We start from the raw sequence: 112,439 nt of genomic DNA on the forward strand, positions 1-112,439 counted from the left end.
AGGAGCACCTCACCCCGGAAGGCATGGACCGGGTGCTGGACGGGCTGACCCGGTGCCTCAGCAGCCATTTCGATACTGACCACTGCACCTTCCAACTGGAGCCCGCCAGCCACGCGGTCCACGAAGGGCAGCAGCACGCCTAGGGCTGCGGGTTACTCCATCACCATGGGGCCGAAGTCCCGCCGGTCCAGCAGCCGCGGGTCCTCATGATCAGGCACCACCATCACCGGTCCCTTGGCATGGTGCAGCACGCTCTGGCTGGTGGAGCCCAGGAGCATTCCGGCGAAGCCGCCGCGGCCCCGGGTACCCAGCACCAGCAGTTCCACCTTCGCGGTCCGCTCCACCAGAATCTCCGGCGGCGCCCCATCCACCAGCTCCACGGTCATTTCCAGTGACGGGAAGTGGCTCTGCAGCCAGTCGCGGCCGGCGTCGAGCTGTTCGTGCAGTTCCGCATGCAGGGCCTCGATGTCCAGCGGCGCGGGCACCCAGGCCAGCGAGCCGCTGAAGGGCGGAAGTGAGCACAGGATGCGCAGCGGGAGGTTCATGCGCAGGGCCTGTTCGGCCGCGACCAGCGAGGCCGCGCGGCCCTGCTCCGAGCCGTCCACGCCCACCACCACGGCCTGGTGCACGGCATCAGGATCCGGTGAGTTGGCCGGCGGCTTCACCCCCGAATCCGGCAGGCGCCCGGCGGTGCGCAGGGGAACAATGACGGTGGGGCACTTTGCGTGGGCGGGCAGTGCGCTGGACACGGAACCCAGCAGCCGGCCGACAAATCCGCCGCGTCCGCGTGAACCCACCACCATCAGGTCCGCATCCTCGGACAATTCCAGCAGGACCGCGGCGGCGTCGCCGGTTTCCACGCGGGGAATGATTTCCAGGTTGTAGTGGCTGATCCGCGCCACGGCGTCATCCAGCACCTGCCGGGCGCCGTCGCGGATCATCTCGTCATCCACCGTGGTGTATCCGGCGTCCATGGAAGAGGCGGCAAAGATCGGCACCGTGTATGCCGTCACCACGTGAAGGGGGCACTGCCTGCGCCGGGCTTCACGGGCGGCCCAGAAAAGGGCGCACATGCTCTGATCGGATCCGTCGATGCCCACCACGATGCCCGCGGGCCCGTCTGCGCCGGGTCCGGTTCCCCAGGTCGAATCAGTCACGTGCTGCTCCTTCCGGTACCCAACCGGCAATCAGCGTCCGGCTGTCCTTAGCAGTAGCGTACCGCGCTGCGGCAACAGAACACGCTACCGCTGCGACGAGGTCCGCTATATGGTTCGCTCCCAGAGCCAGCGGCCTGTGGGGAGGTTCCGGACCCGACGGAAGGACAACACCGGCATGAACCCTGATCGCAACGGCGCGGGGCGTCAAACGCCGATTCCCGAACGGACCCGGACGGTGGTGATTGGCTGCGGACTCAGCGGGATGGCCGTAGCGGCCGAACTGAGCAGGCAGGGCGTGGACTCCATTGTGGTGCACGGGCCGGTTCCGGATGCGGAGGCCATCCGGGGAGCGGCGGCGGAGCCGGAACCCTACACGAAGCGGGACCAGCTGCGCCGGATTCTGCAGGGCTACGCTGCCAGCCACCAGCTGGATATCCGCGGCGACTCCCCGGCGAGGGATCTGCGCCGGGCTGCACCCTCAGGGCTACGCCCCTCCCCCGTGGCCGGCACGGGGAGGTGGGCGGTGCGTACGGGACGGGGGGTGCTGCTGGCCGACACCATTGTCCTCACCAGCTGCTCCCGCTCCGATCTGCGGAAGATGACCAAAGCCGCCGGGGTGGCCACCTGGCCCGAAACGGTAACCGCCCTGCGGGAGGCCGGCGTCTATTTTGTGGGCGTGGGCGGGACCATGCTGCCCACGGTCAGTGAACTCCTGCGTCAGGCCAAAGCCGCCGGCGAAGCCATCGCGGGTGTGATTCTGCCTACGGACGGGCCGAAAGTCAGTCCTCGCGCAACCGCCGCCGGACAATCAGTGCGATCAAAACGGCGACGGCGATAAGCACGACGACGGCGGGGACGGCTACCTGCCAGGAGAGACCGGTGTCCTCCCCCTGGTTCAGCACCGGCGTCTGCGAGGAATCGCCCGGCTCGGACGGCTGCACGGACGGGCCTGCAGCAGGGGCCGTCTCAGCTTCGCCTCCCGCGGCGGTGAAGCCGAAGGTCCCCTCAATCGGATGGGCATCCGAGGACACTACCCGCCACTGCACGGTGTACGTGCCCGCCGGCGCGCCGTCGCGCAGCCGCTGGGTGGCAGTGTTGTCCAGGATCCGCACATCACCGTCCGCCCAGTCAGTGCCGTCTTCGGCCAGTACCCTGACCTCGGAGCCGATTGCGGCCGGAGTGTTGGAGAAGGTCAGCTCCACCGCCTCGGGTGCGGAGTCCAGCACCGCACCGTCGGCGGGAACCGAGCCCGTCAGCTCATCGTGTGCTGCCGCCGGCGGCGCGGACAGCAGCAGCCCTGCGAATACGGCGAACAGCAAGGCGGCGAGCGCGGTGAAACCGGACAGGGACGGTCTGTTACGTACGAAGTTCCTCACTGTTTCAGCCTAGCCGCCCCCGGCCGGGGACGCCTCCGGGGCCGCGATAAGATCAAAGTGCAGGATTTCCCTCACTTCATCCCACCGTCAGTTCAGAGGACGCGTCATGCTCAAAAAAGGTTCAAAGCTGGACCGCTACTTCGAGATCACGAAACGGGGTTCATCCGTTGCCACCGAAGTGCGCGGCGGTCTGGCCACCTTCTTCGCGATGAGTTACATAGTGGTACTGAACCCGCTGATCCTTGGCGGCGAAGACTCCATGGGCAACACCATGCCCGGGCCGGCCATTGCCGCCGGAACGGCCCTCGTTGCGGGCATCCTCACCCTGATTATGGGCATTTGGGCCAAGCACCCCTTCGCTATCGCCACCGGCCTGGGCGTAAATGCCTTCGTGGCCGTGACTGTGGCTTCCAATGACGGCCTGACCTGGCCGGATGTGATGGGGCTGGTGGTCATTGCGGGCCTCGCCATGGTCATCCTGGTGCTGACCGGCTTCCGGACAGCCGTATTCCGTGCCGTCCCGCCCAGCCTGAAAACCGCGATTGTTGTGGGCATCGGTCTTTTCGTAACGCTCGTGGGACTGGTCAACGCCGGTTTTGTCCGGCGCAACCTGGACGAGGCCGGCACCACGGTTCCGTTGGGCCTGGGCAACGGAGGGGAACTGCTCGGCTGGCCTACCCTGGTGTTCGTCTTCGGCCTGCTGCTGACCATTGTGCTGATGGCACGCAAGGTCCGCGGCGCCATCCTGATCGGCATCCTGGCCTCCACTGTTTTCGCCGTACTCGTCGAGTGGCTGGCCAGCCCGGGCAGCCAGGGCGCCGGCGTTGCCACCGGCTGGTCGCTGGTAACACCCAGCGCACCCGAATGGGGAGCCCCCGATCTTTCCCTGATCGGCGATGTCAGCCTGGTCGGATCCTTCCAGACCCTGGGCGGCATCGCCGCCTCGCTGCTGGTCTTCGTGATCCTGCTCAGCATCTTCTTCGACGCCATGGGCACCATGGTGGGCCTGGCCGCCGGCGCCGGATCCATCGACAAGGACGGCAACATCCCCAACGTGGAGCGTGTACTCCTGGTTGATGCCGCGGGTGCGGTGGCAGGCGGCGGCGCCGGTGTTTCCTCCAACCAGATCTTCGTGGAATCCGGTGCCGGTATCGGTGAAGGCGCGCGGACCGGCCTGGCCTCCGTGGTGACCGGCCTGCTCTTCCTCGTGGCCATGTTCCTCACCCCGCTGATCTACCTGGTTCCGTTTGAGGCCGTGGCCCCCGCCCTGGTGGTTGTGGGCTACCTGATGGTTTCGCAGGTGGGCAAGATCGATTGGAACGACATCGGGCTGGCCCTGCCGTCCTTCCTGACCTTCGCGCTGATGCCGTTCACCTACTCGATCGCCAACGGCCTGGGCGCCGGGTTTATCTCCTTCACCGTGATCCGCCTCTTCCAGGGCCGCGGCCGCGAAGTGCATCCCCTGATGTACGTGGTCGCCGCAGCTTTCGCACTGTACTTCGGCGTAGGCCCGATCACGGAGCTGCTCGGCGTCTGAGTGACCTGATCCGGGTCCGCCGTTAGACACGGACCATAGCCAAAGAGGGGATCCCCGGCGTGAGCCGGGGATCCCCTCTTCTATTTCCCGTACGGAAACGCAGGCCCGCAGGCTAGGCGGCGACGGTGCGCTCCCAGACCCGGTGGCCGGCCAGCAGGCCGGTCAGTCCGGCAGTCACCTCAGCAGCTTCCCCCGTCACAACACCGGGGGCGTCAGTGGGGATGCCTGCTGCCATCAGGACGGAACTGCCGTCGCCCCAGGCGCCGATGGCCTTTGCATGGCGGAAGGCTTCGGCCAGCATCAGCGTCACCCTCGGGTCGAGGGAGGGATGACCCTCCGGATTGCCGGCCTTCGCGTCCAGGCTGCCGACGGCGTCGGTCGCCGGAGCACCCGAGGCCGCCACCACCACGGCGTCGAACTCAGTGGAACGGGCCGTCAGGTAGGTCCGCTGGACGGTAATCTCTCCGCCCAGCTTCCCGCCGTGGGGAGCCACTACCAGCGGAACCACTCCTTCCGCCTGCAGGGTGGCAAGCACCTCGGAAAGCGCACCGAGGTCGGTGGTGTCATCCGCCACCACACCGACTATCCGGCCGGCCACCGGCCAGGAGCCGCCGATCTGGCTCAGGGCAGGGCTGGGTGCGGTGTCTTCCACGGCAAGCTCCGGTTCCGGTGCTTCGAGGCCCAGTCCCATGGCGACCTCTGCGGCCAGCCGTGCGTCGATATTGGCGAGCGACTGGAGCTGGCGCAGCCGGATGTTCTCCTCGTAGCACTTGCCCAGTTCAAAGGTGTAGGCCTGAACCACGTGGTCCTGCTCCACCGGGGTCAGCGAGCGGAAAAACATCCGTGCCTGGCTGTAGTGGTCATCAAAGCTGGCCGGGTTTTCCCGCACCTTCCGGGACGCCGGCACTTCGGCCGGAACGTCAATGAAGGCACCCATGTCGGCGCCGGCCATAAAGGGGCAGCCGCCGTCCAGGGAATTGGGCTGGTACGGGGCCACACCCGCATGGTCGGCATCCTGGTGGAAGCCGTCGCGGAGCATGTCGTTCACCGGGGCGTGCGGGCGGTTGATGGGGATCTGGCTGAAGTTCGGTCCGCCCAGCCGGGTGAGCTGGGTGTCGATGTAGGAGAACAGCCGGCCCTGCAGCAGCGGATCATTGGTGACGTCGATGCCCGGCACGAGGTGGCCGGGGTGGAAGGCCACCTGCTCGGTTTCCGCGAAGAAGTTGGTGGGGTTGGCGTTGAGCGTCATGGTGCCGATGATCTGCACCGGAGCCAGTTCCTCGGGCACCAGCTTCGTCGGGTCCAGCAAGTCGATGCCCTCGAACATTTCATCCTCGGTGTCCGGGAACACCTGGATGCCCAGATCCCACTGCGGGAAGGCGCCTGCTTCGATGGCATCGGCCAGGTCCCGGCGGTGGAAATCAGGATCCATGCCGTTGATGATCTGTGCTTCCTCCCAGACCAGGGAGTGCACGCCCTGACGCGGCTTCCAGTGGAACTTCACCAGGGTGGTTTCCCCCTTGGCGTTGACCAGGCGGAAGGTATGGACGCCGAAGCCTTCCATGGTGCGGTAGGAACGCGGGATGCCGCGGTCGGACATATTCCACATGGTGTGGTGCTGCGCTTCGGTGTGGAGCGAGACAAAGTCCCAGAAAGTGTCATGAGCGCTTTGCGCCTGGGGGATTTCACGGTCCGGGTGCGGTTTGCCCGCGTGGATCACGTCAGGGAACTTGATGGCGTCCTGGATGAAGAAGACCGGAATGTTGTTGGCAACCAGGTCATAGTTGCCCTCGTCCGTGTAGAACTTGGTGCTGAAGCCCCGGGTGTCCCGGACCGTGTCGGCGGAGCCGCGGGATCCCAACACCGTGGAGAAGCGGACAAACACCGGTGTTTCCGTTCCCCTGGCCAGGAAACCGGCGCGGGTCACCCCTTCTGCGGCGCCGTTGGCCACAAATACGCCGTGAGCTGCGGCACCGCGGGCGTGGACTACACGCTCCGGGATGCGTTCATGGTCAACGTGGGTGATCTTTTCGCGCAGGTGGTGGTCCTGCAGGAGTACCGGCCCGCGCGGACCTGCCTTGAGGGAATGGTCGGTATCCCGCAGCCGTGCCCCCTGGGCGGTGGTCAGGTACCGTCCGCTCTGGGCGTTGGAGGACTTCGGCGCGCCGGTGGGAACTCCGGTGGGGGACACGGTCTCCGGTCCGTCCTGGTCCGGCTTGGGCGGCAACGGCTCGCGGGGTTCGATCGGCTCGGCCAGGGACGGGGCCGAGGCTGCCGGTGCGCCCGGAATGGGCAGGTCGGGATCGGATGTGCTCTTGTCAGACATGTAGCCTCCATCGTGGTTCAGACCAGCTGCCGGGAGGCGGCAGCATCTTTCCACCCTACTAAATTAGTAAGCAGGCTGACACTTAAGGGGAGGTTAGCTACTCACCGGATCATGCAGGATCCGGGCACCGGCGGCGAAGCTGCGCAGTTTCGCGTCATCCCAGAGATGCGCCGGCACGGCTCCGCCGAGCAGTGCACGAGGCAGGCCGGGATCCTCGGCAAACGGTGCATCGCTGCCGGCCAGGATGATGTTGCCGTAGCGGCGGCCCTTCAGCATGGCCGGATCGGCTATGGCTGCGGTATACCGGAAGGCTGCACAGATGGTGGCCGCCTCCGCACGCGCACCGCGCAGGTCCGGAGTGTCCCCGCAATTCACCACGTAGACCCCGTCCGGCGCCAGCACCCGCCGGGCATGCGCAGTGAACTCCGCCGTCGTCAGGGGCACCGGCGTCTTCGCGCCGGCGAACACATCCCGGATTACCAGGTCCCGGCTTCCGTCATGCAGGGTCTCCGTGACGGCCCGGGCCTCACCGACCCGGAGCCGCAGCAGCGGCGCCCGGGGCAGATCAAACCAGCCGCGGACCAGCTCGGCCAGGCGCCCGTCGAGTTCGACGGCGACCTGCCGCGCACCCGGATACACGGCGGCAAAATACCGCGCCAGGGAACATGCCGCACCGCCCAGGTGCAGGGCACGCAGGGAGGCATCCGGGCGCCAGCGGGATTCCACCAGGGCCGCAATCCAGCGCATGTACTCGAAATCCAGGTGCCGCGGGTCTGCCAGGTCAATGTGCGAGCTGTGCACCCCGTTGACCATGAGGATCCAGCTGTCGGAGGCGAAGGAGTCCGGCACCAGCTCACAGGTTCCGGTGTCGATGGGGTAGGTTCCAGCCACCGGCCCCGCTCCGGGCGCGGACGTTTCCACGGGGTCCTTACCGGGCCGCTTGCGCCCCATCAGTTCCTCACCATGCGGATTTCCACCATGCCGGTCCCGGCCCAGACCTGGGGCAGGTCCTTGACGGTTCCGTCCGGCACAAAGCCGTTCCGGCGGTAGAACGCCTGCGCCCGGACATTGTCTTCCAGCACCCAGACATAGGCCGGTGCGTCTGCCACGGCGTGTTCCAGCAGGGCCTGGCCCACTCCGCTGCCGTACGCCTCGGCCAGGATGTAGATGGACCACAGCTCCAGCGGCAGGGCAGCACGGATGTCTTCGTCCCGGGCCGGGCCGGCGGAGGCAAAGCCGAGAAGCCTGCCGTCCCCGGCATGGGCCAGCCAGGTCCGGATGGCGGGATCCGAGGCCTGCTCGGCCAGAGCTGCGCGCCGGTGTTCGACGGCGGCGCTGCGGTCCGCTTCCCGGCGCCGGAAGACCTCCTCGCCGAGGACGTGTGCATAGCTTTCGCGCCAGGACTGCAGATGTACGGAGACGAAGTCCGCGGCGTCGTCTGGCGTGGCACGCCGGATGCTAAAGTTCATGCCTCCAGCTTAAGCGCCGGGGCTGCCAGCACCCGCAGCGGGCTTCCGGGGCCGCGGGCCGCGGGCAGAGCGGTAGCTCCGGCTCGCTGACCGCCGCGGATCCCGTGTCATGGCAGATTTCGTCACCGCACTACCGCCATCGCGAAGCCGTCCCAGCCCTTGGACCCGACCGTCTGCAGTGCGGTCGCCTGCAGGCGCGGGTCCGAGCCGAGCAGATGCAGGACTTCCCGTGTCCCCTGCACCGCGGCGTCGCCGTCGGGATCCAGCACGCTGCCGCCGCGAACCACGTTGTCCACCACTATGACGCTGCCGGGTCGGGAGAGCCGCACCGCCCAGTCAAGGTAGACGGGATTGTTCACCTTGTCCGCATCGATGAAAACCAGGTCAAACGGCCCGGCGAGCGTGGGCAGCGTGTGAAGGGCCTCGCCCACGCGGATGGTGACCAGGCCGCCGAGCCCGGCCCGTTCCAGGTTGGCGCGGGCAACCTCGGCATGCCGGGGTTCGTATTCACAGGTGACCAGCTCGCCGTCGGGCGGCAGTGCCCGGGCGAGCCAGGCCGTACTGAAACCGCCGAGGGTGCCGATCTCAAGGATCCGCCGGGCACCCCGGATACCGGCCAGCAGCATCAGGAACTTGCCCTGGGCGGCGGATACCTCAATGGCCGGAAGCCCGGCGTCCGCCGTTGCAGTGACAATCCCGGTGAGGGCGGCGTCCGGTTGGACCACTTGGCCGTCCAGGTAGTCCTGCACCTGTTCCCAGTCCTGCATCGCTGCCGCTCCCGCTCTGCCGTATCCGGCGTTAGGCGTGCCCGCTCCGGTCATCCAGTTTTGTGAGGGCGCTTTCCAGCCGCTGGACCTTGCCGGCCAATTCGCCCGTATGGCCCGGCCGGATGTCCGCCTTCAGCACCAGGGAGACCCGGCTGCCGTACTGTCCCACTGCTTCTGTGGCCCGCCGGATCACGTCCATGACCTCATCCCACTCCCCCTCCACCGTGGTGAACATGGCGTCGGTGGAATTGGGCAGGCCGGAATCCCGGACAATCCTTACGGCTGCGGCGACGGCGTCATGCACCGAGGCATCTTGGGCAGGTCCGCCGGGCCGCGTGAGCGGGCCGGCACCGGACGGGGCAACAGAAAAGGCAACAAGCATGCGCCCAGTCTGCCACCGGAGCCGGTCCGGCGCATGCGCAGGGCTCAGGCCCCGGAGGTGTCCGTGGCGGATTCGGCAGCGGCAACACTGCTGAACTTCTCATTCAACCGTGAGTGGCGCTGGCCGTAGGCGAAGTACAGCAGGAAGCCAATCAGCAGCCAGCCGGCAAAGTAGATCCAGGTTTCCACGGCCAGGTTGGTCATGAGGTACAGGCAGAGCAGAGCGGAAAGCACCGGGATTACCGGCCCGAACGGCACCCGGAATGCCGGACGGAGGTCCGGGCGCTTCCTCCGCAGCACCAAGATGCCCAGGCTGACCACCACAAACGCGGACAGGGTGCCGATGTTGATCATTTCCTCCAGCACGTCCACCTGCGTGAACCCCGCCACCAGGGCTACCAATGCGCCGCACAGGATCTGCAGGCGGGCAGGCGTGGCGTGCTTGTCACTGGTCCGGGACAGGGCACGCGGCAGCAGTCCGTCGCGGCTCATGGCCAGCACCACGCGGGCCAGGCCCATCAGCAGCACCATGATCACGGTGGTGAGTCCAATCAGGGAACCGACGGCAATCACCGCAGCCGCCCCGTTGTTGCCCACCAGGGAGAAGGCGGTGGCGAGGTTCGGGGACTCCACCGACGCCAGGTCGGTGTAGGAGACCATGCCGGTCAGGGCGAGGGACACGCCGATGTACAGCAGGGTCACCACGGCCAGGCCGGCGAAGATGCCCCGCGGGAGGGTTTTACCCGGATCCTTGACCTCTTCGGCCGAGGTGGCAACAACGTCGAAGCCGATAAAGGCAAAGAAGACGACGGCGGCACCGGCAAACACTCCCAGGAGTCCGTACTGGGCCGGGGCAGCTCCGGTGACGAAGGAGAACAGGGACTGCTGCAGCACACCCTCGCTGCCGCTGCCGGAGGTAGGAACGGAGTCCGGGATGAACGGGGTGTAGTTCTCCGCCTTCACGTAGAAGAACCCGGCCACGATCACAAACAGCACCACGCCCACCTTGATGATGGTGAAGACGTTGCCAACCTGGGCGGAAAGCTTGGTGCCCATGACCAGCAGGATGGTGAACACGGTAACAATCAGGAACGGACCCCAGGTCAGGTCAATCGGCCCGAAGTGCAGGGTCGCGGGAACGTCCAGCCCTATCAGCGCAAACACTTCGCTGAGGTAGATGCCCCAGTACTTGGCGATCACCGCCGCGGCGGTGAACAGTTCAAGGATCAGGTTCCAGCCGATGATCCACGCCACCAGCTCGCCCATGGTCGCGTAACTGAACACGTAGGCGGAACCGGCCACGGGAATGGCCGTGGCGAACTCGGCGTAACACATGATGGCGAGCGCGCAGGTGATGGCGGCCAGGATGAAGGAGACCGTCACGGCGGGTCCGGAGAACTCGGCGGCGGCCTTCGCCCCCACCGAGAAGATGCCGGCGCCGACGGCGACCGCGACACCCATGATCATCAGGTCCCACGTGGTGAGCGAACGCTTTAGCCGGCGCCCCGGCTCATCGGCATCCGCCAGGGAGTTCTCAATGGGTTTGGTACGGAAGAGACTCACGGGGGTCCTCGCCTCGGGTTTTGAGGAAATCTAACCATTTAATCGTAGGCTCGGCGCTCTGCGGCACTTATGTCAGTCTCACATGCTGAGACGGGAGAGTCCACGAAGAGCCGGCCGGCAGGGTCCCTCCACGGTGTCCGCTGGCAAGTCCGGGATGCTTTTGCGACTATTGATGTGATGCACGCCACGGGTCGCCTCAGGCGCCCGGGCGCGTGCCCTCCCGGCAACGAACGGAAACGCAGCTATGGCCCGTGGAATCTATGTCAGTGCCATGACGCCGGGTTCCGGCAAGTCCCTGATCAGCCTGGGGCTGGCGGACATGCTGGGCCGCCATGCAGACCGGGTGGGCTTCTTCCGGCCGATTGTTGAAGGTGATAATCCCGCCGCAGACCCGATGGTGGAACTGATGCAGCGCCGGTTCAATCTTGGCCCGGCCACCTGCCGCGGCGGTTTGACCCGCGCGCAGCTGCGCGCGCTGCTGGTGGCAGGTGAGCGGGGCGAAGTGGACGCCCGCTGCCTTGCGGTTTACAGCGAGATTGCCGCCCACTGCGATGTGGTCATTGTGGAGGGAACGGACCTTTCCGGGCACGACGTTGCACTGGAGTTCGATCTCAACGCCAGGCTGGCCAATGACCTGGGGACCGTGGTGCTCGCCGTCGTAAATGCCCAGGAAATGACCGCGGCGGAAACCGCGGACGCCGTGGATGTTTCCCGCCGCCAGCTCGCCGAGGCGAAATGCGACCTGCTGGCCATGATGGTCAACCGTGCCGCGCCGTCGGAGCTTGATGACATCAGTGCTGCCATGCGGCCGGGCAACAGCGGACGGCCGGTCTACGTCCTGCCCGAACAAAGCGAGATCTCCCAGCCGTCCGTAGCCGAGGTGCAGAAGGCCCTGCAGGCGCGACAGGTGGCCGGCAGCCCCTCCCTTGAACGCGACGTCTCCGCAGTGAAGGTCGCCGCCATGACCGTGAGCAACTTCCTTCCCCAGCTGACGGACGGCACGCTGGTCATTGTCCCGGCGGACCGTGCCGACGTTATGGTGGCCACCCTCGCCTCCTCCATCTCCTCCGACTTCCCGGTGGCCAGCGGCATGATCCTCACCGGCGGCCTGCCGGTGGAACCAGCCATCCTGGGGCTGCTGGCCTCCGCGCCCTTCCCGGTCTTCGACGTCGGCGCGGACACCTACACCACGGCCCGCCGGGTCAGCCAGGTCCGCGGCGAAATCTCCAGCGGCAATCGGCGGAAGGTCGCGGCGGCACTGGGCGCCTGGTCCAGGCATGTGGATGAGGCTGAGCTGCTTGAGCGGCTCGCCCTCCCCCGCCCCGCCACGACCACCCCGCTGCGCTTCCTGAATGAGCTGATCATGCGTGCCCGCGCCAGCCGGCAGCGGATTGTCCTGCCCGAAGGGCTGGACGTGCGGATCCTGCAGGCCGCGGAAATCCTCAGCCGCCGGGACGTATGCGCCCTGACCGTCCTGGGGCCGGAGGCGCAGATCCGGGAGCTGGCCGCCAGCGAGGGCATTGACCTGTCCAATATCAGCGTCATCAATCCCGCCACCAGTGCCCTGCGGGATGAATTTGCCCGGGAGTACGCCTCCTTGCGCAAACACAAGGGCGTCACACTGGAGGACGCCGCGGAACGTATGCTGCACGGGGCATACTTCGGAACCATGATGGTCCAGCTCGGCCGGATGGACGGCATGGTCTCCGGGGCGGCCCACACCACGGCCAACACCATCCGCCCCGCCCTGGAGTTCATCCGCACACGGGAGGGCGTGAAGATCGTGTCCTCCGTGTTCCTGATGCTGCTCTCTGACCGCGTACTGGTGTACGGGGACTGCGCGGTGAATCCGGACCCGGATGCGGAGCAGCTGGCGGACATCGCCTTGGCATCCGCCGCCACCGCCGCACAGTTCGGCGTCACGCCCCGCGTGGCCATGCTGTCCTACTCCACCGGATCCTCCGGCAAAGGCGGCTCCGTGGAGCGCGTGCGCCAGGCCACTGAGCTTGTCCGCGCCGCCCGCCCGGACCTGCCGGTGGAAGGGCCCATCCAGTACGACGCCGCCGTGGACGCCTCCGTGGCGGCCTCTAAGGTGCCGGGCTCCTCGGTGGCCGGCCAGGCCACGGTGTTCATCTTCCCGGACCTGAACACCGGCAACAACACCTATAAGGCAGTCCAGCAGTCCGCGGGAGCCGTGGCGGTGGGGCCGATCCTGCAGGGACTGCGCAAACCCGTCAACGACCTCAGCCGCGGCTGCACCGTTGAAGACATCGTCAACACCGTGGCCATCACCGCGGTCCAGGCGCAGGAGGACTGATGCTGGTTCTGGTAATCAATTCCGGTTCGTCGTCACTGAAGTACCAGGTGCGGGAAACGGAGACGGAAGAGCTGCTGACAAAGGGCATCATCGACCGGATCGGGGATGTGGTTCCGGATCATGCGGCTGCCCTCGAAGAACTGGCCGGCCGGCTCCGGGAGGAACTGGACGGGCGAAGCATCGACGCCGTGGGACACCGCGTGGTCCACGGCGGCGAGCGCTTCAGCGAGCCCGTGCTGATCAACAATGAAATTGTCCGCTCCATTGAACGGCTGAGCCCGCTGGCGCCCCTGCACAACCCCGCCAGTGCCATGGGCATCCGGGCAGTGCATGACAAGTGGCCGAAAATCCCGCAGGTGGCGGTCTTCGACACCGCATTCCACCGCACCCTGCCCGAACGGGCCTGGCACTACGCCCTGCCGAACACCCTTTACCGCCGCTACGGCATCCGCCGCTACGGATTCCACGGCACCAGCTACGGCTACGTAGCCCCGACGGCCGCCCGGTTCCTTGGCATCGATCCCGCCAGGTTCAACGCCGTGATTGCGCACCTGGGCAACGGCGCTTCCGTAGCGGCTATCCGGAACGGAAAGAGCATTGATACCTCCATGGGATTCACCCCGCTTGAAGGACTGGTGATGGGCACCCGCAGCGGCGATGTGGATCCCTCAATCCTCATCTTCCTGGCCCGGCAGGGCTACGACGCGGACACCCTCGATGACCTGCTGAACCGCGAATCCGGCCTGCGCGCGCTGGCCGGAGAGTCCGACATGCGCAGCATCGAGACAGCTGCGGAGCAGGGCGATGAGCGCTCCCGGCTGGCGCTGGACGTCGCCGCCTACCGGCTCGCGAAATACATCGGCGCGTACCACGTGGCCGTGGGAGGCGCCCAGGCGGTGGTGTTCACGGCCGGAATTGGCGAGAACGGCTGGAAATTCCGGCAGCTTGTGCTGGACCAGCTCGGCCCGCTGGGTATCCGGCTCGATTCCGAAGCCAACCTGGTAACGGGAAAGCAGGCCAGGCGGATCAGCACGGAGGATTCAGCGATCCCCGCCCTGGTGGTGCCCACGGACGAGGAGGAAGCGATCGCGGAAGCCACCGCCGCCGTCGTCGGGAACCTGGAACAGGAACCCGTCTTCTAATGGAAGGTGTTTCCCGATAACGGATCCGCCCTGCGGGGCAGGCCAAAGACCGGGCACCTGCTGACAGGCCGCATGGCGCGTTGGTACGGTGGCAGACCCGGTTAAGCAGTGGCCGGGACCCGCGTCTCCGTGGAGATGACATGGAAGAGCCGCTTCGCGTACTGGTACGCGTGGATACCAGAGATGCCACCGCATCGGTGGAAGTACGGGGATCGCTCACGGGCTCCAACTGCGAGACCCTGCTCCGGATCCTCCGGCACACAGCCACGCTGGGGGCCAGCATCTGCGTCAACCTCACCCGCGCGGTCCGGGTTGAATCCGACGCCTTCACCGTTCTCGCCGCAGCCGTCCGTGAAATCGACGGACCGGTGGAAATCACCAGAAGGCCGGGCGGAACGGAGGACGGTCCGGCGCCCGTCGGAACCGACTCCCTGGACAGCAGGCCGCAGGACAGCAACCCGCAGGACAGCCGTGCGCTGCAGCGCGATCCCCTGGACAATGCCCGTGCACTTGAAATGATCCTGGCCCGGGACCGGAGCGTGCTCGCCGCACCGCGCATTCAGCCCGGCGCCGGGCGCCCCCGCCCCGCCGGGCGTGCTGCCGGACACAGCCCCGGTTCCTAGCGGCCTTCCCGGTCGATCCAGACACCGCGGCAGACCTGTGGCAGGCCCTGTTGAGTAGTTCCGAAACGCAGCCGTTTTGTCAGTACGCTTATCAATTGGCAGAATGGGCCTTAGTTCTTTCAACGTACTCAGCATGCAACCAGCAGGAGGATCGCACGTGAAAGCAGTTACTTGGCAGGGAAAAAACTCCGTCAGCGTCGAGCAGGTTCCGGATCCGGTGATTCAGGAACCGACTGACGCCATCATCCGCGTCACCTCCACCGCAGTCTGCGGTTCGGACCTCCACCTCTACGGGGTGCTGATGCCCTACATGAAGCCGGGCGACATTCTCGGCCACGAAACCATGGGCATCGTGGAAGAGGTCGGCTCCGCCGTCACCAACCTGAAGAAGGGTGACCGCGTGGTTATCCCCTTCCAGATCGCCTGCGGCGACTGCTACATGTGCCGCCAGGGCCTGCAGACCCAGTGTGAGGTCACCCAGGTCCGCGAGAAGGGAATGGGCGCCGCGCTCTTCGGCTTCTCCGAGCTGTACGGCTCCGTTCCCGGCGGACAGGCCGAGTTCCTGCGGGTGCCGCTGGCCGACTACAACCCCATCAAGGTGGGCTCCGAACTCCCGGACCAGCGCTACCTCTTCCTCTCCGACATCCTGCCCACCGCCTGGCAGGGCGTCCAGTACGCCAACGTGCCCGACGGTGGCACCCTGGCCGTTTACGGCCTGGGTCCGGTGGGCCAGTTCGCGGCCCGCATCGGCACGCATCTGGGCTACCGCGTCATCGGCGTGGATCCGGTCGAGGAACGGCGGAAGCTCGCCTCCCAGTACGGCGTGGAGACCCTGGACCTGCACAAGGAAGTCGCCGATGAGCTGCGCAGCCTGACCGACGGCCGCGGCCCGGACTCCGTAGTGGACGCCGTCGGCATGGAAGCCCACGGCTCCCCGGCCGGCAAGGCCGCCCAGACCGCCGTCGGCCTGCTGCCGGACAAGCTTGCGCAGAAGGCCATGGAAACCGCGGGAACGGACCGTCTCTCCGCCCTGCACGGAGCCCTTGACGCGGTCCGCCGCGGCGGCACCGTCTCCCTCAGCGGTGTGTACGGCGGCACGGCCAGCCCCATGCCGCTGATGAACATGTTCGACAAGCAGCTGAACCTGCGGATGGGTCAGTGCAACGTCAAGCGCTGGACCGATGACCTGATGCCGCTGGTGGAGGATTCCGCGGATCCGCTGGGCGTCACCAACCTGGTCACCCACCAGGCGTCCCTGGAAGATGCCCCCGAGCTTTACGAAAAGTTCCAGAAGAAGGAAGACGGCTGCATCAAGGTGGTCTTCCAGCCGGGCGTCCGCGACTGAATGCCGGCCGCTTAGCGGCTGCTTCGCATGCACGGCCAAAACGCCGGGCCTGCCCCCACGGGGCAGGCCCGGCGTTTTTTGTTGTCCCCACCGGTGGCCGGAGCCGGAGGCTGCGGGCCGCTCCCTGCCTAGCCGGCTAGCGCCGCCGGACCTCCCGCAGCGGAAGCCGCCGCAGCTCGGGCGTGAGGGCGCTTCCGCTGATTTCCAGGCGCAGGTAGGTGCAGAACGGCTGCCGGCGGCGGTCCGTGGGCGAGCCGGGATTCAGCAGGCGCATACCCGCCGGTGTGACCGAATCCCAGGGGATGTGGCTGTGTCCAAAAACCAGCAGGTCGGTGTCCGGAAACTGCTCATCCATGCGCTCTTCCCGCCCGGCCGCCGGCCCGGTTTCATGCACGACGGCGAGCCGCACCTCCTCAACCAGGGCCCGCCCCACCAGGGGCAGGCGGGCGCGCAGGCCGGCGCCGTCGTTGTTGCCGTAGCAGGCCACCAGCTTCCGTGAGCGTTCCGCCAACTGGTCGAGCAGCTCCTCGCTTACCCAGTCACCGGCATGGACCACAATGTCCGCGGCGTCTATTTCTGACCAGACTTCCTCCGGAAGGGCCTTGGCCCGCTTGGGCAGATGCGTGTCAGCGAGGAGCAGGAGCTTAGTGGACATTTACTTCCGCAGGCTCCAGGCCCAGAGGATCAGCGGAAGCTGCAACGGCAGGCGCAGGCTGTGAATCAGCTTCTCCCGATCCCCGCCGCGCGGTCCGAAGGACCGCTGCAGGGCACTGATATGGCCGGCGATAAAAGCAACATACATGGCAGCCGTACCGGTGGCCGCCGTGCGCCGGGTTGCCGGCAGCAGCAGGGCGGCCGCCGCCGCGAACTCCAGGACACCGCTGACATGGGTCCACTGCCGCCGGGTCATCACACCGTATTTGCCGTCGGTGTCGGTGCTGATGCTCCGGGGCACCACGGCATTGTAGAAACGGGGGTTACGGAAGTGGTTTACGGCGCTGGTAGTCAGCAGGGCAGCCATGGCCACAGCCGAGAGGCTCTTGCGGTTCATCGGTTTCCTTTGGTCGGTGAATGCTTCCGGTTACCCGGACGGCGGCCGCGCCGCAGCGCCGGCCAGCGCGTCCGCGGCCCGGACCAGGGCCAGGTGCGAAAACGCCTGCGGGAAATTCCCTGCCATATGTCCGTTGGATGCATCATATTCTTCGCTGAGCAGTCCCAGTTCATTGGAGTATCCCACCAGCTGGTCCATCAGCCGGCGGGCTTCCGGCAGCCGCCCGGTGTACGCGTACTGCTCCACCAGCCAGAAGCTGCAGGCCAGGAACGGGTTCTCCCCGGCGGGCAGCCCGTCCTCACCGGTTTCGGTGGCATAGCGCAGCAGCAGGCCCGAGGGGTGGCGCAGCTGCTTCTCCAACTGCGCCACCGTGCCCAGCATCCGCTCGTCGTTGTAGCCGATGAAACCTACCTGCGGCAGCTGCAGCAGGGAGGCATCCACGCCGGTGCCGCCGTAGTACTGGGTGAAGGAGTTCAGCTCCCGGTCGAAGCCGCGTTCCAGGATTTCGCGCCGCAGTCCGTCCCGCAGCCCCTCCCACACTTCCACCGGGCCCTCGAGCCCGTGTTTCCTGGCCGCATCCGCTGCCCGGTCAAACGCCGCCCACATCATCACCCGCGAGTGCGTGAAGTGCCGGGGCTCCCCCCGCATCTCCCAGATCCCATGGTCCGGTTCCTCCAAATGTTTTTCGAGGTAGTTCAGCAGCGCGCGCTGCAGGGGCCAGGAGAAGTGGTCCTCGGGCACCCCCCGGTCCCGCAGCCGGGCCAGCGCCACCATAACGTGGCCCACCACGTCCGCCTGGTACTGTCCCACGGCACCGTTGCCCAGCCGCACCGGCGCCGCACCGCCGTAGCCGGGGAACTGCGGAAGGACCTGTTCGGGCAATTCCCGGCCGCCGTCCACCGCGTAGAGGATCTGCAGGTCCTCGGGATCTCCCGCCACTGCGCGCAGCAGCCAGCTGCGCCACTGCAGCGCCTCTTCCTGATAACCGTGCGTCATCATGGCCACCAGGGTCAGGGCGGCATCGCGGAGCCAGCAGTAGCGGTAGTCCCAGTTGCGTTCGCCGCCTGCTTCTTCAGGCAGTGAGGTGGTGGGGGCTGCAACAATGCCGCCGGTGTCCTCATGCGTCAGGGCCCGCAGCACCAGCAGTGAGCGGCGGACCGCCTGCTCGTAGCCGCTGGATTCCAGACGCCGGTGCCCCCACTCCTGCCAGTAAGCCGATGTGCGCTTCAACGCCGCGTCCAGGTCCTGCGGCGGCGGAACCGGCCGGTGCGAGGGGTACCAGGTCAGTTCCAGGTCCAGGCACTCGCCCGCGGAGACCTCGAATTCTCCGATGTGGCTGTGGTTGCTGGCTACGGGCAGGTGCTTGCTCCGCAGCACCAATGCACCGGGACCGGCAATGGCTGAGAGATGTTCCCCGCCGCTGTCTGTACCGCGGAAGACCCAGGGCATCACGGTTCCGTAGCCGAAACGGATTTTCAGCTCCTGCCGCATGGCAACCGTGCCGCTGATGCCTTCGATTCGGCGTACCAGTGAAGCCCGCCGGTCCCCCACCGGCATGTAGTCGGTAACCCGCACCGCCCCGCCGGGTGCCTGCCAGTGCGTGCGGAGCACGAAGGTGGACTCGAGGTAGCCGCGGTGCGTCACGGTGGCCGCCGGATCGCTGGGGGCAAGCAGCCAGCGGCCGTGTTCGCTGGTACCCAGCAGCGCACCAAAAACGGACGGCGAATCGAACCGGGGCAGGCACAGCCAGTCCATGCTGCCGGTACGCGAGATCAGTGCGCCGGTGTGCAAATCGGAGACAAGCGCGTAGTCCTCGATGGGGCAGGGCAGCTGGGGCGGCACGGTGGCCGCCGTGACGGTATCCGGGAGGGGGAACACCGCAGAAAACTCTACCGGGGATGCCATGGCACTACTCAACCACACCGCTCCGGCCGGATCCCGTGCTCGTAGCGCACCCGAGCCAATCACTGATTAGATTGGGTCAGGGTCGTTCCGGTGTTCAGCTGCCGGCCGCGGACCCCTCACTGGATTAGGGAGCGGTATTGAAACTCGCGTCAACAATGGCACTGTCCGTGAAGGAGGCCCGCACGTGAGCACCGTCGCAGCCCCCACCGATGAGGAGCGCGCCCTCGCCCTGCGCCGCATGAAAATGCTGGCGACAGGGTTGCTGATCGCCCTGGCGGTGATTTTCCTTTTTGCCTTCGCCCTGCAGGAGCGGTATCCGTGGCTGGCGTACGTCCGGGCCGCTGCCGAAGGCGGCATGGTGGGCGCCCTTGCTGACTGGTTCGCCGTGACCGCGCTGTTCAAGCATCCGATGGGCATCAAGATCCCGCATACGGCCATCATCCCGGAAAAGAAGGACCAGATCGGCGCCTCCCTGGGCCAGTTCGTGGAACAGAACTTCCTGTCCGAGGAGATCATCCGGACCAAACTTGACTCCATGCAGGTGGCCCGGAAGGCAGGCACCTGGCTGGCCCGGCCCGAGGGCGCCGAACGGGTGGCGACCGAAGGCGCCGCCGCCATCCGTGGTGCACTGCGCGTACTGGATGACGACGCCGTCCGCGACGTCCTCGAATCGATGTTCCGCCGGCATGTGGTGGATCCCCAGTGGGGCCCGCCGGCCGGGCGGATGGCCCAGCGGGTCTTTGAAGAGGGCCACCACCACCAGCTGGTGAACCTGATCGTGGACAGCCTTGCCGACTGGGTGCTGGCGAACCCCGAGGTGATCAGCCGGCTGGTAGCCGAACGTTCGCCGTCGTGGGTCCCCTCGTTCCTGGATGACCTGGTGGGCGAACGGGTGCAGGTCCAGGCCGAGCGGTTCCTGCTCGATGTCCAGGAGAATCCGAACCACCAGCTCCGTGTGGCGCTGGATAACTACCTCACCGGGGTGGCCAGGGACCTGCAGGAAGACCCCAAAACCATGGCCAAGGCCGACGCCGTGAAGGAGCAGGTGCTCGACGATCCCCGGGTCCGCGAACTGATGACGCAGACGTGGACCACCATCAAGAACGCACTGATGACTGCTGCGGAGGACCCGGAGAGCGAACTGACCCGGAACTTTACCTCTGCTGTGCAGGACTTCGGTACGCGCCTGGTCAATGATCCGGAGCTTGCGGCGAAGGTGAACGGTTACGTTGCGGACGCTGCCGGTTACCTGGTTCGCACCTACCGCAGCGACATCGCCGGTGTGATCACCGAAACGGTGGAACGCTGGGATGCGCAGGAAACCTCGGAGAAGATTGAACTGCAGGTCGGCAAGGACCTGCAGTTCATCCGGATCAACGGCACCGTGGTGGGTTCCCTGGCCGGTCTGGCCATCTTCACGGTCGCCTCCGCCGTTTTCGGCTAGCCGCCTCGCTCCGCCGACGGAGCCAACCGTCCGGTTGGCTAGGCGGGCTTGTCCAGGCGGTCCAGCTCGCCGGCGAGCTGCCCGGGAATGGTTGCGGGCGGTTCGCCGAAGGCTGCACGGGTGGCGCGGATAACGCCCTTGCCCATGGCACGGTTGCCTACGCCGCCGACGACGGCGCCCACACCAAGCGGCAGGGCACGTCCCAGCAGCGCAGTACCCTGGCGCGCCATCACCCGCTTGAGGAACTGCTTCCGGATGCCTGCGCCTACGGAGCCGAGCACACCCGAGGGCATATTGCCGATGGTGCTGCCCCAGGTGGAGGCACTGCCCCGCCCGGCAAGCGACTGCATCATGGAAGTGCCCTCCTCGCCAAGCATGATGGCCATCACCATCGTGCGGGAACGTTCCGGGTCCGCCAGCCGCACACCGTGCAGCTCAGCCACTGACTGGGCATACAGTGCGGTGGCCTCGAGGAACCCGACCGTTGCCGCGGCCGAGAGGCCCAGGGCGGCGGCAGTTCCTACGGCCGGTATAACCGCGGTGGCACCAACTGCTGCGCCACCGCCCATCACCGTATTGAGGTAGTGCCGGTCCAGGATGCTAATCAGCTCCGCGGCATCGGCTGAGGGGTGCCTGCGCTGCAGCCGGCGGATATTGGCGAGCACCAGGGGCCGCTGCACTTCGATCGCGCGTTCGATACCCCGGACCACGTGCGGTTTGGGCTGTCCGTCCGGCCCGAAGGCGGCCCGGCCGGCCAGTTTGGCTGCGGGATTGAACTTGCGTCGCTTCACTAGAACTCTCCTTGGGGAAATCCGGTGCCGGCGTGGATCTTTCGTCTGTTTAAACCTAAAGGGCGGGATCCGGTGGAATATTCCAGCCGGGCCCCGCCCTCCAAATCAGCACGCCGCGTCAGCGGCGTTCACGCACTACTTAGGCGCGGCTGCCGCTCTTGCGGGTAACGAAGCCGTAGATCAGCAGAACGATGATCGAGCCTACGATGGCCAGGACCCAGGTCCAGAGCGACGTCAGGCTGAAGAGCTCGCCGCCGTCTCCCATGACCAGGCTGCCGAGCCAGCTACCGAGAAGAGCGCCGATAACACCCAGGACCAGAGTGGCGAGCCAGCCGCCGCCCTGACGACCCGGAAGGATCAGCTTTGCAATTGCACCTGCGATGAGACCCAGAATAAGGAACGCAATGATACCCATTTGATTCTCCTTGCTGTGTGAGTGACAGTGATTTCCAGCGCCGCCTTGTGAGCAGCGCTTTCCTCCAGCCTACTTGATCAGCATGCTTAGTCAGTAGTCGGACAGGAATTCCCTTAAGGCGCAAACTGTGTTAGTTACCGCGCGTGTGGCGGTTTTTCCTGGCGTGTGTCGGAATTCAGATAGCGGCGAAGGAAAACGCCAACATCGGCTATTTCCTGCGCTCCGATGGAATGTCCCATGCCTGGATAAGTCCGTGCAGTCAGTGCCGTGTTTTCCTCCAGCCAGTCCTGCGTATGGTTTACGGCATCGGCATTGATCACCCAGTCCTGCCGGTCCCGCCCCCAGAAGAAAGGCACCCGCACCGGCAGCGGTTCACTGGCTGCCAGGAGCGGGTTTGGAGCAATGAAACCGGACAGGCCGACGACGGCGCGGAACTCCTGGGGCCGCAGCCTGAGCAGGGTGCCGGCCATGGCCATTCCCTGCGAGAAACCTGCCAGCGACACCCCGCTGAAGGCATATTCGCTGCGCAGGCGGTCAAGCTGGGAAAGGAGTTTAAGGGCAGCTTCCAGCACCTCCGAGGTATCCGAAGCGAGCAACGGGTCAAGCAGGAACCACCCGCTGCCGCCACCCACCTCCAGCCCGCCGCGGACGGCAGCACCCACGGCTGATTCCGGCAGCGCCGCGAACAACGGTTCCATGGCCTGTTCCCCGGATCCGTAGCCGTGCAGCAGGACAACCAGCTCCCGCCCCCGGCGCCGGTCCGCCGGTGCGGACCATGTCACGTTTTCCATCGGGCCAGCCTAGCGCCGGCGCCCGCGTTTGCAGCCCCCGATGGGCACCCCCGCCCCGCCACCATTGCCACGGGCGGTGCACCAAAAGTAAAGTCGCATCAGCGCATAAACAGTGGTATTTGCCACAGATTGCGGGTGTGCATGGATCCGATCAGAAGCCCTCATAAGCACCGGAATAAGCGCCGGAAACCGCCCTGCCGGACGGTCCGGTGTGCTCCACCGGCCGTTCCGTGGATATCCGGCGAGGATGGATTCCCTTCATGATCATCACGCTCACCGCCAATCCCAGCCTGGACCGGACCGTCGGGCTTCCGGGTGCACTGGTAAGGGGCGCCGTACAGCGGGCTTCCGCCTCAGAGGAGGAATCCGGCGGCAAAGGGGTCAATGTTGCGCGTGCCCTGACGGTGTCCGGGGTAAAGGCGGTCGCCGTTCTCCCGGGAGCGGACGCGGACCCGGTCATGGGCGGCCTGCGGAAAACCGGCGTGGAGTACGTCAACCTGCCGATTGAGGCACCGCTGAGGAGCAACATCACCCTCACGGAACCGGACGGAACCACCACCAAGGTCAACGCCCCCGGACCTCCCCTGAACCCGGTGGAGCAGGAAGCCCTGATTGCCCTGCTGGTGGGGGCCTGCGCTGTGAAGGACGGCAGTGGCAGCCCTGCCTGGGTGGTTTTGGCCGGCTCTCTGCCGCCCGGCGTGCCACCGGACTTCTACGCAGTGACCGCCTCGGCAGTACGGGACCGGCTGGGGCCGGAGGCCCCGCGGATTGCCCTGGATTCCTCCGGCCCGCCCCTGACCGGTGCACTGCTGCACGGTGCGGGACCGGATCTGGTGAAGCCCAATGCCGAGGAACTCGCCGAAGCCACCGGGTTCTCATCGGAAGCGGCACTCGAGGAAGACCCGCTGCTGGCCGTCCGTGCTGCCCACATGCTGCTCGGGCGCGGCGTCGGGGCCGTCCTTGCAACGCTGGGCGCGAAGGGGGCGCTGCTCGTCACCGCGGAGGGAAGCTGGCTCGCCTCCCGCCCTCCGGTCCAGGCCCGGTCAACGGTGGGGGCCGGTGACTCAGCATTGGCGGGGTACCTCCTGGCGGAAGTCGCAGGACTTTCCCCGTCCGATTGCCTGCGGCAGGCCGTGGCGCACGGTGCCGCAGCGGCCTCACTGCCCGGAACCCGGCTTCCTGCCCTCGCGGACACCGACCCCGCGGCCGTGACCGTCACCGCCCTGAACGGTCCCGGCGGCCCTGCCGCCTCCGGGACAAGCACTGCCTCGCCCTCGAAGGAGGAACGCTGATGTCGGATCTGATCACCCCGGAGCTGGTTACCCTTGACCAAAACCTTGGCGCAGACAAAGGCTCGGTGATTGCCCACCTGGCCCGCGCCGTCGTTTCAGCCGGCCGCGGGCAGAGTTACGACGATTTGTACGCCGACGCGATGGCCCGCGAAGGAAAAACAGCCACCGGTGTTCCCGGCGGCATCGCCATTCCGCACTGCCGCTCCGCGGCCGTCACCAAGGCAACCCTGGCCATGGCACGAATCGACCCGCCGGTGGACTGGGGAGCGAAGGACGGACCGGCGGATATTGTCTTTTTCATTGCTGCTCCGGAAGGCGCGGACCAGGAACACCTGCAGCTGCTGGCCAAGCTGGCCCGGTCGCTGATCCGCAAGGATTTCACCGCGTCCCTACGTTCGGCGGCCACCCCCGGCGACGTTGTTGAACTGGTCGACGGCGCGCTGGGGCTCGGTCCGGGTCCGGCCGGAACAGACAGCTCCGGCGCCGCCGGCCCGGCAGCGGCAGGCGGGGCCGCCACCGGCGCCACGGCAGCAGGCTCCACGGGCGCCGCAGGGAGTTCCGCCACCGGCAGTTCCGGAACCGCAGGCAGCTCCGGGACCGGCGCGGGTGCGACGGCGGCGGGGGCCGGCGCGGCGGGAACCGGGAACGGCGGGCACGGGGCTGACGCCCCCGCATCAGAGGGCGGCACGGGCGCCACGGCGTCGGATACCTCGAAGTCCCCGCACCTCGTGGCCGTCACCGCCTGTCCCACGGGCATTGCCCACACATATATGGCCGCGGATTCACTGGCCGCCGCAGCCGCCGAGCGCGGAATCGACCTGCAGGTGGAAACCCAGGGGTCGGCAAAATCCACACCGCTGGATCCGGAGATCATCCGCAATGCCGACGCCGTGATATTTGCCACCGATGTTGATGTGCGGGACCGGGGGCGCTTTGCCGGAAAACCGGTTATCAGTGGTCCGGTAAAACGAGGCATCGACGAGCCGGGTGTGATGATCGATGAAGCAATCGAATCCATCAACAACCCCAATGCCCGCCGGGTCTCCGGCGGGGGCGGCGGCGGAGACGAGCGCGAAGGGGCGGCGTCAGGCGGGGAGAGCTTCGGCGGACAACTGAAGCGGGCACTGCTGACCGGCGTCAGTTACATGATTCCGTTTGTGGCCGGCGGCGGCCTGCTGATCGCGCTGGGCTTCCTGCTGGGCGGCTACGAGCTCTCCCTGCAGGTGGACGAGGTTGCCAACGGTGACCGGATGCTGGACGGCACCTCGATTCTGAATCCGCCGCCGGAGGGCTTCATCGCCTACCTCGGTGCGGTGTTCTGGAAGATCGGCAACCTGTCCCTGGCGTTCCTGGTCCCGTCGCTGGCCGGCTACATAGCCTATGCCCTGGCGGACCGGCCGGGCATTGCCCCGGGCTTTACTGCCGGATCAGTGGCCCTGTTTATGGACGCCGGCTTTATTGGCGGCATTGTGGGCGGCCTGCTGGCCGGTTACATGGCCCGGTGGATCGGCAATTGGACCGTTCCCTCGTGGCTGCGGGGGCTGATGCCGGTGGTCATCATTCCCCTGCTGGCCTCGCTGATAGCCTCCGGCCTGATGATCCTGGTCCTCGGCGGGCCGATAGCCGCACTGACCCTGGCGCTGAACAACTGGCTGACCAGCCTGACCGGCGTCGCAGCCATCGGACTGGGCATCATTCTGGGTCTGATGATGGGCTCGGACCTGGGTGGTCCCATCAATAAGGTTGCCTATGCCTTCGCGGTGGCCGGACTGGGTGAAGGCAGCTTCGAGAACCAGGTCCCGTGGGAGATCATGGCAGCTGTCATGGCTGCGGGCATGGTGCCGCCACTGGGTATGGCCCTTGCCTCCACCGTCCTGGCCAAAAACCAGTTCAGCATGGCCCTGCGGGAGAACGGCAAGGCCGCCTGGCTGCTCGGAGCGGCGTTTATTTCCGAAGGCGCCATTCCCTTTGCGGCCGCCGATTTCTTCCGGGTTATCCCCTCCACAATGCTCGGAGGTGCCGTGGCCGGTGCCATCTGCATGGCAACCGGAGTAACCTCACAGGCACCCCACGGCGGGATATTCGTGTTCTTCGCCATTGGCAACATCCTGATGTTCGTTGTGGCCATCCTGGCCGGCACGGCCGTCACCGGGTTTGTCTACGTGGCCCTGAAACGGTTCGTAGGCCCCCGGAAGAATGCAGAGGAACCAGCCATTGCATAAGACACTGTCGGAAACAGGAAGGCTTTAATGATGCGGACCATCAAGGGAATCGGAGTAAGTGCCGGACGGGTCCTCGGCCCTTCCCGCAGGATGCCGCCTCCGGTACCCGAGCCCGATGCCGACGCAAAGTTCAGTGCCGACAGCACGGTGGACGGTGAAAAGGCGCGTTTGAAGGACGCAGCGGAGACCGTCCGGGCGGACCTCAAACACCGGGCTGAAACTGCCTCCGGAGATGCCAGGGCTGTCCTGGATGCCACGGCGATGATGGCCACGGACCCGATGCTGCTGAAGGCGGCCGGGAAGCACATCAATGCGGGTATGGCACCGGACCGGGCCATCTGGGAGGCCGGCATGGAAGTGGCCGCCATGCTGCAGAGCCTCGGAGGGTACATGGCTGAACGGACCCAGGACGTACTGGATGTCCGTGCCCGGATTGTGGCGGAACTCAACGGGCTGCCGGCACCGGGAATCCCCGCCTCCGACGTGCCGTTCATCCTGACCGCCGTGGAGCTGGCGCCGGCTGACACGGCCACCCTTGACCCGGCCAAGGTCATCGGACTCGTGACCAGCGAGGGTGGCCCGCAGTCCCACACGGCCATCCTGGCGCGGTCGCTGGGCCTGCCCGCCGTCGTCGGCGCACCGGGAGCCAACGACGTTGGGGACGGGGCCGAGCTGTACCTGGACGGTGCTTCAGGAACGGTGGTGGTTGAACCGGGTGTCGCCGAACGGGAAGCGGCGCAGAAGTATGCGTCCCGATCCGCGTTGCCGGTCTTCAACGGCACGGGATCCACTTCCGACGGGCACCGCGTCCCGTTGCTGGCCAATGTGGGGTCCGGCAAGGACGCCCGCGCGGCTGCGGAGGCAGGTGCGGAGGGAATCGGGCTGCTCCGCACTGAATTCTGTTTCCTGGGACGCGACTCCGAGCCCAGTCTGGAGGAACAGGTAGCCGCCTATGGCGCCGTGTTCGAGGCCTTCCCGGGGCGGAAGGTGGTTATCCGAACCCTGGACGCCGGCGCTGACAAGCCCCTCCCCTTCCTGACGGATGCCTCCGAACCCAACCCTGCGCTGGGTGTGCGGGGATTCCGGACCGACCGCACCAGTCCCGGCGTCCTCGCCCGGCAACTGGAAGCTATCGCAGTGGCTTCCGGTGCGCACGAAGCCGATGTATGGGTCATGGCACCCATGGTGTCCACGGCGGAGGAGGCTGCGGATTTTGCCGTCCTGTGTACCGCCGCAGGGCTCGGGATGCCGGGAGTCATGATCGAAGTCCCCGCCGCAGCGATCATGGCCGAGGCAGTGCTGTCCCGGGTTCGCTTCGCATCCCTGGGCACCAACGACCTGACGCAATACACCATGGCGGCGGACCGTCAGCTCGGATCCCTGGCGACCCTGAATGATCCGTGGCAGCCGGCTGTCCTGCAGCTGATTTCGGCAACCGTGGCCGGCGCCGCCCGGGCAACCGCGGCGCTCCCCGCAGAGACGGGGTCCGCCACGGCGGCCGCCCAATCCAAAACCGTGGGGGTGTGCGGTGAGGCGGCCGCTGACCCTGCCCTCGCCGTCGTCCTCACCGGCATCGGAGTAAACACGCTTTCAATGACACCGCGGGCGCTCTCCAGTGTCGGGGCGGTCCTGGCATCGGTCTCCCTGGAGCAGGCACAGGAGCTTGCCGCACGGGCCCTTGCAGCCCACACGGCAGCCGAGGCACGCACCATAGTGCGCAGCCGGCTGCCGATCCTTGAGCAGCTTGGCCTGTAAGGGCCCGAGTTCGGAAGCAACCACGGAAGGAACAACAAAATGGCAGAACGCAAAGCCACGGTGGCCAGCAGAGTAGGGCTCCATGCCCGGCCGGCTTCGATTTTCGCTGAAGCTGCGGCGGCCCAGCCCGTCGATGTGACCATAGCGATGGACGGTGCGCCGGCGGAGGAAGCGATGGATGCATCCAGCATGCTTTCGCTAATGAGTCTGGGCGCCTCGCACGGCGACGTGGTGGTGCTCCGCTCGGACGATACGGGCGCAGAAGAGGCGCTTGACGCACTGGTGCAAATTCTGGAAACCGATTTGGATGCACAATAGGCGGCATCCAGTACCCGGTTTAAATAACGAAGCCAGCGGCAATGCCGCTGGCTTCGTTGCAACCTCACGCTGACCCCCCACAGGCAGCGGATGTTACATATTCATTATTCTGGCACATGCGCATGAAAATGTGAACAAGGTTACCTAATTGTCATCTGACATAGGTTTGCGTCAGGCGGGTTTGCTTTTCCTCCCGATTCAAGGCCATCCGCCGGCCGCCGAGCAGCGCCAGCCCCAAGGTGCAGGAAATCAGTGCGGAATAAGGCACCAAATGGTCCCACGGACTCACATCCCACGGTGTGTGGTCCTGGAGCGCGTAGAGAACCGCACCGCTCAGGCCCAGAGCGATCAGGGCGGAGGCTGTGCGGATAAGGGCAGGACGGCGCCGGTGAGCCGCCGTCGCAAAGGCCGGGCCTATCAAACAGGCGGACACGTAGGCGGGATAAGCGCGGCCCAGCGCTGTGTAAAGGATGACCGGCAATTGCTGGGCGTAGTCCCGCAGGCCCGGTGAGGACGAAGGCATGTCGGCGAGGACGAAAAGCACAACCATCAGCACGGCAAGGACCCCCAGCACGGCAAGGCCAATAGACCCGCCAATGCACTTTCCTGCGAGGGGGGAGCGGAAAGCCACAGAAGCCTTGAGTCCGAGAATAAGGACGAATCCGTACATTGCGAAACGGATTATGAGGTTGGCAATGTTGATGCCGCCCAGCACATTGTCCACCGCAAGATAGATGGCGGAATTGGCCAGGGCAATTGCCACCGTCAGCATAAGCAGCGCCCAGAAAAGCAGCGGATTCCGGCCCTTGATGGCCTGCGGAAGTCGGGTCAGGGTAATCAGGCCCGAAACGGCGAGAGCCGAGAGGTGGACGGTGGTAGCGAGACTCATCCCAAGTGCTCCAGAAGCGTTAGTTCGTTTTCATCGTCGTGTTCGAGTTTCCTCATCGCTTTCCCCAATGCATCCAAGCGATCCCGGGCAAGCAGGACAAGCTCGGAGTCGCTGAGCGAGGCAAGGGCACTTTCCTGCCCGCCTTCGGGCCAGCCCGCTTCACCCGGGGTGACTAAACCGATGGCTACCAGCCCGCCCGGAAGCGAGACGTCCGCCAGACGTGCGGCTTCCACCGCCAGTTCCGGTGCCAGCCGCCCGGCCGACAGCTGTGCGGAGATGTTCTGGGGAGCTACCCCCGTCTTTGCGCTGAGCTGCTGGCGCAGGTCCCCCGGATCCACCGCTTCAAACCAGGACCGGATGGCATTACGGTGACCGAACTCAGCGATTTCCCCGCCGGATGCGCTTTCCACGCCACCCTGGGTAGCCCGGGCCAGGATCATCTTCAGAATGCAGACATAGGAAACCTGGCTGACCAGTTCAGCGGTTGTCGGCCGCCACGGACCGCTCAAAAGGTCCGAGTACTCCTCAAAATCCGAGAGCGCTTCAACCGGGTTTCGCCCATAGGCCCTGGCCACGCGGACCACCGTGATCTCAGCGACTTTCCCCCGGACAATCTGCTGGGCCAGCGTGGACCTTTTAATCCCCGTCCGGCGGCAGAGGTCGGCGTTGGATTCACCCGGTGCGATCGCCGCCCGCCAACTCTGGAAAGACTTGGCAGGCACAGCCATTTTTCGCCCCCTCGATTGGATTTCCCCGGATAGATCGAATTATACTGTTCGAACTGGCTTCCCCTTCTGCGTTCCCCCCATATGCAGAGCGGGAAGCCAGCTCCACTTAAGGACGGGGCAGCCCGTGGAACCGGGAGGCCGGCGGCAGCGGAGCCCCTGTCACTCCTGCGGCCAGGATACGTGGTGGCTGTACTCCGGGTGCTTGCCGAGGTAGGTGGCCATGTAGGAGCAGTACGGCTTTACCCGTTTCCCTTCGCTGACAATGTCCTCCACGGCATATCTGGCCAGCTTCGAGGAGTACCCCTGGTGCCGGTAGGCGGGCTCCATTTCCGTATGGGTGAGGGCGACGGCGTCGGGTTGCCTTTCATAGTCGGCAACACCAACAAGCTCCCCGTCCAGCCGCAGTTCGTACCGGTCCAGCCCGTCATTGCGCGAGACACTGATGTCTTTGGATGTCATAGGCCGAGACTGCCATGCAATCACGCCTCGGTCCACCCCGCACAGGGCTGCCCTGCCGCGCCGTGGTTTACCCCGGGGTTTACCCCGGCAGCACACGCACGGGCGCCCTCAGGCTGCCCTTCCGCCGCGGGCGGCCTGTTCGGCCCGGCTCAGTGACTCCTCCAGGCGGTCAACCGCTTCGGCATAGGCGGCGGAATCATCCGCATCCGCCCCGGCAGCAACCTCCGGGCGCAGGCGTTCAGCTTCCTTCAGCGCCCGGATGAAGTCCCGGGTTTCCGGCGAGCGGACATCCTGCAGCTGCGGATGCTCGGCCGCGAGCCATGGATCGAGTTCATAGGCGCTCCAGCGGGTCAGGATCTCGCGGTGCCGGCCGGAGACCGCAGCCAGGGCGGCCTGCCGCTGTTTCCTTTCCAGGCGGCGGACGCGTGCCCGGTGCCGGCCGGCCAGCCACGCGGCGGCCCCGGTACTGCCGGCCACCAGCAGCATACCGATGGCTGCGGTGCCGCCGGGCCCGGTGCTGACACCCCAGGCAGCAGTCAGGAGAACGCCAAGAAAGGCAATAAAGCCGGTCCAGAACAGGCTCTCACCGTCCCGTTTGCGCAGCGCCCGGTCCAGACCGGCAGCGCCGGCTGCCAGCACACCGGCGAGCAGCAGCAGCGGCAGGACGAGGGTCGGGCCAGCCTCGGGCATGTCGGCTCCTTTCCTTGCGTTTCCTGCCTCCATTGCACCTAACCCGGAGGCAAAGGTCAATGGCGGACCCGTCCGTCCCGAAGCGCCGGAACCGGGATACCAAGTATGCTGACAGCTGGATTCTTTTCCATGTCCAAGGACCACCACCCGCGCCAAAAGTGCCGGAGACGTAAGGAAAGCAATGAAGATTCCCGCCCCCCGAGGGCGCGTCAGCGCCACCCTGCTCGACCTGCTCACCAGTACCACCCGGAACGAGGGGTATCCGTCCCTGGTTGCCGCCGTTGAGGAGTCACTGGCCGCCGGCACGGACCTCCTGCGCGACGAGGACCTGCAGCTGACCCTCTTCTGCCTGTACGAACTGCACTACAGCGGACTGGAGGGCGTGGAGGATGCGGCTGAGTGGGATCCGCAGCTGATCGCCATCCGGTCCCGGCTGGAAGCCGCGTTTGAAGCAGTACTGCGGGATATCGTGCCGGTTCCCGAGCTCCCGGCTCCCAGGAGCGAGGACGTGGCGGCTACGCTCTTCAGCCTTGCCGCAGAGGACAGCGGACCCGACGTGTCCCGCTACGTTGCCGGCAAGGCAAGCGTGGAGCAGCTGAGGGAGTTCCTGATCCTGCGCTCCATCTACCAGCTCAAGGAAGCGGACCCGCACAGCTGGGTCATCCCCCGCCTGCCGGCCGGCCGGGCAAAGGCCGCGCTAATTGAAATCCAGGCCGACGAGTACGGCGGCGGCCGCCCCGAACGGATGCATTCGAAGCTTTTCGCCACCACCATGGAGGGCCTTGGGCTCAACGCCGGGTACGGCTACTACATTGACGAGGTGCCCGCGCTCACGCTGGCTTCCTCCAATGCCATGTCCCTCTTTGGCCTGAACCGGCGGCTGCGCGGCGCCATCGCCGGACACCTCGCGGCGTTTGAAATGACTTCCTCGATTCCCAACTCGTTTTATGCCCGCGGTTTCCGCCGGCACGGATTCGACGACAACGTCACCTACTACTTTGACGAGCATGTGGAGGCCGACGCCGTCCACGAGCAGATAGCCGCCCGGGACCTGGCGGGCGGACTGGCCGAAGCGGAACCCGAACTGCTGGGTGACATCATCTTCGGTGCCGCCAGCGTCCTGGCCATCGATGCCCTGCTGGGTGAGGAGCAGCTCAATGCGTGGAAGGCCGGGGAATCAGCTCTGCTGCGGCCGCTGCAGGGCACGCAGGACAATGCTCCGGACACCGCCGCCTCCGCCGCGCTGGCCGCGGCGGCCATGGCCGGCGGTGTGACCCCGTGACCGCTGCTGAACCCCGGGAGCCGGTCCGCGGGGACCAGGACCTTCCCGCACCTCAGGACCTCCCCGCTTCCAAGGGACCTGCCGCCCCGGCGTCCATAGTTGCCTATCCGAACGGACCGCTGCTGGTCCGGGGCGACTTTGAAATTGTCACTCCCGACGGCGTTCCACTGCCGCGGGACCGCAAAACCGTGGCCCTGTGCCGCTGCGGCGGGTCAGCCATCAAGCCGTACTGCGACGGTACGCACAAACTGATGAAGTTCGACACCACCCGCCGCCGGCCCGTGCCCAAACCGGCCCGGAAGGCTGCAGAGGACGCCGCTGCACCGGCCCGGGAAGCTGCACCGGCGGAAGACTGAGACCGGACGTACCCGGGCTCCCCGTTGCCGCGCGAGAGCCTATAAACGGGAGCATAAAAAAGAACGGCCCGTTTACACGGGCCGTTCTTTTTCGTATCGGGAGTGCGCCCAGCAGGGCTCGAACCTGCGACCCACGACTTAAAAGGACGTTGCTCTACCAACTGAGCTATAGGCGCTCCCACCGGTCCGGAGGCGAATGCCGCGGACCGACTGTCCCACTTTATCGCACACGGCACAGATCGCGGAAAACCTGGCACCGGATGGATTGCCGTTGCCGGACCCGGGCCCGGCGGACGTCGGAAACAGTCCCGCAGCCCGGCCGCCGGGTGCACCGGAAGACGCCTCGATTCTGCGGATTGGCGGGAGTATTCTCAAATTATGAGTGAGTCCAATTCAATGCCGCGCCATCACAAGCCAAAGCCCCTTGCACCCGTGGACTTCGCCAACTTCCCCGGCGGAGCCGATCCGGCCCGCGTCTCCGAGGCCGCCCATCTGGCCGCCCAGGCACTGGTCCACCACGGCCGCGAGAGCACCGATCCGGAAGTCACCCGCCGATTGGTTGAACTCGCAGACCAGCAGGGCGTCGAAGCCGTCGCCGAGATGTGGGCCGAAAGTCCGGCCCGTTCGCTGCCCGGCGCGCTCTGGCGGCTCTACGCCCTGCGGGCCGCCATCCAGCAGAACCCGGAACGGGTGGCTGCGTTCTACTCCGCCGGCAAAGACGTTGCCCAGGTATCCAAGGTGGTTGCCGGCGTCGCCGAACCTCTCGGCGCAGACGAGGTGCGGGCCATGGCAGACACCATCCTCTCCGGCGCCTTCGAAGGCGAATTCGACGTCGCACTGGAGCGTTTCGCTGCCTTCTGCCGGGTGGTTGCCCTGGGGCAGACGAACCACGCCGAGTCCTCCGAGGCCTCCAACGGCAACCGCGCCACCATGCTCACCCGTAATGCCCGGCAGCTGGTGCGCACCGCAGAGGATCTGGAGCACTCAGCCGCTGCCTGGCGGCGGGGCGAACTGGACTGAGCCGGCTGCAGGAGCCCCTTGCCATGGCGCTCGTCACACCTCTGCGGCTGCACCAGGGCCCGTGTTGACATCGCCGGGCAGGCGTAGAAAACTGAAATTGGTGTCGGACTGCGGAACCCCCGGGCTTCAACTCTGAGCCGCTTCGAGCGGCCTTCCGCCGAGAGGCGCTCCCGGTCCGGCACCGTTACATTTCCTCATCGGGTATCAGCGCGGCTGTGGCGCACCTTTAGCCCGATCCACGGCCTCCCATCGGATATTCTGAGGCAGTGAGAACCTTCGTGCAGGATCCTCCTTCCGCGGACGAATTGCGTCCGGCGTGAAACTTCGACTTTTCCCGCAGGAAAACGCGGGCCTGGAGCTGCTTTCGCGCATGGCCTCCCAGCTGCTGCGCGGCACGGGCGTAATGGCCGAAATCCTGGGCGCTGATCCGGAAGACTTCGGCCGCCTCACCGAGCAGCTGCACCAGATCGATGCTGAGACCACGGACCTGCACTTCGCTTTGCTCACCCAGATGCGGACCAGCTTCATCAACCCCCTCCCCCGGGAAGACCTCTACGAGCTTTCCCTGATTCTGATGTCGGCCATGGAATGCCTGGACGCATCAGCCGAGACGGTCTCCCTCTATAAACTCACCGGGGTTTCCGGCCGCGCCTCCGAACAGTTGGAAGTGATCGGCCGGCAGGCTGAGCTGACGGCCTCAGCCATGCGCAGGCTGGCTTCGCTCGAGGACCTGGAAGAGTACTGGATCGAGATGCTGCGGCTTGCCCGGCGGGCCGAACGCACCCGCCGGATCTGGGTGGCGGAACTGATGCGTGAGCATAAACCCATGCCCTATGCCCGGCACAGGGACCTCGCCGACCGTCTTTCCGGCACCGCCACCCAGCTTCGCCGTGCTGCCACGTTCGTAGGCGGCGTCCTCGTGCGGGAATCCTAGGGTGGCGTTCTTCCTCCTGTGCGCCGTTGTACTGCTGGCCGGCGCCTACGCCTTCCTCAACGGCTTTCATGATGCCTCCAATTCCGTGGCGACGTCAGTGCGCACCCGCGCCCTGACCCCCACGGTGGCCATCGCCCTGGCGTCCGCCTTCAACTTCCTGGGGGCGCTGGTCAGTACCGCCCTGGCCGTGGCCCTGACGGTCCGTTTTGTGGAACTGCCCGAGGGCCCGCAGGGGCTGGGCATCCTGATCGCGGGGCTTACGGCCGCCTGCAGCTGGGGTATCTGGACCTGGTGGCGGCGAATGCCTTCCTCCTCCACCCACGCGCTCGTGGGCGGAGTGGTGGGCTCAGGGGCGGCCTCAACCCTGGTGGGCGGGCAGAACATTGCCGGATCTTCCCGCGTGATCTGGGAACAGCTTGCGCTGCCTCTGCTGCTGTCCCCGGTGATCGCCTTCGCCCTGGCCTACCTGCTGGTTTTCCCCGCCACGTGGCTGATGCGGTACAGCTCGCCCCGCCGCGGTGACGCCGGGAACCGGATTGCGCAGTCCGTCTTCACCTCCGTCTTCTCCCTGGGCCACGGGATCCAGGACGGTCAGCGGACCATGGCCGTGGTGGTGCTCGCCCTGCTGGCGGCGGGTGAAACCACCGATGCAGGCATACCAACATGGGTCCAGGTTTCCGCTGCCCTGGCGTTGGCGGCCGGCACACTCTGCGGCGGCTGGCGGATTACCCACACCCTGGGCCACCGCCTGGTGCGAATGGATCCGCTGCGCGGCATGAGCGCCCAGGCGGTGAGTTCCTCGATGCTGTTCCTGGGCGCCTTCTGGCTGCATATCCCGCTGTCCAGCACCCAGACCATGGCCTCCGCCATTGTGGGCGCCGGAGCCAACCAGCGGTTCGCCACCGTGCGGTTCATTCCGCTGCGGGAAATCCTGGTCACCTGGCTGACCACTGCACCGGTGACCGCGGTCCTGGGCGGGATTCTGTTCCTGGCGCTGAGCCCCCTGCTGTAGGGGTTATCCGAAGCGGCCGGAGACGTAGTCCTCGGTGGCCTTCTCTGCCGGGTTGCTGAAGATAACCGGGGTGTCGGCGTACTCAATCAGCCGGCCGGGCTGGCCGGTGCCCGCAATGTTGAAGAACGCCGTCTTGTCCGAAACCCGCGCAGCCTGCTGCATATTGTGCGTCACGATCACCACCGTGTAATCGCTCTTGAGCTCCTCGATGAGGTCCTCGATGGCGAGGGTGGAGATGGGGTCCAGTGCCGAGCAGGGCTCATCCATCAGGATGACCTCGGGTGAGACGGCAATCGCGCGTGCAATGCACAGGCGCTGCTGCTGGCCACCCGATAGCCCCGACCCGGGCTTATCCAGCCGGTCGCGGACCTCTTTCCACAGGTTGGCGCCGGTCAGGGAACGTTCCACCAGATCATCAGCGTCCGCCTTGGAAATGCGCTTGTTGTTCAGCTTCACGCCTGCCAGCACGTTGTCCCGGATGGACATGGTGGGGAACGGGTTGGGCCGCTGGAAAACCATTCCGACGTGGCTGCGCACGGTCACGGGATCCACTCCCGGACCGTACAGGTTTTCGCCGTCGAGCAGCACTTCGCCTTCAACCCGGGCGCCGGGCAGGACCTCATGCATCCGGTTCAGGGTGCGCAGGAAGGTGGACTTGCCGCAGCCGGACGGGCCGATGAACGCGGTGACGGAGCGGGGTTCAATGTTGATATTGACGTCCTGGACGGCAAGGAAGTTGCCGTAGTAGACATTCAGGTCTTTGACGTCGATGCGCTTGGACATGTGTTCCTTTGGGGTAAGTCGCGGCAGGGCTTAGCGGGAGGTCCGGGGGGCGAAGATCCGGGCGATCAGGCGTGCGGCCAGGTTCAGCAGCATCACCATCAGGATCAGGATCAGCGCCGCAGCCCATGCCCGCTGGGTGCTGGGATCCGTGTTCGTGGGCGAGGTGGGGCTCATCAGCTGCCGGTAGATGAACGTGGGCAGGGTGCTCATCCAGCCGGCAAAGGCATTGAAGTTGATGGTGTTCACAAAACCGGCCGTCACCAGCAGCGGGGCGGTTTCGCCGATGACGCGGGCAATGGCCAGGGTTACGCCGGAGGCAATGCCTGAAATGGCCGTTGGCACCACCACTTTCAGGATGGTCCGCCATTTCCGCACACCCAGGGCATAGGAGGCCTCGCGCAGTTCATTCGGAACAATCTTCAGCATTTCCTCGGTGGAGCGGACCACCACCGGGATCATCAGTACCGACAGGGCGACGGCGGCCACGAAGCCGGTGCGGGTGCCCGGGCCAAACACGAGTCCGAAGAAGGCAGCGGCGAACAGGCCGGCCACGATCGAGGGGATGCCGGTCATCACGTCAACGAAGAAGGTGATGGCCCGCGAGAGGGCACCGCCGCGGCTGTATTCCACGAGGTACACGGCGGCCAGCAATCCCACCGGTACGGAAATCACGGTGGCCCAGAAGGTGATCAGCAGGGTGCCCACAATGCCGTGGTAGACACCGCCCAGGACCGGGGAACCGTCCTGGGCCGTGGCGTTGTCCACTGCGCCGGTCATTCCGCCCATGGACGTGAGGAGGAAATCCGGGTTAAGGCCGGGCAGGCCCCGGACCAGGACGGTGAAGATGACCGAGACCAGCGGCAGCAGCGCCAGCAGGAATGCCCCGTAGACCAGGTTCGTGGCGAGCCGGTCCACGGCGTGGCGGCGGCCCTCCACCATCCAGGTCACGGCGGTGCCGCCGATAACGAAAATGAGCGCCGTGAAAATGGTGAAGGCAGCCACGGAAAAACCGATAAGGGCGGAGATTGCCGCGCCCAGGACAACCGCTACGGCCAGGATGACCCATGGCATGTAGCGCGGCAGCCGGTTCTTGGTCAGCATTGCTCCGGGCCGGTTCAGTACGGAGGGTGATTCGAGCATCAGTTGGCTCCCGAGAATTCTTTGTGGCGGCTGATAATCCAGCGGGCAATGACGTTCACTGCCAGGGTGATCAGGAACAGCACGAGTCCGGCGGCGATCAGTTCGGAGAGACGCAGCCCGAACGCCTCAGGGAAGTTCAGGGCAATCTCCGCGGCAATGGTCTGGTTGCCGGGGCGGATCAGGCTGGTAATCAGGCCGCCGGAGGAAAGCACCAGTGCCACTGCCATGGTCTCACCGAGGGCACGGCCCAGGCCCAGCATCACTGCGCTGATCACGCCGGGGCGGGCGAAGGGGAACACGGCCATCCGGATCATTTCCCAGCGGGTGGCGCCCATGGCCAGGGCTGCCTCTTCATGCAGTTTGGGAGTCTGCAGGAAGATCTCGCGGGTCAGCGACGTAATGATGGGCAGGACCATCACGGAGAGCACAATGCCTGCCGTGAGCATGGTCTTGCCTGTCTGGCTTGCGGGCCCTGAGAACAGCGGGATCCAGCCCGCGTTCTCGGCGAGCCAGTTGTACGGTCCCACCAGGGCGGGGGCCAGCACTGTCATACCCCAGGCGCCGTAGACCACCGAGGGGATGGCCGCGAGCAGGTCCACCAGGTAGCCCAGCCCCTGCGCCAGGCGGCGGGGCGCGTAATGGGAGATAAACAGCGCGACGCCGATCCCCACCGGGGTGGCGATCAGCAGTGCTATGGCCGCGGCAATGACGGTGCCGATGACCAGCGGCAGAATGTACTTGCCGAAGCCGCCGCCTCCGGAGATGTCGGACGGGTCGGCCAGGAAGGTCGGCAGCGCCTGCCACATCAGGAACACGGCCACGCAGAAGAGCACAAAGAGGATCAGGCACCCGGCTGCCACCGTGATGCCGGAGAAAATCTTGTCTCCGGCACGGCCGGCGCCGCCCTCACCAGTTATTGACTTGCTCGACAATGCTCAGACCCTTCGACGGTGTTGCGGGCTTTTCTATCAGTTTAGGTACTTTGCCCGGCGGGGCGGACCGGCTCCCCCGCCCGCGAACGGGGGAACCGGAGATAAATGCGGCGTTTAGGACCGGACGCTGATGGTCTCCAAGGCTTCGACAGCGCGTTCACGCAGAGCCGCGGAGAGCGGCGCGCTTCCGGTTGCCTCCGCTGCTGCCGCCTGTCCTTCCTCACTGACAACGTAGTCCCCGAAGGCACGGACAAGATCCACCGTCTCCTGGTCCTCGTAGCCGGTGCAGAATATGTGATAGCTCACCAGGACCACCGGGTAGGCCCCGGATTCTGCGGTGTCCCGGTCCAGCTGCATGGCCATGTCGGCAGCCGGACGGTTCCCGCCGGTGACCGGCGTGGAGGATTCGACGGCGAGTGCCGCTGCTTCGGCGCTGACGGGCACGTAGTTCCCGCCCACCTCTACCCGGACGGTCCCCAGATTCCCGGCGGCGGAGGCATCCGCGTAGGTAATGCCGCCTTCCGTAGCGGTCACGGTTGAAATGACGCCGCCCGTGCCGGATGCGTTTTCACCGTTTGGCAGTCCGGCGGGCCATTCGCCGGAGGGCTTCTCCGTCCAGATCTCCGGAGCGGCGGCAGCAAGGTATTCGGTGAAGTTCTTGGTGGTTCCGGATTCGTCACCGCGGTGCACCGCGGTGATGGGAGTATCCGGCAGGCTGACGCCCTCATTCTGCGAGGCGATGGCCGGATCATTCCAGACCGTGATGTCACCCCGGAAGATGGCTGCCAGGGTGTCGGCGTCGAGATTCAGTTCACGGATGCCCTCCAGCTGGAACGCCACGGCAATCGGAGAGATATATGCGGGGATGTGCAGGGCGCCCTCCGGTCCGCAGACTTCCTCCGCGGCTGCGGCTTCTTCCTCATCCAAGTAGGCGTCGGAACCGGCAAACTGCACCCCGCCGGCCAGCAGCGCCTCGCGTCCGGCACCGGAGCCATCCGGGGAGTACTGAACGGCAGCCTGCGGATTGGCTTCGCCGAAACCGGCGATCCAGGCCTGCATGGCCGAGTCCTGGGAACTGGCGCCGGCGCCCGAGAGGGTGCCCGCTACGGTGCTTTCCGAAGCCGCAGCGGGAGTGGAGGCGGGCGCTGCACTGTCCGTGCCGCAGGCTGCCAGGGCAAGCACGGCAACAGCGGATACTGACAGCAAAGAGGTGGTACGGCCGAGATTCTGAACCAACACGCTTTTCCCTTTCGAGGGTGGTGGGGCGCGGATGCGCCGGGAGGCTGGCCGCGCGGACGCTTCCGCTGTTGCGAAAGTCGCTGCACGTTCCTTCCCAAGCGTGGCTAAGCAAGGTGAACGGAAAGTTAACGGGGGCGGGGGAACCGTGGAACATCAGGGTCACCGTCATCCCGGTTACGGCCGGAAGTAACCGCGCCCACAGGTTCCGGTACCTCGCCCTAGACTGGGTCCATGCCCCAACGCAGCTCCTTCGCCAAAAGCCGGGGTTTCCTGCGGAACCGTGTCCGGGTGGGCCTGCAGCGAAGCCGGCATTCGGTCTTTCCCGCCCTGCAGATGACCGTCTGCGCCGTGGGCGCCTATGCCTTTGCCGAGTATGTACTTGGCCACGAAGGTCCACTGTTCGCGGCCACCGCGGCCCTGATCTCGCTCGGTTTCTCACGCGAACCGCGCACCCGCCGGGTACTGGAAGTGGGAATCGGCTGCACCCTGGGCATCACCGTCGGTGAAATCCTGCTGACGCTGCTCGGCGTGGGGCTGATCCAGGCCGCCGTGGTGCTGTTCACCTCCGTGATGCTCGCGCGCTTCCTGGACCGCGGCGTCATCTTCACCACGCAGCTGGCCCTGCAGTCGCTGCTGGTGGTGTTGCTGCCGGCCCCCGACGGCGGCGTTTTCACCCGCAGCGTGGATGCCATTGTGGGTGGCGTCTTCGCCCTTGTGGTCACCATGCTTGCCCCGCGGGATCCCCGGCGCGAGCCCAAATCCAACATCCGGGAACTGCTGCACGAGCTCTCGGCGGTCCTGCGCCAATGCTCCGAGGCGATCGCCAAGAGCGATTCCACCGTCGCCTGGCATGCACTGGTCCGGGCACGCAATACCCAGCCCCAGTTGGACACCCTGGCCCGCAGCGTCCGCGATGCCAGGGAAATTGCCCGCATTTCCCCTGCCTACCGGCGGTATCTGGCAGAGCTCGGTGATCTGCGCGGCTCTATCGGCTTCCTGGACCTGGCGGTCCGCAACAGCCGCGTCTTCGCGCGCCGAACGACGTCGGTCATCAACCACGCCTCGCTCAACGACGAGGCGATCGAAAACGTCGCCGAGGTCGTCAATGACACGGCCGACGCCGTCGACATCCTGGCCCGGGCGCTCGGCGGCGGGGAAGGCAATGACGCCAGGCTGCGCCATCTGCGCCAGGCACGCAACGAACTGGCCGCCGTGGGCAGCCGGTTGCATCCCAAGGCGTTGGGCATCACTGACCTGCAGGGTGATGCGCTGATCATGCTCTTCCGCCCCCTGGTGGTGGATCTGCTCGAATCCACCGGACTCACCCATGAAGAGGCGGTCACGTACCTCTCGGAGATCTAGCCGCCAGCTGGCCGAAGCTTCGAACGGGCGTCCGGCAGCCGGTTCCTATTCCCGTCGGTACTGTCCTCCATTTCCGTAACTGCGGGGCTTCGTACGCCGCGGGACTGTCGGTGCCGCGGGATAGCCTGAAGATATGGCAACAAAGACTGCACGGCCGAAGGCCGCCAATTACCGCTGCTCGGAATGCGGCTGGACCACGGCTAAATGGGTGGGCCGCTGCGGCGAGTGCCAGGCCTGGGGAACCGTGGAGGAAGCCGGGGAGGTCCTGGCCCGCACTACGGCCGCCACGGTGGTTGCCCGGCCTGCCCTGCGGATCGGTGACGTGGATGCCACCACGGCCGCCTACCAGGCCACCGGTGTGGGCGAGCTGGACCGGGTACTCGGCGGCGGGCTGGTCCCGGGGGCGGTGATCCTGCTGGCCGGCGAGCCGGGCGTGGGTAAGTCCACCCTGCTCCTTGACGTTGCGGCACGCGTGGCTGGTGCCGGCCGTGATGTCCTGTACGTGACCGGCGAGGAATCCACGGCACAGGTGAAACTGCGCGCTGAACGCATCGGTGCCGTGTCCGAGCACCTGTATCTAAGTGCCGAAACCGACCTTGGACAGGCACTGGGCCAGGTGGAGCAGGTGTCTCCGGGACTGTTGATTGTGGACTCGGTCCAGACGCTGAGCAGTACCGCAGTGGACGGCAGTGCCGGCGGCGTCAGCCAGGTCCGGGAGGTGGCCGCGTCCCTGATCAATGCCGCCAAAACGCGGAATATGACCACCCTGCTGGTAGGGCATGTGACCAAGGACGGTTCCATTGCGGGTCCCCGGCTGCTGGAGCACCTGGTGGACGTCGTCTGCCAGTTCGACGGCGATCGGCATTCCCGGCTGCGCCTGCTGCGGGCGGTCAAGAACCGTTACGGACCCACGGATGAGGTTGGCTGTTTTGACCTGACCGAAGACGGCATTGAAGGACTCGCGGACCCGAGCGGGCTCTTCGTTTCCCGGACCAAGGATCCGGTTTCCGGCACCTGCATCACTGTGACGCTCGAGGGCAAGCGTCCGCTGGTCGCCGAGGTGCAGTCCCTGGTCGCTGAAACCGGCAACGCCCAGGCAAGGCGTGCCACCAGCGGCGTGGATTCCTCCCGGGTGGCCATGCTGCTTGCTGTCCTGCAACAGCGGGCGTCAATGAGCCTGGCCAAGGATGACAGCTATGTATCCACGGTGGGCGGCGTAAAACTGGGTGAGCCGGCGACGGACCTGGCGGTGGCGCTGGCCGTAGCCTCGGCAAAAATGAACAAACCTCTTCCGGCACAGCTGATTGCCTTCGGCGAGGTGGGCCTGGCCGGCGAGGTACGCCCGGTCCCGGGGATCGGGCGGCGCATCAACGAGGCCGAACGCCTCGGGTTTACGCACGCAGTGGTGCCTGCCTCTCCCAGCGGGCCCGGGAACATTCCGTCCGGTTTCAAGGTCCGCGAGGTCTCCACCCTGGCAGAGGCGCTCGAGCTGCTCTTTTAACCGTGCCCCCTCCGGCGCTGCTGCGGTTGCTTCTTACGCCCCGCCCCGCCAGGAGGGACGTGCCGGTGCGGCCGGCGTGGGGGCAGTGTACGGGAATCGCACACTAGTATAGGGACGGGCAAGTCTTGCCCGGAAAGCTCAGGGCCCACGGGCCGGAAGGAAGTGACCATGGCCCGCAGCCCGGAAGACGCATTGAAGGCCACTCTGGCCCGGGTTGCTCCCGGAACCGAACTCCGCGACGGTCTCGAACGCATCCTCCGCGGCCGCACCGGTGCCCTGATTGTGCTTGGTATCGACCGGACGGTGGATTCCATCTGTTCCGGCGGGTTTGATATCGGCATTGAGTTCTCCCCGACCAGGCTTCGGGAGCTGGCGAAGATGGACGGCGCCATTGTCTGCGACCGCGATGCCAGGAACATCCTGCGCGCCGCCGTGCAGCTGGTCCCGGACCACACCATCGAAACCCATGAGTCGGGCACCCGCCACCGGACGGCCGAACGCGTCGCCATCCAGACCGGCTTCCCGGTGATTTCGGTCAGCCAGTCAATGCAGATCATCCAGCTGTATATCGGCGGACTGCGCCACGTGCTGGAGGGTTCCGAACCCGTGCTGGCCCGCGCCAACCAGGCACTGGCCACCCTTGAGCGTTACCGCGCCCGGCTGGACCAGGTCACCAACTCCCTCTCCGCCCTGGAAATCGAGGCCATGGTGACGGTCCGCGATGTTGCCGTGACCCTGCAGCGCCAGGAAATGGTCCGCCGCATCTCGGAGGAAATCTCCCAGTACGTCCTTGAACTCGGCGTCGACGGCCGGCTGCTGTCCCTGCAGCTTGAGGAACTGACCACCGGGCTCGGCCCGGGCAGCGAAATGATCCTGCGGGACTACGCGGACCTGAATGACGGGCAGCGGAACCTCGAGGAGCAGATCGCCACGCTGCAGAACATGAGCTCCTCTGAAATGGTGGACCTGGGCAAGATCGCCTCCGTTGTGGGCTTCCAGCCCGGTCAGGACTCCCTCGAGGCTGTGGTTCAGCCGCGTGGTTACCGGCTGCTCAGCAACATCAAATCCGTTCCGCCGGCGGTATCCAACCGGCTGGTGGACCACTTCGGCGGTCTGCAGAACCTGATGGCTGCGAACATCGATGACCTGATGACCGTTGACGGCATCGGCGAACAACGTGCCCGGACCGTGCGTGAGGGACTGTCCCGGATCGCGGAAACCAGCCTGCTCGACCGGTTTATGTAGCCCGCCTACTCGAGCTGGAAAACGGCCTTTTCGCTGCTGCTCTCCCCCAGCCGGGCGGTGAAGATGTAGTAGCCCGGATTGGGGTTGGAGGCCACTGCGGCGCACCCCGGGGCGGACCGGTTCCGGTTCCACGGGAAGTTCGCTGTTTCGGAGGCGCCGGGCTCCACCTTTTTCACCAGGTCCTTTGCACCGTCCTGGCAGTCCACCGATGAGAAGATGCGGTCTGATCCGCTGGTCACCAGGAACTCCATCTGCGAGGTGCCGACGTTGATTTCGCAGGCCGTTTCCCCCGCATTGGTGACCGTCAGCGTCAGGACAGGCGTGGCTCCGGCGGGGTACACCTCCGCGTCGGTGGCCGCGGCAACCCTGACGCTTTCGGCCGGACACAGGGATCCGGGGGTTTCCTCCGCGGCTGCGCCGGTCTTTTGTTCCTTGCCAGGCGCCGGAGCCTCACCGGCCGGCGCTGCTGCCGGGGTAGTGAGCATGGGTACGGGGACAGTGGATTCCGCGGAAGCGGCCTGTTTCCCGCCGGAGAAAGCCCGGACTCCGGCTGCCACGGCGAATCCAAGTCCCACCAGGATCAGGAGCGCCAGGACGCCGGCAACTAGCCGCCGGCGCCGGTAGACGGCCGGACTGGGCCTGCGGGGAGCACCACCGGGACGCGATCCTGCCGGCTGCTGTCTTCCCTTGCCATCCATGTTTCAAGGCTAGGTATTCTCCGTACGATTACTGGGCGCACCACGCCGGTCAGTAGAGTATTGCTGGTCATAAGCGAGGGAGTGCCCATGAATCAACAGGTGCGGGAGCTGCACACCAGCATCACCGGCTGGTTCGACGTGCATGCGCGCAAGTTGCCCTGGCGGGAACCCGACTGTACAGCCTGGGGTGTGCTGGTCAGCGAAATCATGCTGCAGCAGACCCCGGTAGTCCGTGTCCTGCCCGTTTGGCAGGAATGGATGCACCGCTGGCCTTCACCGGCGGCACTGGCCTCCGAATCGAGCGGTGAGGCGGTCCGTGCCTGGGGAAGGCTGGGTTATCCCCGCCGTGCGCTCCGGCTGCATGCAGCCGCCGCAGCGATCACGGAGGACTTCGGCGGCGAGGTCCCCTCCACCCACGCCGCCCTGCTCAGCCTGCCCGGCGTCGGGGACTACACCGCCGCGGCGGTGGCAGCCTTTGCCTTCGGGCAGCGGGAAACGGTGGTGGACACGAACATCCGCAGGGTCCACGCCCGGGCAGTCACCGGCAATGCCCTTCCCTCACCGGCCCTCACCGCCGCGGAGATGCGCCTGGCGCGTGAACTGATGCCCGACGGCGTGTCCGAATCGGTGGCCTGGAATGCTGCCGTGATGGAGCTGGGCGCCCTGATCTGCACGGCCCGGAACCCCAAGTGCAGCCAGTGCCCCGTGCTGGAGCAGTGTGCCTGGGTGTCCGCGGGCAGGCCGGACCCGCACTACGTTCCCAAAGGCCAGGCGTGGGCGGGCACCGACCGGCAGGTGCGCGGCGCCATGATGGCTGTGCTGCGGAACGCTCAGGCCCCGGTGCAGCGGGCCCTGCTGCTGCACCCTCCGGTAGATCTGGTCCCCTCCCCCGCGGCCGGCGAACTCGACCCGCTGGCCGCCCTGCACCGCCTGGCTGCTCCGCAGGAGCAGATGGAACGTGCCCTGGCAGGGCTGATCGCAGACCGGCTGGCGGCCGAGGACGCCCGCGGGGTCTCGCTTCCCTAGATCTCGCCGAAGCCGTTCCGGACCTCGGTCCCCAGCAGGTCAATGGCACGCGCAGCGTCCGGCCCGGATGCGGTGGCGCTGAGCGTCTCACCCGGCTTGAGTCCCAGGGTCATCAGCATCATCACGGACTTGCCGTCCACACCGTTTACCGTGATTTCCGCATCCAGATCCGCCAGGAGCTGGGCGACGGCGGCGGCGGGACGTGCATGCAGGCCCATCGGATTTACCAGTGTCCAGGCGCCCGAGACTTCCTCCGTCGCAGCCGCAGCACCGGATGCAGTCCCGGCGTCGGCCCCGCCGGCGGCGGCGCTCCTGTCCTCTGTGGGGGCGCCTCCGCCGGCGTAGGATGCACCGGCGGATTCTGCAGCTGAGAGCACCTCCGCCAGGCTTTTGCCCGTCTGTGCGGAGACCGCAGCGGCCACTGCACCTTCCACCAGGGGCGCATTAGCCATCCGCACCCGCTCCTGCTGCTCCGGGTCCAGGAACTCCATGGCCATTTCCGCGGTCATCACCGCGGATCCGAGGTCCGTGAGGAGCACCGCGCCGTCGCCCTGATCCGTTTCGGCTATTCCGGCCTGGATTTTCTCAAGACTGGTACCGATGCCGCCGTCGTCGGTCCCTCCGGCCGCAGCCAGCCGCACGTCGGCAGCCATTTGCGCCGCCAGCTCACAAACTCCCTCAGCGAGTTTCGCGCTGTGCGAGACAATCACCAGCCCCACGCTCATGCTGCTGCCTCCGCTGCGCGGACTGCCGACTGCAGGATCAGCGCGGTGGAGGCAGCTCCGGGGTCCAGGTGGCCGGCGCTCCGCTCACCCAGATAGCTGGCCCTGCCCTTGCGGGCCACCAGCGGTTCCGTTCCCGCCAGACCGGCCTCGGCAGCGTTGGCGGCGGCAATCAGGATCCCGGCAGGGGTGGAGTCGGCGGCCTGCGCGGTGGCCGCGGCGTCCACAGCCGGAGTCCACGCGTCAATCATGGTTTTATCCCCCACCTCCGCCTTGCCGCGTGCCACAATCCCGTCACGGGCGGCAGTGAGCACGGCAACCAGCTCCGCGGGTCCCAGGGCCCCGGAATCTCCCGCCGCCGTTGCGGCACGCAGGAAAGCGGTCCCGTACAGGGGACCCGCAGCGCCGCCCACCTTGGACATCAGGGTCATTGCCGCAGTTTTGAACACGGCCCCGGGCGTGTCCGGCGTGCCGTCCGTGTCCAGTTTCTCCACGATGGCGCTAAAGCCGCGTTCCATGTTCTCGCCGTGGTCGGCATCGCCGATTTCACGGTCCAATGTGGTCAGGCGCTGCCGGTTTTCAGCGATGACCCTGGCACTGTCGTGCATCCACCGGTCAGCCCATGCTGCATCCAGTTCCATGCCTACTCCCCCCACCGCAGCGCCGGTGTCTTCACCGGCGAGTCCCACAGTTGTGCCAGTTCATCGTCAAGGCGCAGCACAGTGACCGACGCGCCTTCCATTTCCAAGGCGGTGATGTAGTTCCCCACCAGGGACCGCTCCACGCTCACACCACGTTCCGCCAGGATCTGGGCTGCACGCCGGTAGACAATGTAGAGCTCACTCAGCGGGGTCCCGCCCATGCCGTTGACGAACAGCAGCACCTTGTCCGAGGAGGTGATCCCCAGATCGCTGAGCACCGGTTCCATCAGCTGGTCGGTGATGGAGTCCGCGTTGGTCATGGGAACCCGGTGCCGCCCGGGCTCGCCGTGGATGCCAACACCCATTTCAATCTCATCGTCGGCGAGGGTAAAGCTCGGCTCACCGGCATGGGGAACGGTGCAGGGGGCCAGAGCCACGCCCATGGACCGCACATTCGCGTTCACCCGCTCGGCGACCTCCGTCACCTTGGCCAAGTCGTCCCCGCGTTCCGCGGCGCCTCCGGCGATCTTTTCCACCAGCACGGTGCCCGCCACGCCACGGCGCCCGGCGGTGTAGGTCGAGTCCTCCACGGCGACGTCGTCGTTGACCACCACCGTGCGGATATCGATGCCCTCAACCCCGGCAAGTTCGGCGGCCGTCTCAAAGTTGAGGATGTCGCCCGTGTAGTTCTTGACGATGAGCAGGACACCGGAGCCTGAATCGCTTTCGACAATCGCCGGAAGGATCTGGTCCGGCGTGGGCGAGGTGAAAACCGCGCCTGGAACGGCTGCGGTCAGCATGCCCGCGCCGACATACCCGCTGTGCAGCGGCTCATGTCCGCTGCCGCCGCCGGATACCAGCGCCACCTTCCCCTGCACCGGGGCATCGCGGCGGATCACGTAATCCGGATCCAGATGCACCTTCACCAGGTCGCGGTGGGCAATTTCGAATCCCTGCAGTGATTCCGCCACCACGGATCGGGGATTATTGATGAGTTTTTTCATGGCGCTGGAACTCCTTCGTTGCACAGAACAATCCCGTGTCCCCCGTCTCGACACTACCTGCGCGGTGCGCCGCGCAACAGGGGAGGCAGTCCAGCGACGGCCCGGTATCCGGGCAACAAAAAAGCGGGAGGGTGACCCCTCCCGCTTTCCGGCGCCGATCCGGCGCGTCACACTCTTTGAGGGTTACTTGCCCTTGAAAGCGTCCTTGATGTTTTCGCCGGCGTCCTTGACGCTGGACTTCGCCTGGTCGCCGTGACCTTCGGCTTCCATCTGCTCGTTGCCGGTGGCCTTGCCGAGGCCTTCCTTCACCTTGCCACCAAGGTTTTCGGCCTTGTTCTGCATCTTGTCATCTGCGCCCATTACTGAACTCGCTTTCTGATCGGCTTCCGGACCGTGCAACCCACCGGGCTGCCTACCGGACATCCGCCCGGCCGTTCCGTCGGCATCGTTTGATGCTAAGTATCCTTAGCTTATCGTGCCGCGACGGGGCCCGCCACCTGGGGCGGAACGAGCGCGCCGTCCGGGTGGCCGGGGCCGGACCGCGGGAGGACTTGCCGAAGAGTCCGGAGGAGCCGCTGAAAGGCCCTAGAGCCAGCGGATCATCCGGGTATTGCCGAGCGTATTCGGCTTCACCCGGGCCAGGTCCAGGAACTCCGCAACACCTTCATCATGGGAACGCAACAGCTCCGAGTACACCACCGGATCCACTGCATTCTGGTTCTCCATGATCTTGAAGCCATGCCGTTCGAAGAAATCCACTTCAAAGGTGAGGCAGAAAACCCGGGCCACGCCTATGTCCAGCGCATCACCCAGGAGGGTTTCCAGCAGGGCATGCCCCACTCCGCGGCCCCGCCAGGACGGGTCGGTGGCCAGCGTGCGTACCTCCGCCAGGTCTTCCCACATCACGTGCAGGGCACCGCAGCCAATCACGGCGCCGTCACCGTCTTCAGCAATCCGGAATTCCTGCAGCCCCTCGTAGTAGGCCACCGCTTCCTTGGCAATCAGGACCCGCTCCCGCGCCAGCGGGGCCACCAGCCGGCGGATGTCATGGACATCGGCGGTTCGGGCACGGCGGACGGTGATCTGGGACGCGGACATCATCGGTCCAGTCTAGGCCTTCCCGCCTGCCCGGCTCAGGGAGTCCGTAACACGGGGAAAGCCCGACGGCGGGCCCGGACCCGCAGCACGGCGTCCGGACGGGCAGACAAAAAGGAGCCCCGGAAATCCGGGGCTCCTTCTTTTATGCGGGATGCCTGCGCTTACTCGCCGACTCCGGCCTCAATGGCCGGATTGGCCTCTTCGATGGCCTTCGGCACGCCGTGGCCGTGGAAGGTGAACTGTGCTTCGTCACCCTCCCCTTCCACATCCACCGAGATGAGCTCGCCGGGCTTGATCTCTCCGAAGAGGATCTTTTCGGAGAGCTGGTCCTCGATTTCGCGCTGGATGGTCCGGCGCAGCGGCCGGGCACCCATGGCGGGATCGTAGCCGCGGGTTGCCAGCAGCACCTTGGCAGCCGGGGTGAGCTCGAGGCTCATGCCCTTGTCTGCCAGGCGCTTGCCCAGGCGGTCCAGGAACAGGTCCACAATCTGGACAATCTCTTCCTGGGTCAGCTGCGGGAAGACCACGGTGTCATCAACACGGTTGAGGAACTCGGGGCGGAAGTGCTGGCGCAGCTCCTCCGTGACCCGGGCCCGCATCCGGTCGTAGCCGGTCTTGGTGTCCGTGCCGGACTGGAAGCCGGTCATAACGCCCTTGGAGATGTCCTTGGTACCAAGGTTGGTCGTCATGATGATGATGGTGTTCTTGAAGTCCACCATCCGGCCCTGCGCATCCGTCAGGCGTCCGTCTTCGAGGATTTGCAGGAGCGAGTTGAAGAGGTCCGAGTGGGCCTTCTCCACCTCGTCGAACAGCACCACGGAGAACGGCTTCCGGCGGACCTTTTCGGTCAGCTGGCCGCCCTCTTCGTAGCCCACATATCCGGGGGGAGCACCGAACAGGCGCGAGACCGTATGCTTCTCGGCGTACTCGGACATGTCCAGGGTGATCAGGGCATCCTCGTCGCCGAACAGGAACTCGGCGAGGGCCTTGGCCAGTTCGGTCTTGCCGACGCCGGTGGGGCCGGCGAAGATGAACGAGCCGCCCGGACGCTTCGGGTCCTTCAGTCCGGCACGCGTACGGCGCATGGCCTGCGAGATGGACTTGATGGCCTGGTCCTGGCCGATCACGCGCTTGTGCAGTTCGTCTTCCATCCGCAGCAGGCGGGTGGATTCTTCCTCGTTCAGCTTCACCACGGGGATGCCGGTGGAGTTGGCGAGCACTTCGGCGATGAGTTCCTCATCCACCTCGGCAATGTCATCCAGGCCGCCGGACTTCCACTGGCGTTCCTTCTCCGCACGCTGATCCTGGAGCTTCTGCTCCTTGTCGCGCAGGGAGGCCGCACCTTCGAAGTCCTGGGAGTCGATTGCCGACTCCTTCTCCATCTTCAGTGCGGAGATCCGCTCGTCGATTTCCTTCAGCTCCGGCGGGGCCGTCATCCGGCGGATCCGCAGGCGTGCGCCGGCTTCGTCGATCAGGTCAATAGCCTTGTCCGGGAGGAACCGGTCGCTGATGTAGCGCTCCGCGAGGGTTGCGGCGGAGGCCAGTGCGGCATCAGTGATGGACACCCGGTGGTGTGCTTCGTAGCGGTCACGCAGGCCCTTGAGGATCTCAATGGCGTGCGCCACCGACGGCTCGGCAACCTGGATCGGCTGGAAGCGGCGTTCCAGGGCAGCGTCCTTCTCGATGTGCTTCCGGTACTCATCCAGCGTGGTGGCACCGATGGTCTGCAGCTCGCCCCGGGCCAGCATCGGCTTCAGGATCGAGGCAGCATCAATGGCGCCTTCGGCGGCACCTGCACCAACGAGAGTGTGGATTTCGTCGATGAACAGGATGATGTCGCCGCGGGTGCGGATTTCCTTGAGGACCTTCTTCAGCCGCTCCTCGAAGTCGCCGCGGTACCGGGAACCGGCAACGAGGGACCCGAGGTCAAGGGTGTAAAGCTGCTTGTCCTTCAGCGTCTCCGGGACGTCGCCGCGGACGATCGCCTGTGCCAGGCCCTCGACAACTGCGGTCTTGCCAACGCCGGGTTCGCCGATGAGGACGGGGTTGTTCTTGGTCCGCCGCGACAGCACCTGCATCACGCGTTCCATTTCATGCTCGCGCCCAATGACGGGGTCGAGCTTGGCTTCGCGCGCGGCCTGCGTGAGGTTGCGGCCAAACTGGTCCAGCACCACGGATCCGGCCGGCTGGCCTTCCTGCTGCTGGCCACCGGTGGAGACGGGCTCCTTGCCCTGGTAGCCCGAAAGCAGCTGGATGACCTGCTGGCGCACACGGTTCAGGTCAGCACCAAGCTTGACCAGGACCTGTGCGGCCACACCTTCACCTTCACGGATCAGGCCGAGCAGAATGTGTTCGGTGCCGATGTAGTTATGGCCGAGCTGCAGGGCTTCACGGAGTGAAAGCTCCAGCACCTTCTTGGCCCGCGGGGTGAAGGGGATATGACCGGTCGGGGCCTGCTGGCCCTGACCGATGATCTCCTGCACCTGCTCGCGGACAGCACCAAGCGAGATGCCCAGGGATTCAAGGGCCTTAGCTGCGACACCTTCACCCTCATGAATGAGCCCAAGCAAAATGTGCTCGGTGCCGATGTAGTTGTGGTTGAGCATGCGGGCCTCTTCTTGGGCAAGCACGACAACGCGACGGGCACGGTCGGTAAATCTTTCAAACATGAGGCACACTCCTAGCTAACGCGTAATTCGATGCTACGTGCCTGAAGGGTGCATTTGGGGCTTGTTCGCCGTCGGCGTGAGAGCCCGGGCGGTTCTAGCCTTGCGCGGCGCGGTAGGCGTCGATGATCTCGCTGTTGACGCGGCCCCGTTCGGAGACGGTGTAGCCGTTCTTGCGGGCCCATTCACGGATCTGCGCTGCTTCGTTGCTGCGGTTTGAGCCGGAGCTGCGCGGACGGCCCGTGCGGCCTCCAACCTTCCGGCCGGCGTCTACGTATGCCTTAAGGGCATCACGCAGGTTTTTCGCATTGTCCTTTGACAGATCAATCTCGTACTGTGACCCATCCAGGGCGAACCGCACGGTCTCATCCGCACTTCCGCCGTCCAGGTCGTCAACCAGAATAATTTTTACCTTTTGCGCCATGACAGGCTCCTAAGCAGCTATAAACGGGAAGATTTTATGAGACCACTTAGAGTATGACGCAATTGGTAAAGCCCCGTCAAAGTACCCGGCTATTTATTTTGTTCTTCTCCCGGTTTTTCCCGATCTTTCTCGAGTACACTCTGTTCCGCTTCCCGTTCGGCCTCGGCAAGGGCCTGGCGCTCCGACCGATCCGAGTTAAGCAGGGCCTTCATCACGAAATAAAAGAGAGCCGCAACACATACGGATGGCAAGAGTACTTCTACATATTCCATGTCTAACCCAATTCCGGCTTTAGGAGCGGAAACAAAATTGTTTCCCTGATTCCTGCATTCGTGAAAAGCATCACAAGGCGGTCTATTCCGAGACCGATGCCGCCCATGGGGGGTGCGCCGTATTCCAGCGCCCGCAGGAAGTCTTCATCGAGGGCCATGGCCTCGTCGTCGCCGTCAGCCGCGAGACGGGACTGGGCAGTGAGCCGTTCGCGCTGGATCACCGGGTCAATCAGCTCGGAGAACGCGGTTCCGCGCTCCATGCCGCCGATAATCAGGTCCCATGCTTCGATGAGCCGCGGGTCATTCCGGTTCGGCCGGGCGAGCGGCTGGGCGGAGGGCGGGTAGTCGTAGACAAAGGTGGGCTGCAGCAGGGTCGGCTCCACAATTTCGCCGAAGAGTTCGATCACCAGCTTTTCCGTATCCCACTTCGGGTCCACCTTCACGTTGTGCCGTTCGGCAATGGCGCGCAGGGTATCCGCGTCGGTATCCGGGGTGATCTCGGTGCCGACGGCTTCGGAGAGGCCCGGGTAGACACTCAGCCACCGCCACTCGCCGTCCAGGTCGATGGTTCCGGCGGCTGTTTCAATCTGCCGGCTGCCCAGCAGATCGGCGCAGTGCAGGATGATTTCCTTCATCCGCTCCGCCATCACGTACTGGTCGGCGTAGGCCTCGTAGCATTCCAGCGTGGTGAACTCGGGGGAATGGGTGGAGTCCACACCCTCGTTGCGGAAGATCCGGCCGATCTCGAAGACCCGCTCGATTCCGCCGACGACGGCGCGCTTAAGGTAGAGCTCGGTGGCAATGCGCAGGGTCATTTTCTGGTCGAAGGCATTCAGGTGCGTTTCGAACGGCCGGGCGGCTGCACCGCCGTGGACCAGCTGCAGCATGGGTGTTTCCACCTCCACGTAGCCGTGGCTGTGCAGGGTGTCGCGGACGCCGCGGATCACTGCTGCACGCTTGTAGACCATGTCCCGGGCTTCCTCGCGCACCATCAGGTCCACGTAGCGCTGGCGCACCCGGGTTTCCTCATTCAGTCCGGCGTGCAGGACCGGCAGCGGGCGCAGCGCCTTGGAGGCCATGGACCAGGACTGTGCCATCACGGAGAGTTCGCCGCGGCGCGAAGAGATGACTTCGCCGCGGATAAAGACAATGTCGCCCAGGTCCACGAGGGACTTCCAGTCCGCCAGGGATTCCTCGCCGACGACGCCGAGGCTGAGCATGGCCTGGAGCCGGGTGCCATCGCCTTCCTGCAGGGTGGCGAAGCAGAGCTTTCCGGTGTTGCGGATAAAAACGACGCGTCCGGTAACGCCCACAATTTCGCCGCTGGCCTGGTCCGCCTCGAGGTGGCCGAACTTGTCGCGTACTTCCTTCAGGGAGGCGGTGCGCTCCACGCCTACCGGGTAGGCCTCGTCTCCGCGGTCGAGCAGCCGCGACCTCTTCTCGGCGCGGATGCGCATCTGTTCGGAGGTGTCTGCGGCTTCGGGAACGGAGTTAGATGTGGTCACGGTTATTAAGTTTACAGAGCATAGCGGCGCTCCCGGTCCCCGGCCGTGTGCCCGGCGGCGGGCACGGGCCGGGGAAGGGAAGTACTAGCGCAGTACCTCGTTGTCGATCAGCCGAACCGGGCCAACCCGTGCAGCCAGCAGGGCGAGGGCTTCACCCTCCAGCGGTGCGGAGGTCTCGAGCGGTTCAAGGGTCCGGGGGTCCACTACCTCGAAGTAGTCCAGGTCCACGCCCGGCTGTGACCTGACCAGTTCGACGGCGGCTGCCAGGTCCAGCGGCTGCCCGGCATCGGCCCGTTCCCTGAGCTGCCGCAGCGCCGTTGACAGGACGAGGGCGGCCTGCCGCTGGCCGGCGTCGAGGAAGCGGTTGCGGCTGGATTCGGCCAGGCCGTCCGCCGCGCGCACTATCGGCACCGCGGTGATTTCCACCGGGAAGTTCAGGTCCGCGACCATCCGGCGGATCAGCGCCACCTGCTGGGCGTCCTTCTGCCCGAAGTAGGCACGGAAACGTGCCGGGACGGGCGGGGCAGCATAGTGGAAGAGCTTGCCGACCACCGTCAGCACCCCGTCGAAGTGCCCGGGCCGGGAGGCCCCTTCCCACCGGGTGCCCATGGTGCCGGCGCTCAAACGCACCAGCGGAGCGCCGCCGGGGTACACCTCTTCTTCGGCGGGGGCGAAGACCAGGTCCACGCCGGCACGTCCGAGCAGTTCCAGATCCGCATCCAGGGTGCGGGGGTAGCGCTCCAGATCCGCCGGGTCATCAAACTGCAGCGGGTTCACGAACACCGAGGCGGTGACGACGTCGTTCTCCGCCCGGGCGGCGGCCATCAGGGCGGCGTGCCCCTCATGCAGTGCACCCATGGTGGGGACCAGGGCGAGGGAAGGCTGCCGGGCGGGATCGGCGGCCGCCGCCTTCTGCAGCAGTTCTTCGGTGGCCGAACGCAGTTCGGCGGCTGTGGTGACGAGGCGGGGGGTGTTCAACGCTGTCCTTCTGTATCTGTATCTGTGTCATTGGTGGAAGTGGTGTCCCGGTCCGGCTGCAGCACCTTGAGGATGGCCTCACCCTGTTCGGCGGTGAGCAGTCCGCGGGCCACGGCCCGGACCGCGGTGGCGGCGGAGAGCGCCTGATAGGCGGAGCGGAGATCTTCGGTGCCGGCGACGGCCAGCGCGTCCGTGTGGGCGGATACGGTCCCGACGTCGCCGCGTGCCACCGGCCCCGTCAGGGCACCTTCCCCGGAGGCCAGCGCGTTTTCCAGGGAGGCGCGCATCAGCGGTCCCAGCAGGCGGTCCGGGTGCTCGACGCCGATGCCGGCCAGCAGCTGGGTGGATTGCGAGGCGAGCGTGACCAGGTGGTTGGAGGCATGGGCCAGTGCTGCGTGATAGAGCACCCGGTCCGCTTCATTGATGACCACCGGTTCGGCACCCATCTCCACCACCAGCGCCTGGGCGATGGGCAAAACCGCGGCAGGGGCGGTGACCCCGAACGAGGCGTCCGTCAGACGGGTCAGGTCCAGGCTCATGCCGGTGAATGTCATGGCCGGGTGCAGGGCCAGTGGAATGGCTCCGGCAGCACGCGCCGGGGCGAGGATCTCGGTCCCGAACCGGCCGGAGGTATGTGCCACAAGCTGTCCGGCCTGCCAGGCACCGGTCTTCGCCAGCCCGGAGACCAGCGGGCCCAGGGCATCGTCCGGGACGGCCAGTAACACCAGTTCGGAACGTTCAACAATGTCCGGGATCTCAAGGACGGGGACCCCGGGGAGGAGGTTTTCCGCCCGCTCGCGGCTGGCCTCGGAAACTGCGGAAACACCGACGATCGCGTGTTCAGCTGCGCGCAGGGCAGCGCCCAGGACAGCACCGACCCGGCCGGCGCCGATGACGCCGACCCCCAGGCGGCCGCGGCGGCGGCGTTCTTCGGCGGAATCAGCGGTGTTCATGGGGCGGGTTCTCCTGTGGGACGGGGGCGGGGCCGGGTTCCGGCTGCGGGGCGGGCTCCGGTTCGGGTGCGGGCTCCGGCTGCGGGGCGGGTAGGGGCTGCGGGACGGGTTCTGGTGCGCGCACGGCCGGAGAGGCTGCGGGGCGGAGCCATTGTTCGGGCAGGTCCCGCCGGCGGGCGGAGCGGGCGCGAAGTGACTGGTCATCCAGCAGCCGGCCGGCGACGTCGGCATCCATTTCCACCACTTTGGCAGAAACCGGCCCCGGCGTGGAGTGCAGCACCAGGTCCGCGAGCCGCTGCAACCGCTGCACCGGACCCTGCTCCAGCGCCAGGGACTGGGTCCGGCTGTGCGGAACCACGTCCAGCGCCCGCCAGAAGAAACCGTGCCGGGACAGCAGGGCCGTCTCCGTTACCAGATAGCCGTTCCGGCGCCACGCGAATGGTGAGCGCCAGCGTGCGCGGCGGGGTGAGACGGTGAACCCTGCATCGGTGCCGCTACCGGTCATGCCCGCGGTGAAGACCGTGACCGGATCCCCGGTTCCCGGGTCCGGAAGGATCAGGGCCAGCATCTGGAACACTTCCTGCGCAGTACCCACGGGCAGCACACGGGTGCGCGCCGCTCCGTCCCCGCCCGCAGCCACGCCGTAGCCGGCCACGTTGACGGATACCGAGTACCACCCGGTGATCCGCCACAGCGGGGACTGCCGGACGGCCAGTGCCTGGATGCGTCCCGGCGGCACGGTCTGCGCCCGGGTGTCCAGCAGCCCGGAATGGATCCGGATGCCGTCGCGTGAAACCGAGGCGCGGAAGTTGAAGGAGGAGCTGAACATCTGCCAGTACGCACTGCCGAACCCGAAAATAATCGGCACCATGGCCGCGAAGGACGCCGGTTCTCCGGTGACGGCGGTCAGCACGATCACCCCGGCAATGGCCAGGACAAGGAAAACCGTGGTGCCGGAGAGGAGCGCGGAGGCAATGACACGGCCGGCTGACAGCGCCAGGATCTGCCGTTCGCCAGGCACGGTGTCGGAGGCGCCCGGCTTGGCGGGGTCGGTACTGCCCGGCTGCGCATCGCCTGCACCCGACGCGCCGGCCAGGATCCGCTGGCGCAGCTGCTGGGCATCCGCCAGGCGCAGGAAGGCCAGCCGCACGGCGGACTCCCCGGCGTCGGCCACTTCAAAACGCAGTTCTGCGAGCCCGAAAATGCGGGCCAGCAAAGGCTGGACAATGTCGATGGCCTGGACCCGGTCCAGCCTTGCCTGCCGCTGCTGGCGGAACAGGACCCCCGAGTGCACGCGGATGTGTTCGCCGGTGAGCTGGTACCGGGTGAACCACCAGGAAAGGAAGAAGGAAACGGCGATGACCAGCAGTACCGCGCCGATTGCGAGCAGTGACCATAACAGTGCCTGGCCTTCGGGCAGCCGTGTCCCGTCACCGGCGAAAACCGCTTCAAGCTGGTCACGTCCCACGAAGTAGGCCAGTGCCGCCAATGCCAGCCAGCCCCTGACCATAGGGGAGACCGGGTGCACCCGCTGCCACTCCGGTTGCCGTTTGGCCGTGGCAGCGGTGTCATCCACCGTTGAAGGTTCCGGCTCCCGGCCCGGCCCGGGGACGGTGCCGCTCACAGTCCGGCCAGCTGCGCTTCGCCGCGCGCCGACAGGTGTTCGCGCAGGCGGGCGCCTTCTTCGGCGGGCAGCCCTGCGATGGCTGCATTGGTTCCCGGGGCTGCGGTGTGGAGCTTCAGGGTGCAGAGGCCGAAGGCCCGTTCCAGGGGTCCCACTGCCACGTCCACGTACTGCATCCGCCCGTAGGGGACCACCAGGGTGCGCTGGAAAAAGATGCCGCGGCGCAGCAGCAGGTCCTCGTTGCGTTCGGCGTATCCAATGGCGCGGACCTGGCGGGGAAGCAGAAGTCCCCGCCACAGCAGGGTGACGGCGAAGAACGCGGGCAGCCCCCAGGCCAGCCAGGCCGGATAGCCGGGCCATACACCGGTCAGCAGCAGCACCAGCGGAATGCCGGTCAGCGCAATGGTGATGACGGTTTCAACAGCCCAGCCCAGCAGCCGCACCCGCAGGTACTTGGGCGAGACGTGCTGCCAGTCCACGGCGGGCGGGTCAATCGCTTGGCTAGGCATATTCTTCCCCGTCTTCGGTCCCGGGCGCGGACCCGGTTCCGTCCTTGTCATCCGGCGGCAGCTTGCAGAACCGCTCCACGGTCAGTCCCGCAGCGATCATAACCATTCCCCCGATACCTACCGCCAGCGCAGTCCACGTGGGTGCATGACCGGGCCGCAGGGACAACAGCGGCAGCAGCGCCAGGAAAACGGCAGCATGCCAGCCCAGCAGCAGGGACCCGGCGTAGGTAATGGCCTGGGCCAGGACCACCGTCCGTGCGGCGGCAATGGGGTTCAGCGTCCGGTCCCGGCTTCCGTTGCGCCAGCGGCGCACCCGCAGTCCGAGCACCAGGGTCACTGCCACCACCACAACAATGGCCAGCAGGGCCGCGGGGCTCAGTACTGGGGCCGGATAGCCGTTTTCGGACAGGAAGGAGTTCACGGCCCAGCCGACGACGCCGGCGGCCACGGCGATCACGGCCAGCCAGCGGTAGCGGATGGTACTCACGGACTCAGTCTCCTTCGAAGATTTCGAGCCCGGGAAGATCCTCGGCGCGGGCGGCCAGCTCGGCCACGGGTACCGAGTCCAGCCGGGCATCCGGTTCCATCCATGCCCAGGGCTGCAGGACAAAGGCCCTGCCGGCGGCACGCGGGTGCGGAATGGTCAGATCGGGTTCATCCAGATGCAGGTCACCGTAGGTGATGATGTCGACGTCGAGTGTCCGCGGCCCCCAGCGGACCTCACGTTTGCGGTGGTGCCGGGCCTCAACGGCCTGGCAGTGTGCCAGCAGGGCATGGGGCTCCAAACCGGTTTCCACCGCCACCACCAGGTTCAGGTAGTCGGGCTGTTCCGGGCCGCCCACGGGCCGGGTCCGCACCACCGGGGACACAGCGGCCAGCCGCATGTCCGGGTGGTCGGCGAGGTCTGCCACCGCCGCTGACAGGGTGTCCCGGCTTTCGCCGAGATTGCTGCCCAGGGCAAGGATGGCATGCACGGTGCTCATTCGCGCTCCCGGAGGATTGTGACCGCTACATCGCCGAACGTAACGGCGATGGGTGCCTTCGGTTTGTGCACGGTGACTTCCACGGCAGCCAGCACCGGGAAGGCGGCCAGCACGGTGTCGGCGATCCGGCCGGCAAGCGCCTCGATCAGGTTCAGCGGCTCGCCGGTGATGACCTTCACTGCGCACTCGGCCACCTCGCCGTAGTGTGCCGTCAGCGTCAGGTCATCAGTGGCCGCTGCCGGGCCGAGGTCGGTGAAAAGCACCAGATCCACAATGAAGGGCTGTCCGTCGCGGCGCTCCTCGGGAAAAACACCGTGGTAGCCCGTGGCGGATATCCCGGTCAGGGTGATCCGGTCCGGTGCCGTGGTCCCGCGCCGGTCGGTGCCGGCGGTTCCGGGCATGCCTATCCCTTCCAGGCCGCAGCGGCCTTGACGGCGTCGAGGCTGGCCTGCACGTTGTGTACCCGCACTGCCCAGACGCCCGAAGCGGCGGCCAGTGCGCTCACTGCGGCAGTGGCGTTGTCGCGTTCAAGCGGAGGTGCCGCCTTGCCGAAGCTGGTGAGCAGGGAGCCGAGGAACCGCTTGCGGGAGGCGCCAATCAGTACCCGGTGGCCCAGTGCACCTATCCGGTCGATGCCGCGCAGCAGCGCCCAGTCATGCTCGGCTGTCTTGGTGAACCCCAGTCCGGGGTCAAGAATTATCTGCTCCGGCGTCACGCCTGCGGCATAAAAACGGTCCCGGACCTTGGTGAGTTCTTCCACGACGTCGTTGACGACGTCGTCGTAGGTCGCGTTGGGATCATTGCTGCGTACGCTGCCGCGGCTGTGCATCAGGATGTAGGAAACGCCCGTCCGCGCCACCAGGGGTGCCATCTCCGGATCGGTTTCCGTCCCGGAAACATCGTTGATGATCAGCGCACCGGCGCCGATGGCCTTCTCCGCGGTGGAGGCATTCATGGTGTCCACACTGACCAGGGCACCGGCCCGGACCAGGGCCTCGATCACCGGCAGGACACGTTCCTGCTCTTCCTCAGCGGAAATGCGGACGGAATCGGGGCGGGTGGACTCACCGCCGACGTCGATGATGTCCGCACCGTCGTAGTGCATCTTCAGGCCGGCGCGGATGGCGGCGTCGGTATCCGCGAAGCGGCCGCCGTCGCTGAAGGAATCCGGGGTGACATTCAGGATGCCCATCACCAGGGTGCGGTCAGCGGGGAGGTCGTCGAATGTGCGGGCAGCGCGTGCGGGGCGCACCACCGGCAGCGGCGTCGTTGCCGGTCCGGTACCGGGTGCGGCGGCGAGTGAATCCATGGTGGTCCTTATCGTCCGAGTATCAGGCTCATTGCTTCAGCGCGGGTCGCGGTTTCGCGCAGCTGTCCGCGGACCGCGGACGTTACTGTCTTCGCGCCCGGCTTGCGTACCCCGCGCATTGACATGCACAGGTGCTCACATTCAATAACCACTATGGCACCGCGGGGTTCAAGATTGGTCATCAGGGCATCCACGATCTGCGTGGTCAGGCGCTCCTGCACCTGCGGGCGCCGGGCGTAGACCTCGACGAGCCTGGCCAGTTTGGACAGTCCCGTGACCTTGCCGTCGTGCGAGGGGATGTACCCCACGTGCGCCGTGCCGTGGAAGGGCACGAGGTGGTGTTCGCAGGTGGAATAGAACGCGATGTCCTTGACCAGCACCATCTCCTCGTGGTCCAGGTCGAAGGTTGTGGCCAACAGATCAGTGGGGTTCTGATGCAGTCCGGAAAAGATCTCCGTATAGGACTTGGCCACCCTTTGGGGAGTGTCCTTTAAACCGTCACGGTCCGGGTCCTCCCCGATGGCGAGGAGGATTTCCCGGACCGCACGTTCAATCCTTGGCCGGTCCACCGGGGACGCCGCAGCTGCAGTGTCGTCAGCGGCCAGCAGGTCATCATCGAAATCCGTCACTGGTCGATCTTACCGTGCCGGGCGTTTAGGCCCGACGCTGTTCATCCCCCGCTGACGTCCCCCGACTGATGCCGGGCCTTAGGCCCCCTGGCCGGCCTGGCCGCTCCCGGAGCTGCCGCCGTGCCCGGAGTGCCCGCCCTGCCCGCTGTTTTCCGGCTGGGGCAGGCCGTTGGAGGACACATCAAAGTCCTGCGGCAGGTCGGCGTCGGCAATCTGGTCCTGCGGGGCCACCGAAGCGGGGTCCGGCGCACCGATTTCCTTTGCCTCCCGGCGTTCGCGCGGCGAGACCACGGGCGGAATGCTGTGCACCGGGCGGGTGGGCTTGGAAAGCCAGACCTCCCGGACATCACGCTGGCGGACATCGGAGAAGATCTCCGCGATTTCCTTCTGGTTCAGCGTCTCGCGTTCCAGCAGCTCCAGGGCCAGCCGGTCCAGCACGTCGCGGTTCTCCGTCAGGATCTGGTACGCCTCGTCATGCGCGTTGTCGAGCAGCCGCCGCACTTCTTCATCCACCACGTAGGCAACCTGGTCGGAGTAGTTGCGCTCCTGGCTCATATCCCGGCCCAGGAAGGGTTCCCCGCCGCCGGAGCCAAGCTTCACGGAACCGATCCGCTCGCTCATGCCGTACTGGGTGACCATCTTGCGGGCCGTGGACGTGGCCTTCTCGATGTCGTTGGATGCGCCGGTGGACGGATCGTGGAAGACGATTTCCTCAGCCACCCGGCCGCCCATGGCGTAGGCGAGCTGGTCCAGCAGTTCATTGCGGGTTACCGAATACTTATCGTCCTGGGGCAGCACCATGGTGTAACCCAGTGCCCGGCCACGCGGCAGGATGGTCACCTTGGTAACCGGATCGGTATTGCGCAGCGCCGCTGCCACCAGCGCGTGTCCGCCCTCGTGGTAGGCGGTGATCTTGCGCTCAAGTTCCTTCATCACGCGGCTGCGCTTCTGCGGGCCGGCGATCACGCGGTCAATGGCCTCGTCCAGGGCGCGGTCATCAATCAGGTCCGCGTTGGAGCGGGCGGTCAGCAGTGCCGCCTCGTTGAGGACGTTGGCCAGATCGGCGCCGGTGAAGCCCGGAGTCTTGCGGGCCACGGTCTCAAGGTCCACGCCGTCAGCCATCGGCTTGCCCTTGGAATGGACCTGCAGGATCCGCAGCCGGCCCTGCATATCGGGGGCTTCCACGCCAATCTGGCGGTCGAAGCGGCCCGGACGCAGCAACGCGGGGTCCAGGACATCGGGGCGGTTGGTGGCCGCGATCAGAATGACGTTGGCGTTGGCATCAAAGCCGTCCATCTCAACCAGCAGCTGGTTCAGGGTCTGCTCACGTTCGTCATTGCCACCGCCCACGCCGGCACCACGGTGGCGGCCGACGGCGTCAATCTCGTCCACGAAAATGATGGCCGGAGCGTTGGTCTTCGCCTGCTCGAACAGGTCGCGGACACGGGAGGCGCCCACGCCGACGAACATTTCCACGAAGTCGGAACCGGAAATCGAGTAGAACGGGACACCGGCCTCGCCGGCAACCGCGCGGGCAAGCAGGGTCTTACCGGTACCCGGAGGGCCGTACAGCAGCACACCCTTGGGGATCTTGGCGCCCACGGCCTGGAACTTGGCCGGATCCTGGAGGAACTCCTTGATCTCGTGCAGTTCCTCCACTGCTTCGTCTGCCCCGGCGACGTCGTCAAAGGTGACCTGCGGCATGTCCTTGTTGGTCAGCTTGGCCCGGGACTTGCCGAACTTCATAACCTGGGACCCGCCACCCTGCATCCGGCTCATCAGGAACCAGAAGATCACACCAATGATGATGAAGGGCAGCAGCAGTCCGAGGAAGCTGGTGAACCAGTTGGTCTGCACCGGCTGGTCGGTGAAGTTCGCTCCGGAATCATTCACCGCGTCGACAACTTCCTCGCCTCGCGCGGAGCTGAAGAAGAACTGCACATTGGTGCCCTTGTCACCGAGCGGGTCCTTCAGTGTCAGGTCAACGCGCTGGTCGCCGTCGTAAATCTTTGCCTGCGACACTTTGTCGCCATTAAGAAGTTCAAGGCCTTCTTTGGTGTCCACTTGGGAAGCGCCGGTGCCGGAAAGGCTGGGCAGGATGATCAAAAGAGCGGCCAATGCCAGCGCGATCCATATGACCGGCCCCTTGAAGAAGTTCTTGGATTTCATTCGTCGTCAGGGCTAAGCCCCGTCCCTCCTGATCAACAACGCTGGTGTGCGCGGAATTTACCTACTAGCTATACACCGTCCCCAAAAGAACACGGCCGGCGTTGGGGTTTAGTTCCCTCAGGGCGTAGCGCTCTGGCGTGATGGTGATCGCGCGGAACGGGGCGAAGGCCGCAGGGGTTATTCGTACACGTGCGGGGCGAGAGTGCCGATGAAGTCCAGGTTGCGGTACCTCTCGGCAAAGTCGAGACCGTAGCCGACAACAAATTCGTTGGGGATCTCGTAGCCGACATACTTCACGTCGATTTCCACCTTGGCGGCATCCGGCTTGCGCAGCAGGGTGCAGATTTCCACGCTGGCCGGGCCGCGGGACTCCAGGTTGGTGCGAAGCCAGGACAGGGTCAGTCCGGAATCGATAATGTCTTCGACAATCAGCACGTGCTTGCCGAGCAGGTCGGTTTCCAGATCCTTCAGGATCCGGACGACGCCGGAGGACTGGGTGCCGGACCCGTAGGAGGACACTGCCATCCAGTCCATGGTGACGTGGCTGTGCAGGGCGCGGGACAGGTCAGCCATCACCATGACGGCACCCTTGAGGACGCCGACGAGGAGGACGTCGCGGCCGGCGTAGTCGCGGTCAATTTCGGCCGCCAGTTCATTGACCCGGTTTTGGATCTGTTCCTTGGTGTAGAGAACGTGCTTGAGATCTGACTGGACGTCGTGTGAATCCACGAATGACTCCCGGGTGCGAAGTGTTGCAGCTTTGGATGTTATTGGATGTTAGGTGCTGCTCTTTTTCCTAAAAACAAGATTGCCATAGCTTGAGCCGCCGTGGTGAACCGCTTTGCCGCGCGGCTGCCGGTACACGCTGACTTTGCCGACCAGCTGGACGGGTCCGGCGGAGCCGGTGCGGCGCAGCAGCGATTCAACCGCTGCCAGGCGTTCGTAGCTCGGCTGGGCCCCACCCAGGGCCAGCGCCGCGAGGGCCAGCACACGCTGGCGGAGGGCCGCAGGGAGGTCCCTTAGCGGCGCTTCGGGCAGCAGCAGTTCCGCTCCTTCGGCACCGGACCCCGCGGGAGGATCCAGGCGCAGCTTCTCGAAGGTGCGGGCGGCCTTTTCATCCAGATAGTCGGCGTCTGCAGAGAGGATACGTGAGGAACGGAACAGTGCCTCGGCTATTCCCGGACCGAGTTTCTCCTCGAGGAACGGCAGCACCTCGGTGCGGACGCGGGAGCGGGCATAGGCGGAATCCCGGTTGCTGGGATCGTGCCAGGGATCCAGGCCGGCATGCTCGCAGATTTCCAGGGTGGCCTCGCGGCGCAGCCCCAGGAACGGGCGCAGATACTTCCCGCGTACCGCCGGCATCCCGGCCAGCGACCGGGTGCCGGAGCCGCGCATCAGTCCCAGCAGCACCTGTTCGGCCTGGTCATCCAGCGTGTGGCCTAGCAGTACGGCGTCGGCATGGAGTTCCTCCACCGCGGCATCCAGGGCGGCGTAGCGGACGGTCCGTGCCGCGGCTTCGGGCCCCATACCGGACGTGGGCACGGTGACCTGCCGGACAAGGACGGGCGCCAGCCCCATGGCCTCCAGTTTCTGCCGGGTCCGTTCCGCCACCGCGGCGCTGCCTTCCTGCAGTCCGTGGTCCACTACCACCGCACCCACCCGGTAGTCCCCGCGGCGGGAAAAGAAGGAGGCGGCCTCGGCCAGGGCCAGGGAATCCGGTCCGCCGCTGCACGCGACCAGGATCAGCGGCGGCTGGTCCCCGCCCGGTGCCAGGCCGGCGTCCCGGAGGGCGTCCCGGACGCTGTTGCGGGCATCCCCAAGGGTGGGCAGGAGCCGTTTGCGGACCCGTGGTGCGGGGCGGACGGCAGCGGTGCCGGAAATACCGGGGTTTTCGTGCATCACGTTCGGTTACAGTCCCATCCTGGCGATCCAGAGGTCAGCTGAGTGGATTTCCGCTTCGGTGGGAAGGTTTTCGGCCTTTTCCCAGACCCGGTTGAAACCTTCCATCCCCACGCGGCCGGTCACGGCACGGACAAAACGGGCACCGTCACTGTACTGGCGCATCTTGGCGTCCAGGCCCATGATCTGCCGGAAGAAACGGTCAATCCAGCCGCGTTTGGCACCCCGGTTGTTGAACCGCTGCCGGATGGTCTTCACGCTGGGCACAATGCTTGCGTCCACAGCGTCCATCACCACGTTGGCGTGGCCTTCCAGCAGGGACATCACGGCCGTCAGGTGGGAGAGGCGTTCCTTGTCCTGGGGGTCCTGCAGCAGCGACAGGAGGTCTGCCGGCTTGCGCGGCACGCCGTCGTTGTCCTTCTCGCCCGTCCCTGCGGAGTTGGCAGTCAACGCCTTCACGGCGGAACCCAGGCGCTCGGAAAGGGTCTGCGCCTTGTCCATCATGCCGTTGGAGAGCTGGCTGATCTGTTCCAGCATGTGCTCCCGCAGCCACGGTGCCGCTGCAAACTGCACACGGTGGGTCTGCTCATGCAGGCAGACCCAGAGCCGGAAGTCGGCCGGTTCCACGTTGAGCTCGCGTTCAAGGGTGATGATGTTCGGCGCCACCAGCAGCAGCCGCCCACCGGGTTTTCCCACCCCGCCCAGGGCGGCAAAGGGATCATACTGGCCCAGGACCTTGCTGGAGAGGAAGGCCAGCACGGCGCCCAGCTGTGCGCCGGTCATGGTTCCGCCAATGGCGGTGTTGGCTGCTTCGAGCTGCTCGGGACGGGTTTCCGCCAGGTGCTGCAGCGCCGGGCCCATCAGCACGGAGAAGCTCTGCGAGTTGGCGCGGGCCCAGGAGGCACGGTCCACCACGAGTACGTCGGAGTCCCGCAGGTCACGCGCAGCTTCGAGGCCGGTGATGCGGTGCACGTGGGCCACGGAGGTATCCGCTGCGGCACGCAGGTCCGCCACGGCTTCGCGGATCTCCCGGGCGGACATCTTCGGTCCCGGCGCCACCATGGCCGCCGCAGTGGAGGCGGCCAGATCCCAGTTCACCAGTGCCGGTGCGTCCGGGGAGGGAGACTTTTCGGTAGACGGCTTGCGGTCATGGCTCAGACGGTTTCGTTCGTTGCGCTCCATTGCTCCATTCGACCACATTGCCCAATGAGGGACACCACCCGGCCCCGATCCCGGAAGGCAGGCGGGCTCAGCGGCAGCCAGGCTCAGCGGCAGCCGCAGCCGGCGAGGACCGCCGCGGCGGAATCCACGGCCTCCCTGGCGGCTGCGGTGTTTCCGTCCAGGCCGTCCGCTACGAAGGTGAAGGCGAGTACCCGCCCGTCCGCGTCCGTGGCGTAGCCGGTCAGTGCAGTGACGGCGAACAGCGTGCCGGTCTTGGCACGCACAATTCCGGCTGCGCCTGCATCTGCAGCCTCATCAAAGCGACCGGCAAGCGTTCCGCTCAGCGCCGCCACCGGCAGTCCGCCGGTGACCGAGCGCAGGTCCGGGTCCGGCGAGGTGAGCAGGATCCGCATCAGCTCGGTCAGCTGCTGGGCGGAAACGGAAGTTTCCGCAGAGAGGCCGCTGGTGTCCCCCAGCACCAGGGAACCGGTATCCACGCCGAGGGCGCCTACCTCGGCCCGGACCGCCTCGATGCCTCCCGAGAAGGATGGTTCGCGGTCCGTTGCCTCGGCCGTGAGCCGGCCCAAAACCTCGGCCAGGTAGTTGTCCGAGGTCAGCAGCATGTAATCCACCTGGTCGGCCAGCGGGGCGGAGCGGACCTCGGCCAGGGTGCGGGCATCCCCGGGCGCGGTGCCGCGTTCCACCGTGGTCCGGACCTCGACGCCGTCCAGGGCTTCCTCCAGTGCCGCGCGGTAGGCCTCGCCTGCGGACAGCGCCGGGTCCTCGACCCGGGGTCCGGGACCGCTGCCCTCCACCTGCCACGCCGAGCTGACGGCGAGGGCATGGACCGGGGCGATTTCCCCGGCCTCGATGTCCGCCTCCCCCCAGGCATCGGAGAGAGCGGGGCCGGTGAACAGGGAATCATCCACCTGCACGGTGACCGGGCCGGCCGTCCCGGTGTCCCGAAGTGCGGCCGCTGTCTGCTCCGCCAGGGTGGTCAGGCCGGCGCGGCCGGCAACGGAATCAGGGTCCGAAGGGCCTGCCGTGAGCAGCACGTCACCGCCGCCGCGCAGGATGACGGTTCCGGGCTCGTCCCCTTCCAGGGCAGAGGTCGGGAAGGTGGTCCCTGCTCCCATGGCAGACATGGCGGCGGCGGCTGTAAGGATTTTCAGGGTGGATGCGGGAGCCAGGCCGGCTGCCCCGCCGCGGTCATACAGCACGGTGCCGGTCAGCGCGTCCTCAACCACCGCGTGGAATGATCCGCTGCCCTCAATCGCAAGTTCGGCATCGAGGAGCCGGCCCAGCTGTTCCGGGTTGGGGAGCGGATCCGCCGCCTGAGGGGCGGTGACCGGTCCGCTGCCGGTCAGGACCTCGGGGGGCTGCAGGTGCCCGGGCACCACTTCGGCGCGCTGCGCACCTCCGCCGGCCAGCGACTGGGTGATTGGCGGGAGCGCGTAGAAGGCCAGCGGGACCAGCAGCACCGCGAAGGCAAGCGCCAGCAGCGTGCCGGAGAACATCCGAGACATGCCCTCACCGACTCCTTCGCTCCGCCGGTTATCCCGGCCTTTCCTCATCCGTGCACAGTTCCGTGCGCGGGACATATATCTTTAAGACTAGACCGACGCCGGCGCCCGTCCCGACCTTCCGTCAGCGCGGAAGCTTCCGCGGGGCGCGCCGGTGCATGATCAGTTATCAAAGTCTTTCCAGTGGTTCCTCCGCGGGCCACGCCAGTGAGGAGTCGCAATGAAGCTCGACGTAACCATCGAGATCCCCAAGGGATCCCGGGTCAAGTACGAAATTGACCACGAAACCCACCGTCTGCGCCTGGACCGGGTCCTGTTCACGTCCATGGCCTACCCCACCCACTACGGGTTCTTCGAGAACACCCTGGGCGAGGACGGCGATCCGCTGGACGCCCTGGTGATGCTGCAGGACTTCGACCTGATGCCCGGCGTGCTGGTGGAATCCCGCCCCATCGGCGTGTTCAACATGGTGGATGACGGCGGCGGAGATGCCAAGGTCCTCTGCGTTCCGGTGGACCCGCGCTTTCGCCACATCCAGGACATCTCGGACGTTTCCGACTTCCTGCTCGATGAGATCAAGCACTTCTTCACCAAGTACAAGGACCTGGAGCCGGGCAAGTGGGTGGAAGCTGCCGACTGGGCCGGCCGTGAAGCCGCCGAAGCCGAGGTCACCGCCTCCCTCGCCCGTTTCGAGGCGCTTGGCGAAGCCAGCGAAGAGGACGAGGCCCAGGGCCGCGACGTCGACGCCGACCCGATCAACAACTAGCGTTTCGGCGCACCGGCCCTGCCGGTACGACGGCGGCTGTCCCCTTCCTGGGGGCGGCCGCCGTCGGCGTTTAACGCCTTCACCCGTTATCCGCGCCGCCGGTCCTGCCGGCGTGCCCAGGCACGTACATCGGAGGCGTAGGTCCGCGAGGGTACCAGCGCCACTGCCACTGCGGCGGCCAGGACCACCCAGCTGGAGGTGAGCCATGCCGCCCAGAGGCCAAGCAGGATCACCCCGCAGGCAAAGAGCAGGGGTACCCGCGAGGTTCGCCCGGGTTCGGACGGCGGTGTGGTTGTCATCCGCCGACCCTACTACCCCGGGCAGGATGTCCCGCCCGGGAACAGATGGTGCCGGTGGTTCGCTTGGCCGCAGGACCCCGCCGGCAGGCGCGCCGCAACCGGATTCGGTTGTTTGACGGCGTGGTCTGACATGCTGATGCCATGCATTTTGTGCTCACCATCAACCAGCGGGACTCGCGCGACGTCGGGGACCTGGTCCCGGACCTGATCCGCACGCTGCGGCACCTGCCGGCAGCGGTTCCGTTCCAGCGCACCGTGGGCGATGAAGCCCAGGGGGTGCTGACTGACGCGGCCACGGCTGTTGACGCTGCCCTCACTGCCGTGCGGGAACGCCGCTGGCACGTGGGTATCGGGGTAGGCGAGCTGGCGGTGCCGTTGCCCGCTGATATCCGTGACGCGAGGGGCTTCGGGCTGGTCTATTCACGCAGCGCCGTGGAACGTGCCCAGCGCAGCGGTGACCGGATTCCGCTGGCGGTGGAGGGCCCGGACGCAGAGCTGGCGGGTGAGGCGGAGGCGGTCCTGCGGTTGCTCGGGCTGATTGTGGCCGCGCGCACCGGTGCCGAATGGAAGGTGCTGGACCTGATGACTCCCGGTGCCCGCGGGCAGCAGAAATTCGTTGCCCAGGAACTGGGAATCACTGCCCAGGCGGTCAGTAAGGCGGTAGTCCGCTCGCATTGGACCGAGGAATGGGCCACCCGGCCGGCCGCCGCCAGACTGCTGGGTCTGGTGTACGGCCCGGCGTCCCTGCCTCCGGCAGCCCTGCCCTACGGCGTCTGAGCCGTCTCGGGCACCGCCTCCGGGCATCGACTTCGGGCACCGTCTTCGGGCACAGGCTCGGGGCACCGACGCGTTGCCTCTGGCCGGCCGCCCGTGCGGTCAGTGGAGCAGGCTGCCCAGTACGCTCGCAGCGCCGTCCTCGTAGACCGTTCCGGTCACCTCGGAGACCACGGCGAGCACTTCATCAGGTGCCTGGCCCATGGCCACGCCGCGTCCTGCCCAGGACAGCATTTCAATGTCGTTCCGGCCGTCTCCCAGCGCCACGGTGAGCGCGGGATCAACATTCAGGTGTCCCCGGACCTGTTCCAGCGCGCTGGCCTTGGTCACTCCGGCGGCTGCGATGTCCAGCCACGCCGTCCAGCCCACGGAGTAGGTGACCCCGTGCAGGCCGATGGACTTTACTGCTGAGCCGAATTCCTCTGCCGTGCTGTCGGTGCTGAAAACCACCACCCGCACTGCCTCGGCGTCGAGCAGTTCATCGAATCCCACGGCATGGGCCTCGGCACCGAAGCTGGCATCCTGGAAACGTTCAGTGGAAAGGAACCGGCCGGAGCTGTCCTCAAGTGCGAACTTGGCGGTGGGCAGCTTCTGCCGCAGGGCGGCCAGTGCCGGCTTCGGATCGAAAACCACCCGGTCCATCACTTCGTAACCGTCAGCCAGTGAAGGGTCCAGCCGGAGCGTGACCGCGCCGTTGGAGCACACACAGTAACCCTCGGTCAGGCCCAGCAGCTGGAGGATGGGCAGGGCCGCCCCATAGGAACGGCCGGTGGCGATAACCAGATGATGTCCGGCATCGGCTGCCGCCCGGGCAGCTTCGCGGACCCCCGGGGACATGTGCCCGTCGTGGTCCACCAGGGTGCCGTCCACGTCCAGGGCTACTAAGTGTCTTTTATCCGTCGTCTGCTGGTCTTCGATGCCAGCTGTACTCAAAGTTGTCATCGTTTTATCTAAACAGATCGGTTGGCAACGGGGTAGGAGCACCGTCACGTACAAAGGCGCGGACGATACAACGCAGGAGAGGGACCCCGGGCGTCCCGGGATCCCTCCTGCTGCGGGTGCGGCCGGACTAGAGAACCGGCAGTACTTCCAGGCCGCCCAGGTACGGCTGCAGGGCAGCCGGCACGTTGACGGAGCCGTCGGGGTTCTGGTGGTGTTCCAGGATGGCGACAATCCAGCGCGTGGTGGCGAGGGTGCCGTTCAGGGTGGCCACGGCGCGGGTGCCCTTGCCTTCGCCCTGGCGTTCGCGGATGTTCAGGCGGCGGGCCTGGAAGGTGGTGCAGTTGGAGGTGGACGTCAGTTCGCGGTAGGCGTTCTGGGTGGGAACCCAGGCTTCACAGTCGAACTTCCGTGCCGCGGACATGCCCAGGTCGCCGGCGGCGGTATCAATGACCCGGTAGGGCAGTTCAACCTTGGCCAGCATTTCCTCTTCCCATGCCAGCAGGCGCCGGTGTTCCTCAGCGGCGTCCTCGGGGCGGGTGTAGACGAACATTTCCACTTTGTTGAACTGGTGGACGCGGATGATGCCGCGGGTGTCCTTGCCGTGGGATCCGGCTTCGCGGCGGTAGCAGGAGGACCAGCCGGCGTAGCGGACCGGGCCGCCGTCGAGCTCGAGGATCTCATCGGCGTGGTAACCGGCCAGCGGTACCTCGGAGGTGCCCACCAGGTAGAGGTCGTCCTCGGCCAGGCGGTAGATCTCGGCGTCGTGGGCCACATCGAAGCCGGTGCCCTGCATCGTCTCCGGACGGACCAGGGTGGGGGTGATCATGGGAACAAAGCCGGCCTTCACGGCCTGATCCATGGCCATGTTCAGCAGGGCCAGTTCCAGCCGGGCGCCGACGCCGCGCAGGAAGTAGAAGCGCGAACCGGAAACCTTGGCACCACGCTCCATGTCAATGGCGCCGAGCATCTCACCCAGTTCCAGGTGATCGCGGGGGGTGAATCCCTCGGCTTCGAAGTCGCGGGGGGTTCCGACGGTCTTCACGACCTCAAAGTCATCCTCACCGCCTACGGGGACACCGTCGGAGACCAGGTTGGGGATCCGGCGCAGCAGTGCGTCGGATTCAGCCTGGATGGCGTCGGCTTCGGCGCCGGCGGCCTTGACCGCGGCGGCCAGTTCCTTGACCTCGGCCAGCAGGGCCTGCTTTTCCTCGCCCTTGGCCTGTGCCACCCGCTTGCCGAAGGCATTCTGCTCGGCACGGAGGGTCTCGTAACGGGTCCGGGCATCGCGGCGGGCGGCGTCAGCGGAGATGATCGCGTCCACAATGCTCTCGTCGGCCAGCCGGGCGCGCTGCGAGGCTCGGAATTTTTCAGGGTTTTCGCGGAGCTCATTTACATCGATCACGTCTCAAGAGTACCGAAAACACGTCCGGGCATTGGTTCCGCGGGCGGCGGCTATTCTGGGAAGCACCATGCCCATAGAAATTACCCTGCTCCTGGTCCTTGCCGCCGCCCTGCTGGCCTCGGCGGCAACCTGGATAATTGTGGGCGTCAGGATCAGGCGCCGGACAGCAAGGGACACGGCGATCTTTGCCCCGCGGGGTCCTGCGCACCAGCGGGTTGCCATGGTCATTAATCCGGTAAAGACGCTGGCTCCCGAGGCCCGGTCCCTGCTGGAGTCAGCGTGCGACCTGGCCGGCTGGGACCCGCCCCTCATTCTGGAAACCACCGTTGACTCGCCCGGTTACCTGCAGGCCGTACAGGCGCTGCAGTCCGGCGCCGATGTGGTGCTGGCTGCCGGCGGCGACGGGACGGTGCGGGAAGTTGCCCGGGCCGTGGCGCACTCGGGGGCGTCGCTGGGCCTGATCCCCCTGGGCACCGGCAACCTCCTCGCCCGGAACCTGGACATCTCCGTGGCGGACCTCAGCGGGAATATCCGCAATGCCCTGCACGGGGACGTGCGCCGGATCGACATGGCCACCATCCGGCTGGCAGATGTAACCACCGGCGAATCCTCCCGTAATGCCTTCCTGGTCATGGGTGGAATCGGCCTGGACGCCGAGGTCATTGCCGCCACCCGGGACGAGTTGAAAAAACGCGTGGGCTGGCTGGCGTACAGCGAGGCCGGCGTCCGGCTGCTGCCCGGGCGGCGGACCCGGATGGCCGTCAGCATTGATGACGCTCCGGCCGAATCCCTGAAGGTACACAGCGTCCTGGTGGCGAACACCGGCAGGCTCCCCGCCGGGATTGATTTCATTCCGGACGCAGTGGTGGATGACGGGCTGCTGGACATCATCATCATGAGTCCGCGAAGCGTGCTGGGCTGGGCCTGGGTGGCAGGGAAGGTGATGACCCGTTATCCCAAGGACCTGCCGGTCATCCGTCATCACCGGGCCCGCAAGGTGACGGTCACGGTGGGTGAACCCACACAGACACAGCTGGACGGCGACCTTACCGGCACCGCCACCTCGGTCACGTTCCAGGTGGATCCCGGTGCCCTGCCGGTGCGGGTACCGCCGTCGCCGGTACAACCCGCGAGACGGTAGGAAAACACAAAACGGCGCTGCACCCTCGGGTGCAGCGCCGTTTGAGGGATGGACCTACTTGCCGTCCTGGGTGCCCTCGGAGTCGGTGTAGCCGCCTTCGCGGTCCCTGTCCGTCCGGGCACCGTCAGCGTCGGTGTACTTGCCCTCGTCATCGGGCAGGGAGGACTTGGAGGACTGCTCGCGGATCAGCGCTTCCTCCTCGGCGAACCGGATGTCGTTCCCCTGGTCTCCCACGTCGCCGCGGTAGTTGTCGTCATTCGTGGATACACCGCTGGGCTTCGGGTCCTTGAGCTGTTCTTCTTCTTTGGGGTACTCGCTCATGCCGGCACCTTCCTTCTTGGGGTGGTTGTCCAGTGCGCCAATACTGCGCGCGCCTTCCATCAGCATACTTACTGCCACCGGAGACGGAAACCCGGCTACCCCTCGAGCATCAGGCGGACGGCGGTCTCCGACGCTGAGAACCCGGCAACCGGGATCACCTCACCGTCGAAAAACCGGTCCACCACGCGTGGGTCGATATACGACTTCCGGGCGATGGCCGGGGTATTGCCCAGATGGTCGGCAACGTCGCGGGCAGTGGCGGCCACCGCCTGCTGCCGGGCGCGCTTGGTGCCGGCGTCCGGTGCCAGCCGGGCCAGGGACATGGCAGCCACGACGGTAGCCTGCCAGGTGCGGAAATCCTTGGCAGTGAAATCCCCGCCGGTCACTTCCTTGAGGAACGCGTTCAGCTGGGCGGCATCCACGCTGTGCCATGCACCGTCCGCTCCGATATAGGCCAGCGCCGTGTCGGCGTCCGGGCGCAGCAGCATCGGTTCCAGCGCTGCCGCCAGGTCGGCGTCCCGGATGGAGGTATGCCATTCCTGGCCGCTCTTGCCCGGGAAATCGAACCGCACTTCATCCCCGTCCAGGCGGACGTGTTCAATACGCAGGGTGGTGGTGCCGTAGGAGCCGTTGGCCTCGGCGTACCTGGCGCCGCCCACGCGCAGCGCTCCCGCGTCGACAATGCGCAGCGCTGCTGCCAGGGCCCGCTCCGCCCCGCTGCCGCCGGCCCTCAGATGCTTGGTGATCAGCCGGCGCGCCGGCGGCAGTGACTGGGCAAAGGCCAGGGCACGGTCAAACTTTTCCCGGTCCTTCATCTCGCGCCAGTGCGGGTGGTAAATGTACTGCTTGCGGCCGGCACCATCCGTCCCGGTGGCCTGAATGTGCCCGTTGGGATAGGGACTGATCCAGACGTCCGTCCAGGCCGGCGGAATGGCGAGGTTCCGGATCCGCGCAAGAACCTGCCGGTCCGTGATGGTCTCGCCGCGGAGATCCCGGTAGCTGAACCCCTTGCCCCACCGCCTGCGGGAGTACCCGGGATGTTCGCAGTTGCTTCGACGCAGCCTGGCCATGGCGCATCCCCCTCCCTGAGGCGGCTGGAGTGCCGCGTTTGTTTGGCTTTAGTATCCGTTCAGCAGGGATTGGAGCCAAATGTCGGCGTCCCGGAACGCTTCGTCACTGGTGTGCCGTGACACTTCAGGCTCGCGCCGGTCCGCCCGGGGGTAGGAGCCCAGGAACCGCAGGCCGGGGCTGATCCGGTGCAGGCCCTTCAGGGCATCGGCCATTCGGGCGTCCGCCACGTGGCCGTCCGCATCGATGCTGAAGAAGTAGTCACCCAGGAACATCCCCGTGGGCCGGGACTCAATCCGGCTCAGGTTGACCCCGCGGGTGGAGAACTGTTCCAGGATGTCCATCAGCGCACCCGGATGGTCTTCAGGCAGCGGTATTACCAGGGTGGTTTTATCCGCCCCAGTCGGTTCCGGAAGCAGGCCGGGCAGGCTGATCATCACGAACCGCGTCACCGCGTCGCGGACATCACCGATATCCTCACGCAGCACCTCCAACCCAAGCCGCTCGGCCACCAGCGGGGCGCAGATGGCCGCGTCAAAAGCCGGTTCCTCCCGGGCCAGCTCCACCGCGGCAGCCGCCGTGGAGGAAGCAGGAAGATATTCCGCAGACGGAATATTCGCTGCCGCCCATTCCCGGCACTGTGCCCAGGCATGGGTATGCGTGGACACGGTGCGGATATCCGCCAGGCCGATACCGGGACGCACGGCCAGCACAAAGGTGATCGGCACGAGGATCTCATGCAGGATCCGCAGCGAGGTTCCGGCGGACAGGGCGTCGAGGGTGGCGCTGACGCCGCCTTCTACGGAATTCTCGATGGGCACCACGGCCGCATTGGCCTGGCCGGAGCGCACCATTTCCAGCGCGGAGTTCACGCTGGGTGCGGGGATCCGCACCGCATCCGATGCACCGGGAATCCGCAGCAGCGCCGCTTCGGTGAACGTCCCCTCCGGTCCCAGGTAGGTGTAGACCACCGTTTCCCCCTGCGGACCCGAATGGTGCGGGGCGGCCGCAGTGTCAGCAGCGTGCGTCATTTAACGGTCGGTTCCTGCCCGTTGTCCGAAACCATGGGCTTGCCGGCTTCGAGCCAGGCCCCCATGCCGCCGTTGACGTTAACGGCGGAGTAGCCGTGCGCGTCCAGCCACGCGGTCGCGCGGGCGCTGCGGCCGCCGGTGCGGCAGATGACGGCCAGGTCCTGGTCCGGGTCAAGGTCCTCGAGGCTGTCGGGCAGCCGGTCCAGCGGAATGTGGAGGGCACCGTCAACGTGCCCGGCTTCCCATTCGTAGTCTTCGCGGACGTCAAGGATCTTCGCGCCCTCGGGGATGCTGTCTACGGATACGCTCTGCATTTCGCTCATTGCTGTCCTAACTCTCGATTCTCCCGGACCGGTACCGGCCGTCGCCGCTGTGAAAGCCGGATAAACCACGGCTGCCCGCAGCGGGCGGTTTTCTCCAGCCTATAGTGGGACGCGGTCCGAGAGAACAAAGACCAGATCAGCACGCACCGGAGGTTTGCAATGCCCGCTCCCCACGACCTGACCGCCGTCGACCTGCGGAACGCCCTGGCCTCCGGGGAACTCGGTGCCGAGGAGGTAACTTCGCATTTCCTGAGGCGCATTGAGGAGCTGAATCCGGCGCTGGGCGCCTTCCTGACCCCAACCCCGGAGCTTGCCCTCACCGAGGCCCGGGCCGCTGACACGTTGCGCGCCCGCGGCGGCACACTGCCGATGCTGCACGGCATGCCGCTGGCGCATAAGGACCTGACCGACGTCGCGGGGGTGCGCACCACCATGGGCAGCGCCGCCCTTGCCCCGTGGGTCGCCGAGGCAGACGCGCCGCTGCCCGCCATCCTGCGTCGTGCAGGCGCCATCAGCCTGGGCAAAACCCAGGTTCCCGAGTTCGGGTTGAGCAGCTACAGCGAGAACCGGGTGGGGCCCCCTGCCCGCAACCCGCGGGACCTCCGGCTCAGCCCCGGCGGCTCATCGGGCGGCAGTGCCGCAGCGGTGGCCGCCGGGCTGATTCCCTTCGCGCCCGGAACCGACGGCGGCGGATCGGTGCGTATTCCGGCAGCCGCCACCGGCCTCGTGGGCCTGAAGCCGAACCGCGGAAGGATCCCGTCGGGTTCGGGCCAGCAGGACCTGGGCCAGTTTGTCGTGGCCGGCCCAATCGCCCGTACGGCTGCGGACGCAGGCCTGCTCCTGGATGCCATGGTCGGCGAACCCAACCACCGCGCCACGAGTGCCGCCCCGTCCGCGAACCCTTTTCTCGCCGCTGCCCTGCGTGCCGAGGGCAGCTTCCGGATTGGCGTTAGCACCCGTTCACCGTTCGAATCCCGGCTGGACATCAGCCTGGATGACGAAGCGCTGCAGGCGCTCGACGCCGGTGTGGCGGCACTGACTGCAGCCGGTCACGATCTGGTGGAAACGGACCTGCATTACGACGAGCGGTATCCGGATGCGTTCGAAGTGGTCTGGACGGCGTCGCTGGCCACGGCCCGGCTGGCTCCCGGCCGCGAGGCTGAACTGACGGAGCTGGCCGCCACCATGCGCCGACGGGCGCTTTCCCGCAGTGCCGCGGACCTGGTGTCCGCCATCGACGTCCTGCGCACCTTCGAAACCGACACCATCCGCCAGTACAGCGCCTATGACATGATCCTGACCCCTGCCCTGGGCATGACGCCGCGGCCGGTCGGCTGGTACACCGACGCCGGTGCAGACGAGGACTACGCGCGTCAGTGCAGGTACTCGCCCTTCACCTCGATGGTTAATGTCTGCGGGCTTCCCGCCATCTCCATTCCGGCCCTGGACACGCGGGACGGGCTGCCGATGGGCGTCCAGCTGATCGGCCGGCCGGGGGCGGAAGCCGATCTGCTGGCCGTCGCCGCCCAGCTCGGGCATTAGGCCCGCGGACGTCAGACCGGCCCGAAAGGCATCCGACGACGCGACCCCGCTTCCCGGCACGGCGTGCTGCCGGCTCAGGATGCGGCCAGCTCCGCGAGCAGCCGGTCGGATTCGCGCTGGCCGCTAATGTCGTAGGCTCCGCCGGTGGCCAGCGCCTCGTCGGCGCCGGTTGCGTCCAGCAGTTCCGCCAGGCGGCGGCGCACCTCGGGCGGGGTGCCGCAGATTGCATCCGCCAGGAAACCGCGGACCAGTTCCTGCCGGCGTTCCGGGCCCGTCACGGTCCCGTCGGTTGCCGCCAGCGCTGGAAACACACCCCGGGTCCGGGAATCCGCCAGGGCATTGGCTTCGGGCAGCAGCAGGCGGGTTGCGGCACTCCCGGTGGCGGCAACCGCCACGTTCACCGCTGCCAGCACGTAGGGCCGCGGGAACCGGCGGGAAGGCCGGAACCCTTTCCGGTACCGTTTCAGCGCGGATTCCGGGGAGCTGCGGAACAGTGCCGGCCCGCCCAAAACCAGCCCGAGCCCGGCCCGTGCCGCTATATCGGCGCCGGTACCGGTGGCCAGCACAAATACGGGCGTCTGGCCATGGTCCTGCGGCCTGGCGGTAATTGCGGCTGCCCCGTCCAGGTAGGCCAGCAATTCGGCCAGATGTTCCTCGAACTGTTCGGCTTCGGCTTTCCCCGCATGCAGCGCCCGGCGAACGGCAGACGTGAAACCGACCGAGCGTCCCACACCCAGGTCAATGCGGCCCGGATAGAGGGCATTGAGGGTTGCGGCCTGTTCCGCCACCACCAGCGGTTGGTGGTTGGGCAGCATCATGCCACCGGATCCGATGCGGATGCTTCGCGTGCGGGCAGCCAGGGCTGCCATCAGGACGGCAGGCGCCGAGCCGGCAATACCGGCCACGGCATGGTGTTCAGCCACCCAGAAGCGGCGGAACCCCAGTTTTTCGGCCGACTCGGCCCGTTCTGCCACCGCCTGCAGTGCTTCAGCCTCGGTGTCTCCCTCCCGGGAGTTGGCCCGGTCAAGGATGGAGACGGGGATATTCAGGGAAGCCATACCGGTGCCAACCCCGGGCCCGGCCGGGGAATTCCGGCACACTTGTAGGCAAATCAGTGTCCGGACACCAAATCCGGGCGTAACGGGGGGAGGTAAGCACGTAATCTCGCCAAAATCGAGCCGAAAACGGGTGAGCTTTCGCACACCTTCGCAGAGAACCTCCCCGGCTCCGGGCGGATTCCCCGGGATTGGGGGGCGCTCACCCGCTTCGGGAGTGGGACCATTAACGGGTGAGCCATACCCCCAGTAACCCAGGCGTCCAAGAAGCGCGTAAAACCTTCTTCGGCCATCCCCGGATGTTGGCCAATCTCTTCAGTGTCGAGCTGTGGGAACGATTCTCGTTCTACGGCATGCAGGGCATCCTGCTGTACTACATGTACTACTCGGTCACTGACGGCGGCCTCGGCATCGATATTGCTGTTGCAACCTCTCTGGTCGGCGCCTACGGCGGCGGTGTCTACCTCTCCACCATTCTTGCTGCCTGGCTGGCGGACCGCGTCCTCGGGTCCGAGCGCGTGCTCTTCTACTCTGCCGCCGTCGTTATGCTCGGCCACATTGCCCTGGCCGTCCTGCCGGGCACGCCCGGGCTGGCAGCGGGCCTGATCATGATTGCCCTCGGTTCCGGCGGCGTCAAAGCCAACGCCACCTCCCTGGTGGGCACCCTGTACGCGGAGAAGGATGAACGGCGTGACGCCGGGTTCTCCATCTTCTACATGGGCATCAACCTTGGCGCCCTGGTGGGCCCCCTCCTGACCGGCCTTGCCCAGGTGGAACTCGGCTTCCACTACGGCTTCGGCCTCGCCGCCGTCGGCATGGCCATCGGCCTGGTCCAGTACGGCATGACCCGCAAGTACCTGCCCGAGACCGCCCACGAAGTGGCCAATCCGCTGCCTCGGCAGCAGTACCTCAAGGTAGGGATCTACGCGGCGGCCGCCGTCGTCGTGATTGTCCTGGCCGTGGTGTTCGGCATCCTGAGCGCCGGCAACCTGGCCGTGGTGATGGCCGTTGTGGCCATCCTGGCCGCGGTTACCTACTTCGTCATCATCCTGGGCAGCAAAAAGGTCAACAAGCTGGAACGGCGCCGGGTGTACTCCTTTATGCCGCTGTTTATCGCCAGCGCCGCCTTCTGGGCCCTGTTCCAGCAGCAGTTCACCGTGGTGGCGCTGTACGCCGACACGTCCCTGAACCGGACCATCTTCGGCTGGACCATGCCGCCGAGCTGGGTGCAGTCGATCAACCCGATCTTCATCATCATCTTCGCAGCCGTCTTCGCTGCGGTCTGGACCAAGCTGGGCGACCGGCAGCCGTCCTCGCCGCTGAAGTTCGCCCTGGGCCTTGCCGTCATGGGCCTGGCATTCCTCGCCTTCATCCCGTTCTCCGGCGGCGGCGCCAACAGCACCCCGCTGCTGGCACTGGTCGGCATCCTGCTGCTGTTCACCTTCGCGGAACTCTTCATCTCCCCGATCGGCCTGTCCGTGGCCACCAAACTGGCCCCGGAGGTCTTCCGGACCCAGATGGTTGCCCTGTTCTTCCTCTCGGTTTCCCTGGGCACCACCCTCGCGGGCTGGCTGGCACAGTTCTACAACCCCGAGACCGAGGTCAGCTACTTCCTGTTCAGCGGCGGAACCGCCATTGTCCTGGGCATCGCCCTGGCAGCGGCGACCCCGGCCATCAAGAAGCTGATGAGCGGCGTGCGCTAGCCGCAGGGCAGCACCAACGCCTCCTCATGGACGGCGGCACCGGGATTTCCCGGGGCCGCCGTCCTTTTTGCGTTCCGTCATGTACTTGGTGCGGGCGGCACGGCATGGTTACGATGGCACCAGCTTCAGGAGACACGGCCGCCAAGCTCCGACTTGGCCGTGCACCAACCCCATGCTTCACGGGTGGTTCGGATGACGAAGCGGCCCGCTCCGCCTTTTTTTCAGGCATCCGGTGCGGGCAAGAGCACGAAATCCCAGAGGATTCCCATGCGTAAAAGCACTGACCGTATTCTGACCACCCATGCCGGTTCCCTTCCGCGCACGCCCGAGCTGCTGGCTGCCAATGCCGCCCGGGAGGCGAACCCTGCGGATACCGGGGGCTACGCGGAGCTCCTGCAGGCCGCCGTGACGGACCTGGTGCGCCGCCAGCAGCAGGCAGGCATCGACATCCCCAACGACGGCGAGTACGGGCACGCCATGTCCTCCGCAGTGGATTACGGCGCCTGGTGGTCCTATTCCTTTGCCAGGCTCAGCGGTCTCAGCGTGGCCGAGACTGGCATCTGGGAGATGGAACCCGTCCGCTCCTCGCCGGGCAACGTGGTCCTGACGAGCTTCGGCGACCGCCGCGACCGGCAGCGCTTCGCTGCGGCCTACACCGACCCGTCCTCGGGGATCACCACCGGGGCGCAGAAGATCTTCCCGAAGGTCACGGGTCCGGTGAAGTACACCGGGCACGACGCCGTGGCGGGGGATATCGCGAACCTGTTGGCCGGCCTGGCCGCGGCAGATCTGACGGAAGGATTCCTGGCCTCGCTTTCCCCCGGTTCCTGTTCCCGGATTGCCAACGAGTACTACGCCACGGAGGAGGAGTTCATCTACGCGTGTGCGGATGCCATGCGGGAAGAGTACAAGGCGATTATCGACGCCGGGCTGATCGTGCAGATTGATGATCCGTCGATTGCGGAGAACTGGGACCAGATCAACCCGGAGCCTTCGGTTCAGGACTACCTGCGCTTCACTCAGATCCGTGTGGAAGCGCTGAACTATGCGCTGCGGGGCCTGCCGGAGGATCGGATCCGCTTCCACCTGTGCTGGGGGTCCTGGCACGGGCCGCACACCACCGACATCGAGTTCCGGCATCTGGTGGACACGCTGCTGACGATCAATGCCGGGGGCTACAGCTTCGAGGCGGGCAATGTGCGCCACGAACATGAATGGCGGGTCTGGGAGGACACCAAGCTGCCGGCGGGCAAGGTGATCATCCCGGGCGTCGTCTCCCATGCCACCAACGTGGTGGAACATCCGGAGCTGGTGGCGGACCGGATTGAACGCTTTGCCCGGCTGGTGGGCCGGGAGAACGTCATCGCTTCCACGGACTGCGGCCTGGGCGGGCGGGTGCATCCGCAGATTGCCCAGGCCAAGCTTGAGGCGCTGGGGGAAGGTGCACGGCTGGCCAGCAGCCGCCTCTGGTAGCTAAAGTTGCGATCATAAGGTTGCTGATAGTCGAAGGCAGAGGAGGGCATCATGGCTGACACCAATGCGAAGGATCCCGGACCCGAACCGACCAATCCAATCGAGAACGCCGCCGACAACCTCATGCAGAACCTGGGCGAAGAGGTGCCGGACGGCAGCGGCAGCCAGGACCGGTCCGATCCGCGCACCGAGGTCCATTCGAACCTGGCCCAGGGCCTGAACGCCGATAACTCGAATTTCACGGCGAAACACAAGGACCGCTAGCCCGGTTCATCCGACTGCGGTACGCGGGAGAGTACTCCGCGTGCCGCAGTCCTTTACTTAAAGGCCCGTGGAAATGCGCGCTAACTGCCCAGACCGGCGCTGGTCAGGGTCAGCATTCCGGCGGCAGCGGACAGGAGACCCAGCGCGCAGACGGTATTGAACACCGTCCAGCCCTCCTGCCGCCGACCGCGGGCAACCAGGACGGCGGCGGCGGCCCAGGCTGCTGCGAAAGCCAGGACGGGCAGGACGCCGCCGGCAATCCCGGCGGCATCCGAGGCCCAGCGTGGCAGGGCAAATGCACTCCGCTGGGTCCAGGAGAACCAGAACACCGGCGTTGCACAGACGTACGCCGCGTTGAGGAAAACCGCGGCCGCGACGGTGCCGGGGCGCACGGCACGGGCGCGGACGCGTCCGGGGGCTGCACTGCCCTGCATGCTCATGCCTGTCCGCCTTCCCCGCCGGTCCCGCCGCTGTGTGGATAAGAGCATACGGCGGCGGCAGGCGATACACGCGTAGCAGTCCGTCTGCCGCCCCCGGTGTTTCTTTGGCATGCTTAGGGGTATGTCTAATCGTGCAGGCAACCGTGCCGAACCTTCCGACCTTGTAGACCTCACCGCGCTGTTGGACGCCTATTACGACGTCGCGCCGGACCCATCGAACATCGCCCAGCGGGTGGCGTTTGGTACCTCCGGCCACCGGGGTTCCTCCCTGAACGGCGCTTTTAATGAACGGCACATTGCTGCCATCACGCAGGCGATTGTGGAGTACCGCACCTCGGCAGGCATCACCGGGCCGCTGTTTATGGGCAAGGACACCCATGCCCTCTCCGAGCCGGCACAGAACACCGCCCTGGAAGTCCTCGCCGGCAACGGCGTGAACGTGCTTATTGATGCACGGAACGGCTTCACTCCCACCCCGGCCGTCAGCCACGCCATCCTGAAGTACAACGCTTCGCGGACCGATCAGGCGGACGGCATTGTGGTCACGCCGTCCCACAATCCGCCCGCAGACGGCGGTTTCAAGTACAACCCGCCCACGGGCGGTCCTGCCGGATCGGACATCACCAACTGGGTGGCGGACCGTGCCAACCAGCTGCTTGAAGCCGGCCTGGAGGGCGTGAAGCGCATTCCGCTGGGCGAGGCCCGTCTGGCCGACTCCGTAGGGACCTACGACTTCCTGCAGAACTACGTCCAGGACCTCCCCTCGGTGCTGAACCTGGATGCCATCCGCAGTGCCGGGCTGCATATCGGTGCCGACCCCCTGGGCGGTGCGTCAGTGGATTACTGGGGCGCCATTGCCGAAGCGCACCAGCTGAACCTGAGCGTGGTGAACCCCAATGTGGATCCGCAGTGGGCGTTTATGACCCTGGACTGGGACGAGAAGATCCGCATGGACTGCTCCTCTCCGTACGCCATGGCGTCCCTGATTGCCCGTGCGGACCAGTACGACATTGCCACCGGCAACGACGCCGACGCCGACAGGCACGGGATTGTGACCCCCGACGGCGGGCTGATGAACCCCAACCACTACCTCGCCACGGCCATTGATTACCTGTACCGCAACCGCTCCGGCTGGAGCAGCGATGCCATGGTGGGTAAAACCCTGGTGTCCTCCTCCATGATCGACCGCGTCACGGCTGACCTGGGCCGGGTCCTGATGGAGGTACCGGTGGGCTTCAAGTGGTTTGTGCCCGGCCTGCTCTCCGGTGAGACGGCCTTCGGCGGCGAGGAATCCGCCGGCGCGTCCTTCCTCCGCCTGGACGGCAGCCCCTGGAGCACGGACAAGGACGGCATCCTTTTGGCCCTGTTGGCCTCGGAAATGACGGCCGTCACCGGCAAGACCCCGTCCCAGCGCTACCGCGAGCTGACGAGCAGGTTCGGGGATCCGGAGTACGCACGCGTCGATGCCCCCGCCACACGGGAACAGAAGGCGGCGCTGGCCAAACTCTCGCCGTCGGACGTCACCGCCACCACCCTGGCGGGCGAGGACATCACTGCCCGGCTGACCGAGGCCCCCGGCAACGGTGCACCCATCGGCGGGTTGAAGGTGACCACTGAGAACGCCTGGTTTGCCGCGCGTCCCTCCGGTACCGAAGATGTCTACAAGATCTACGCCGAATCCTTTAAGGGCGAGGAACACCTGCACCAGGTGCAGGCCGAGGCCAAGGCCATTGTGGACGGCGTGATTTCCTAGCTGTTCCCGCGCCGTGCGTGCGTAAACAGGGAAGGGGTGCACCTGCGGGTGCACCCCTTCCCTGTTTAACGCCCCGGGCTTAGAGCAGCCGGCGCAGGATCCGTTTCTTCAGCCCCGTGTAGGGCGGGTACGCGAAGCGCAGCGTGTCCAGGAGGGTGCCCTTGGTGAAGACCGGGCGCAGCTGGCTGAACGTGTCGAAGGAGTACTTGCCGTGGTACGCGCCGGTACCGCTGGCCCCGGCGCCACCGAAGGGCAGTCCGGGTACGGCCAGCTGCACGGTGCTGGCGTTGTGGTTGATGCTGCCTGCCCGCACGCCTTCCTCGAATTCGGTGCGGGCGGCCGCCGATTCGGTGTACAGGTAGGCCGAGAGCGGCACCGGACGGGCATTGATGAATTCCATGGCTTCGGCCAGGTTTTTCACCGTCAGCACCGGCAGGATTGGCCCGAAGATTTCCTCCTGCATCACCGGTGCCTCCGGATCCACGTCCGTAAGGATGGTCGGTTCCAGGTACCGGGTGTCCCGGTCGCTCCGCCCGCCGGTCAGCACCGTACCGCTGTCCAGGAGTCCGACCAGCCGTTCCCAGTGCTGTTCATTGACTATCCGGCCGTAGTCGCGGCTCTTGGCGGGATCCTTGCCGAACAGTTCGGCCACGGCCTTCACCAGGTGTTTCTGCAGCACCGGCGCGGCCTCTTCCGTAACCAGCACATAGTCCGGCGCCACGCAGGTCTGTCCGGCATTGAGGAGCTTGCCGAAGACCAGCCTGCGGGCGACGGCGGCCCAGTTCCCGTCCAGCACCACGGCAGGGGATTTGCCGCCCAGCTCCAGGGTGACCGGTGTCAGGTGCTCGGCCGCGGCCTGCAGGACAATGCGCCCCACACGTTCCCCGCCGGTGAAGAAGATGGAGTCAAAGCGTTCCTTCAGCAGAGCGGTGCTCACATCGGGGCCGCCCTGGACCACCGCGACGGCGTCGGAATCCAGGTAGTGCGGCACCAGGTCAGCCAGCATGGCGGACGTTGCCGGGGCCAGTTCGCTGGGCTTGAGCACGGCAGCGTTGCCGGCAGCCAGTGCGCCCACCAGGGGTGCCAGCACCAGCTGCACGGGATAGTTCCACGGCCCGATGATCAGTACCACGCCCAGCGGCTGCGGCTGGGTCCGTGCCGACGCGGGGGCCAGGCCGAGCGGCACCGGAACCCGGCGGCTGCGGGTCCATTGCTCAAGGTGCTTCAGCGCGTGCTCTGCCTCGGCGCGGACCAGTGACAGTTCCGTCACGTAGCTTTCCAGCGGGTTCTTGCCCAGGTCCGAGGACAGGGCGGCAGCGAACTCCTGCTCACGTTCACGCAACAGGCGGACGAGTCCCTCGAGCTGTTCCCGCCGCCACTCGAGCGGCCGGGTGCGCCCGGAGGCGTGGGTTTTCCGCAGCCGGTCCAGGACCGGCGGCACGGCGGCAGGTGTACCGTCCGCCGGGGACCCCGCGGCGGCTGCGTCAGTGAAAGCGGATACGAGTTCACTCATGCCCTGCTCGTTTCCTTCCGTTCGCCGGCGCTACCGGCTGCCGGTTTCCGCCCGGTGAAGTGGTCCATGGACTGGTAGACCTTGAAAACACGTCCGGCCACTACGTCCCAGGCCGGCTGCGGCAGCACATTGCGCAGGGCACTGCCCAGCGCAACGGTCCAGGGCAGCTGGATCCGCGCCTTGCCCGCCAGCAGCGCTGCCCAGGCCTTGTCCACCACGTACTGCGGTTCCATCAACGGGGTCATCAGGGGACCCCGTGCACCTTCGAACATTCCGGTCTTGATGTAACTCGGAATCAGCGTGGTGACTGCCACGTGCCCGTTGCCGGATTCGTTCAGTTCCAGGCGCATTGAGTCGCTCCAGCCGATCACGGCCCACTTGGAGGCCGTGTACACACTCATTTTCGGGACGGAGAGGGTCCCCGAGGCAGAGGCCACGTTGAGGATGCGTGCCGGGGTGCGGCGTTCGATCATGCCCGGCAGGAAAGCACGGGTGACCTGCATGGGAGCCAGGGTGTTCACCTGCATCACGGCGTCAATGTCCGCTTCCGGGGCGTGCTCCCAGAAGTACTTTCCGCGCACGATTCCCGCGTTGTTGATCAGGATGTCCGGCACTCCTGCCTCATGGATCACCTGTTCCGCCGTGGTTTCAATGTCCGGCAGCGAGCTCACATCCACCGCGTAGGGGTAGATGGCGGACGCGCCCATTTCCCGCAGCTCTGCGGCGGTCTTCTCCAAGGCGTCGGCATTGAGGTCCCACAGCACCACCGCCCCGGCGCCTTCGCGGACGGCACGTTCGGCGTACAGCCGGCCCATGCCCATTGCTGCGCCAGTAATGAGAACTACGCGTCCTGAAACTGAAATGCTCATGCTGCTCCATTGTCCGATCGGTCTAATGTGAAAGGCCTGTACCGCTGCGCGCACTGCACGCTTATGCAACGTAACATCCCCGCAATCGGGGAGAGTTAGAATCTTGATTAAAACCCCCTGTCTTCGGAAGGCACCACCATGACCAGATTCGGTACAGCCTGGACACTCCACGGAGACGGCAAAACCATCAAACCGGGTTCCTATGTAGCTCCCGAGGAACGCCTAAGCTGGCCACGGACCATTGGCATCGGCTCCCAGCATGTGGTTGCCATGTTCGGCGCCACGTTCCTGGTGCCCCTGCTGACCGGTTTCCCGCCGGCCACCACGCTGCTGTTCTCCGGTATCGGCACCATCCTGTTCCTGATCATCACCGCCGGCAAAGTTCCCAGCTACCTGGGTTCCTCCTTCGCCTTCATCGCCCCGATCACGGCCGCGACCAACCAGCACGGACCGGGCGGCGCGCTGGGCGGCATCATCATGGCCGGCTTTGCCCTGTTCCTGATCGGCCTCGCCGCGCAGCTGGCCGGCACCCGCTGGATCCAGGTCCTGATGCCGCCCGTGGTCACCGGCACCATTGTGGCGCTGATCGGCCTGAACCTGGCCGGTTCCGCCCGGACAAACTTTGAGCAGGGCGCCGTCACGGCAGCGGTGACCGTAGCGGTGATCCTTCTGGCAACCGTCCTGTTCCGCGGCTTCATCGGCCGGCTTTCCATCCTCATCGGCGTGCTGGCGGGTTACGGGGTGGCAATGCTGCGCGGCGAAGTGGATTTCGCCGCCATCAGCGCCGCACCCTGGTTCGGCCTGCCCGAATTCCATTCCCCCACCTTCCACTTCAATGTGATCGGGCTTTTCGTACCGGTGGTGCTGGTACTCGTGGCGGAGAATATCGGCCATGTGAAGTCCGTGGCGGCCATGACCGGCCGTGACCTGGACCCGTACGCCGGCCGCGCCCTGATGGCGGACGGGCTGGCCACCATGCTGGCCGGTTCCGGCGGCGGTTCGGCCACCACCACCTACGCGGAGAACATCGGCGTTATGGCCGCGTCCCGGGTGTACTCCACCGCGGCGTACTGGGTGGCCGGCATTGTGGCGGTCCTGCTCAGCCTGTTCCCGAAGTTCGGTGCGCTGATCGCCACCGTTCCGCCCGGTGTTCTGGGCGGTGCCGGCGTCGTCCTCTACGGCATGATCGGCATTCTGGGCGTGCGGATCTGGGTGGATAACCGGGTGAACTTCTCCAACCCGATCAACCTTTCCGCCGCCGGGCTGGGCCTGATTGTTGCCATCGCCGACTTCACCTGGGTGATCGGCGACCTGACCTTCGGCGGTATTGCCCTGGGCACCGGAGCAGCCTTGATCGCCTACCACGGCATGCAGGCCATCGCGCGCTGGCGGGGCACCGACCCGGACGAGCCGAGTGAGGACGCCGGGGCCACTCCGAGCCGGCTGGGCTGACGGGGCCGGCTGGCGGCTGCGCCGTCCCCGCCGTCGTCAGGCCCCTTCGAGGACCTGACGGGTGGCCCAGGCAACGTACTTCTCCGCCTGGGCCATGGCATCCTGCGGCCGCTGCACCACGTCCAGCAGGCTGACGGCGGCAACAATGCCGTAGGCCTCGAGCTGGTCCGGGGTGAGGGTGATCTGCCCTGCCACGGCAACCACCGGGATGCCGGCGTCCCGGGCAAGCAGCGCCACTTCCAGCGGGGCCTTTCCGTAGCGGGACTGCTCGTCCAGCGACCCTTCCCCGGTGAGCACCAAATCGCAGCGGGTCAGTGCCGCCTGCAGTCCGGTGAATGAGGACAGCAGTTCAAAGCCCGGGTGCAGGGTGGCGCCGGTGTATGCCAGGAAACCGGACGGGAAACCGCCTGCCGCGCCCGCCCCGGGAACATCGACGTCGACGCCGGTGGCTTCCTTCAGCAGGCGCGTCCAGTTGCCCATGGCTTCTTCGAGCCGGTCCCGGGCCGCCGGGTCGGCGCCTTTTTGTTCGCTGAAGATCGCTGCCGTGCCTTCGTATCCCAGCAGCGGGTTGCGGACATCGGCGGCAATCCGCAGCCGGACCCCGGCCAACCGGGGATCCAGTTCTGCTGCGTCCACAGCCGCGGCCTGCAGCAGCCCGGCACCGCCGGGCGGCACGGGGGCGCCGCCGTCGTCCAGGATCCGCAGGCCCAGGGCAGCCAGTGCGCCTGACCCGCCGTCCGTCATGGCTGAACCGCCTATGCCCAGGATGATGGTTTTGGCTCCGGCGTCCAGTGCCTCAGCGATCAGCTGGCCGCTGCCGTAGCTGGTGGCCGCCAGGGCCGTGTCGGGGGAAGGCTCCAGCAGGGTCAGTCCCGAAGCCCGTGCAGTTTCTATCAGGGCGGTGTCCCCGTTCAGGGCCCACACTGCCGTGACGTCCCGGCCCAACGGCCCGCGGACGCGGGCTGTGCGGGCTTCGGCGCCGGCTGCGAGGGCGGCATCGAGGGTGCCTTCACCTCCGTCAGCTACCGGAACGGAAACCACTTCGGCATCCGGGTACACGGCCAGGACCCCCTCCGCCATGGCAGCTGCGGCCTCCGCCGCGGAAAGTGATCCCTTGAATTTATCCGGAGCAATAACTACACGCATGCCTTCATCCTGTCAGCTGCCGCCGACATCCGGCAGCGTAACGCTTCAGCGCCACTGCCCCCGGCCCTTGAGGACATCCTTCAGGATGTCGGCGCGGTCCGAGACAATGCCGTCCACGCCCAGGTCCAGCAGCCGGTTCATGGTGTCTGCGTCATTGACTGTCCAGACGTGCACCTGCAGCCCGGCACGGTGGCAGCTGCGGACAAAGGCCGGCGTGACCACCGGGAATCGGCCGAAACTCACGGGCACCTGGACGCACTGGAACCTGCCCAGGCGGGAAAGTATCCGCGCCACCCCCAGGGGTGCCAGCAGGCGCAGTGCCGCCGTCAGGGTGCTGCCGGCTGAACTCGCGGCGGGCCGGTCCAGGCGCCGGAGTGTGCGCAGCCGCCGGATATCGGAGAAGGACGCCACCAGCACCCGGTCATGGGCCTGGTGCTTATTGACCAGCTGAGCCAGGAGGGCGGCGCCGGCTGCGTCCTTCACATCCACATTGAGGCGGATTTCGGGCCATTGGGTGAGCAGCTCCTCGAAGGTGGGGATCTGCTCCTTTCCTCCCACCAGCACGTCCTTCAGCTGGGCGCGGGTGAGCCCGCCGATCTTCCCGGCTGTTCCCCCGGAGATCCGGTCCACGGTTTCGTCATGGAAGGCCATCAGCACGCCGTCGCTGCTGGTGCGTACATCCGTTTCCAGGTGGGTCATGCCCAGGTCCACGGCGGCACGAAAGGCGGAGAGGGTGTTTTCGTATCCGTCGGGCGAGAAGCCCCGGTGCGCCAGGGCGATGGGCAGCGGCGAATGGGAAGGGGCGTCCCCGGGAGCCAGGAAGTACGGATATGTTGGCGTCACGCTCGTACTTTACCCAACCATCGCACCGGTCTGCGTTCCGGAGCGGGCGGTTCACGATACTGCGCGCCTAGAATGGCAGGACCCCGACCGGCAGCATCCCGCAGGATCGTGGAGGTAACCGTGCCCGACCCACCCCCCAATGCGCTGTACCGCTTTGGACGCTCCCTTTTCCGGCCGGTCGCGTTCCTGCGGGGCAGCGCCCGGAAGTCGCCTGCCACGCTGACCTATATTGCCGTTTTCTGGCTGCTGGGCGCGCTCACTTCCTCTCTCACCACCGGGCCGGAGGGGGAGCTGCTGAACCAGGTGGCGGTCTCCGCAGACAGCCTGGGCACCAACCCCGCAGCCCTGCTCCTTTGCAGCTTTTGGGCCAGCGGCCCCGGTGGATATGTCGGCGGGACCGTCGCAGTGCTCCTTATCGGCCTCCCTTGTGAGCGGCTGCTGGGTTCCGGCAGGTTCCTGCTGGCGGGCTTTACCGGCCAGGTGGCCGGGGCACTGCTGGCCATCGGTTTCGCCTTCCTCACCAGCGCCTCGATCGGCGACTGGTCACGCGCCCTGGTCAGCGAATCCTATGTGGGCCCGATGGCGTTCCTCGCTGCGGTGGCAGCGGCGGCCAGCGCCCGGATGTCCACCCTGTGGCGCCGGCGCCTGCGGCTTACGCTGTTCACCCTCCTGGCCCTGCTTGCCCTGTACGCCGGGAGCTTTTCCGACCTGATGCTGCTGGGCGCCGCCGCGGCGGGCGCCTTTGCCGGGCCCTTCCTGGACGGACGGCGCCCGCGCCTCCCCCACCGCCTGGTGACCAGCCGGCGCGAGGCGCGTGTCCTGGTGGCCCTGGTGGTGCTGGCCTCAGCGGCGGGACCGGTCATTGCCGCACTCAGCGACGCCGCCGTGGGCCCCCTTGCTGTGCTGCGCTACCTCTTCACCAGCGCTGACGTGACCACTCCCGCAGAGCTGGCCGAACTGTGCAACGGCGGCGCCTCCGCCCGTGAATGCGCCGTGGCCCGCCTCCAGCTCCGTGCCGGGCCGGCCGCATTCTTCCTCGCCGTCCTGCCCCAGGTCCTGCTTGCAACGTTCTCCGACGGCCTGCGCCGCGGAAGGCGTTTCGCCTGGCTGGCCGCTGTGCTGCTGCAGGGGACCATGACCCTGCTCGCCGCCGTCCGGATTGTGGTGGTACTCACCGGTGACCAGGCCCGGCTGCTGCCTCCCGGGGCGGGCAGCTCCGTCAAACTGGTTCTGCCCATGGTGGTTCCCCTGGCGGTGTTTGCCCTGCTGCTCATGACACGCGGGCTGTTCCCCGTGCGCGCACCCGTTGGAACCTACCGGCGGCTGGCCCTCACGGCTGCTGCGGCCGCGCTCATCCTGGCAGCGGTCTATCTGGGCGTGGCCCTGCTGGACCGCGACGGGTTCTCCCCGCAGGCAACTCCGGCGCTGGCTGTGGCTGACCTGCCGGACAGGTTCCTGCCCATTTTGGAGGTGACCAGCCGTGGCCCCGTCCTGGTTCCGGTGAGCCTGCCCGCGGTCCTCGCCTATGAAGGGGTGGGCCTGGTGTTCTGGCTTTTGGCCTGTGTCCTGCTGCTGCGCTCCTTTTTGATCCCGCCCCGCACTCCGGCCATCGCCGATGAGGAACGGGCACGGGAACTGTTGAGGGCCCACGGCGGAAGCACCATGGCATGGATGACGCTCTGGGCCGGGAACACCTATTGGTTTTCCCCCAGCGGCAACTCATATGTTGCCTACCGGGCGGACAGCGGGGTTGCCCTTACGGTGGGCGCACCCGTGGGACCGGCTGCCGAAATGCCCCGGACCGTGGCGGGATTTGCCGCCTTCTGCACCGCCAACGGGACCACCGCCTGTTTTTACTCCGTGGATGAACGGGTGCGCAGCATTTGTGCGGAGCTGGGTTTTTTCTCTCTTCAGGTGGCCGAGGAGACCGTGCTGCCGCTGGGGTCGCTGGCTTTCAAGGGCAAAAAATTCCAGGACATCCGCACCGCATTCAACGCTGCCCGCAAACAGGGCATCCAGGCCCGCTGGATCAGTTTCCCCACCGCGCCGCTGGCACTCACGGACCAGATCCGGGCCATCTCCGAGGAGTGGGTGGCGGATAAGCGGATGCCGGAAATGGGATTCACCCTGGGCGGGCTGGAGCAGCTCGAAGACCCGGAAGTGCGCTGCCTGCTGGCCGTCGACGCCGACGGCACTGTGCACGCGGTGACCTCCTGGCTGCCGGTGTACCGGGACGGACGGGTGATCGGCTGGACCCTGGACTTTATGCGCAGGCGGGGCACCGGCTTCCGGCTGGGCATGGACTTCCTTATCGCCTCCGCTGCCCTGTCCCTGCAGGAGGAAGGGTGCGCTTTCCTGAGCCTTTCGGGCGCACCGCTGGCCCGTTCCGACGCCAGACACGGCGACGACGGCGGGAACGGCGGAGACGATGCAGGCTCGCCGGTGATGGACCGGCTGCTGGACCGGTTGGGCGCCACCCTGGAACCGGTCTACGGGTTCCGCTCCCTGCTGGCGTTCAAAGCCAAGTTCGCCCCGGAGTATGTGCCGCTATACATGACCTATCCCGACCCGGCCGCGCTGCCTGCCATCGCCAACGCCGTGACCAGGGCCTACGTCCCGGACCTTTCCCTCGGTCAGGGGCTGGTCCTCGCCCGGCGGATTGTGGACCGGACCTGACCATGTCCCTGATCGCCGGAGTGCTGCCCGCGGCTGTCCTGATTGCCGGGGTGCTGGCACTGGCCTGGCTCGGCTTCGCCAGCCGGAAACTGGGCTGGAGCCGGTTCCTGGTCTCTGTTGTGGTCTCATGCCTGCTGACCGGGCTGCTCTACCTGCTGGCTGAAATGGTGTTCCACTGGTGGAACGCGTCCCTGCCCCGGCTGCTCTACCTTTTCTGCGCCCTGGCGATCCTCGGAGTGCAGCTCGCCCTGCCCCAGGTGACCACCTCCGGCACCCGGGTGCACCGGCGGGCAGCCAGCGTGGTCGCGGCACTGGTGGTGGTGCTCGCACTGGCCTGCACAGTGAACATTGCCTACGCCCAATACCCAACGCTCGCCTCGCTGTTCAGTCCGCCGTCCCCGGAAGATGACCCGCTGCCCCTTCCATCCGCTCCCCGGAGCGACCTGCCGGCAGCATCGGAGCAGAACTGGACGCCCCCGCCGGACATGCCGTCGCAGGGCAAGGTCTACCGCCAGCAGATCCCCGGACCGGTGTCCGGGTATGCCTCCAACCCGGCCCTGATCTACCTGCCGCCCGCGTACCTCGCGGATCCCGGGGCGGTGAACCTGCCGGTCCTGGTGCTGATCCACGGACAGCCCGGCGCCCCGGCGGACTGGCTGATCAGCGGCGGGCTGACGGAGATGATGAACTCGTTTGCCGCCCGGCACCAGGGACTGGCGCCCGTGGTGGTGATGCCGGACCTCAGCAACGCCGGGAACAGCAACTGGCCGCTGTGCATGGACACCACAGTCAGCAACTCGGCCACCTATCTCGCCAAGGACCTGCCCGCATGGGTGCAGCAGGAGCTGGGGGCCGGCACGGCAGGGCCGCAGCAGTGGGCAGTGGGCGGATATTCCTTCGGTGGAACCTGCGCCGTCCAGCTCGCGGCCAACTATCCGCAGGTTTACCCCACGTTCCTGGATATCGCCGGAGAGAATGAGCCCACCGTCGCCAGCGGGCATGAGGACCTGCTCGATATCTATTTCGACGGGAATGAAGACTCGTTCCGGGAGCAGAACGCCGTGGACCGGTTTAAGGCCGCCCGGTACCCGGATACCGCGGGGATCATCGTCGTCGGCCGCGACGATAAGGTCTACGCGCCCGAGGGCCGGACGGTGTACGACGCCGCCAGGGCCGCCGGTGCCGATGTCCAGCTCCAGCAGCTGCCGGGCGGGCATTCGTGGCAGGTGTGGAAGGCCGGATTGCAGCAGAATCTGGACTGGGTGTGTACCCGGCTTGGCATACTGGAGCCATGACACCCGAGCCTGCACAGCGTTCCGACGGTACCGGGGTCCTGGACCGGGTGGGCCGGCTGCTGCATTGGATCAGCAGTGCCTCCTCTCCCCATGTGGCACTTCTGCTGGTGCTGGCCGTGGGTTTGCTTCCCGCCCTGGCACTGACCCTCGCCTCGGCCGAGGTCTACGAATCGGTGACCGATGCGGACGGCGTGGCGGGGCTGGATAAACCGGCGCTGGAACTGGCTTTGCAGCTGCGTTCCCCCGGGGTGGATGCGGCCGTCACCGGCTTCACCAACCTGGCCGGCACCGTGGGGATGCCGGTCCTGGCAGGACTCGCCGTCCTGGTGATGTGCCGGCTCTGGCGGTCCTGGACGCCGCTGGTCCTTACCGCCGCAGCTGCAGCGGGGTCCCTGCTGATGACCGTTGCCGGCAAGGCACTGATCGGGCGGACCCGCCCGGACCTGGCCGACGCGGTGCCGCCGTATGAGTCCTCGGCGTCATTTCCGAGCGGGCATACCCTGAACTCAATAGTTATTGCCGGGATTCTTGCCTATCTGGTGATCCTGTATGCGCGGAGCCGCGCGGCCAAGGTTGCGGCCGTCACGGCAGCCGCTGCCTTCACCCTCGCCGTCGGCCTGAGCCGCGTCTATCTGGGCCATCACTGGCTGACGGATGTCCTGGTGGCCTGGACCCTGGGTGCTGCGTGGCTGGCAGTGGTGATTACCGCGCACCAGCTTCTGAGGCTGCTGTCCGGGCGTCGAGCAGCCGTTCAAGAACCACGGCAACCCCGTCGTCCCTGAACGCAGGGGCAGTGTAGTCCGCGGCGGCACGGGCGGCCGGATGTCCGGAGGCCATGGCGTAACCGCGGCCGGCCCAGTTGAGCATCTGGATGTCATTGGGCATATCCCCGAATGCCACGGACTCCGCCGCCGCAATACCCCTGGCGGCCGCATACCCGGCCAGGGTGACGGCCTTGTTCAGCCCGGGCCGGGACATTTCCAGCAGCGGCGCTGAGGGCGCGGAGTGGGTGGTGGTGACCAGGTCCGCCACTGCGGGAGCTACCCGGTGCAGAAACTCGTCGGGGGAAATGTCATGGGTACGGGCCAGGAACTTGGCCACTCCGGTCTGGCCGGCCAGGGAATCCTGCAGCGGACGGGGCACTATGGAACCGAGGATCTCGGCCGAGCCGGTGTCGGCGAATCCGGGTTCCAGGTGGATTCCGTCCACTGTTTCAGCCGCGAAACGCACCGCCGGGAAAAGCCCGCGGATCACTTCCGCTGCGGAGAACATCTGCTCAAGGGGCAGCAGCGAGGTGGAGAGCACCCGGTCCTGTGCCAGGTCATAGGTAATGGCTCCGTTGGAGCAGATCACGGTTCCCTCATGGCCTATCCGTTCACGGAGCGGATCCAGCCAGCGCGGCGGGCGTCCGGTCACGAACACCACGTCGATGCCCGCAGCCAGGCAGGCGCGAAAGGCCCGCACGGTGCGGTCGCTGATGCTGTTGTCCGCACCCACAATGGTGCCGTCCATGTCGCTCGCTACCAGCCGTACCGGCCCCGTCCGTTCCTGCATGCCATCCAGCTTACTGGCGGACCCGGCCCGGGCACGGCCCGGGCCGGGTGCTGCCGTGCCGCGACGGCTTTCCGGGGCTCAGGCCTCCGGGGCCTCGGCCGCCGGGATTTCAGCCGCCGGGATTTCGGCCCCGGCAACAATCCTGCCGCGGCCCAGGGTGTGCGTGAACAGGGCAAAGCCCAGGGCGGCCGGACTGGCGTCAGGGGCAACGTCCAGCTTTTCGGTGTCCACGGCGTGGACCACTACAAAGTAGCGGTGCCGGCCGTGGCCGGGTGGCGGGGCGGCACCGACAAAGCCGGCAAAACCGGCGTCGTTGACCAGTTGCACGGTGCCTTCGGGCATCAGTGCCGAGTTGGCCGCGTCCGCTGCAAGTCCCATGACCGAGACGGGAATGTTAAAGGCGGCCCAGTGCCAGAAACCGCTGGCTGTCGGCGCATCCGGATCGTACATGGTCACCGCGAAGCTGCGGGTCCCCTCCGGGAACCCGGACCAGGTGAGCTGCGGTGAGGCGTCCTTGCCCCCGGGAACCCCCATCCTGCCGCTGTACTGTGCCGGCGCAAGTGTGCCGCCGTCGGTCACTTCCTCACTGTCGACGGTGAACTCCGGCACCTGTGGCAGGTTCGCGTATGGGTCTCTGTTTTCCACTGTTTCTCCTGGTTCTTCGGGGCGGATACGGACGGCCGCTGCAGGGCAGGGCCTGGGGACGCCTCGGCGCGATGGCGCGTCGGCGCGGTCTAGGAAAGTTCGCTGCGGTACGGCGGGTTGGCTCCGGCGCGGGAGACTGTGATGGCGGCGGCACGCGCAGCGAAGAAAAGCAGCTCTTCCAGGTCACGGAGGCCGATGCGGGCCAGGTTGCTGCGCCGGGCGCCGCCGTCCAGTTCGCGGTCCATCAGCCCCACCAGCAGGGCGGACATAAAGGAGTCGCCTGCCCCCACGGTGTCCGTGACTGTTACGGTCGGTGCCGCGACGGCGCAGTCACCGGCTGCGGCTACCGCCCACGGGCCGCGCGACCCCCGGGTTACCACCACCAGGGACGGTCCCGCCGCAAGCCAGCGCCGAGCCGAGCTTTCCGGGGATTCGTCCGGGTAGAGCCACTGCAGGTCTTCGTCGGAGGCTTTGACGACGTCGGCCAGCGCCACGAACTTCTCGGCCTGTTCCCGGGCATAGGACACGTCAGTGATGATGGACGGCCGGCAGTTGGGGTCGTAGCTGATGGTTGCCGAGGCGCGGGCACGTTCCACGGCACGGAAGACGTGCCCGGCTCCGGGCGCGAGCATGGCGGCGATGGACCCGGTATGCAGCATGGTGGTCCCGTCCAGCAGGGCCGGCAGGTTCGCGGCCAGGTCCGGCAGCTGCCACTCAAGGTCAAAGGTGTAGCGGGCACCGCCGGCCGGGTCCAGGACGGCGGTGGCCACGCTGGTGGGCAGATCATCTGCAGCGAATGCGGTCAGGACCGAATTTGCCCGCAGGTGTTCGGCAATCAGGGCGCCGTTGGCGTCGGAACCGAAGCGGCCCACAAACTGCACCGGGCGCCCCAGCCGGGCCACGCCCACGGCAACGTTCAGCGGACTGCCGCCGGGGTGGGAGCGGCGCGGCGCGGTATCGCTGACCACCTCATCAACAAGGGCTTCACCTATGACTGTAAGCACACTTTCAACCTAACAGAGCAGCTCCCGGGTTGCCTTATGTGCCGGTGATTCCGGCAGCCTCGCCGACCGCGCGGACGACGGCGTCCCAGGCCGGTGTGCCGGGTGTGATCATGGCGAAATGGTCGCCGGGAATGCGGCGCAGGTGGACCCGGCCGCCGGCCGCCGCGGCGGCCTCGGCCCAGCCGGCGGACTGGGTGAACGGCACCGTGGTGTCATCCTCCCCGTGCAGCACCCATGCCGGTACGTGCAGGGGCAGCGCAAACATCGGGTCGGCCTCGCGGTAGCGCTGCGGATCCTCCTCCGGGCTGCAGCCAAGGAAGTTCTGCACGGCACCGTCGCTCAGGCCCAGCTCATGTGCTTCGGCCAGGTTCAGCACACCGGACTGGCTGACGACGCCGCTGACGGCAACGCGGGAGCCCGCCCGCGCGGCCGCGAGGACGGCGAGATGGCCGCCTGCGGAATGGCCCAGGAGGGTGATCGTGGACAGGTCAATGTCGAAGCTGCAGGCCGTGTCAGCCAGCGCGTCGATGCCTGCACGGATATCGGAGAAGGTAACCGGCCATCCGCCGCCGTTTCCCGCCCGCCGGTATTCCAGGTTCCAGCAGGCAAAACCGCGGTCAGCCAGGTCCCGGGCCAGCGGCCTGCCCAGCTCGGCGGTGTACGGCGCCCGCCAGTATCCGCCGTGGATGATGACCACGGTGCCCCGGGAGGGTGAGCCGCCGGACGGCAGCGTCAGCTCGGCGTACTGCTCCGGGCCGGGGCCGTAGGCAATCCGTCGGGGCGGTGCTGACATGGGGATCCTTCCGGCGGGGGCTTAATCTGATAGGGAGCCTACCGCCAGGTATCCCCGGCGGTTTGGTCAGGACCGTGCCATAGGCTGGTGGCAGGCAGGGGAAAGGGATTTCGTTTTGAGCGCGTGGGACACATTGGATGAGCGGCTGCGGCCGGTGGTCCAGGCAAGTACTGACGAATATGCCCGGGTACGCCCCGGGCTGGAGGCAGTGACCGCTGAGATGGAAGCGAATCTGCGCAGCGTTTTCGCGGACAGCCCGGTGAAGCCGCTCTTCGTCGCCTCCCGCACCAAGTCCGTGGAGTCCTTCCGGGACAAGGCCTCGCGGATGCTGCCGCCGGAAAACCCCGGTGAGCTGCCCTCGCTCCTGTTTCCCGATCCGATGCGCAACCTCACGGACCTGGTGGGTCTGCGCGTCATTATGACCCTGCCGCACGAAGTGGATGAAGCGGCCAACCTGATCAAGCGCCAGCGGGCGGAATTCGACTGCCGCGGCGACCGGGAGAAGGACATCGGGTCCATCGAATCCGGCACCTACGGCTACTCCAGCCGCCACCTGATCCTGCGGACCATCCAGAACGAGACCGTACGGCAGTTCCACAAACTGCTGGAACCGGACCAGCGCCCCAACGGCAGCTACCTGTTCGAAGTGCAGATCCGCACCGTGCTGGCACATGCCTGGTCTGAGATTGAGCATGACATCCGCTTCAAGGCCGGCGACCCGCGGGCCTGGAGCCCGTACTTTGACCGCCAGTTCACCGCCACGGCCGCCATGCTGGAAACCGTGGAGACCGCTTTTGCCGAGCTGCATGAACGGTATGAGACGGTGACCGGTTTCTGGGATGAAGACGGTGAGGGCAGCGCGCCGCTGACCCCGAACCGGATCCGCGACGTTTGGCTGACCCTGCTGCCGCATGTGAACCGCAAATCCGGGGATGACTGGGGCTGGGCGGCGGAACTGCTGGCCGCCCACGGCATGAAGACCACCATGGACCTGGCCGGGCTGCTGCAAGCCGATGCCATCACCAAGGTACGTGCCGCACTGGACCACCGGTATTCCCCGGGCCCGGACCGCCTGCTCGATGACCTGCTCCTGTGGCGCTTCGGCAAAAGCACATTGACCTCACTGCAGAGCCGGAAGACGCCCCGGTGAAGCCACGGCGCGAGTCCCTGGGCCGCCGTTACCGGCAGATGCAGATTTTCCGCGCCAGGGAAGAGGACCAGCAGCCCTGACCACTGCTGCGCACGCGTTCCGGGCGTTTTCCGCTCCGGTCCCGGCAGCGGGGCGGGCTTTGACTCCTTGCCAGTACCGCCAGGGTAGGTCAGGCTGGGCACCGTGGCCCAGAACCTCACGGATGCGCAGGCGCGGAGACTCCGCCTGCGGTCCCACCTGCTGACCGGATCAGACCTTGCACCCGCCGAAGCGGTGCGGCGGGCCGTGGGCCTGCAGGGACAGGATTTGCCCGCCGTCCTACGCGCCATCGCCATCCGGTCACGGCCCGGCACCACCGTGCAGGATGTCCGGGATGCCTTTGACAGCGGCGATCTGGTGCGGGGATGGCCCATGCGCGGCACCCTGTTCGCCACCACGCCGGGGCATCTGGCTGCTTTGCTTCATTTCACGGCGGAGCGCACCCACACCGCGACGGCCCGGCGACGGACGGAACTGGGCCTGGAGGAGTCGGTGCTTCGCCGTGGCCGGGACTCCCTGCGGGAGGCGCTGCAGGAGCGTCCGCTGCGGCGGGCCGAGGTCATGGATCTCTGGGCCGCCGCCGGGATCCGGACGGGCGACGGACGCGGATACCACCTGCTGATGCATTTGGCCGTGGACGGGTTGTTCCATTGGGGCCGGTTTACGCCTTCCGGCACCGAACAGCTTGCCACCCTCACGGAGCACGACGGCGCAGGCGGCGGGGACCTCAGCGCACTTGTCCGAGGCTTCGTGCTGGCCCGCGGTCCCGTCTCCGAGGCCGATCTGGCCTGGTGGACCAAGCTGCCCAAAACCGTGGTGCGCCGCGCCGCTGCGGGGGTGGCGGATCTTCAGGAAGTGCTGGTGCAGGGACGCCCGGCGTGGCTGATCGGGGAGGCATCGGAGCCGGAGCCCTCCGGCGCAACACTGGTACCGGGCTTCGACGAGTGGATCCTCGGGTATGCGGACCGCTCCCTGGTGGCCGGGCCGGCCGCCCTGCAGGCGGTGGTGCCCGGCAAAAACGGCATCTTCCGGCCGGCCGTCCTTTTCGACGGCACGGTGGTGGGCACCTGGCGGCCGCCCCGGGGCAAACGGGCGGCCGAACCGGTGATCAACCTCGTGGAACCGCTGAAAGCCAACGCCCGGCGGGCTGTGGAGAAGGCCGTGGCGGCATGGCCGCACGGGTAGCACCGGTACATCCTCCGGCAGCTCGCCGGCTGAGCGTGCCCGGTTTCAGGCCGAGGCGCGCAGTATCAGGCTGACGGCGGGCGGTCCCGCCACTGCCAGCGCCGCACCGTCCTCGCCTGCTCCGGAGGCGGACGCCAGCGCGGCCTGGGCAAAATGCTCCCCCAGCCGGCGGGCATCCACGCTGACGGTGGTCAGCGGCGGCACGGCCAGCCCGGCCAGCGGAATGTCTTCGGCACCGATCACCGCCAGGTCCCGGGGTGCCTGCAGCCCGTGGACCGACAGCCCGGAGAGCACTGCGAAGGCGTGGTCGTCGTCGAACGCGCAGACCGCGCTGACGCGCTGTTCCCCCTCCAGCCAGCGCTCGACGGCGGCCGCCGCCTCTGCTGCTTCCAGCCCGAGACGCTCGACGGCGGGTGCGGGCAGGCCGTACCTGGCACAGGCATCCCGGATCGCGGCCAGCCTGACCTTCACCCGCCAGGCGTACCCGGATTCCGGCGGCACGGCCACACCGATCCGCTCGTGCCCGGATTCCACCAGGTGCTTCACCTGCATCGCGCCAATGCCCAGATCAGGAGCCAGCGGGTCCCCCGCCGTCTGCGGCAGCGAAACAACCGTAATCCCGGCAGCCTGGACGGCGGCGATCTCAGCGTCCGGAAGCGGGGCAATCAAAATCAGCGCTGCGGGTGCCAGGGACTGCACCAGGGGTACCGCCCCGCCCCGGGACGGTACCCGGTGGGCCACCAGGCGCAGCCCGTTCCGTTCCACTTGTTCGGACGCGGCGTCGATAATCATGGCCAGGGCACGGCCCAGGGGTTCGGGCGGGAGCAGCATCAATACCAAGTCGCTGCGTCCGCGGCGCAACGTGCGTGCAGCAGTGGAGGGCGTGTAGCCGAGTTCCCGGGCTGCTGCGAGAACCCGGTTCCGGGTGGCAGCGGAGATACTTTGGCCTGTCCGGCCGTTCAGCACATAGCTGACTGTGGCGCGGGACACGCCCGCCGTCTTCGCTACATCGCTCGAGGTGGCCCTGCGTTCCACGGCCGTCCTTTCCGTCTTATGCCCGTCGGATTTCTCCGGTAGTCTGACATTACAGGCAACTTACACGTGTAAGTGACGAATCCACCGGCACGGGTAGACTGCCTCGCAACCTGCGGTCGCACCAAACCACGGCCGCCCCCGATTGGAAAGGACCGGTCCATGGCTAACCAGCCCATCACCGCCCAGAACACCGTCCAGCAGTGGCTCGACCACCCGGCAGGCGGCCCCGCCATCCGCGGCATGCTTGCCCAGGCAGGCAGCGACGAGTCCAGCCTGGGCCCGGCGCTGACCCTGAAGCTGCAGCAGCTGGTGGACCTGAGCCAGGGCCAGTTCCCGCAGGCCGCCGTGGATGAACTCGTGAAGGCGGCCAACGGCGGCGTTATGCCCGAAACCGAAGCAGCAGTGCTGCCCACGGTCGCCGGCCGCTTCGATGGCAAGACCGTGATCGTTACCGGCGCCGGCTCCGGCATCGGCCGCGCCACCGCCTCCCGAATTGCCCGTGAAGGCGGCCGCGTGATCGCCGTAGACATGGCAGAGGCAAAGATCACCGAGCTCGCGGAGCAGACCGGCGAAGCCATTGTCCCGGTCGCTGCGGACCTCACCGACGCCGCCGCCGTGGAGCGCATCATTGCCGCTGCCGGCGGACAGATCGACGGTCTGGCCAACGTGGCAGGCATCAATGACGACTTCTCCCCGCTGCACGAGGTCTCCGACGCCATGTGGCAGAAGATCTTCGCCGTGAACGTGGACGGCCTGATGCGCCTCACCCGCGCCGTACTGCCGACCATGCTCGAAGCCGGCAAGGGCTCCATTGTGAACATCACCTCCGAAGCGGGCCTGCGCGGCTCCGCCTCCGGTGTGGCCTACACCGCTTCCAAGCACGCCGTGGTGGGCATTACCCGCAGCACCGCGTTTATGTATGCCCGTGAAGGCATACGTGTAAATGCGGTTGCTCCGGGCGGCGTGGCCACCGGCATTCCGATGGGCGGCAAGACCAGCGAGTACGGTGAGGCCCGCCTTTCCCCCGCCCGGGTCAACATCCCGGGCCTCGCCTCGGCCGAGGACCTGGCGGCGTCCATCACGTTCCTGCTCAGCGACGACGGCGTCAACATCAACGGCGCCATCCTGCCTTCCGACGGCGGCTGGTCCGCGGTCTAACAACCGCACCCAAAACGACGGCGGCCGGCACTTTCCCGAGGGAAGGGACCGGCCGCCGTCGCTCTATCCCGCACCCACCATCACCATCACCATCACCATCAGGGAGAACACCATGAAATCCGTCCACGTCACCGGTCCGGACACCAATGAATGGGTGGAGGTGGACCGGCCGGCCCCCGGCCCCCGCGACGTCCTCCTGAAAATGAAAGCCTGCGGAATCTGTGGTTCCGATGCGTTCTACAGCCACGTCGGCGGGATTCCGCCGCGCCAGGGGGCTACCCCGCTGGGGCATGAACCGGCTGCCGAAGTGGCGGAAGTCGGCGCCGAGGTTGAGGGATTCTCTGTAGGGGACCACGTGGTTATCGACACCATGGCCTTTACCGACGGGCTGCTGGGCAGCGGCGGTGCGCAAGGCGGACTGTCCGAATATGTACTGGTCAAGGACGCCGTTCCCGGCCGCCAACTCCGCGTAATTCCCACTGAAATACCGTGGGAGGTCGCTGCGCTCAACGAACCCATGGCCGTGGCCTACCACGCCGTGAACCGCACCAACCCCAAGCCCGGCGACAAGGTAGTGGTTTTCGGCGCGGGTCCCATCGGTTTGGGTGCCGTATTGGGCTACCGCCGCCGTGGCGCCTCACACATCGTTGTTGTGGACATCATTGAGTCCCGTCTGGAGAAAGCCCTGCAGATCGGTGCAGACGCGGTCATCAACTCCGCGGAGGAGGACGTAGCAGCCCGGCTGGTCGAGCTGCACGGAGACGGCGCCACAATGCTTGTCCGCGGCACCCGCTCCGGCACGGATATCTTCCTCGACGCCGCTGGTGCGCCCGTGATTCCCAAGACGGTCGGTGACGTGGCGAAATCCGGTGCAGTGCTGGGTGTGGTTGCCGTGCACAAGAACCCCGTGGAGCTGGACTTCGGTTCCATCCTCACCACGGAACTGACCATTGTCTTCGCGATGGGCTACCCCACCGAGATCTTCGAGGTCACCGACGACATCATCGAGAACTGGCAGAAATACGCCCTGATCATCAGCGATGTCCTGCCGTTCGACCGGTCCCTGGAAGCGCTTGAGCTGGCGAAGACGCCTGGCGCTGCGGACAAGGTTGTAGTTCGGTTCGACTGAGTTCGGTTCGACGGAGTTCGGTTCGACGGAGTTCGGCTGTCCCGGCATAACGACGGCGGCCGGTCCCCTTATGAAAGGGAACCGGCCGCCGTCGTATGTTGTGGAAAGCCGCTACGCTCCGGAAACCGCTGCCGCGAGCTTGTTCAGCGATTCCTCCAGGTCGTCCTTGGACACCATCGGGAAGGAGACCTGCTTCAGCGTGTCCTTGTCGGTGACGTGGGACCAGTCATAGGTCAGCGTGACCTCGGTGGAGTCCGCGCCGTCGGGCTGGAGTTCCCAGACCCACTGCCAGCCCTTGGGTTCGGTGCCGGCCGGGGCGGTCTGCCAGGCCAGGATCTTGTTGTGGTCGTACCCCGTGACGTGGTTATCCGTCTGGTAGTCGCCCATTTTTTCATTGTGCATGTTCATGGTGAAAACCTGGCCGGAAGCCGTAATCCGGTCGGTCTTCTCGTCCGAGACCACCATGCCGGAACCATCCAGCTCATGGTGGCGCTCGGGGTTGGACAACAGATTGAAGATGTCTGCGGCCGAGGCATCGATGACCCGGGAAACTACAACGCTCGTCTGATCAGTGGTCAATGAACTCTCCTTCGATGGATGGATAGTACTTTTTCCACGGCGGCCGGCCGGTGGGCCGGCGCCGAAGCCTGTGCGTACCGCGCCTGGCCAAACCTCAGCCGGGCGTGTCCTGCTCTGCTTCCTGCAGGTTCCAGCCGGTGATGTACGGCGGATCCTGCCCCTCGTCGCGGGTGTACTGCCGGGCACGTGCCCGTTCGTCCTGCAGATACTGCCGGAAGGACGCCTGCGTCGATCTCAGCGACGCTACCCGGTCCAGCACGTCGATGGCCAATTGGAAGCGGTCAATCTGGTTCAGCATGGCCATGTCGAACGGCGTGGTGGTGGTGCCTTCCTCCTTGTAGCCGCGCACGTGCAGGTTTTCATGGTTGGTGCGCCGGTAGGTCAGCCGGTGAATCAGCCACGGGTAGCCGTGATAGGCGAAAATCACCGGCTTGCCGGTTGTGAAAAGGGTGTCGAAATCCCGGTCCGGCAGGCCGCTGGGATGCTCGCGCGGATCCTGCAGCGCCATCAGGTCCACCACATTGACCACCCGGATTTTCAGCTCGGGCAGCTGCTCCTTCAGCAGGGCCGCGGCGGCCACGGTTTCCAGGGTGGGCACGTCACCGGCGCAGGCCATCACGACGTCGGGCTCGGTCTTCCCGCCAGGGCCGGTGTCTTCGCTGCCGGCGAAGTCCCAGATGCCCACGCCGCGCTCCACATGCAGCAGCGCCTGTTCCGGATTAAGCCAGACCGGCGCCGGCTGCTTGCCGGAGACCACTACGTTCACCCGGTCCCGGCTGGCCAGGATGTTTCCGGCCACGGCCAGCAGCGTGTTGGCATCCGGCGGCAGGTACACCCGGATGACCTCCGCCTTTTTGTTCACCACGTGGTCAATGAAGCCGGGGTCCTGATGCGAGAACCCGTTGTGGTCCTGCTGCCACACATGGCTGGAGAGCAGGTAGTTCAGCGAGGCGATGGGCTGGCGCCAGGACAGGGAGCGGCTGACCTTCAGCCACTTGGCGTGCTGGTTGAACATGGAATCGACAATGTGCACAAAGGCTTCGTAGCAGTTGAAGACCCCGTGCCGGCCGGTCAGCAGATAACCTTCCAGCCAGCCCTCGCAGAGGTGTTCGGAGAGCACCTCGGCCACCCGCCCGCTGCGGGCCAGATGCTCATCCAGTTCATCGATGCGCTGTTGCCAGGCCTTGTCAGTGACGTCGTAGACGGACTGCAGGCGGTTGGATGCCGTCTCGTCCGGACCGAAGATCCGGAAATTGGACGGGTTTTGCCGAATCACCTCGCGGAGGTAGCCGCCCAGATTAAACATCGGGCTCACCCGTTCCGATCCTGGATGATCGATCTTCACCGCATGGTCCGCGTACCCGGGCAGGCGCAGATCCTGCAGCAGCCGTCCGCCGTTGGCGTAGGGGGTGGCGCTCATCCGCAGCTCCCCGGGCGGGGCCAGCGCGGCGATCTCCGCCACCAGCCTGCCCTCGGCGTCGAACAGTTCCGCCGGCCGGTAGGAGAGCATCCATTCCTGCAGCTGGGCCAGGTGCTCGGGGTTGTCATGGATTTCGGACAGCGGCACCTGGTGCGCCCGCCAGGTCCCCTCCACCGGAAGTCCGTCCACCATTCCGGGGCCGGTCCAGCCCTTGGGTGAGCGGAACACAATCATCGGCCAGCGCGGGGCATGCACCTCGTCGGTTTCCGCACCGGGCACATCCGCCGGCACCGCGGTGCGCTCTCCCGTGCGGTAGGGCGCCTGGATGGCGGTGATTTCGGCAAGGCAGGTTTCCAGCACGGCGGAGAAGTCCTCGTGCGCCTGCCCAACCGCCGTCGGGTCCTCCACGGTCACCACGTAAGGCCGGTATCCGTAGCCCTCCAGCAGTTTGAGCAGCTGTTCCTCGGGCATCCGGGACAGGATGGTGGGGTTGGCAATCTTGTAGCCGTTCAGGTGCAGGATGGGCAGTACCGCGCCGTCCACGGCCGGGTCCAGGAAACTGTTGGAATGCCAGCTGGCAGCCAGGGGGCCGGTTTCCGCTTCGCCGTCGCCAATGACGGTGGCCGCAATCAGATCCGGATTGTCGAAGACGGCACCGTAGGCATGGGCGAGGGAATAGCCCAGTTCGCCGCCTTCGTGGATGGATCCCGGGGTTTCCGGGGCGGCGTGGCTGGGCACCCCGCCGGGGTAGGAGAACTGCCGGAACAGGGTGCGCAGCCCGTCCTCATCGCGGCCAACGTGGCTGTAGATCTCCGAGTAGGTGCCCTCCAGCCACGCGTTGGCCACGTTGGCCGGTCCGCCGTGCCCGGGCCCGGTGATGAACAGGACCTTTCGCTGCTGTTCGCGGATCAGCCGGTTTAGGTGGGCATAGATGAAGTTCAGTCCCGGCGTGGTGCCCCAGTGGCCCAGCAGCCGCGCCTTGACGTCGGAGGCCTCCAACGGCCGGCGCAGCAGCGGATTGTCCCGCAGGTAGATCTGGCCCGCAGACAGATAGTTGGCCGCCCGCCACCACGCGTCCACGCCGGCGAGTTCGCCGTCGTGGTGCGGCTCGGTGCCGGGGATGCGTTCGGCGGGAAGGTGTCCGGTTCCTGCGGTGCTGCTCTCGGTCATGTTCGGGGTCCTTTCACGGGATCCGGCGGACGCGCGGCTAGGCCGGCTCCACCACGACGTCGGAGGGTTTTTTATCCGGGCGCAGGCCGCGCCAAACGGGGTGGCGCAGTTTTCCGCTGCCGGTGCGCTCGGAGAACGTCACTTCCCCCACCAGTGCCGGACGTACCCATTGGGCATCCGAAGCGTCGGCTCCGGGCACATCGTCCAGCGGCGGGGTTTTGCGGGACATTTTCTTCAGCCTTGGACCGATCAGTGCCAGGTCCTTTTCACTCAGTCCTGAGCCGACCCGGCCGATGTATTTCAGGTCCACGCCGTCGGGAATGGCCACCAGCAGCGAGCCCACCTTGTTCTGCCGGTTGCCCTGGCCCGGCCGCCAGCCCACCACCACCACTTCCTGGCTGAACTGGTTCTTCAGCTTCAGCCAGTTTTTCGAGCGCCGGCCCGGGCTGTAGGTGCTGGTGCGCCGTTTGGCCATCACTCCTTCCAGGCCGAGTTCCTTGCTGGCGGCGACGGCTTCATCCATGCCCATGTCCAGCGCCGGGGGCACCTGCAGGTGTCCGTCCGGGGTGGCTTCCACCGCGGATTCGAGGATTTCCCGGCGCTGTTCGTAGCCCAGCTCCTCCAGAGACTTGCCGTCCAGCCACAGCAGGTCGAAGACCATCAGGTGCGCCGGCGTCCGCTGCGCCGCGGCGGCTATTTCCCGCGGCTTACTCAGATGCATCCGCGGCTGCAGCAGCCCGAAGTCCGGGCGGCCGGCCTTGTTAAGCGTCACTATTTCCGCGTCCAGTACGGCCCGCTCCCCGTTCAGGTGCCCGCTGAGATCTGCCAGTTCCGGATAGGCGGCGGTCATATCCTTGCCGTTGCGGCTGATCAGACGGGTCCCTTCCGGGGTTACGGTCACGACGGCGCGCACGCCGTCCCATTTCATCTCGAAGGCCCATTCGTCATCGTTGTTGATTTCGGCACGGCTGCCCGCCGTCGCCAGCATCGGTTCGATCACCGGGACGGAGTCATCCGTTCCTTCCTCCGGCACGGTCGGTGCAGGACCGGTATCAGCCTCCGCCGCCGCTGCGACGGCGGCCTGAGGCGTCGCGGGCCGGGGCCTCCCCGCCTCCGGCTTTACCTTCACGCCGCCGTCGGACTCGTCATCCCTGCCTTTTTCACCGGGCTTTGGCTGATCCTTCATGAGGTGAATGAGCCAGTTGTTGTTTGCCTTATCACCGCCCGAGCCGGTGTGGATCAGGGCAAAACGCCGGTCCGCCGCACCCTGTCCCGCCAGGCCGCCGTCGGGCTGGCCGTGCAGAACGGCAATGACTTCCTTGCCGTCCCGCCATTTTTCCCGCTCGTAGGTGCCGTGATCCCAGATTTTGACGTCTCCTCCGCCATATTCCCCCTTGGGAATATGTCCTTCGAAGGTTCCGTAATCCAGCGGATGGTCCTCGGTCTGCACCGCCAGATTGTTTTTGCCGGTGGTGGACGGCGGTCCTTTGGGCAGCGCCCAGGAAACCAGCACGCCGTCGTGTTCCAGCCGGAAATCCCAGTGCAGGCGGCGGGCGTGGTGTTCCTGGATAACGAAGCTGTTCCCCTCCGTGGGGGTGGACGGCTCTTCCGGGACCGGCTCCGGGGTTTTGGCCGCGTCACGCATGCTCCGGTATTTCCCCAGCCGGTCCGCGGACCGGCTGCCGCCCGCTTCCTCTTCAACCGCCTCTTCCAATGCTTTCTCCGCAAAGGTTCCGTCCGCCATCCCGGCCAGCGGGTCCGGATCATCGAGGCGTTCCAGCACCTGCTCGTAATCCAGTTGAGCCAGGCCGGGATCCTCGAGCTCCGCCCAGGTCCGGGGAGCAGCCACGGTCGGCTGGAAGCGCCCACGCAGCGAATAGGGGCAGATGGTGGTTTTGTTGCCGTTGTTCTGGCTCCAGTCCACCAGTACCTTGCCCCGGCGCAGTGACTTCTTCATATCACTGACCACCAGGTCAGGGTTATCCGCCTCCAGCGCCCGGGCCAGCTCGTGGGCCACCGCATTGACCTCATCCGAGGTCTGGCTGCCGTCCAGCGCTGCGTACAGGTGGATTCCCTTGGACCCGCTGGTGACCGGCCGGGCATCCAGGCCCATATCCGAGAGGATGGACCGGGCCAGTCGGGCTACTTCGGCGCACTCAGCCAGCCCGACGCCCTCTCCGGGATCCAGGTCCAGCACCATCCGGTCCGCAGCGCCGATTTTGCCCCGCGGGCCGAACTGCCACTGCGGCACGTGGATCTCCAGGGCCGCTGACTGGGCCAGCCAGGTGAGGGTGGCCAGGTCATTGACCACCGGGTAATAGTTGGTCGAGGTTTTGTGCTCAATGGGGAACCGTTTCACCCACGACGGCGCGGAGTCCTCGATGTTCTTCTGAAAGAACACCTGTCCCGGCTCCTCCGGTGTACCGACGCCGTGCACCCACCGTTTGCGGGTGGCCGCACGGTTGCGTGAATGCGGAAGCATGTAATCCGCCACGGCGGCGTAATAGGAAATGACGTCGGCTTTGGTGGTTCCCGTTTCGGGGTACAGCACCTTGTCGAGATTGGTCAGGCGGAGCCGGTGTCCCTCCACGCTGACGGTTTCCTGCGTTTTCCCTCCGCCTGTCGCCATGTCCCCTAGTCTTACCGGGATACGGGGCAAACGCCAGTATTTCGTCAGGGGGCTGATAATCCCTGATCCCCGTTTCGGGGAGTTTCGCGCAGAGCGTTCCGCTTCCCTGACCAATGGCGACACCCCGTGTGTATGTTGGGAAAATGACAGAACGCCAGCATGTCCTGGTCACCGGCGCCACCGGCTACATCGGCGGACGCCTTGTTCCCCTGCTGCTCGAAGACGGGCATGATGTGCGCGTCCTCGCCCGCTCTCCGGAAAAGCTCTCCGACGTGCCCTGGGCCTCGGACGTGGAGGTGGTCAAGGGCGATCTTTCCGAGAAGGAATCCGCAGTGGAGGCCTTCTCCGGGATCGACACCCTCTATTTCCTGGTGCATTCCATGGCCTCCGGCAAGGGGTTCAGCGACCAGGAATCCGCCATCGCGCATATTGTGGCCGACGCCGCGGCCCAGGCCGGTGTGAAAAGGATTGTCTATCTCGGCGGACTGCATCCGGAAGAGGGCGAGCTGTCCCCGCATATGAAGTCCCGCACCGAGGTGGGGCGGATCCTGCTCGAAGGCGAGGTGCCCGCGGTGGTTTACCAGGCCGGCGTCGTCATCGGTTCCGGATCCGCTTCCTTTGAGATGATCCGTCACCTGACGGAAACACTGCCGGTGATGCCGGCACCGAGCTGGGTGCGCCGCCGCATCGAGCCGATTGCCGTCCGCGATGTGCTGCACTATCTGGTCCGTGCCGTGGATATCCCCGCCGAGGTCAACCGCACCTTCGACCTCGGGTCCCGGGAAGTGCTTACCTACGCCGAGCTGATGAACGGATATGCCGAGGAGGCCGGGCTGCCCCGGCGGCGGATCTATGCGCTGCCGCTCCCGGCGCCGCGGCTGGCCGGGCACTGGGTGGCCCTGGTGACGCCGATTCCACGCTCCATGTCCCTGCCGCTGGTGGAATCCCTGCAGCACGACGCCGTTGCCAAGGAACACGACATTGACCGGTATGTGCCGCTTCCGGAAGGCGGCCTCACGGATTATCACGACGCCGTCCGGCGAGCCCTGGGCAAGGAAAAGCGAGGCGAGGTGGAAACCACCTGGGCAAATGCCTCGGCGTCCTCGGACCTGGCATCGGACCCGTTGCCCAGCGACCCCGATTGGGCCGGCCAGACCGTATATGTGGATTCCCGGCAGCGCCGCTCCGCCGTGGACCCGGCCGCCGTCTGGAAGGTTATTGAAGGCGTGGGCGGCCGCAACGGCTGGTACTCCCTGCCCATGGCCTGGGCCATCCGCGGGGTACTGGACAAAACAGTGGGCGGTGCCGGGCTGACCCGCGGCCGGCGCAATCCCACCACGCTGTTCACCGGCGATGTGGTCGACTGGTGGCGGGTGGAACTGCTGGAGCGCGGAACACTGCTGCGGCTGCGGGCCGAGATGCGGGTGCCGGGCAAAGCCTGGCTGGAAATGCGCGTGGAGCCGGACGGTGAGGGCGGCAGCCTGTACCGGCAGCGGGCCATTTACTTCCCCAAGGGACTGGCCGGACGCCTGTACTGGTGGCTGATTGCCCCGTTCCACGGCCTCATCTTTCCGTCCATGGCGAGGAACATCACCCGCCAGGCAGCCCGCATGACGGAGTCCGCCTAAACAAAGGCCTGCGGCCCGGGCCGCAGTTCGGTAACGCCGCACACCGCTGCCCGGGGATCGAATATCATCGGGTAGGACAGAGGGCGCCGGTACAGCTGGTACAGCCTGGATGACGCCGCCGGTTTTCGAAGAGGGATTTCGAAGGTGCTGACGGCTTGTACTTTGAGGGGACCGTCGCAGTGCAGGACAACGCAGGCCAGGACAAAAAGAGCCGTAAGTGGATCATCGCCGCCGTTGTTGCGGGTGTACTCGTGGTGGGCGGCGGCATAGGTGCGGCGTTCGCCACCGGGATGGTCGGGCCCTCAGCCGGCGATCAGCCCGCCACGGCCACGGCCTCGGCCACTCCGTCCGTTTCCGCGGCCCCGGTATCCATCACCACCACGCCCGCAGACGGAGCCGTGGAAGTGAACCCGGCGTCCATGCCCACCGTGACGGCAACCAACGCCACCATCAAGAAGGTCAGTCTGAAGCCCGAGACCGGCGGAGAAACCGTGGACGGTGTCCTCTCCGCTGATGCGGCCACCTGGACCGCCGATGAACCGCTGGTGTTCAACGCCAAATACGCCATGGACGTGGTGCTGATCGACCAGGCCGGCAAGGAAAGCACCCGGTCACAGACCTTCGAAACGGTGAAACCTGCCAATGAAGCCAACGCGTTTATGTACCCGCAGAACGCCTCAGTAGTAGGCGTTGGCCAGCCGATCGAAATCAATTTCAGCGAGCCGGTCACCAACAAGGACGCGGTGGAGCAGGCTATCAAGATCACCAGCACCTCCGGACAGACCGGAGCCTTCCACTGGATCACCGACAACAAGGTGCGGTACCGTCCGGAGGCCTTCTGGGCACCGAATAGTGCCATCACGGTGGATATGCAGCTTTTCGGGGTGGACTTTGGCAACGGAATGATCGGCAACTTCAACGAGACCCGGACGTTCAATACCCACAACACCCGTCTGGCCGTGGTTGATAATGCCACCAAGACCATGCAGGTTTTCATTGACGGGCAGCTGGTGCGGACGTTCCCCGTGACGCTCGGCGAACCCACCTGGCCTTCCCCTTCCGGATACCAGGTAGTGGTGAGCCAGCATGAGAAGCTGCCTTTCCGGGCCGAAAGCATCGGGTTGAAGCCCGGTGATCCGGATTACTACGAGCCCTTCGATGCTTCCTGGGCCAGCCGGCTGACCAACAGCGGCGTGTTTGTCCATCAGGCCCTCGACGGTGCAGTGGGCGCCCTGGGCCGGATCAATGTGTCCCATGGTTGCGTTGGTATGTCTGCTGAGGGCGCCAAGTACTTCTATGACACCTTCGAGCCGGGCGACGTGGTGCAGGTGCTGAACACCGAAGCCGGACCGGTTTCCGTGGATGACGGCTTCGGTGACTGGAACGTCCCGTGGGACCAGTACGCCGGACAGCCCTAGGACTGCACCCGCAGTCCCAGCTGGGCAGCCAATAAGGGGGCAAGGAGCAGCAACTGTTCCTCGTCGATGGTGAAGCCCTTGAGCGCGGGAAGGCCGGTAATGCTGCGGAATTCAGTTCCGCGCAGGTCAGCGTCCACCGCCGAGCCGCCTGCGCCCAGCAGCAGGGAATCGATCCGGCAGTCGCGGAAGGCGACCCGGTTCAGCCGTGCCCCGTCCAGGTCCAGTTCACCGATGATGGTGTTGGTGAAAAGCACGTTGTTAAGCGTGCATCCGCGCAGATTCAGGAAGTCGATTTTGCCGCCGTCCACCCGGACGGAGTTCCAGGTCCCGCCATACAGCTCGGCAGATCCAAGCCGGGGATTGGTGATTTCCACATCACGGAAGGTGGTCCGGGAGGCATGGAATACCGGAGCGTAAAGGTTTTCCAGCCGGGATTCCAGGAATCGGGCAGCCGCGAGGT

General features: G+C 66.4%; 105 protein-coding genes, 1 tRNA gene, 1 pseudogene and 1 riboswitch (2 of these 108 running past the window's edge). Of the genes and pseudogenes, 39 read left to right on the top strand and 68 right to left on the bottom strand.

Annotation, left to right across the window (positions count from 1 at the left end; all coding sequences use genetic code 11):
- On the top strand, window positions 1–143 hold the 3' portion of the coding sequence (locus QWJ37_RS00315) for a cation diffusion facilitator family transporter (RefSeq protein WP_227929731.1). Its footprint begins 787 nt before the window's first position; only the last 143 of its 930 coding nucleotides appear in the window; its start codon lies off the left edge, out of view; the stop codon is at window positions 141–143.
- Window positions 144–152: 9 nt separating this feature from the next.
- Here QWJ37_RS00315 and QWJ37_RS00320 read toward each other — a convergent pair whose 3' ends face one another.
- The gene (locus tag QWJ37_RS00320) at window positions 153–1,157 is read right to left on the bottom strand and encodes a universal stress protein (RefSeq protein ID WP_290243252.1); all 1,005 of its coding nucleotides are present in this window, start codon (window positions 1,155–1,157) and stop codon (window positions 153–155) included.
- A 175-nt stretch (window positions 1,158–1,332) separates the two neighbouring features.
- Between QWJ37_RS00320 and QWJ37_RS00325 the strand changes: the two genes are divergently transcribed.
- Window positions 1,333–1,995: an FAD-binding protein gene (locus QWJ37_RS00325; protein WP_290243253.1), complete on the top strand. Its 663-nt coding sequence runs from the start codon at window positions 1,333–1,335 to the stop codon at window positions 1,993–1,995.
- Here QWJ37_RS00325 and QWJ37_RS00330 read toward each other — a convergent pair.
- A complete protein-coding gene (locus QWJ37_RS00330) occupies window positions 1,937–2,533 on the bottom strand; it encodes a copper resistance CopC family protein (RefSeq protein WP_290243255.1) in 597 nt (198 codons plus the stop codon). The two genes, QWJ37_RS00325 and QWJ37_RS00330, sit on opposite strands and share 59 nt — an antisense overlap.
- A gap of 106 nt (window positions 2,534–2,639) precedes the next feature.
- Between QWJ37_RS00330 and QWJ37_RS00335 the strand changes: the two genes are divergently transcribed.
- Window positions 2,640–4,070 (top strand): NCS2 family permease, encoded by a 1,431-nt coding sequence (locus QWJ37_RS00335; RefSeq protein ID WP_227906019.1) that lies wholly within the window; start codon window positions 2,640–2,642, stop codon window positions 4,068–4,070.
- 112 nt (window positions 4,071–4,182) lie between these two features.
- Here QWJ37_RS00335 and QWJ37_RS00340 read toward each other — a convergent pair whose 3' ends face one another.
- The 6 genes from QWJ37_RS00340 to QWJ37_RS00365 all read right to left on the bottom strand — a co-directional run bounded on the left by QWJ37_RS00340 (window position 4,183) and on the right by QWJ37_RS00365 (window position 10,576).
- Entirely contained in the window at window positions 4,183–6,396 is a 2,214-nt protein-coding gene (locus tag QWJ37_RS00340; RefSeq protein WP_290243259.1) for a catalase, read from the bottom strand.
- 93 nt (window positions 6,397–6,489) lie between these two features.
- Complete coding sequence (locus tag QWJ37_RS00345; RefSeq protein WP_290243261.1) at window positions 6,490–7,347, bottom strand: fused MFS/spermidine synthase; 858 nt, start codon at window positions 7,345–7,347, stop codon at window positions 6,490–6,492.
- The gene (locus QWJ37_RS00350; protein ID WP_290243263.1) at window positions 7,347–7,865 is read right to left on the bottom strand and encodes a GNAT family N-acetyltransferase; all 519 of its coding nucleotides are present in this window, start codon (window positions 7,863–7,865) and stop codon (window positions 7,347–7,349) included. The genes QWJ37_RS00345 and QWJ37_RS00350 overlap by 1 nt, the downstream gene beginning before the upstream one ends.
- Window positions 7,866–7,987: 122 nt before the next feature.
- Window positions 7,988–8,632 carry an O-methyltransferase gene (locus QWJ37_RS00355; RefSeq protein ID WP_290243264.1) on the bottom strand — a complete coding sequence of 215 codons (645 nt, stop codon included), beginning with the start codon at window positions 8,630–8,632 and terminating at the stop codon, window positions 7,988–7,990.
- A gap of 31 nt (window positions 8,633–8,663) precedes the next feature.
- Complete coding sequence (locus tag QWJ37_RS00360) at window positions 8,664–9,014, bottom strand: thiamine-binding protein (RefSeq protein WP_227903247.1); 351 nt, start codon at window positions 9,012–9,014, stop codon at window positions 8,664–8,666.
- Between the two features lie 44 nt (window positions 9,015–9,058).
- Complete coding sequence (locus QWJ37_RS00365; RefSeq protein WP_227903246.1) at window positions 9,059–10,576, bottom strand: amino acid permease; 1,518 nt, start codon at window positions 10,574–10,576, stop codon at window positions 9,059–9,061.
- Between the two features lie 244 nt (window positions 10,577–10,820).
- Between QWJ37_RS00365 and pta the strand changes: the two genes are divergently transcribed.
- From pta to QWJ37_RS00385, 4 genes are all read left to right on the top strand, one after another.
- Window positions 10,821–12,893 carry a phosphate acetyltransferase gene (pta, locus tag QWJ37_RS00370; RefSeq protein ID WP_227903245.1) on the top strand — a complete coding sequence of 691 codons (2,073 nt, stop codon included), beginning with the start codon at window positions 10,821–10,823 and terminating at the stop codon, window positions 12,891–12,893.
- Window positions 12,893–14,035 carry an acetate kinase gene (locus QWJ37_RS00375; protein ID WP_227903244.1) on the top strand — a complete coding sequence of 381 codons (1,143 nt, stop codon included), beginning with the start codon at window positions 12,893–12,895 and terminating at the stop codon, window positions 14,033–14,035. The genes pta and QWJ37_RS00375 overlap by 1 nt, the downstream gene beginning before the upstream one ends.
- Window positions 14,036–14,175: 140 nt before the next feature.
- Window positions 14,176–14,658 carry a hypothetical protein gene (locus QWJ37_RS00380; RefSeq protein ID WP_290243271.1) on the top strand — a complete coding sequence of 161 codons (483 nt, stop codon included), beginning with the start codon at window positions 14,176–14,178 and terminating at the stop codon, window positions 14,656–14,658.
- 157 nt (window positions 14,659–14,815) lie between these two features.
- The gene (locus QWJ37_RS00385) at window positions 14,816–16,003 is read left to right on the top strand and encodes a zinc-dependent alcohol dehydrogenase (protein WP_227903242.1); all 1,188 of its coding nucleotides are present in this window, start codon (window positions 14,816–14,818) and stop codon (window positions 16,001–16,003) included.
- Window positions 16,004–16,139: 136 nt separating this feature from the next.
- On the opposite strand, the gene QWJ37_RS00390 is transcribed toward QWJ37_RS00385, so the two are convergent.
- The 3 genes from QWJ37_RS00390 to QWJ37_RS00400 are packed head-to-tail and all read right to left on the bottom strand — an operon-like array spanning window position 16,140 to window position 18,884.
- Window positions 16,140–16,658 carry a metallophosphoesterase gene (locus QWJ37_RS00390; protein WP_227903241.1) on the bottom strand — a complete coding sequence of 173 codons (519 nt, stop codon included), beginning with the start codon at window positions 16,656–16,658 and terminating at the stop codon, window positions 16,140–16,142.
- Window positions 16,659–17,054: a MauE/DoxX family redox-associated membrane protein gene (locus tag QWJ37_RS00395; protein ID WP_227903240.1), complete on the bottom strand. Its 396-nt coding sequence runs from the start codon at window positions 17,052–17,054 to the stop codon at window positions 16,659–16,661.
- Between the two features lie 30 nt (window positions 17,055–17,084).
- Window positions 17,085–18,884, bottom strand: a complete 1,800-nt coding sequence (locus tag QWJ37_RS00400; protein WP_290244809.1) for a glycoside hydrolase family 15 protein — start codon at window positions 18,882–18,884, stop codon at window positions 17,085–17,087.
- Between the two features lie 313 nt (window positions 18,885–19,197).
- On the opposite strand from QWJ37_RS00400, the gene QWJ37_RS00405 reads away from it, so the two are divergent.
- Window positions 19,198–20,403, top strand: a complete 1,206-nt coding sequence (locus QWJ37_RS00405; protein WP_227903266.1) for a DUF445 domain-containing protein — start codon at window positions 19,198–19,200, stop codon at window positions 20,401–20,403.
- Window positions 20,404–20,441: 38 nt separating this feature from the next.
- Here QWJ37_RS00405 and QWJ37_RS00410 read toward each other — a convergent pair whose 3' ends face one another.
- The 3 genes from QWJ37_RS00410 to QWJ37_RS00420 all read right to left on the bottom strand — a co-directional run bounded on the left by QWJ37_RS00410 (window position 20,442) and on the right by QWJ37_RS00420 (window position 22,400).
- On the bottom strand, window positions 20,442–21,194 hold the full coding sequence (locus QWJ37_RS00410; RefSeq protein WP_227903239.1) for a hypothetical protein: 753 nt from the start codon (window positions 21,192–21,194) through the stop codon (window positions 20,442–20,444).
- Between the two features lie 139 nt (window positions 21,195–21,333).
- Entirely contained in the window at window positions 21,334–21,609 is a 276-nt protein-coding gene (locus QWJ37_RS00415) for a GlsB/YeaQ/YmgE family stress response membrane protein (protein WP_227903238.1), read from the bottom strand.
- Between the two features lie 134 nt (window positions 21,610–21,743).
- Window positions 21,744–22,400 (bottom strand): phospholipase, encoded by a 657-nt coding sequence (locus QWJ37_RS00420; RefSeq protein WP_290243277.1) that lies wholly within the window; start codon window positions 22,398–22,400, stop codon window positions 21,744–21,746.
- Window positions 22,401–22,660: 260 nt separating this feature from the next.
- On the opposite strand from QWJ37_RS00420, the gene QWJ37_RS00425 reads away from it, so the two are divergent.
- The 4 genes from QWJ37_RS00425 to QWJ37_RS00440 are packed head-to-tail and all read left to right on the top strand — an operon-like array spanning window position 22,661 to window position 27,987.
- Entirely contained in the window at window positions 22,661–23,692 is a 1,032-nt protein-coding gene (locus tag QWJ37_RS00425; protein ID WP_290243279.1) for a 1-phosphofructokinase family hexose kinase, read from the top strand.
- Complete coding sequence (locus QWJ37_RS00430; RefSeq protein WP_290243282.1) at window positions 23,692–25,914, top strand: fructose-specific PTS transporter subunit EIIC; 2,223 nt, start codon at window positions 23,692–23,694, stop codon at window positions 25,912–25,914. Before QWJ37_RS00425 ends, QWJ37_RS00430 begins: the two co-directional genes overlap by 1 nt.
- Before the next feature lie 30 nt (window positions 25,915–25,944).
- Window positions 25,945–27,669 carry a phosphoenolpyruvate--protein phosphotransferase gene (gene ptsP, locus QWJ37_RS00435; RefSeq protein ID WP_227929696.1) on the top strand — a complete coding sequence of 575 codons (1,725 nt, stop codon included), beginning with the start codon at window positions 25,945–25,947 and terminating at the stop codon, window positions 27,667–27,669.
- A 39-nt stretch (window positions 27,670–27,708) separates the two neighbouring features.
- A complete protein-coding gene (locus tag QWJ37_RS00440) occupies window positions 27,709–27,987 on the top strand; it encodes an HPr family phosphocarrier protein (RefSeq protein ID WP_227903234.1) in 279 nt (92 codons plus the stop codon).
- Between the two features lie 151 nt (window positions 27,988–28,138).
- Here QWJ37_RS00440 and QWJ37_RS00445 read toward each other — a convergent pair whose 3' ends face one another.
- The 4 genes from QWJ37_RS00445 to QWJ37_RS00460 all read right to left on the bottom strand — a co-directional run bounded on the left by QWJ37_RS00445 (window position 28,139) and on the right by QWJ37_RS00460 (window position 30,753).
- A complete protein-coding gene (locus QWJ37_RS00445) occupies window positions 28,139–28,876 on the bottom strand; it encodes a hypothetical protein (RefSeq protein WP_227903233.1) in 738 nt (245 codons plus the stop codon).
- Window positions 28,873–29,604 carry a hypothetical protein gene (locus QWJ37_RS00450; protein WP_227903232.1) on the bottom strand — a complete coding sequence of 244 codons (732 nt, stop codon included), beginning with the start codon at window positions 29,602–29,604 and terminating at the stop codon, window positions 28,873–28,875. Before QWJ37_RS00450 ends, QWJ37_RS00445 begins: the two co-directional genes overlap by 4 nt.
- Before the next feature lie 159 nt (window positions 29,605–29,763).
- The gene (locus QWJ37_RS00455; protein WP_231710200.1) at window positions 29,764–30,063 is read right to left on the bottom strand and encodes a GNAT family N-acetyltransferase; all 300 of its coding nucleotides are present in this window, start codon (window positions 30,061–30,063) and stop codon (window positions 29,764–29,766) included.
- A gap of 108 nt (window positions 30,064–30,171) precedes the next feature.
- On the bottom strand, window positions 30,172–30,753 hold the full coding sequence (locus QWJ37_RS00460; RefSeq protein ID WP_227903230.1) for a hypothetical protein: 582 nt from the start codon (window positions 30,751–30,753) through the stop codon (window positions 30,172–30,174).
- A 181-nt stretch (window positions 30,754–30,934) separates the two neighbouring features.
- Here QWJ37_RS00460 and QWJ37_RS00465 point away from each other — a divergent pair, with 181 nt between their 5' ends.
- A complete protein-coding gene (locus QWJ37_RS00465; RefSeq protein ID WP_227903229.1) occupies window positions 30,935–32,035 on the top strand; it encodes an iron-containing redox enzyme family protein in 1,101 nt (366 codons plus the stop codon).
- A gap of 95 nt (window positions 32,036–32,130) precedes the next feature.
- Window positions 32,131–32,391, top strand: a complete 261-nt coding sequence (locus tag QWJ37_RS00470) for a CDGSH iron-sulfur domain-containing protein (RefSeq protein ID WP_290244810.1) — start codon at window positions 32,131–32,133, stop codon at window positions 32,389–32,391.
- Between the two features lie 103 nt (window positions 32,392–32,494).
- On the opposite strand, the gene QWJ37_RS00475 is transcribed toward QWJ37_RS00470, so the two are convergent.
- A tRNA-Lys gene (locus tag QWJ37_RS00475) sits at window positions 32,495–32,567 on the bottom strand.
- A gap of 202 nt (window positions 32,568–32,769) precedes the next feature.
- Between QWJ37_RS00475 and QWJ37_RS00480 the strand changes: the two genes are divergently transcribed.
- The 3 genes from QWJ37_RS00480 to QWJ37_RS00490 all read left to right on the top strand — a co-directional run bounded on the left by QWJ37_RS00480 (window position 32,770) and on the right by QWJ37_RS00490 (window position 35,357).
- Window positions 32,770–33,411 carry a hypothetical protein gene (locus tag QWJ37_RS00480; protein WP_290243286.1) on the top strand — a complete coding sequence of 214 codons (642 nt, stop codon included), beginning with the start codon at window positions 32,770–32,772 and terminating at the stop codon, window positions 33,409–33,411.
- Window positions 33,412–33,727: 316 nt separating this feature from the next.
- On the top strand, window positions 33,728–34,345 hold the full coding sequence (locus QWJ37_RS00485; RefSeq protein ID WP_290243288.1) for a nuclease PIN: 618 nt from the start codon (window positions 33,728–33,730) through the stop codon (window positions 34,343–34,345).
- A 1-nt stretch (window position 34,346) separates the two neighbouring features.
- Complete coding sequence (locus QWJ37_RS00490; RefSeq protein WP_290243290.1) at window positions 34,347–35,357, top strand: inorganic phosphate transporter; 1,011 nt, start codon at window positions 34,347–34,349, stop codon at window positions 35,355–35,357.
- 3 nt (window positions 35,358–35,360) lie between these two features.
- Here QWJ37_RS00490 and pstB read toward each other — a convergent pair whose 3' ends face one another.
- From pstB to pstS, 4 genes are all read right to left on the bottom strand, one after another.
- A complete protein-coding gene (gene pstB / locus QWJ37_RS00495; RefSeq protein ID WP_227903225.1) occupies window positions 35,361–36,140 on the bottom strand; it encodes a phosphate ABC transporter ATP-binding protein PstB in 780 nt (259 codons plus the stop codon).
- A 30-nt stretch (window positions 36,141–36,170) separates the two neighbouring features.
- The gene (pstA, locus tag QWJ37_RS00500) at window positions 36,171–37,280 is read right to left on the bottom strand and encodes a phosphate ABC transporter permease PstA (RefSeq protein WP_290243292.1); all 1,110 of its coding nucleotides are present in this window, start codon (window positions 37,278–37,280) and stop codon (window positions 36,171–36,173) included.
- Window positions 37,280–38,212, bottom strand: a complete 933-nt coding sequence (pstC, locus tag QWJ37_RS00505) for a phosphate ABC transporter permease subunit PstC (protein WP_290243294.1) — start codon at window positions 38,210–38,212, stop codon at window positions 37,280–37,282. The genes pstA and pstC overlap by 1 nt, the downstream gene beginning before the upstream one ends.
- Window positions 38,213–38,326: 114 nt before the next feature.
- Complete coding sequence (pstS, locus tag QWJ37_RS00510; protein WP_290243296.1) at window positions 38,327–39,451, bottom strand: phosphate ABC transporter substrate-binding protein PstS; 1,125 nt, start codon at window positions 39,449–39,451, stop codon at window positions 38,327–38,329.
- A gap of 231 nt (window positions 39,452–39,682) precedes the next feature.
- Between pstS and QWJ37_RS00515 the strand changes: the two genes are divergently transcribed.
- From QWJ37_RS00515 to disA, 3 genes are all read left to right on the top strand, one after another.
- Window positions 39,683–40,813, top strand: a complete 1,131-nt coding sequence (locus QWJ37_RS00515; protein WP_227903221.1) for an FUSC family protein — start codon at window positions 39,683–39,685, stop codon at window positions 40,811–40,813.
- A gap of 133 nt (window positions 40,814–40,946) precedes the next feature.
- Window positions 40,947–42,314 (top strand): DNA repair protein RadA, encoded by a 1,368-nt coding sequence (gene radA, locus QWJ37_RS00520; protein ID WP_290243298.1) that lies wholly within the window; start codon window positions 40,947–40,949, stop codon window positions 42,312–42,314.
- Between the two features lie 168 nt (window positions 42,315–42,482).
- Entirely contained in the window at window positions 42,483–43,559 is a 1,077-nt protein-coding gene (gene disA, locus QWJ37_RS00525) for a DNA integrity scanning diadenylate cyclase DisA (protein WP_227903219.1), read from the top strand.
- A gap of 5 nt (window positions 43,560–43,564) precedes the next feature.
- Here disA and QWJ37_RS00530 read toward each other — a convergent pair whose 3' ends face one another.
- Complete coding sequence (locus QWJ37_RS00530; protein ID WP_227903218.1) at window positions 43,565–44,257, bottom strand: hypothetical protein; 693 nt, start codon at window positions 44,255–44,257, stop codon at window positions 43,565–43,567.
- Window positions 44,258–44,344: 87 nt separating this feature from the next.
- Here QWJ37_RS00530 and QWJ37_RS00535 point away from each other — a divergent pair, with 87 nt between their 5' ends.
- Window positions 44,345–45,283, top strand: coding sequence for an A/G-specific adenine glycosylase (locus QWJ37_RS00535; RefSeq protein ID WP_290243301.1), 939 nt, complete (start codon window positions 44,345–44,347; stop codon window positions 45,281–45,283).
- Here the strand turns inward: QWJ37_RS00535 and dhaM are convergent.
- The 22 genes from dhaM to dacB form a co-directional block, all read right to left on the bottom strand.
- Window positions 45,280–46,008 carry a dihydroxyacetone kinase phosphoryl donor subunit DhaM gene (gene dhaM / locus QWJ37_RS00540; RefSeq protein ID WP_290243303.1) on the bottom strand — a complete coding sequence of 243 codons (729 nt, stop codon included), beginning with the start codon at window positions 46,006–46,008 and terminating at the stop codon, window positions 45,280–45,282. The two genes, QWJ37_RS00535 and dhaM, sit on opposite strands and share 4 nt — an antisense overlap.
- The gene (gene dhaL / locus QWJ37_RS00545) at window positions 46,005–46,646 is read right to left on the bottom strand and encodes a dihydroxyacetone kinase subunit DhaL (RefSeq protein WP_227903215.1); all 642 of its coding nucleotides are present in this window, start codon (window positions 46,644–46,646) and stop codon (window positions 46,005–46,007) included. Before dhaL ends, dhaM begins: the two co-directional genes overlap by 4 nt.
- Window positions 46,647–46,648: 2 nt before the next feature.
- A complete protein-coding gene (gene dhaK, locus QWJ37_RS00550) occupies window positions 46,649–47,650 on the bottom strand; it encodes a dihydroxyacetone kinase subunit DhaK (protein WP_290243305.1) in 1,002 nt (333 codons plus the stop codon).
- A 183-nt stretch (window positions 47,651–47,833) separates the two neighbouring features.
- The gene (locus QWJ37_RS00555; protein ID WP_227903213.1) at window positions 47,834–48,010 is read right to left on the bottom strand and encodes a CsbD family protein; all 177 of its coding nucleotides are present in this window, start codon (window positions 48,008–48,010) and stop codon (window positions 47,834–47,836) included.
- Between the two features lie 225 nt (window positions 48,011–48,235).
- On the bottom strand, window positions 48,236–48,751 hold the full coding sequence (locus QWJ37_RS00560) for an amino-acid N-acetyltransferase (RefSeq protein WP_227903212.1): 516 nt from the start codon (window positions 48,749–48,751) through the stop codon (window positions 48,236–48,238).
- A 158-nt stretch (window positions 48,752–48,909) separates the two neighbouring features.
- A complete protein-coding gene (locus QWJ37_RS00565; RefSeq protein ID WP_290243307.1) occupies window positions 48,910–51,417 on the bottom strand; it encodes an ATP-dependent Clp protease ATP-binding subunit in 2,508 nt (835 codons plus the stop codon).
- Window positions 51,418–51,511: 94 nt separating this feature from the next.
- Window positions 51,512–51,838: an Lsr2 family protein gene (locus tag QWJ37_RS00570; RefSeq protein ID WP_227903210.1), complete on the bottom strand. Its 327-nt coding sequence runs from the start codon at window positions 51,836–51,838 to the stop codon at window positions 51,512–51,514.
- A 274-nt stretch (window positions 51,839–52,112) separates the two neighbouring features.
- Window positions 52,113–53,567, bottom strand: coding sequence for a lysine--tRNA ligase (lysS, locus tag QWJ37_RS00580; protein ID WP_290244811.1), 1,455 nt, complete (start codon window positions 53,565–53,567; stop codon window positions 52,113–52,115).
- A 132-nt stretch (window positions 53,568–53,699) separates the two neighbouring features.
- The gene (gene panC / locus QWJ37_RS00585) at window positions 53,700–54,593 is read right to left on the bottom strand and encodes a pantoate--beta-alanine ligase (protein ID WP_290243311.1); all 894 of its coding nucleotides are present in this window, start codon (window positions 54,591–54,593) and stop codon (window positions 53,700–53,702) included.
- Window positions 54,590–55,546 (bottom strand): DUF2520 domain-containing protein, encoded by a 957-nt coding sequence (locus QWJ37_RS00590; RefSeq protein ID WP_290243312.1) that lies wholly within the window; start codon window positions 55,544–55,546, stop codon window positions 54,590–54,592. The genes panC and QWJ37_RS00590 overlap by 4 nt, the downstream gene beginning before the upstream one ends.
- On the bottom strand, window positions 55,533–57,170 hold the full coding sequence (locus QWJ37_RS00595; protein WP_290243314.1) for a PH domain-containing protein: 1,638 nt from the start codon (window positions 57,168–57,170) through the stop codon (window positions 55,533–55,535). Before QWJ37_RS00595 ends, QWJ37_RS00590 begins: the two co-directional genes overlap by 14 nt.
- Window positions 57,167–57,679 carry a PH domain-containing protein gene (locus tag QWJ37_RS00600; RefSeq protein WP_227903205.1) on the bottom strand — a complete coding sequence of 171 codons (513 nt, stop codon included), beginning with the start codon at window positions 57,677–57,679 and terminating at the stop codon, window positions 57,167–57,169. Before QWJ37_RS00600 ends, QWJ37_RS00595 begins: the two co-directional genes overlap by 4 nt.
- On the bottom strand, window positions 57,672–58,166 hold the full coding sequence (locus QWJ37_RS00605) for a DUF3180 domain-containing protein (RefSeq protein WP_227903204.1): 495 nt from the start codon (window positions 58,164–58,166) through the stop codon (window positions 57,672–57,674). The genes QWJ37_RS00600 and QWJ37_RS00605 overlap by 8 nt, the downstream gene beginning before the upstream one ends.
- Window positions 58,167–58,170: 4 nt before the next feature.
- On the bottom strand, window positions 58,171–58,662 hold the full coding sequence (gene folK / locus QWJ37_RS00610) for a 2-amino-4-hydroxy-6-hydroxymethyldihydropteridine diphosphokinase (RefSeq protein WP_227903203.1): 492 nt from the start codon (window positions 58,660–58,662) through the stop codon (window positions 58,171–58,173).
- Entirely contained in the window at window positions 58,659–59,063 is a 405-nt protein-coding gene (folB, locus tag QWJ37_RS00615; RefSeq protein WP_227903202.1) for a dihydroneopterin aldolase, read from the bottom strand. The genes folK and folB overlap by 4 nt, the downstream gene beginning before the upstream one ends.
- A gap of 2 nt (window positions 59,064–59,065) precedes the next feature.
- Window positions 59,066–59,971 (bottom strand): dihydropteroate synthase, encoded by a 906-nt coding sequence (folP, locus tag QWJ37_RS00620; RefSeq protein ID WP_227903201.1) that lies wholly within the window; start codon window positions 59,969–59,971, stop codon window positions 59,066–59,068.
- Between the two features lie 8 nt (window positions 59,972–59,979).
- Window positions 59,980–60,600: a GTP cyclohydrolase I FolE gene (gene folE, locus QWJ37_RS00625; protein ID WP_227903200.1), complete on the bottom strand. Its 621-nt coding sequence runs from the start codon at window positions 60,598–60,600 to the stop codon at window positions 59,980–59,982.
- A 78-nt stretch (window positions 60,601–60,678) separates the two neighbouring features.
- Complete coding sequence (gene ftsH, locus QWJ37_RS00630; protein ID WP_227903199.1) at window positions 60,679–62,769, bottom strand: ATP-dependent zinc metalloprotease FtsH; 2,091 nt, start codon at window positions 62,767–62,769, stop codon at window positions 60,679–60,681.
- A 177-nt stretch (window positions 62,770–62,946) separates the two neighbouring features.
- Window positions 62,947–63,498: a hypoxanthine phosphoribosyltransferase gene (gene hpt / locus QWJ37_RS00635; RefSeq protein WP_227903198.1), complete on the bottom strand. Its 552-nt coding sequence runs from the start codon at window positions 63,496–63,498 to the stop codon at window positions 62,947–62,949.
- A 48-nt stretch (window positions 63,499–63,546) separates the two neighbouring features.
- Window positions 63,547–64,668: a tRNA lysidine(34) synthetase TilS gene (tilS, locus tag QWJ37_RS00640; RefSeq protein WP_290244812.1), complete on the bottom strand. Its 1,122-nt coding sequence runs from the start codon at window positions 64,666–64,668 to the stop codon at window positions 63,547–63,549.
- A 9-nt stretch (window positions 64,669–64,677) separates the two neighbouring features.
- The gene (locus tag QWJ37_RS00645; RefSeq protein WP_290243321.1) at window positions 64,678–65,850 is read right to left on the bottom strand and encodes a zinc-dependent metalloprotease; all 1,173 of its coding nucleotides are present in this window, start codon (window positions 65,848–65,850) and stop codon (window positions 64,678–64,680) included.
- An 83-nt stretch (window positions 65,851–65,933) separates the two neighbouring features.
- Window positions 65,934–67,355, bottom strand: coding sequence for a D-alanyl-D-alanine carboxypeptidase/D-alanyl-D-alanine-endopeptidase (gene dacB / locus QWJ37_RS00650; protein ID WP_290243323.1), 1,422 nt, complete (start codon window positions 67,353–67,355; stop codon window positions 65,934–65,936).
- Between the two features lie 217 nt (window positions 67,356–67,572).
- Between dacB and QWJ37_RS00655 the strand changes: the two genes are divergently transcribed.
- Window positions 67,573–68,118, top strand: coding sequence for an inorganic diphosphatase (locus QWJ37_RS00655; protein WP_290243325.1), 546 nt, complete (start codon window positions 67,573–67,575; stop codon window positions 68,116–68,118).
- A gap of 86 nt (window positions 68,119–68,204) precedes the next feature.
- Here QWJ37_RS00655 and QWJ37_RS00660 read toward each other — a convergent pair whose 3' ends face one another.
- A complete protein-coding gene (locus QWJ37_RS00660) occupies window positions 68,205–68,417 on the bottom strand; it encodes a hypothetical protein (RefSeq protein WP_290243327.1) in 213 nt (70 codons plus the stop codon).
- 141 nt (window positions 68,418–68,558) lie between these two features.
- Here QWJ37_RS00660 and QWJ37_RS00665 point away from each other — a divergent pair, with 141 nt between their 5' ends.
- Complete coding sequence (locus QWJ37_RS00665; protein ID WP_290243329.1) at window positions 68,559–69,194, top strand: hypothetical protein; 636 nt, start codon at window positions 68,559–68,561, stop codon at window positions 69,192–69,194.
- A gap of 99 nt (window positions 69,195–69,293) precedes the next feature.
- On the opposite strand, the gene QWJ37_RS00670 is transcribed toward QWJ37_RS00665, so the two are convergent.
- Together QWJ37_RS00670 and serS are read right to left on the bottom strand one after the other, a co-directional pair.
- Complete coding sequence (locus QWJ37_RS00670; protein WP_227903191.1) at window positions 69,294–70,133, bottom strand: HAD family hydrolase; 840 nt, start codon at window positions 70,131–70,133, stop codon at window positions 69,294–69,296.
- 127 nt (window positions 70,134–70,260) lie between these two features.
- Window positions 70,261–71,535: a serine--tRNA ligase gene (gene serS, locus QWJ37_RS00675; protein ID WP_227903190.1), complete on the bottom strand. Its 1,275-nt coding sequence runs from the start codon at window positions 71,533–71,535 to the stop codon at window positions 70,261–70,263.
- 67 nt (window positions 71,536–71,602) lie between these two features.
- Here serS and QWJ37_RS00680 point away from each other — a divergent pair, with 67 nt between their 5' ends.
- Entirely contained in the window at window positions 71,603–72,676 is a 1,074-nt protein-coding gene (locus tag QWJ37_RS00680) for a diacylglycerol kinase family protein (RefSeq protein ID WP_227929666.1), read from the top strand.
- A 54-nt stretch (window positions 72,677–72,730) separates the two neighbouring features.
- Here the strand turns inward: QWJ37_RS00680 and QWJ37_RS00685 are convergent, their stop codons facing one another.
- The 4 genes from QWJ37_RS00685 to QWJ37_RS00700 are packed head-to-tail and all read right to left on the bottom strand — an operon-like array spanning window position 72,731 to window position 75,419.
- Window positions 72,731–73,063, bottom strand: a complete 333-nt coding sequence (locus QWJ37_RS00685; protein ID WP_290243334.1) for a hypothetical protein — start codon at window positions 73,061–73,063, stop codon at window positions 72,731–72,733.
- Between the two features lie 29 nt (window positions 73,064–73,092).
- Window positions 73,093–74,067, bottom strand: a complete 975-nt coding sequence (locus QWJ37_RS00690) for a DNA topoisomerase IB (protein WP_290243336.1) — start codon at window positions 74,065–74,067, stop codon at window positions 73,093–73,095.
- A gap of 48 nt (window positions 74,068–74,115) precedes the next feature.
- Window positions 74,116–75,096: a prephenate dehydratase gene (gene pheA / locus QWJ37_RS00695; protein ID WP_290243339.1), complete on the bottom strand. Its 981-nt coding sequence runs from the start codon at window positions 75,094–75,096 to the stop codon at window positions 74,116–74,118.
- Window positions 75,093–75,419 (bottom strand): rhodanese-like domain-containing protein, encoded by a 327-nt coding sequence (locus QWJ37_RS00700; protein WP_227903185.1) that lies wholly within the window; start codon window positions 75,417–75,419, stop codon window positions 75,093–75,095. Before QWJ37_RS00700 ends, pheA begins: the two co-directional genes overlap by 4 nt.
- A 159-nt stretch (window positions 75,420–75,578) precedes the next feature.
- Here QWJ37_RS00700 and QWJ37_RS00705 point away from each other — a divergent pair, with 159 nt between their 5' ends.
- Complete coding sequence (locus QWJ37_RS00705) at window positions 75,579–76,961, top strand: amidase (RefSeq protein WP_290243341.1); 1,383 nt, start codon at window positions 75,579–75,581, stop codon at window positions 76,959–76,961.
- Window positions 76,962–77,035: 74 nt separating this feature from the next.
- Here QWJ37_RS00705 and QWJ37_RS00710 read toward each other — a convergent pair whose 3' ends face one another.
- Entirely contained in the window at window positions 77,036–78,019 is a 984-nt protein-coding gene (locus tag QWJ37_RS00710) for an MsnO8 family LLM class oxidoreductase (RefSeq protein ID WP_290243343.1), read from the bottom strand.
- Between the two features lie 230 nt (window positions 78,020–78,249).
- On the opposite strand from QWJ37_RS00710, the gene QWJ37_RS00715 reads away from it, so the two are divergent.
- From QWJ37_RS00715 to QWJ37_RS00725, 3 genes are all read left to right on the top strand, one after another.
- Window positions 78,250–79,719 carry a peptide MFS transporter gene (locus QWJ37_RS00715; RefSeq protein WP_290243345.1) on the top strand — a complete coding sequence of 490 codons (1,470 nt, stop codon included), beginning with the start codon at window positions 78,250–78,252 and terminating at the stop codon, window positions 79,717–79,719.
- A gap of 123 nt (window positions 79,720–79,842) precedes the next feature.
- Window positions 79,843–79,970: riboswitch (SAM riboswitch) on the top strand.
- A gap of 16 nt (window positions 79,971–79,986) precedes the next feature.
- Entirely contained in the window at window positions 79,987–81,192 is a 1,206-nt protein-coding gene (locus QWJ37_RS00720) for a cobalamin-independent methionine synthase II family protein (protein ID WP_290243347.1), read from the top strand.
- A gap of 51 nt (window positions 81,193–81,243) precedes the next feature.
- The gene (locus QWJ37_RS00725; RefSeq protein ID WP_227903180.1) at window positions 81,244–81,456 is read left to right on the top strand and encodes a hypothetical protein; all 213 of its coding nucleotides are present in this window, start codon (window positions 81,244–81,246) and stop codon (window positions 81,454–81,456) included.
- A gap of 80 nt (window positions 81,457–81,536) precedes the next feature.
- Here the strand turns inward: QWJ37_RS00725 and QWJ37_RS00730 are convergent, their stop codons facing one another.
- Window positions 81,537–81,896 carry a hypothetical protein gene (locus QWJ37_RS00730; RefSeq protein WP_290243350.1) on the bottom strand — a complete coding sequence of 120 codons (360 nt, stop codon included), beginning with the start codon at window positions 81,894–81,896 and terminating at the stop codon, window positions 81,537–81,539.
- Between the two features lie 121 nt (window positions 81,897–82,017).
- On the opposite strand from QWJ37_RS00730, the gene pgm reads away from it, so the two are divergent.
- Window positions 82,018–83,649: a phosphoglucomutase (alpha-D-glucose-1,6-bisphosphate-dependent) gene (pgm, locus tag QWJ37_RS00735; protein ID WP_290243352.1), complete on the top strand. Its 1,632-nt coding sequence runs from the start codon at window positions 82,018–82,020 to the stop codon at window positions 83,647–83,649.
- A gap of 79 nt (window positions 83,650–83,728) precedes the next feature.
- Here pgm and QWJ37_RS00740 read toward each other — a convergent pair whose 3' ends face one another.
- Window positions 83,729–85,162: an aldehyde dehydrogenase family protein gene (locus tag QWJ37_RS00740; RefSeq protein ID WP_290243354.1), complete on the bottom strand. Its 1,434-nt coding sequence runs from the start codon at window positions 85,160–85,162 to the stop codon at window positions 83,729–83,731.
- Window positions 85,159–86,031 (bottom strand): SDR family NAD(P)-dependent oxidoreductase, encoded by an 873-nt coding sequence (locus QWJ37_RS00745; protein ID WP_227903176.1) that lies wholly within the window; start codon window positions 86,029–86,031, stop codon window positions 85,159–85,161. Before QWJ37_RS00745 ends, QWJ37_RS00740 begins: the two co-directional genes overlap by 4 nt.
- 138 nt (window positions 86,032–86,169) lie before the next feature.
- Here QWJ37_RS00745 and QWJ37_RS00750 point away from each other — a divergent pair, with 138 nt between their 5' ends.
- Window positions 86,170–87,483 carry a solute carrier family 23 protein gene (locus tag QWJ37_RS00750; protein WP_227903175.1) on the top strand — a complete coding sequence of 438 codons (1,314 nt, stop codon included), beginning with the start codon at window positions 86,170–86,172 and terminating at the stop codon, window positions 87,481–87,483.
- 36 nt (window positions 87,484–87,519) lie between these two features.
- Here the strand turns inward: QWJ37_RS00750 and QWJ37_RS00755 are convergent, their stop codons facing one another.
- Both QWJ37_RS00755 and QWJ37_RS00760 read right to left on the bottom strand, forming a co-directional pair.
- Window positions 87,520–88,629, bottom strand: a complete 1,110-nt coding sequence (locus tag QWJ37_RS00755; protein WP_290243358.1) for a glycerate kinase — start codon at window positions 88,627–88,629, stop codon at window positions 87,520–87,522.
- A gap of 45 nt (window positions 88,630–88,674) precedes the next feature.
- On the bottom strand, window positions 88,675–89,472 hold the full coding sequence (locus QWJ37_RS00760) for a glycerophosphodiester phosphodiesterase family protein (RefSeq protein WP_290243360.1): 798 nt from the start codon (window positions 89,470–89,472) through the stop codon (window positions 88,675–88,677).
- A 120-nt stretch (window positions 89,473–89,592) separates the two neighbouring features.
- Here QWJ37_RS00760 and QWJ37_RS00765 point away from each other — a divergent pair, with 120 nt between their 5' ends.
- The 3 genes from QWJ37_RS00765 to QWJ37_RS00775 are packed head-to-tail and all read left to right on the top strand — an operon-like array spanning window position 89,593 to window position 94,225.
- Entirely contained in the window at window positions 89,593–92,148 is a 2,556-nt protein-coding gene (locus QWJ37_RS00765) for a DUF2156 domain-containing protein (protein WP_290243362.1), read from the top strand.
- A 2-nt stretch (window positions 92,149–92,150) separates the two neighbouring features.
- The gene (locus tag QWJ37_RS00770; protein WP_290243364.1) at window positions 92,151–93,443 is read left to right on the top strand and encodes an alpha/beta fold hydrolase; all 1,293 of its coding nucleotides are present in this window, start codon (window positions 92,151–92,153) and stop codon (window positions 93,441–93,443) included.
- Complete coding sequence (locus tag QWJ37_RS00775; RefSeq protein WP_290243366.1) at window positions 93,440–94,225, top strand: phosphatase PAP2 family protein; 786 nt, start codon at window positions 93,440–93,442, stop codon at window positions 94,223–94,225. Before QWJ37_RS00770 ends, QWJ37_RS00775 begins: the two co-directional genes overlap by 4 nt.
- Here the strand turns inward: QWJ37_RS00775 and QWJ37_RS00780 are convergent.
- From QWJ37_RS00780 to QWJ37_RS00795, 4 genes are all read right to left on the bottom strand, one after another.
- Window positions 94,146–94,997 carry an HAD family hydrolase gene (locus QWJ37_RS00780; protein ID WP_290243368.1) on the bottom strand — a complete coding sequence of 284 codons (852 nt, stop codon included), beginning with the start codon at window positions 94,995–94,997 and terminating at the stop codon, window positions 94,146–94,148. The genes QWJ37_RS00775 and QWJ37_RS00780 overlap by 80 nt on opposite strands.
- A 78-nt stretch (window positions 94,998–95,075) precedes the next feature.
- Window positions 95,076–95,642: a YbhB/YbcL family Raf kinase inhibitor-like protein gene (locus QWJ37_RS00785; protein WP_290243370.1), complete on the bottom strand. Its 567-nt coding sequence runs from the start codon at window positions 95,640–95,642 to the stop codon at window positions 95,076–95,078.
- 89 nt (window positions 95,643–95,731) lie between these two features.
- Window positions 95,732–96,646, bottom strand: coding sequence for a carbohydrate kinase (locus QWJ37_RS00790; protein ID WP_227903167.1), 915 nt, complete (start codon window positions 96,644–96,646; stop codon window positions 95,732–95,734).
- 34 nt (window positions 96,647–96,680) lie between these two features.
- The gene (locus QWJ37_RS00795; RefSeq protein WP_290243373.1) at window positions 96,681–97,439 is read right to left on the bottom strand and encodes an alpha/beta hydrolase; all 759 of its coding nucleotides are present in this window, start codon (window positions 97,437–97,439) and stop codon (window positions 96,681–96,683) included.
- 115 nt (window positions 97,440–97,554) lie between these two features.
- On the opposite strand from QWJ37_RS00795, the pseudogene QWJ37_RS00800 reads away from it, so the two are divergent.
- Window positions 97,555–98,669 (top strand): annotated as a pseudogene (locus tag QWJ37_RS00800) (RelA/SpoT domain-containing protein).
- Between the two features lie 103 nt (window positions 98,670–98,772).
- A complete protein-coding gene (locus QWJ37_RS00805) occupies window positions 98,773–99,813 on the top strand; it encodes a winged helix DNA-binding domain-containing protein (RefSeq protein WP_290243375.1) in 1,041 nt (346 codons plus the stop codon).
- A 45-nt stretch (window positions 99,814–99,858) separates the two neighbouring features.
- Here the strand turns inward: QWJ37_RS00805 and QWJ37_RS00810 are convergent, their stop codons facing one another.
- Entirely contained in the window at window positions 99,859–100,848 is a 990-nt protein-coding gene (locus tag QWJ37_RS00810; RefSeq protein ID WP_227903163.1) for a LacI family DNA-binding transcriptional regulator, read from the bottom strand.
- A gap of 159 nt (window positions 100,849–101,007) precedes the next feature.
- On the opposite strand from QWJ37_RS00810, the gene QWJ37_RS00815 reads away from it, so the two are divergent.
- The gene (locus QWJ37_RS00815) at window positions 101,008–102,006 is read left to right on the top strand and encodes an SDR family oxidoreductase (protein WP_227903162.1); all 999 of its coding nucleotides are present in this window, start codon (window positions 101,008–101,010) and stop codon (window positions 102,004–102,006) included.
- 112 nt (window positions 102,007–102,118) lie between these two features.
- A complete protein-coding gene (locus QWJ37_RS00820; RefSeq protein WP_227903161.1) occupies window positions 102,119–103,135 on the top strand; it encodes a zinc-binding dehydrogenase in 1,017 nt (338 codons plus the stop codon).
- Between the two features lie 111 nt (window positions 103,136–103,246).
- Here the strand turns inward: QWJ37_RS00820 and QWJ37_RS00825 are convergent, their stop codons facing one another.
- From QWJ37_RS00825 to QWJ37_RS00835, 3 genes are all read right to left on the bottom strand, one after another.
- Complete coding sequence (locus QWJ37_RS00825; RefSeq protein ID WP_227903160.1) at window positions 103,247–103,714, bottom strand: SRPBCC family protein; 468 nt, start codon at window positions 103,712–103,714, stop codon at window positions 103,247–103,249.
- 94 nt (window positions 103,715–103,808) lie between these two features.
- A complete protein-coding gene (locus tag QWJ37_RS00830) occupies window positions 103,809–106,304 on the bottom strand; it encodes a phosphoketolase family protein (protein WP_290243380.1) in 2,496 nt (831 codons plus the stop codon).
- 37 nt (window positions 106,305–106,341) lie between these two features.
- A complete protein-coding gene (locus tag QWJ37_RS00835) occupies window positions 106,342–108,933 on the bottom strand; it encodes an ATP-dependent DNA ligase (protein WP_290243381.1) in 2,592 nt (863 codons plus the stop codon).
- Window positions 108,934–109,076: 143 nt separating this feature from the next.
- On the opposite strand from QWJ37_RS00835, the gene QWJ37_RS00840 reads away from it, so the two are divergent.
- The gene (locus tag QWJ37_RS00840; protein ID WP_290243383.1) at window positions 109,077–110,561 is read left to right on the top strand and encodes an SDR family oxidoreductase; all 1,485 of its coding nucleotides are present in this window, start codon (window positions 109,077–109,079) and stop codon (window positions 110,559–110,561) included.
- A gap of 179 nt (window positions 110,562–110,740) precedes the next feature.
- Entirely contained in the window at window positions 110,741–111,979 is a 1,239-nt protein-coding gene (locus QWJ37_RS00845) for an Ig-like domain-containing protein (protein WP_290243385.1), read from the top strand.
- Here QWJ37_RS00845 and QWJ37_RS00850 read toward each other — a convergent pair.
- Window positions 111,976–112,439: the 3' portion of a pentapeptide repeat-containing protein gene (locus tag QWJ37_RS00850; protein ID WP_290243388.1), read on the bottom strand. The gene runs 205 nt beyond the window's last position; the window shows 464 of its 669 coding nt (coding positions 206–669); its start codon lies off the right edge, out of view; its stop codon occupies window positions 111,976–111,978. The genes QWJ37_RS00845 and QWJ37_RS00850 overlap by 4 nt on opposite strands.

Source organism: Arthrobacter sp. YD2, from assembly GCF_030410475.1.
Classification (GTDB): domain Bacteria; phylum Actinomycetota; class Actinomycetes; order Actinomycetales; family Micrococcaceae; genus Arthrobacter_B; species Arthrobacter_B zhangbolii.

Excerpts from the sequence above, each read along its gene's own strand:
- QWJ37_RS00325 (WP_290243253.1), top strand. The coding sequence starts at position 1,333 with ATGAACCCTGATCGCAACGGCGCGGGGCGTCAAACGCCGATTCCCGAA.
- QWJ37_RS00335 (WP_227906019.1), top strand. The coding sequence starts at position 2,640 with ATGCTCAAAAAAGGTTCAAAGCTGGACCGCTACTTCGAGATCACGAAA.
- QWJ37_RS00340 (WP_290243259.1), bottom strand. The coding sequence starts at position 6,396 with ATGTCTGACAAGAGCACATCCGATCCCGACCTGCCCATTCCGGGCGCA.
- QWJ37_RS00345 (WP_290243261.1), bottom strand. The coding sequence starts at position 7,347 with ATGGGGCGCAAGCGGCCCGGTAAGGACCCCGTGGAAACGTCCGCGCCC.
- QWJ37_RS00350 (WP_290243263.1), bottom strand. The coding sequence starts at position 7,865 with ATGAACTTTAGCATCCGGCGTGCCACGCCAGACGACGCCGCGGACTTC.
- QWJ37_RS00355 (WP_290243264.1), bottom strand. The coding sequence starts at position 8,632 with ATGCAGGACTGGGAACAGGTGCAGGACTACCTGGACGGCCAAGTGGTC.
- QWJ37_RS00360 (WP_227903247.1), bottom strand. The coding sequence starts at position 9,014 with ATGCTTGTTGCCTTTTCTGTTGCCCCGTCCGGTGCCGGCCCGCTCACG.
- pta (WP_227903245.1), top strand. The coding sequence starts at position 10,821 with ATGGCCCGTGGAATCTATGTCAGTGCCATGACGCCGGGTTCCGGCAAG.
- QWJ37_RS00375 (WP_227903244.1), top strand. The coding sequence starts at position 12,893 with ATGCTGGTTCTGGTAATCAATTCCGGTTCGTCGTCACTGAAGTACCAG.
- QWJ37_RS00380 (WP_290243271.1), top strand. The coding sequence starts at position 14,176 with ATGGAAGAGCCGCTTCGCGTACTGGTACGCGTGGATACCAGAGATGCC.
- QWJ37_RS00390 (WP_227903241.1), bottom strand. The coding sequence starts at position 16,658 with ATGTCCACTAAGCTCCTGCTCCTCGCTGACACGCATCTGCCCAAGCGG.
- QWJ37_RS00395 (WP_227903240.1), bottom strand. The coding sequence starts at position 17,054 with ATGAACCGCAAGAGCCTCTCGGCTGTGGCCATGGCTGCCCTGCTGACT.
- QWJ37_RS00405 (WP_227903266.1), top strand. The coding sequence starts at position 19,198 with ATGAAAATGCTGGCGACAGGGTTGCTGATCGCCCTGGCGGTGATTTTC.
- QWJ37_RS00415 (WP_227903238.1), bottom strand. The coding sequence starts at position 21,609 with ATGGGTATCATTGCGTTCCTTATTCTGGGTCTCATCGCAGGTGCAATT.
- QWJ37_RS00420 (WP_290243277.1), bottom strand. The coding sequence starts at position 22,400 with ATGGAAAACGTGACATGGTCCGCACCGGCGGACCGGCGCCGGGGGCGG.
- QWJ37_RS00425 (WP_290243279.1), top strand. The coding sequence starts at position 22,661 with ATGATCATCACGCTCACCGCCAATCCCAGCCTGGACCGGACCGTCGGG.
- QWJ37_RS00430 (WP_290243282.1), top strand. The coding sequence starts at position 23,692 with ATGTCGGATCTGATCACCCCGGAGCTGGTTACCCTTGACCAAAACCTT.
- ptsP (WP_227929696.1), top strand. The coding sequence starts at position 25,945 with ATGCGGACCATCAAGGGAATCGGAGTAAGTGCCGGACGGGTCCTCGGC.
- QWJ37_RS00440 (WP_227903234.1), top strand. The coding sequence starts at position 27,709 with ATGGCAGAACGCAAAGCCACGGTGGCCAGCAGAGTAGGGCTCCATGCC.
- QWJ37_RS00445 (WP_227903233.1), bottom strand. The coding sequence starts at position 28,876 with ATGAGTCTCGCTACCACCGTCCACCTCTCGGCTCTCGCCGTTTCGGGC.
- QWJ37_RS00450 (WP_227903232.1), bottom strand. The coding sequence starts at position 29,604 with ATGGCTGTGCCTGCCAAGTCTTTCCAGAGTTGGCGGGCGGCGATCGCA.
- QWJ37_RS00455 (WP_231710200.1), bottom strand. The coding sequence starts at position 30,063 with ATGACATCCAAAGACATCAGTGTCTCGCGCAATGACGGGCTGGACCGG.
- QWJ37_RS00460 (WP_227903230.1), bottom strand. The coding sequence starts at position 30,753 with ATGCCCGAGGCTGGCCCGACCCTCGTCCTGCCGCTGCTGCTGCTCGCC.
- QWJ37_RS00465 (WP_227903229.1), top strand. The coding sequence starts at position 30,935 with ATGAAGATTCCCGCCCCCCGAGGGCGCGTCAGCGCCACCCTGCTCGAC.
- QWJ37_RS00480 (WP_290243286.1), top strand. The coding sequence starts at position 32,770 with ATGAGTGAGTCCAATTCAATGCCGCGCCATCACAAGCCAAAGCCCCTT.
- pstB (WP_227903225.1), bottom strand. The coding sequence starts at position 36,140 with ATGTCCAAGCGCATCGACGTCAAAGACCTGAATGTCTACTACGGCAAC.
- pstA (WP_290243292.1), bottom strand. The coding sequence starts at position 37,280 with ATGCTCGAATCACCCTCCGTACTGAACCGGCCCGGAGCAATGCTGACC.
- QWJ37_RS00515 (WP_227903221.1), top strand. The coding sequence starts at position 39,683 with ATGCCCCAACGCAGCTCCTTCGCCAAAAGCCGGGGTTTCCTGCGGAAC.
- radA (WP_290243298.1), top strand. The coding sequence starts at position 40,947 with ATGGCAACAAAGACTGCACGGCCGAAGGCCGCCAATTACCGCTGCTCG.
- disA (WP_227903219.1), top strand. The coding sequence starts at position 42,483 with ATGGCCCGCAGCCCGGAAGACGCATTGAAGGCCACTCTGGCCCGGGTT.
- QWJ37_RS00530 (WP_227903218.1), bottom strand. The coding sequence starts at position 44,257 with ATGGATGGCAAGGGAAGACAGCAGCCGGCAGGATCGCGTCCCGGTGGT.
- QWJ37_RS00535 (WP_290243301.1), top strand. The coding sequence starts at position 44,345 with ATGAATCAACAGGTGCGGGAGCTGCACACCAGCATCACCGGCTGGTTC.
- dhaM (WP_290243303.1), bottom strand. The coding sequence starts at position 46,008 with ATGAGCGTGGGGCTGGTGATTGTCTCGCACAGCGCGAAACTCGCTGAG.
- dhaL (WP_227903215.1), bottom strand. The coding sequence starts at position 46,646 with ATGGAACTGGATGCAGCATGGGCTGACCGGTGGATGCACGACAGTGCC.
- dhaK (WP_290243305.1), bottom strand. The coding sequence starts at position 47,650 with ATGAAAAAACTCATCAATAATCCCCGATCCGTGGTGGCGGAATCACTG.
- QWJ37_RS00555 (WP_227903213.1), bottom strand. The coding sequence starts at position 48,010 with ATGGGCGCAGATGACAAGATGCAGAACAAGGCCGAAAACCTTGGTGGC.
- QWJ37_RS00560 (WP_227903212.1), bottom strand. The coding sequence starts at position 48,751 with ATGATGTCCGCGTCCCAGATCACCGTCCGCCGTGCCCGAACCGCCGAT.
- QWJ37_RS00565 (WP_290243307.1), bottom strand. The coding sequence starts at position 51,417 with ATGTTTGAAAGATTTACCGACCGTGCCCGTCGCGTTGTCGTGCTTGCC.
- QWJ37_RS00570 (WP_227903210.1), bottom strand. The coding sequence starts at position 51,838 with ATGGCGCAAAAGGTAAAAATTATTCTGGTTGACGACCTGGACGGCGGA.
- lysS (WP_290244811.1), bottom strand. The coding sequence starts at position 53,567 with ATGCGCATCCGCGCCGAGAAGAGGTCGCGGCTGCTCGACCGCGGAGAC.
- QWJ37_RS00590 (WP_290243312.1), bottom strand. The coding sequence starts at position 55,546 with ATGAACACCGCTGATTCCGCCGAAGAACGCCGCCGCCGCGGCCGCCTG.
- QWJ37_RS00600 (WP_227903205.1), bottom strand. The coding sequence starts at position 57,679 with ATGCCTAGCCAAGCGATTGACCCGCCCGCCGTGGACTGGCAGCACGTC.
- folK (WP_227903203.1), bottom strand. The coding sequence starts at position 58,662 with ATGAGCACCGTGCATGCCATCCTTGCCCTGGGCAGCAATCTCGGCGAA.
- folB (WP_227903202.1), bottom strand. The coding sequence starts at position 59,063 with ATGCCCGGAACCGCCGGCACCGACCGGCGCGGGACCACGGCACCGGAC.
- folP (WP_227903201.1), bottom strand. The coding sequence starts at position 59,971 with ATGGATTCACTCGCCGCCGCACCCGGTACCGGACCGGCAACGACGCCG.
- ftsH (WP_227903199.1), bottom strand. The coding sequence starts at position 62,769 with ATGAAATCCAAGAACTTCTTCAAGGGGCCGGTCATATGGATCGCGCTG.
- tilS (WP_290244812.1), bottom strand. The coding sequence starts at position 64,668 with ATGCACGAAAACCCCGGTATTTCCGGCACCGCTGCCGTCCGCCCCGCA.
- QWJ37_RS00645 (WP_290243321.1), bottom strand. The coding sequence starts at position 65,850 with ATGGAGCGCAACGAACGAAACCGTCTGAGCCATGACCGCAAGCCGTCT.
- dacB (WP_290243323.1), bottom strand. The coding sequence starts at position 67,355 with ATGTCTCGGATGTTCTCCGGCACGCTGCTGGCGCTTGCCTTCGCGGTG.
- QWJ37_RS00655 (WP_290243325.1), top strand. The coding sequence starts at position 67,573 with ATGAAGCTCGACGTAACCATCGAGATCCCCAAGGGATCCCGGGTCAAG.
- QWJ37_RS00660 (WP_290243327.1), bottom strand. The coding sequence starts at position 68,417 with ATGACAACCACACCGCCGTCCGAACCCGGGCGAACCTCGCGGGTACCC.
- QWJ37_RS00665 (WP_290243329.1), top strand. The coding sequence starts at position 68,559 with ATGCATTTTGTGCTCACCATCAACCAGCGGGACTCGCGCGACGTCGGG.
- QWJ37_RS00670 (WP_227903191.1), bottom strand. The coding sequence starts at position 70,133 with ATGACAACTTTGAGTACAGCTGGCATCGAAGACCAGCAGACGACGGAT.
- QWJ37_RS00680 (WP_227929666.1), top strand. The coding sequence starts at position 71,603 with ATGCCCATAGAAATTACCCTGCTCCTGGTCCTTGCCGCCGCCCTGCTG.
- QWJ37_RS00685 (WP_290243334.1), bottom strand. The coding sequence starts at position 73,063 with ATGCTGATGGAAGGCGCGCGCAGTATTGGCGCACTGGACAACCACCCC.
- QWJ37_RS00690 (WP_290243336.1), bottom strand. The coding sequence starts at position 74,067 with ATGGCCAGGCTGCGTCGAAGCAACTGCGAACATCCCGGGTACTCCCGC.
- pheA (WP_290243339.1), bottom strand. The coding sequence starts at position 75,096 with ATGACGCACGCTGCTGACACTGCGGCCGCCCCGCACCATTCGGGTCCG.
- QWJ37_RS00700 (WP_227903185.1), bottom strand. The coding sequence starts at position 75,419 with ATGAGCGAAATGCAGAGCGTATCCGTAGACAGCATCCCCGAGGGCGCG.
- QWJ37_RS00705 (WP_290243341.1), top strand. The coding sequence starts at position 75,579 with ATGCCCGCTCCCCACGACCTGACCGCCGTCGACCTGCGGAACGCCCTG.
- QWJ37_RS00710 (WP_290243343.1), bottom strand. The coding sequence starts at position 78,019 with ATGGCTTCCCTGAATATCCCCGTCTCCATCCTTGACCGGGCCAACTCC.
- QWJ37_RS00720 (WP_290243347.1), top strand. The coding sequence starts at position 79,987 with ATGCGTAAAAGCACTGACCGTATTCTGACCACCCATGCCGGTTCCCTT.
- QWJ37_RS00725 (WP_227903180.1), top strand. The coding sequence starts at position 81,244 with ATGGCTGACACCAATGCGAAGGATCCCGGACCCGAACCGACCAATCCA.
- QWJ37_RS00730 (WP_290243350.1), bottom strand. The coding sequence starts at position 81,896 with ATGAGCATGCAGGGCAGTGCAGCCCCCGGACGCGTCCGCGCCCGTGCC.
- pgm (WP_290243352.1), top strand. The coding sequence starts at position 82,018 with ATGTCTAATCGTGCAGGCAACCGTGCCGAACCTTCCGACCTTGTAGAC.
- QWJ37_RS00740 (WP_290243354.1), bottom strand. The coding sequence starts at position 85,162 with ATGAGTGAACTCGTATCCGCTTTCACTGACGCAGCCGCCGCGGGGTCC.
- QWJ37_RS00745 (WP_227903176.1), bottom strand. The coding sequence starts at position 86,031 with ATGAGCATTTCAGTTTCAGGACGCGTAGTTCTCATTACTGGCGCAGCA.
- QWJ37_RS00750 (WP_227903175.1), top strand. The coding sequence starts at position 86,170 with ATGACCAGATTCGGTACAGCCTGGACACTCCACGGAGACGGCAAAACC.
- QWJ37_RS00755 (WP_290243358.1), bottom strand. The coding sequence starts at position 88,629 with ATGCGTGTAGTTATTGCTCCGGATAAATTCAAGGGATCACTTTCCGCG.
- QWJ37_RS00770 (WP_290243364.1), top strand. The coding sequence starts at position 92,151 with ATGTCCCTGATCGCCGGAGTGCTGCCCGCGGCTGTCCTGATTGCCGGG.
- QWJ37_RS00775 (WP_290243366.1), top strand. The coding sequence starts at position 93,440 with ATGACACCCGAGCCTGCACAGCGTTCCGACGGTACCGGGGTCCTGGAC.
- QWJ37_RS00780 (WP_290243368.1), bottom strand. The coding sequence starts at position 94,997 with ATGCAGGAACGGACGGGGCCGGTACGGCTGGTAGCGAGCGACATGGAC.
- QWJ37_RS00795 (WP_290243373.1), bottom strand. The coding sequence starts at position 97,439 with ATGTCAGCACCGCCCCGACGGATTGCCTACGGCCCCGGCCCGGAGCAG.
- QWJ37_RS00815 (WP_227903162.1), top strand. The coding sequence starts at position 101,008 with ATGGCTAACCAGCCCATCACCGCCCAGAACACCGTCCAGCAGTGGCTC.
- QWJ37_RS00820 (WP_227903161.1), top strand. The coding sequence starts at position 102,119 with ATGAAATCCGTCCACGTCACCGGTCCGGACACCAATGAATGGGTGGAG.
- QWJ37_RS00830 (WP_290243380.1), bottom strand. The coding sequence starts at position 106,304 with ATGACCGAGAGCAGCACCGCAGGAACCGGACACCTTCCCGCCGAACGC.
- QWJ37_RS00835 (WP_290243381.1), bottom strand. The coding sequence starts at position 108,933 with ATGGCGACAGGCGGAGGGAAAACGCAGGAAACCGTCAGCGTGGAGGGA.
- QWJ37_RS00840 (WP_290243383.1), top strand. The coding sequence starts at position 109,077 with ATGACAGAACGCCAGCATGTCCTGGTCACCGGCGCCACCGGCTACATC.